The organism is Xanthomonas albilineans, from assembly GCF_009931595.1.
Classification (GTDB): Bacteria; Pseudomonadota; Gammaproteobacteria; order Xanthomonadales; family Xanthomonadaceae; genus Xanthomonas_A; species Xanthomonas_A albilineans.
In genome coordinates this window covers 1,705,779-1,821,121 of record NZ_CP046570.1, presented here as the reverse complement: position 1 = coordinate 1,821,121, position 115,343 = coordinate 1,705,779, and the positions used below count along the sequence as shown (strand labels likewise).

Genomic DNA, 115,343 nt, shown 5'->3' with positions numbered 1-115,343 from the left:
TCGAAGGGCGCGTGCCGTACCGCGGCCCGCTCAGCGGCATCATCCACCAACTGGTCGGCGGTCTGCGCGCGACCATGGGATATGTGGGCTGTGCGACCATCGAGGACATGCGTGCCAAGCCCCAGTTCGTCACCATCACCGGTGCCGGCCAGCGCGAGAGTCATGTCCATGACGTACAGATCACCAAGGAACCGCCGAACTACCGCATGGGCTAAGCGCCGCGACTCGGGACTCGGAACTCGAGACGAGGCATAGCCGTCGAACGGCGAGGCAGGAAGCGATTTCTCCTCGCCGTTTTTTTCATCGTCACAGCGCTAGCGGATCGCAGGAGCCCGAGTCCCGCATCCTACATCCCGAGTCCCGATGACCAACATCCACAGCGACAAGATCCTTATCCTCGATTTCGGCGCGCAGTACACGCAACTGATCGCACGACGCATCCGCGAACTCGGCGTGTATTGCGAGATCTGGGCTTGGGATCATGACCCCGCCGAAATCGTCGGCTTCGGTGCCAAGGGCATCATCCTTTCAGGTGGCCCTGAGTCGACCACCTTGCCGGGCGCACCGGCTGCGCCGCAGGAGGTGTTCGACAGCGGCTTGCCGCTGCTGGGCATCTGCTATGGCATGCAGACAATGGCCGCGCAACTTGGTGGTGCCACCGAAGCCGCCGATCAGCGCGAGTTCGGTCATGCAGAAGTGGACGTGGTCGCGCCCGACGCCTTGTTTTCCGGCCTGACCGATCACCCAGGCAGCGCGCGTCTGAACGTCTGGATGAGCCACGGCGACCACGTCGCCAAGGTGCCGCCAGGCTTCACCATCAGCGCCGTGACCGACCGCATCCCGGTCGCGGCCATGGCCAACGAAGCCAAACGCTGGTACGGCGTGCAGTTCCATCCAGAGGTCACTCACACCCTGCAGGGCCAAACCCTGCTGCGTCGCTTCGCGGTGGATGTATGCGGCTGCGCGACGCTGTGGACGGCGGCCAACATCATCGACGATCAGATCGCGCGAGTGCGTGCGCAAGTCGGCGACGACGAGGTGATCCTCGGCCTATCCGGTGGTGTCGATTCCTCCGTGGTCGCCGCACTGCTGCACAAGGCCATCGGCGATAAGCTCACCTGCGTCTTCGTCGATACCGGCCTGTTGCGCTGGCAGGAAGGCGACCAGGTGATGGCCATGTTCGCCGAGCACATGGGCGTCAAAGTGATTCGCGTCAATGCTGCCGAGCGTTACTTCAACGCATTGGCTGGCATCAGTGATCCGGAAGCCAAACGCAAGGTCATCGGCAACCTGTTCGTGGACATATTCGATGAAGAATCGAACAAGCTGCACAACGCCAGGTGGCTGGCACAGGGCACCATCTACCCGGATGTGATCGAGTCGGCCGGCAGCAAGACCGGCAAGGCCCACGTCATCAAGAGCCACCACAACGTCGGTGGTTTGCCCGAGCATATGAAGCTGGGCCTGGTCGAGCCGCTGCGCGAACTGTTCAAGGACGAAGTGCGGCGTCTGGGCGTCGAGCTCGGTTTGCCGCGCACCATGGTTTACCGCCATCCGTTTCCCGGCCCTGGTCTGGGCGTGCGCATCCTTGGCGAAGTGAAGCCGGAATACGCCGAACTGCTGGCCAAGGCCGACGCCATTTTCATCGACGAACTACGCAAAGCCGATCTATACGACAAGACCAGCCAGGCTTTCGCGGTCTTTTTGCCGGTGAAATCGGTGGGCGTCGTCGGCGACGCCCGCGCCTACGAATGGGTGATTGCGCTGCGTGCGGTGGAGACGATCGATTTCATGACCGCGCACTGGGCGCACCTGCCGTACGACTTCCTGGGTACGGTGAGCAACCGCATCATCAACGAATTACGTGGTGTCTCGCGGGTGGTCTACGACATCTCTGGAAAGCCTCCGGCAACGATCGAGTGGGAATGATTCGGCGTCTGGCATCGGCTGGCATCGAGTAGCACTAGAACATAGCTAAGTCCGCGTCACTGCAGGCTTTTTTGTGATCTTGTTTGGCACTGGCTGGCAATATTTGGTATCGCCAAGTACCGTTTTTTCATGGCATGATGAATGGCATTGAGTGCTTCGATGCCATGAGATTCCATCGATACCATGTAGCCATCTTTCTAATGTTCATGGTATTGATTTGGCGTAGTGCAATGATTTCATTGAGTTTTTACGCCAGGATGGGCTAACTCTAGGTCATGGTATCTGAGCCGAACCAGGGCGAGAACCATGCTGACCGATACCAAGCTGCGTAACCTCAAGCCGAGGGACAAGCTCTACAAGGAAAACGACCGCGATGGCCTCTATGTGGCCGTCACGCCTGCCGGGGCGATCTCGTTCCGCTACAACTACTCGATCCACGGTCGCCAGGAGACCATCACCTTCGGTCGCTACGGTGTTGGCGGCATCACCCTTGCGGAAGCCCGTGAGCGGCTGGGCGAGGCCAAGAAGATGATCGCGGCCGGGAAGTCGCCGGCCAAGGAGAAGGCGCGGGACAAGGCCCGCGTCAAGGGCGCGGAGACGTTCGGGGCCTGGGCGGAAAAGTGGCTGCGAGGCTATCAGATGGCCGACTCCACACGTGACATGCGCCGCTCGGTCTACGAGCGCGAGCTGAAGCCGAAATTCGGCAATCAGAAGCTGGTGGAGATCACCCACGAGGACTTGCGCGCCCTCACCGATGCCATCGTGGAGCGCGGTGCGCCGGCCACGGCCGTGCATGCCCGCGAAGTGGTGCTCCAGGTCTACCGCTGGGCCATCGAGCGAGGCCAGAAGGTCGAGAATCCGGCCGAGTTGGTGCGCCCCACCAGCATCGCCAAGTTCGAGCCGCGCGACCGAGCGCTGACGCCTGACGAGATCGGCCTGATGTACCAGTACATGGAACGCATCGGCACGACGCCATCTATCCGCGCGGCCGCCAAGTTGCTGCTGCTGACTATGGTGCGCAAGAGCGAGCTGACCAACGCGACCTGGAGTGAGATCAACTTCAGCGAGGCGCTTTGGACGATCCCGAAGGAGCGGATGAAGCGGCGCAATCCGCATCTGGTGTTCCTATCCAGGCAGGCGCTGGACATTTTCATTGCCCTCAAGACCTTTGCTGGCGGCTCGGACTACGTGCTGCCGTCGCGGTACGACTCGGACTTACCCATGAGTAGCGCCACGCTCAACCAGGTGCTGACGCTGACGTATCGGCTGGCGCAGAAGGAAGGGAAGCCGCTCATCAAGTTCGGGCCACATGACTTGCGGCGCACGGCAAGCACGCTACTACATGAGGCCGGCTACAACACGGACTGGATTGAGAAGTGCTTGGCGCACGAGCAGCGAGGCGTCAGGGCCGTCTACAACAAGGCCGAGTACCGCGAGCAGCGAACGGCGATGTTGCAGGACTGGGCGGACATGATCGACGAATGGACGTTGAATCGGCCGAAGGGTCCGCCAGTTGAAGTCAGTCGTTAGACTGCTAAGGGAGCCATGCCAATGGACGTGCACTATGTTTATTTGATTGCCTGCCGAAGTGAAAGCAAGATTTACGTAAAGATTGGTTTGACATCAAGCATTCAACGTCGCCTATCAAATATCCAAACTGGATGCCCGCACCCGATTACGCACGCTTTCGTTGTGCGATCCGCGTACCGTGAAGAGGTTATGGGCCTAGAAAAGCTTCTGCATGCACTCTTGGAACCAGAACGCCTTCGTGCGGAGTTGTACGTGGGAACGAAGAGATTTTTTGCAACACTTGATGCCGTGCTTTCGAGAATAAACGAAGGCGGGTTCACCCACGAAGAGCTTTTGGATATGCCGGATTTCGTGGGCTCGGAGTTCGAAGTCATGCTGCATCGACATGAGTTTCAGTTTTTAAGAATTCAATTGCCTATTCGAAAGGGCAGCGATCCGATTGAAAACGCGCAAGAGGCATGTTCAACGAAGATTGCTGACATGTTGCGAGATTTGTCTGATCCGTTTTTTTCGCGGGCTGGCAAGCTGGCCGCCGAACCCCAGCAGTAGGGTTTCATTGATACTTGAGGGACGCAGCATTTTAGCCGCTGAAAGCAGCAACGCTGCCTGCCGCGACCGCCGGTGCAAAACCGGGACGCATAGCCTGGGTGCCAGATGACTTGCGCGCCTCAATCCATTCCTCAACTTCGGCCAAGTCCCACGCGACGTTTCGGCTAGTGAGTGCGATGCGACGCGGGAACTCCTCGCGTTGCTCCATGTTGAAAATCGTGCGCTCAGACAGCGGGATCATCGCCAGTAGCTTCTTGCGGTTGATGAGCGTCTTGTTTGTCGTTGTCTGCATGCCTGGGCCTCTTTCAGTACTTGCGAGCTAGTGCCTGATGATGCTTGGCAATGCGGATTGTTTCGTCCTATTAATTGGTCAATTAGATTGACGCCTAGAGCGTTGCTTTGAGATCAAGTGAAACATCGCGGAGATTGATGCCATCGCCTTCGATATTGCTTGACGTTCCACGCCAAGCTTTCTCGCAATCTCCGAATGATTGAGTCCAGACCACCGGAGCATCAGCATCTGCTTCTTGCGATCCGATAACTTCGAGTCCACCATCCGCCGCGCTAGATTGCGTAATTCGGCATTGTCTGCCGGCCGTAAAGTTTGGCCAGCGACGTAGTGGAAGAAGTAGCTGTCGACAAGCTGATCGCCCGACTTCACTTGGGGAGTGGCTGGCTTTGCGCACTGCTGGCTAAGCCTTGCCAGCTCAAGGTCAAATTGCGCTAGTGATCGCGTTGCTTGTCTATATGCAGGGTTCCATGCGCCGCTCGGTAATTTAGGCCGATGGTCCAAGCAGTACAGGCTACTCAGTCGAAGTATTTCCTCTGGGTCGTCAGCTTTGGGATCATCACTTCCGCAGGCGAATGAGGTCAGTTCGGTAAGTGATCCGCAGAATCGGCAGAACCCCTGGAGGCGTTCGCCATTCAGGCGACTGTCACGCACCTTTGACTTCGCGGGCCGTTTGGATGCGCAATCCCATACCAGCTCGATAAGCGATTCCAGCGTTGCGACAAAGCGCTGATCTCTTGCTGATTGTCGATCTTCGGTGAGAACGAACGCGCGCAGTAGCTGCCGCTGCAAGCGAACCATCGCATCAAGTCCTACTAATCGAATGATCGCACTGAAGCCTACCCCTGTGCCGGCTCCAGGGACGTGGCCCGAATAGCGCGCCGGAAGGGTCGCTATATACGCCGCCACGGCGGGATCGATCAGTTCCTGTATCAATCGCACGATGGGGTAACGGCGCGAGGATGAGGAGTACGGCCGCCAACGATGCTGGAACTGCTCGATAGCCTGCGAGACTGTGTTATCGCAGCTCTTCCAGATGGTGATGATGGGCTCTTTTTCCATGTCAACTATTTTGGAAAATTAATAAGGTGTAGGCAACCCATAAAACCCCTAGCCTCCGTAATAGTTCGATTGATTACGGAGGTTTACGCAATGACGATGGAAGACACGCTGTTGCAACGCTTCGGTCCGCTGCTAAGCATCGCGCAGCTCGCCTCTGTCCTGCATCGCTCGCCTGATGGACTGCGGATCAGTCTGCGTGCGACGAACGAGTGGTCGCAGCGGATCAACAAGGCTCGTTTGAAGATCGGCCGGCGGGTCTACTTTCGAACGTCACAGATTGCCAAAGCGTTGAGCGACGAGTCCCTGTATTGAGCGGGGATCAGCGTCATGATGATTGATGTACTGGCGGCGTTTGAGCACGAACCGCCGATATTGGACTTCATATGGCCCGGCTTCCTCGCGGGCACTGTCGGCGCACTTGTCGCTCCGGGAGCCACAGGGAAAAGCTTTTGGGCACTAGAGGCGGCCATGAGCATCGCTTGTGGCGTCGCTGGTGGCGACCTTATCGGCCTGGCACCTGTGCGCACGGGGCGCGTGGTCTATCTGGCTGGGGAGGATCCACCACCCGCGCTTGTGCGGCGCATTCACGCCATCGGCCAGCACCTCGGACACGCGGCACGCCAAGCCATCGCAGAGAACCTTGCGCTTGAGCCGATCATGGGCAAGTGCCTGAACGTCATGGATGAGGCTCACTTGCGCCGCGTCATCGAGTACAGCGCCGGGGCGAGGCTGATCGTGCTGGACACCCTGAGCCGCATCCACGCCCTCGATGAGAACAGCAACGGCAATATGGCCCACCTCGTGGCCGTCCTGGAGCAGGTCGCTGCTACCACGGGCGCATCCGTGCTCTACCTGCACCACGTCAGCAAGGGAAGCGCCCGCGAAGGGCAGACCGACCAGCAGCAGGCTGCGCGTGGCGCGTCCGCGCTGATCGACAACGCCAGGTGGTGCGGTTACGTCGCCCGCATGACTGAGGATGAGGCGAAGCGCCTCAGCGAACGCGCTCATGACCGGCAGCCCATCGGCGATGAGCGGCGCGGCTACTTCGTGCGTTTCGGCGTCAGCAAGCAGAACTACGACGCCACGCCGCTTGATCGCTGGTACATGCGGCACGCCGGCGGCGTGCTGGTGCCGGTGGAGCTGCATGAGGCCAGCAGGAATGAGGAGAAGGGACGCGATGGCCGGAGGCGAAGCGATGGCTTTTGACCTCACCCATGCCAGGCACGATCCAATGCACTGCTTGGTCCCTGGCCTGTTCCGTAGTCTCAAGCGCGGTGAGCGGAAGAAGCTCAAGCTCGATGTGACATATCACTACGCCGAGAATGAACAAGCGCGATTTGTCGGCTTCGAGCCTCTTGGTGCTGATGACATGCGGCTGCTGCAAGGTCTTGTGGCTCTTGGAGGGCCGAAGGGCATCATCCTGACGCCAGAGCCAACAGCGGGCTTACCGAAGCAGCTCCGTCTATTCCTTGCGCCGAAGTTCGACGCGGTAGGGCATGATGCGCTGGTCGTGAGAGAGAGTATGAGTAGCCTGCTAGGCGAAATCGGCTTGACCGATGGCGGAGACAATATCCGGGCGATCAAGGCGAGCTTGCTGCGCATGGCAAACGTGACGGTGGTAGTCACCAAGGGAAGCAGGCAAAGGTCTTTTCACCTGATGAGCTATGCCTTCGACGAGGAGGACGGGCGGTTATTCGTCGCGCTGAATCCCCAGATCGCGGAGGCGATTCTTGGGCGGCGCCCGTATACCCGCATTGAGATGGCCGAGGTGCGGGCGCTACAAACCGACCCGGCCCGCCTGATTCACTAACGGCTATGCGGCTGGATCGATCCCGGCAAAGCCGGGCGTGTGGAACTCGATACCCTTTCTGGCTACGTCTGGCCGGACGAGGCGAACGCCGAGGCCATGAAGAAGCGCCGCCATAAGGCCCGCAAGGCTCTGACCGAGCTTGCCACCGTGGGCTGGAGGGTCAGCGAGTATGCGGCAGGGAAGTGGGAAATTGGCAGGCCGAAGCCCGTAGTAACGTTCCCCAAGCTCCGTAGCAATGTTCCCTTTCATCCGTAGCAACGTTCCCCGCCTCAAACCGGAAAACATAGCAACGGCGCGAGCTTGCGGCTAGTTCGCAAATTCCATCCATGATCTTCCAAGATCATCCACTAGGCGCGGCACTTGCCGCCGCCCTTTAGGGCGACGCCAAGCATCTTGCCGATGGTCGGCCTTCGGCCGTTGTGTTGTACGCCAGGAGAATGGTCGCTTCTTGTGTCGCGTTGGGTGGTCAGTGCCCACCAGTGCTATCGAAGTGTAGTTGCTCAACGCATTTCGTTGACAGATGAGGGATCATGATCCGGCTCCATACCCCTCTTGGAGTTCAATCCTTCAGGTCTGGACGGCTCGAAGAGCTTCGATGCGAGGCGTCGCCTGCGCGGAACTACCGAAGCCAAAGTGACGCTTCTTTTTAGCCGCTAAAATTTCCGTTCGGCTCAATTGACCCAATCCAGTCGTTGCGCGATGGCACTCCACCGCGCCTCTGCGGACGCCCATGCCACCTCCATGTCTGGCCGCGAGACAATCCAGCTCGTCAATTCGGTGTTGAGGGCGTGTAGGACGCCAAGACGGAATAGCTCTTGCTGTACCTGATCGTTGTCCAGACAAAGCCGCAGACACCTGCAAATTCCGTTGCCGTCGAGACCAAGTGGGACGATGGCTTCGACTTCCTGATGCATTCGGTACAAGGCGATCGCTTTCACCATGTGCTCAAGTGTTAGGGGCGAGTGATCGTATTCGGCCAGCAGCAGATCGGCCTCGAATTCGGCGAGAACCACATCAAGCGTCCGCCATTCCTTCAGTTCGCCGGAAAGTATCGACTGCAATTCGGCCACTGGTCCCCACATCGCTTTCCATAGTCCTGCCGGGCCATTTTCATGCAGAGCGTGAGCATCGGTATGAAGGCGCGTGAGCAGCTTTATTTGCTGCGCCGACAGCGGTTTCTCGCCACTGAAGCTGGATCGCCATTTTCCGGACTGCTGCGTCAGCATGCCGACATTGTCGTCAAAACACGCTGCGAACTGATGTGGATTCTTTGCTCCCATACGAGCGGCGAGCACATGCAGTAACGCCGCCGCACGCATTCCCCCTTGCCTTTTTTCCAAGTCACTGCGTACAGGTCGCGCCATAGGTCTTCAAGTCCTAGTAAGAAAACGCCTGATTATTTGTACTGTAATTCTAGGCGAAATTTCCCAAGAATTCACGCAACAAAATTAATCAATCGGATTCAAGCCAATTGTGTGAATTCAATGTTCGAAATCTTGAAAGAGCGGTACGGGGTGGTCATGACTTTGGAGCAACTGGCTACGACGTTGAGCCGAAAGCCGGAAGGCTTGCGAATGGCGCTGATCAATTCAAAGAGCGATTGGGCGCGGCATCTCAATGCTCGGAAGGTTTATGTCGGCCGTCGCATGTATTTCCCCACCGAGGCGGTTGCACGCCTGTTTGATACCGGCAGCGGAGCACAAGGAGGCCTATATGAAGAAGCGAATTTCGATAGATATATTGGACATGAAAGCGGCGAATTTTCGTGAGCTAGCGACTAGCTGTACTCAATCGAACAAGCCACGGGAAGGCGTCACGAGTCACGGCGATCTGACGCCCTCCAAGTTGCTTGCAATGCTTGCTGAAGACGCAGGTATGGTGATTAGCCGCCCAGGAAGTTGGGAGTGCGCCAACTTGGATCAGGTGCTGTTTTCGCACAGTTACGAGGTTTGATTCCATGAAATCTCTATCAGAACGAATCGCCGAGCGCGCCTTGAGGCAGGCCATTGGAAGGAATGCAAGAAATCGAGCTGCGTTTCTGCTCGTGCGGACAGAAGTTCAAGCATCCATCAATGATGGGCATTCGCTGATGAGCATCTGGGAGGCATTGGTGGAAGAAGGACACATCCGCTACAGCTACCCGACTTTCCGCAGATATGCCAACGAACTGACGCGCAAGCAGGAAGTGGTTCGGTAGTACTCAGCAACCTTGCTGCATTCAACCATCAACTTCCTGGAGTCGAACAAAACATGTATTTTCTCGACCAATGCAGCATTCGAACGTTGTTCTTTCGACTGACCGAGAGTGGAATGGAAAATCAACAGCGACTTGTCAATCACAGGAAGGTCCTGCTTCGTTTCGGAAGCGGTGGTATACCGGGCAGGATATGTGAAGTAGGCCCACCGGCAAGCCAGTGTTCCTTCTTCACTTTCCCTTATTCGCGCCTTTTGCGCTCAACGGGAATCCTGCTCTGCGAGGCCAGCGGCTACCGCCGCTCATAGGAGAAACGATGCAAGACAAGGTGACGCGCAAGGGCAGTCCACCTATCAAGGTGTACTGTCTGCCGCCGAGCGGGCAGCGGTTCAAGCAAGGGAGGTAAGGAGATTGAGCGGCGCGGGAGCCGCGCCATTTCTTGACACCGTGACATGACACCAAAGGGCCGGGCTTCGGTGTCGCTCTGGTCAATTATCGATAGCTGTCCTGGCGAAGCTACTCGATGACCCTTAAGGCCATGCATCAAAGGAGTACCGTCATGAAGAGAATTTTAGCAGCTAAAACGATCATGCTTGCACTCGCGGTCGCCTGCGCAGTTTCGCCGTCGACGCAGGCCGGCATTCCGGTGATCGACGCGACGAACGTTGTGCAAACGACGATCAGTGCCATGCAAAACGTCGCTGCCGTGGCAAAACAGATTCAGCAGTACGAGACGCAGTTGCAGCAGTACCAGAACATGCTGCAAAACACGGTCGCGCCGGCTGCCTACGTGTGGGACCAGGCAAACCAGACCATCAGCAAGCTCCTGCAAGCGCAGGACATGCTGAACTACTACAAGAACCAGGCCGGAAGCATCGATAGCTATTTGTCGCGTTACCAGGACGTAGCCTATTACCGCTCGTCGCCGTGCTTCACCGCGACGGGGTGCACAGATGCGCAGCGGCAAGTCTTGCTTGATGCGCAGGCCAACGGCTCGGCGGCACAGAAAAGGGCGAACGATGCCGTGTTGCAAGGCGTCGATCAACAACAACAAGCACTAGTGACAGACGCCGCGAATCTTCGCCAGTTGCAGTCGCAAGCAACGGGCGCGCAGGGCCAAATGCAGGCATTACAGGCGGCGAACCAGCTCGCTAGCGCGCAGACGAACCAGCTCCTGCAAATCCGGGGCATGCTGGCCGCGCAGGCAACGGCAGCCGCGACCCGCGCGCAGGTGATTGCAGATCGAGAGGCGCAGCAGGCGGCATCGGCCAAGCAGCTTCGTGACGGCAGCAACATCACCAACTCGACGCCGAAGAACTGGACCTTTGAATAAGGAGGCGATGATGAAATTCACTATCGTGCTCTCCCTGATCGCAGTCCTTGCCGGCTGCAACGAAAGAAGCACTCAGATTGAGGCCAAGCAGACTGCCGCAGCGAAACAACTGCGTGATGGCAGCAACATCGTCACCCCCTCGCCAAAGAACTGGACATGGGGTGATACACCGTCACAACCACAGAAGAAAGATCAATGACTGAGAACCGCACTATGAAAATGATATTTTCCAGCGGCGGCAAGCTCTCTATGCTCGGCTTGATGGCCGTCATGTACTCGACAACCGTGACGGCCGCGCCGATGAATGCCGACGTGGTCGATTCGGTGATGGGGAAATACCAGGCTGCGGCCAGCGCGTGGGGCAGCGTCATGGTGAGCTACGCATCGTGGTTGTTTTGGGGCCTCGCGCTGATCAGCATGGTATGGACGTTCGGGATGCTGGCGTTGAAAAATGGCGGCATTCAGGAGGCACTGGCTGAAATCGTTCGCTTCTTCGCGGTGCTCGGCTTCTTCTGGTGGATTCTGTCCAACGGGTCTGAAATTGCCGATTCCATCGTCAAGTCGATGTGGATGATCGGCGCGAAGGCCATTGGTCAGTCAACCGACTTTACGCCAGGAGGTATCGTGCAAATCGGCTACGACATCTTTACCAAGACGCTCGATCAGTCGTCGGTCTGGTCGCCCACGGACAGCGTGGTAGGGCTTCTCATGGCGTTGGTCGTAATGACCGTTCTTGTGATTGTCGGCGTGAACTTGCTCCTAGTCTTTGTGTCAGCCTGGATCATGATCTACGGCGGGGTGTTCTTTCTGGGCTTCGGTGGGGCGCGTTGGACGTCAGATATCGCGATCAGCTACTACAAGCATGTGTTGGCAATCGGGGCCGAAATGATGGTAATGCTGCTGCTCATTGGTATCGGAAAGACGTTTATCAACGAGTACTACGCCAGCATGAGAGCCGGAATCGACCTCAAGGAAATGGCGATCATGCTTATCGCCGCGTTCGTACTGATGTATTTGACGAACAAGGTACCACCGAGGATAGCGGGCATTGTCGGGGTCGGCGGCGCTGGCTCCGTTGGCGGTGTAGGGGTTGGTTCTGTAATGGCCGCAGCCGCTATGACGGCAAGCGCGGCAGCCTCGGCGGGCTCGACCGCGATGGTAGGCGTAACCAGCGCGGCGGGCGGAACCTCTGCTCTCAAGGCCGCGTTCCAGTCCGCGCAACAAAACATGGCGGACGGCACCGGCATGTTCTCCCGTGGCGGTAGCAGCGATGGCGGCTCGGGCAGCGTCGGCGGTTGTTCGGGTGGTGCTTCGCCTGGTGGTTCTGGCGGCAGCGGTGGCTTCGCCTCTGCGATGGGCACGGCCGGTCGATTCGCGGCCGACATGGGCGCTAATTTGGCGAAGGGTGCGGGCCAAGTTGCGAAGGATAAGGCCGGAAGCATGGCCGCGTTCGCGAATGACCGAATCGCAGACACCACGGGCGGCAAGATCGCATCAACGATTCGCAATAGCGGGGCGTCGGACGCGGGTCAAGGGAGCTTCGCAGGCGATAGCCTGGGTTCGGCCACAGATCGGGTTGAGCCGACCAACGATGAAGTGGCGGCCTTCGTCAACAAACGTCCGGTGCAAGACGACGCCTGAACCGGAATCGCACCGGCCGGCGGCAACCGGCTGGCACTTCCACGTAACAACACCTGCTAGAGAGGTGAAGCATGGCAACTACGCATGATATCGAAGCGCGGCAAGTTATCCATCACGCCGCAACGCAACTCGCTGACTTGGACTTCATGGACCAGCGTACCGCTCAGGAGCTATCGACAATGGCCGAAGCCGTTGCGAACCTGTTCATGGTCGTCTTCTACCAGGCCGAAACAGGGCGGGCAACGCACGGGGATTTCAGTGAGGCAATGGCCGCCGTACGCCAAACGTTGAAGCATTAGCGCAGCGGCGTTTCAGTTGGATGTTGTAGCCCGCTGCAACATCCAACAAACTTCGTCGGCTCGGCCGGCACGAGACAATGACAGAGCGCGACTTCATATCGTTGCCGAGAGCTAAGCAGGATGACCTCCGTGCAAGAGCAAGCCGTTCGACCAACACGTAACGGGGAGCGGTAAGAAGGATAGGAATATTATTATTCTTACTGGCCCGTCCGGACGAGTACTATGCCGCAGCCGGCAGAAGAGAGCCGATTGGAGTCGTGATGAGTGACGTCCTCAAAGGAGTCGATGCCTTTATAGGCATCCTGAAAGGCAAGACGAACGGTGCTAGGTTGAGCATTGAGGAAATCAACGAGGCGATTGCTGAAGCTGGGGCCGAGGCTGGAATGAGCGGTGTTACCGTCGGCCCAGCAGCGCGGCCGCGCTATACACTGGACGAATTACTGGCATCCGTCACCCCCGACAATCAGCACGGGAAGGTCGATTTTGGTTCACCGGTCGACCGAGAGATACTTGACCAGGACGAATAAGAGCAACGACGTTAGACGGTCACTGCCCGCACAGCCTCCGGCGCATTCGGGCAAACATGTCTGACCCGTGCGTGGCGTGCCCCTATGAGGCGGTGGACAAGAGCGACGGCGTGCAAGGCTATTGCGGTCTCTTGAGAGAGTCGGCTGCCCCTTCATCTTGAGGATCGAGCACTGCCACTAGTGATAAATTCTCGCGCATTGTGGCTCAATGCGTGTTCAGAAAACGGTGGTTTTCTGAACATACCGAAGTGCCCCCGGTTTTTGGTCGCCGAATCAGTTCATGGGTGTTAATATACCCGTAAATTTTTCAATGTCCTGATTCCGTCAATGAATCAACGCATAGGATACGCTCGCGTATCAATCGATGACCAGCACTTAGACCTTCAGCGTGACGCGCTCACGCAGGCCGGGTGCGGTGCGATCTATGAGGAAGCGATCGGCGGTAAGAACGTAGCCCGCCCTGAGCTTGAGCAGTGCAGAAAGGCGCTGAGGGCTGGCGACACCCTTGTCGTCTGGCGATTGGATCGGCTTGGCCGCAGTTTGCCCGACCTAGTGCAGATCGTGGCCGACCTTGAACAGCAAGGTGTGGGCTTTGAAAGTTTGACTGAGAAGATCGAGACAGGCAGTGCAGCGGGCAAGTTGGTTTTCCACGTGTTTGCGGCGCTGGCTGAGTTCGAGCGTGGGTTGATCCGGGAGCGCACGCAGGCCGGGCTTGCTGCCGCTCGTGCCAGAGGCCGGGTCGGCGGCCGGAAACCCAAACTGGACGATCAGCAGGTGCGCGAGATCAAGGCGCTGCTGCGCGATCCTGACATTCAGGTGGCTGACGTGGCTCGCCGTTATGGCGTGTCACGTACGACGATCTACAAGCACTGTGGTGTCGTGCCACCGAACATAAGAAGCAGGTCATGAGCCCCGTACTAATCGAACAAACCATCTCAGACCTTGCGGAGCAGCTCTTTGACCCCGCAGCGTTCCTCTACGCGCAGACACACAGTTTGAGATTAGGTCGTCCAAGGAGGGCACTTGACATGTTTTCTGTGAAACGCACGCCCTCTCAGTCACCCAAGATCGCGGGACCGTCAGCATATAAGGAGGATCGATGATGGAAAGTTTGCCACCAAAGCAATCGGGGACTCGATCCTTTGTCTTCGCAGAAGGGGCACAGTGGGTACGCGCAGACTTCCATCTGCACACCCGGGCAGACCGCGAGTTCAAGTACACGGGCGATGACAACTTCTACAACAGCAACTATGTGGATGCATTGGAGAACGCGGGCATTCGCCTGGGCGTCATCACCAATCACAACAAGTTCGACTTCGATGAATTCAAAGCACTGCGAAAGACAGCACAGAAGAAGGGGATTGCGCTGCTGCCAGGCGTCGAGCTGTCGGTCAATGATGGGGCCAATGGCATTCATACGCTGGTTGTCTTTTCCGATGATTGGTTGGCCGATGGTCATGACCATATCAATCCCTTCTTGGGCGTCTCGTTCAAAGGAAAAGTCCCAGCCCAGTATGAGCAGGAAAATGGTCGATCTTCGCTGTCCCTGGTGAACACCATCGAGGAGTTGGAAAGCTACCACCGCGACTTCTTTCTCGTCTTTGCTCATGTCGAAGCGCCGAGTGGGCTTTGGGCCGAGCTGGATGGGGGGCGTCTTGCCGAGCTGGGCCGAAATGAGTTATTTCGCCGCCGCACGCTTGGCTTTCAGAAGGTGCGCACGTACAACAAGGTGCAAGAGAAAAACAAACCCTGCCGGACTAAAGCGCAGCAGCATCTAGGTGACTGGTATCCCGCCGAACTCGAAGGCTGCGACGCCAAATGCATAGAAGACATTGGTCAGGGCAAAGCCTGTTATCTCAAATTGGGCGAGCTGTCCTTTGAGGCGGTCAAGTTTGCCTTGAGCGATCCCGCTGCGCGGGTCGCCACGGAGCCGCCCAAGCATCAGGCGTCGCACATCCGCCGCATCCACTTCGACGGGGGCATCCTCGATGGTCAGACGCTGCACTTCTCTTCCGAACTCAACACGCTGATCGGCATCCGCGGCAGCGGCAAATCATCCATCCTGGAGGCAGTACGCTACGCCCTCGACATTCCACGCGGCGAGAAGGCGCAGGACACCAAGTACAAGGATGAGTTGATCCGCCATACCCTTGGCAGCGGCGGCAAGGTGACGCTGACAGCATGTGACGTGTACGGACAGGAATTCACTATCTCCCGCATCTTCCGCGAAGCCCCGAATGTCTATTTGGGCGGCAAGTTGCAACCCGGCGTGTCGATCCGGGAGACCGTACTGCGCCGTCCGATCTACTTCGGCCAGAAGGACCTTTCCAGCACCGGCGAAGGCTTCGAGACCGATCTGGTGGAAAAGCTGGTTGGCGAGAAGCTGCGTGTGCTGCGTGACGAAATAGAGGTTCAACGCCAGCGCGTGCGTGACGCTGCTCAGCGCTGGCTCAAGCTCAGCAACACGGCCGAACTCAAGCGCGACTTCGAGACCCAACTAAATGATGCCAACTTCCGTCTGACCAAGTTCGCGGAGCACGGTGTCGCCGATAAGCTCCAAAAGCGACTTGGCTTCCAGCAGGACGCCACAGCGCTCGCGCGCATGATGGAGCGGGCAGACAGCTTCATCCTCGCTCTAGGAAGTCTGATTGCCGAGCATGAGGACGAGCTGCGGAACGCAACGAGCTACGTTTCCAAGCAGAACCCGGATTTCTTCACGGCCTACTACGCCGAGTTCTCCAACCTCGTTGCCAAGGTCGATCAGCTCAAGCAGATCGAGCGAGAAGCGAACGTCATTGCAGCTCGCCTCAAGACCAAACAGGGCGAATTTGAAGGCGCAAGCAGGAGCCTTCAGGAGGAGTTCGCACAAGTCGAGCGCCAACTGGCTCAGGAGCTCAAACAAACCGGCATGACTGCCATCCAGCCGGACGACTTCCTGGCCCAGCAGCAGCGCAAAACCAAGGCGGAGCAAATGCTTCAGGCGCTGACCAAGCAGGAATCACAGCAGACTAGCATCCGCGACGCGCTGTTTGCCGAGATCGACAAACTCAATGAACTATGGCTGAGCGAGTTCAACACCATCAAGGCCGAGCTAGACCGAGTGAACGCTGGCCATACCGCCCTGCAGATTAAAGCCGACTTCAAGGGCGACAAGGAAGCCGCCATAAGCTTCATGCAGCAGCTTTTCAAGGGCAGCAACATCCGCGAAACCACGCTGCGCGCAGCGATGGAGGACTATGCCGACTTTGGCGGCCTCCTGCGTGCCCTGCCGAGTGCTTTGGCCAAGGCTGGGAGTACCCCCGAGATCTTCGAGAAGACCTTCATGCAGAACCTGACTGAGTTCGTCATCTGGCAGGTTCCCAACCATTTCGTCATAGGCTATCACGGTAAGGAACTCAAGCACCACTCACTCGGGCAGCGAGCCTCTGCGCTCCTGTTGTATGTGCTCAGCCAACGACAGAACGACGTGATCATCATCGACCAGCCAGAAGACGATCTGGACAACCAGACCATCTACGATGACGTGATTAAGCTGCTGTGTCAGATGAAGCCTCACGCCCAGTTCATCTTCGCTACCCACAACGCCAATTTCCCGGTGCTGGGTGGTGCGGAGCAAGTGCACGCCTGCCGCTATCAGGACGAGAAAGTTGCCGTGCAAAGCGGCAGCATCGACGCCCGCCCAGTACAGGACGCCATCATCAACATCATGGAGGGAGGCCAAGAAGCCTTCAACCGACGTAAAGAGGTTTACAACCTATGGAAACCACAGAGCTGATCGACCTGCTCAGCCGGGGAGAGGACAGCCGCCATCAGTTCAAGGAAAATTTCACCAATGCCGATGCGCTGGCGGCGGAGATCGTCGCTTTCAGCAACACAGCAGGGGGGCAGATTTTCATTGGCGTACAGAACGATGGTTCGGTATTGGGCTTGTCTGGCGTGGACATCGACCGCCTGAACCAGCTTATCTCGAACAGTGCATCGCAAAATGTACGGCCCGCTGTGAACCCGCTCACCGAAAATGTTCCGCACCCGAATGGCGCTGTCGTGGTGGTCACCATTGCCGAAGGCGTCAGCAAGCCCTACATGGACAAGAACGGCGCCATCTGGGTGAAGAACGGCTCGGACAAACGCCGCGCCACCTCGCGCGAAGAAATCCAGCGCCTGTTTCAGCAGGCGGGCCTGGTGCACGCCGACGAAACGCCCGTGGCGGGGCTGGGCTCGGCTGACGTGGACATGCCCTATTTCGAAGCCTTCTTCGCGCAGCAGTTTGGTGAGCCGCTCGCTCAGCATAACCAGCCACTGCCGCAGTTGCTGACCAACATGAACCTGATGAACCAGGGCCAGCTCAATGTTGCGGGCAGTCTATTGTTCGCCAGAGCGCCGCACTACGCACTGCCCGCCTTCATCGTCAAGGCGGTGGCCTTTGTCGGCAACGAGATTGAGGACGAGCGCTACATAGACAGTCGCGACATCACTGGCAAGTTGGCCGACGTTTTCCAGCAGACGCTGGGCTTCATTGTCGCCAACACCCGTGCCGCCCAGCGCGAGCAGGGCTTCAACTCCCAGGGACAGCCTGAGATTCCGCGCATTGTTTGGGAAGAGCTGGTCGCCAACGCCCTCATTCACCGCGATTACTTCGTCAGTGCCCCCGTGCGGGTGCTGGTGTTTGTGGATCGGGTCGAGATCATTAGCCCCGGTCATCTGCCCAACAACCTGACCATCGAAAACATCAAGGCGGGTAACTCCAATATGCGCAATCCGATTCTGGCGTCATTTGCTGCCAAGCTCCTGCCTTATCGCGGACTGGGGAGCGGCCTGCTGCGCGCGTTACGAGCGTGGCCGCAGATTGAACTGATCGACGACCGGGTCGGGAACCTGTTTAAGGCTATTGTGGCGCGTCCTCGTGTGTTCGAGGTGGCCGGAAGATCTTGACTGATCGACTGTGGAGCAGGCGGATGGGATTTCGGTTTTTAGAAAGTCACTATGGAGTCAGCATGAGACAGCACGACGGGACCGAGCCGTTCTTCATCACGGAGGATATCGAGGCCGAGATGGTCGAAGCCGGGTACGTGTTCGAGCCACCCATTCATGTCTCCACCGCGCGCCTGACTGAAGTGCTGGCGTGCTTCACAGACGGCGAATTGCCGCTTGGCCGGGCAAGTTGGCCGAAGAAGAGCGGGCGCGGCGATCCTAGACAGGAGCGAGTTTCACGGCGATGTGTTAGGGAAGTCGGCACCATGATTGAGTATGGTATTTTTCATGGTTCTCGGAGATTTTCTGTAAAAATATCATTGATTTTAAAGGAATTTTATCTTATATCAATAATCGAATGGGAGTGATTCGGCGTGTTGAAGAGGTCGCAGGCCAAGGAAATAATGTGCGGGCCATGTCTTGCGTGAAGGATGCTGGGACATTCGAGCTTGGTCGGAAAAGTGGCTGTTAAGTCTGCCCTGTCCAAGGCACGTAGATCCCAACAGACGATCGATTGCGACAGCCTATTCGGCCGTGCGGGAAATTCTGCAAAAAAGCTTGCGTGGGGCAGGGACGGTCGTTAATATTCCGCTCCTCGCAGCATGTGGGGCCATAGCTCAGCTGGGAGAGCGCTTGCATGGCATGCAAGAGGTCGCCGGTTCGATCCCGGCTGGCTCCACCAACTTTTCGGACATAGGCCGTCCGTAAAGCGACATCGTTATCAGCGTCCCCATCGTCTAGAGGCCTAGGACATCACCCTTTCACGGTGGCGACCGGGGTTCGAATCCCCGTGGGGACGCCATTTTTAAGTCATACCTCAAACGCGTGCAGGCCCGATATCATCAGTGTGCATGTTTTGTACATCAGCGAAAAGTCGGGTATGATTCCGCTTCTGCCAGTCCCAATGGGGCCATAGCTCAGCTGGGAGAGCGCTTGCATGGCATGCAAGAGGTCGCCGGTTCGATCCCGGCTGGCTCCACCAACTTTTCGGACATAGGCCGTCCGCAAAGCAACATCGTTATCAGCGTCCCCATCGTCTAGAGGCCTAGGACATCACCCTTTCACGGTGGCGACCGGGGTTCGAATCCCCGTGGGGACGCCACTTTTCAATACACACCCGGCAACGCCGGGTGTATTTTTGTGCATGGCGCAGTGAGTGCGCAAAGCGATAACTCCGTATACGCCGCTCGCTGCTGGAGTCTGTCCCCAGCATGTGCATGGCACTCGTCCGATACGGCGTTGCCGGATTGCAGGTCCGGCCGCGAAGCGCTGCAAAGTGGGCTTCGTGTAGTTGCGCGTGCTTCGCATCAGCCAGAACACGTCAGCATTGACACGGTCAGCCTGCCGTAGTTTGTTCACGCCGATGTCCTGACGGCAGTCACGTCGCTTTGAGCATGCCGCGAGAACAGCAGGTCGTACAGCACCGGGATCACTCCCAGGGTCACCAGTGTCCCCAGCGCCAGACCGCCGATCATGGTGATGGCCATGCCGGTCCACAATGGCCCAGCGAACAGCATCAGCGGGATCAGACCGACAATGCAGGTGAGTTTGGTCATGACAATCGGGCGCAGGCGTTTGAGTGCCGCCGCGATCACCGCCTCGTGCCGGCTGAGGCCATCAGCCAGTTCTGCCTCGATACGTTCCAGCAACAGCACCGCGTTGTTGACGATGATGCCGGCCAGCGCGAGCAGGCCGAAGGTGGCCATGAAGCCGAACGGATAGCCGGTCACCAGCAGGGCGAGGGTGGCGCCGATCAGTACGAACGGAATGCTGGCGATGACGATGAATAGCTTGCGGAACGAATTGAATTGCCAGATGAACAACAGCAGGATCGCGCCCAACGCATGCGGCATGTACTGCAACAGGGCCTGGTTGGCTTCGGCGGCGTCCTCCAGTTCGCCGCCCATTTCGATGCGGTAGCCCGGCGGCAGCTTCAGTGCCGCTACCTTGTCGGCCAATGAGGTGACGATCTGGTCGGTGGTGAGTTGCGGATTGTGTCCGGTGACGGTGATCGCGCGGCTCAGGTTACGACGCATGATCGTCGAAGGTTCAGCGCTCAGGCGGATATCGGCGATCGATGCCAAGGGCAGCGGCGCGCCACCGGACTGCGGGTAGATCAGAGTCGTGCCGGGATCGCGCCCGCGTTCGCGCTCTTCGAAACCTCCGCGCAGGACGATCGGCACATTGGTCCCGTCGTCGCGGATCACCGAGGCGTCCATGCCGCTGTAACGCAACTGCAGTGCCTGGGCGATGTCGTCGCTGCTGATGCCGGCGCGCCGCGCCTTGGCCTGATCCACGCGCACATCGTAGCGCGGGATGCGGCTTTCCCAGTCATCGCTCACGTCAACGGTTCCCGGTAGCGAGCGCAACGCCTCCGCGATGCCGGCGGCGAGCCGACGCAACTGCGCTTCGTCCGGGCCGATCACGCGATAGATGGCCACACCCGATTCGGTCGACCCAAGCGAGAACCGCTTGGGGTTGGCGCGTACCGTTGGATATTGCTGGCGCAGATGCCGCTGGACCTTGGCGATCAGCGCATCGACATCGGTGCCAGGCACCACGCTGATGGTGAAGTAGGCGATGTTGGCCGCCGGCAACGGTGGGTTCAGTCCAAGCACGATGCGCGGCCCGCCGTCGGCGACGTAACCGATGCTGTCCACGATTTGCGGGTTCTGTTTGCGATCGGCCAGCCACTGGCTGATCGATTGCACGGTGCGCAGCGTCTGGCGCGCATCGCTGCCCGGCTGCAGGGTCACCGGCATCTGGAACTGGAGGCGGTCGGACTTGGGCAGAAAGCTGTAGGGAATCGATAGCAACACCGTGACCGCCAGCGTCAGCAACGCCAGCATGCTGCCGAGGAACAGCGTCTTGTGCGCCAGCAGCCCCTCGATGATGCGCCGATACAGACGGTACGGTTTCGAATCGTAGGTTTCGCCATGGTCCTCGCCATGGGCGGACGCATGCGGTCGCGCGAAATACATGCACAACAGCGGCGTGATGGTGATGCTGAGCAACCACGAGCCGAGCAACGTCACCGCCAGCACGATCGCCAGGGAACGCATGTATTCGTTGGTGCTGGTCTGGCCGAAGAAGAACGGCGAGAATGCCAGCACGATCACCAGCGAGGACGTCAGCAACGGAATCGCCAGGGTTCGTCCGGCTGCCTCGCAAGCTTCGCGACGGGGTTCGCCTGCGGTCAGGCGCCGTTCGATGTCCTCGGCGATGACGATGCCGTTATCCACCAGCAGGCCAAGCGCCAGGATGATCGCGGCGATGGACACGGTTTGCAGTTCCACATCCAGCGCACGCATCACGATCAGCGCGCCGAGGATGGTCAGCGGCACGATCGCGCCGACGATCAGGCCGGTACGCCAGCCCAGGAACAGCATCACCACGGCCATCACGATGACGATGGTTTCGCCCATGACGTGGTGCATCTTGCTCATTTCGCGCTCGACCACGTCGGCCTGGAAGGTGACGACATGCTGGGAAAATCCCACCGGCAGCAGTTTGGCGGTCTCGGCTAGCTTGAGCCGCAAGGCCTTGCCCACCTCGGCGACGTTATTGCCGGGCGCCATCGATACCGCCACTACCACCGCCGGCTGGCCTTGATAGATCGCGCCAGCTTCGGGCGGATCTACCGGCATCAACGCGATCTTCGCCAACTGCGCCAGCGGGATCTGTCGCGGGCCGTCGGCGCCTTGCGTGGCGATCAGGGTCTTGCGCAGGTCGTCGAGGTCGCGCACCTCACCGGAGGTGGTGACGGTCATGGCCAATCCGGATGCGGCGACCAGGCCACCGCCGGTGACCACGTTCTGCGCACGCAACTGCTGCGCCACTGCGGCGGGGGTGAGGCCGGCTTCGCCGAGCCGAGTACGGTCGAACGCGACGTAGACGCGTTCGTCCCGCAGACCGTGGAAGGTGACGCGATCCACGCCAGGCACAGTGTACAGTTGCGCACGCAGCTGTCGCAGCGGCCCGAGCATCTCGGCGCTACTGAAGCCCGGTGCCGTGACTGCGATTGAGGCGATGGCGACGCGGCCAAAGTCGTCGTCCACCATCGGCCCCTGCGTGCCTTGCGGTAACTGCGCGCCAGCCTCGGCCGCTTTGCTGCGCACGCGTTGCCACAGCCCCGCAAGATCTTTGACGCTGTCCTGCGCGGTCACCTGCACGATCGCGCTGCCGGGGTGGATGGTGGTGACGATCTTTTTCAGCCCGCTGATCTCGCGTAGCCGTTCCTCGATCGGTCGCGCCAGCAGGTTTTCCACGCGCTCGCTGGACATGCCGGGGAAACCGACTTGCACGATCGCATCGCGCACGGTCACGCTGGGCTCTTCCTGCGAGGGGAAACCGAGAAAGGTGATGATGCCGCCGATCAGGATCAGTGCCGCGCTGAACAGCGCGAGGCGGTGCGAATGGAGGGTGGCGCGGGTCAGGTTCATGGCGTGGTGCTGCTGCTGAGACGGGTCGCGGGATGGAACGGGACGACGGCCTGGCCGTCGTGAAGAAAGGCGGCGCCAGTGGCGACGATGTATTCGCCTGTGCGCAGGCCGCCGAGGATTTGCACGCGTTCGCCTTCGATGCGCCCAGTATCGACTTGACGCCGACGCACAGTCTGGCTGTCCTGACGGTACACGAAGAGCATCATCTTCTGGTTGCCCATGCTTGGGATCAGTGCACTGAGCGGGACGCTCGGCGGTTGCACGGAGCCGGCGGTCGGCAGTGCCAGCAACAGGGTTTCGCCAGCGTGCAATTGTGCAACAGCGGAGGCGCTGTCGAACAGCGCTTGCACGGTGGCGCCGCCCTCCACGCGTGTGGAGACGCTGCGTAGCCGCAGCGGCAACCCGTGTTCGGGTGCGGTGCTGCGGTAAGCGGCGATCTCCTGACCTGGCTGCAGGGTCGCCGCGCGCGCCGCCGGCAACGTGGCGACGACCTGCGCATGGTCCTGGCCATCCACTTGCAGCACGGCCTGGCCGGCACCGACAAGCGCGTCCGGCTGCTGCAAGCGGGCCACCACGCTACCGTCAAACGGTGCGCGCAACTCCGATTGGCGCACAGCGCGGCGCGCCAGGGCCAATTCCGACTGCGCGCTGCGCACCCGCGCCTGAGACGCGGCGAAGCTGCTTTTAGCGGCGGTCAGGGTGGCTGCCGACGTGGCGCCGTCGTCGAACATCGCTTGCTGTTGAGCGAGCTGAGTCTGCTGCTGTTGCAGATCGGCGCTGGCGATGCCGACGTTGGCCTCGGCCTGTTGCAGGCGCAGCCGGTTCGGTTCCGGATCCAGGCGCGCCAGGACCTGACCCGCATGCACCCGGTCGCCGATATCCACGGCGATGTCGGCGATGCGCCCGCCGCCCTCGAAACCGAGTTCGGCACGCTGCTGCTGACGCACCTGCGCCACGAAGCGTTCGCTGTCCTGGTCAGCACCACTGGCGACGATTTCCAGTTTGACCGCGCGTGGCGCATCGGCGACAGGCGTGGTGTCCTGGCTGCAGCCTGACAACGACAGCATGGCCAGCGACAGGGACAGGGTGAGAAGAAGGATGTGACGTGATGTCATGGTCGGCGGTGTCCTGGTCACGATCAGCGGGTATAGGTCATGGTGGCGCCGATGCTGGCGAAGGCGCGGCGCTGCACAACGGGGCTGCCATCGGTCGAGCCAACATAGCGCGTGGCGTTGAGCAGCAGCGAGACGGTCCAGTGCGGGGAGAGCGTGTGATCCCAGTCGGCGCCGACCGAATAGGCATACATTCCCGCATCAGCACGGTATGGTCGGAAGTTGCTGGCGGCGCTCTGCGCGGCATCGACGCCGAAATAGGACTGGTTGAAACGGCGGTCGCCCCAATGGGCATTCAGGTCCATGGTGACGTTGTCGGTGGGGGTATGCAGCAGGGTGAACTGGGCACCGGCACGGTAGCGGTTGCGCCGGGCGCTTTCCTTGAGCGCGAATTCGGCTTCCGCCTCCAAGGCCACGGAAGGTGTGAGTTGTTGCATGACCAGACTGCGCGCAGTGATCGCGCCGGGGACGTCGCCCATGCCGGCCAACCGAGCCGAGCCAGGACGCCAAGTGCTATTGCGTTGCAGCCGCCCCAGATCGTAGTAAAACGATTGGCTGGCGGAGAAACCATGTGCATTTTGAAATTGCACGCCAGCACCGCGGACACTATCCACGAACACAATGCCGCGCTGCAGGGAAAACACCGGCACGCCCTGGAGGCGGTCGTCGGCGGAGCCGGCATAGCGCGGTGTCAGCATGGCGCCGGCACCGATGCTGAGTTCGGTCTTGTCGCCAAAGAGACCGGCATTTGCAGCGTGCGACGGGATGTCGGCATCGGCGGCATGCGCACATGCGGACAGTGCCAACATGGCGACGGTCAGCGCCGAAGACAGGGCGGAACAGACAGGGTTCATGAGCAACCTCGTGAGGGGGAGAGGGCGAAATCAGGACGCGTGTGGCAGTTGCACGCCGTAGAACGCGTGGAACAGGGCGATGCGATTGAGCAGCAAGGCCTGGCGTGCCTGCAGTTGCTCCAGTTCGGCCTGTTCGGCTTGGAGGTTGCCGGCGAGCAGGTCGGTGCGATCTTGCAGGCCTTGCGCCACGCGCTGTTGCAGGCGCGCCACCCGTTGTTGTTCGCGCTCGGCGTTGGCACGCTCGCGTTGTTCGCGCTGTTGCAAGGCGGGCAGGGCATCGAGCGCGTCGGCGACCTCGCGGAAGGCCGCTTCCACGGCTTTCTCATAATCGGCCACCGCGCCATCCTTGCGCAGTTGCGCGATGTCCAGATTGGCGCGGTTGCGGCCAGCATCGAAAATCGGCATGAACAGTTGCGGAATGAAGCTCCAACTGCGGCTGCCAGGCATGAACAGGCCGTTGAGACTGTCGCTGGCCGTACCCAGCGATGTACTCAGTTGGATCGATGGAAAGAAGGCGGCGCGTGCCGCGCCGATGTCGGCATTGCGCGCGCGCAGCTCGGCCTCAGCTTGCTGAATATCCGGTCGTTGCAGCAGCAACTGCGAATCCAGTTCGCGCCATGCCGCAGTGTTGGCGCTGTCCGCGTCCGGCAGTAGCGATTGCAGCGTGCCGGCGTTGTCGGGCGCGTTATAGCCGGTCAGCAGTTGTAGCGCGCGTCGGGCCGCGGCGTGGTCGCTGCTGGCCTGCAGTGCACGGACCTGGGCTTGATCGGACTGATGGCGTTGGCTGTTCAGCGCGTCGGTGGAGAGCAGCCCCACCTCGTGCTGTCGGTTGGCAATCGCCTGCAGCGCGCTCGTGTGCTCGGCGATGGCCTGTAGCCGCTGCTCAGCCTGCGCGGCGGCGCGCTCGACGGTGTAGGCCCGCAGAACTTCGGCGATCAGCGCGCCGCGCGCGGCTTGTTGACCATAGCTCGAGGCCAGATAACGTTGCTGTGCGGCAGCCGACAACGAAGCCAGCTTACCGAACAGATCCAGTTCGAAGCCATCCACGCCCACCGCAGCGGTGTACAGCTTCTGTCCGTAACGTGCCTGCGTTGCCGGGTTGTCGTAGCTCTGCCGTACCCCTTGTGCGTTGATTCCAAGTTGCGGCAGTTGCTGCGCGCGTTCGATGCGGTACTGCGCCCGCGCCTGCTGGACCAGCAGCACGGTGTTGCGGAAGTCGGGAGCGTGCGCCAAGGCTTGGGTCACCAACGCAGTTAAATCCTGCTGTGGAGAGAAGGCGTGAACGAACCGCTGTTCCTCGGGATTCAGCGTGACCACGGCGGTCGTGGCGGTATCATGGGCGGTTGCGGCCACCGCAGTGGCCGCTCCCAGCGTAGGCGGCAGTGCTGTCTGCGGACGCTGGTAGACCGGCGCCAGGGAGCAGCCTCCCAACGCGATCGCGAGCACGCAGAGCAGTGGGCGGGCGTGACGGCGGGGGCGGGAGCAGGACGTTAGAATCATGACGGGTGGTCCGGTATCCAATCTAGGCCGTCAGTATCGGCGGGCATGTTCAAGCCGCTTTTTAGGAATTTTCAAGATTCCATGAAGGGTTCCATTTCATGCATGCAAAGAAGATCTTACTGGTCGAAGACGATGCGGACAGCGCCAGCATCCTTGAGGCCTACCTGCGCCGCGATGGCTTTGAGGTTGCGGTGGCCGAGGATGGCCAAAAGGCGGTGAGGCTGCATGCGCAATGGAAGCCCGACCTGGTACTGCTGGATATCATGTTGCCCATGCTCAGCGGTACCGAGGTGCTGTCCACGATCCGCCGCAGCGGCGATACGCCGGTGATTATGGTCACCGCGATGGGCGATGAGCCGGAAAAACTCGGCGCACTGCGTTACGGCGCCGACGACTATGTGGTCAAGCCGTACAGCCCCAAGGAGGTGGTGGCGCGGGTCTACGCGGTGTTGCGCCGCACCGGACCGGCACGAGGAAGTGAAGAGCCATTGCGCCACGACCGGCTCAGCGTCGATACTGCCGCAGTGCGAGCCACGGTGCGCGATGACCAGGGCCGCGAATCGCCGCTGGAACTCACGCCGACCGAGTTCAATCTCCTGGCGACGCTGATGAAGACCCCGTTCAAAGCTTTCACCCGCAACGAACTGCTGGAAATCTGCCTGCCCGATAGCGATGCGCTGGAGCGTGTCGTGGACGCGCACGTGCATAACCTGCGCAAAAAGCTGGAGCAGGAGGGGATCCATGGTCTGCTGGTGACAGTGCGCGCAATCGGTTATCGCTTCCGATGAAATGGCCATTGTGCCGTCGCAACGCGCACGCCCCACTGTGGCAATGGGTGGGGCTGCGCATGAGCGCGCTGGCGGTGTTGACCATCGTGGTGATCGCACTGGGGATGGTGCTGCGCTTCGCCATCTGGGATTTCTCCACCCTGCGTCGGTTGCCGCCGCAAGCGCGACAGGAGATGCTGCAATTGCGCGAGGAACCGCACAGCAACGCGCAACGCCTATGGCAACTGTTCGAAACCTATTACGACGTGGCCGATTTCCTGCCCGGACTGGCCAGCCGCGACTGGTGGTTGCTGGCGGAGATGGTACTGGCGTCGATTCCGGTGATCGTGATCTGTGGGCTGATTGCATCGCGCCCATTATCTCGACAGTTCTCCAACGTGGCCGAGGCCGCGCGACGGATCCGCGACGGCGATTTCGCCGCCCGCGCCAGCGTGGTGCCGGGTGCGCCTGACGAACTAGCCGGCTTGGCCATCGACTTCAACAGCATGACTGCACAGTTGCAGCAATACGAACGCGAAGTGCGCGAATCCAGTGCGATGCTGGCGCATGAGCTACGCACCCCGCTCAACGCGGCAATGGGGCGGATACAGGGCATGCTCGATGACGTCTTCCCGAGCAGTGCGGAACAGTTGTCGATGGTGCAGCGCCAATTGGAGCAGATCAACCGCCTGGTCGGTGATCTGCACTTGCTATCGATGGCCAGAGCCAACCAGTTGCTGTTGGAGCCGCAGCACTTCCCGATCGGTGCGCTGGTGAGCGAACGCATCGCCTGGGTGGCGCAGTCGCTGAAGGAAGCCGGGATGGAGGTGCAACTGCGTATCCCCGAACAGCTGAGCATTCATGCTGATCGCGACCGTCTTGGCCAGGTTCTGTCGGTGCTGATCGACAACGTGCTGCGTTATGCCGCTGCCGGCAAGCAGCTGTCGATCGAGGGACGGTTTGAGAATGGCCATGTACTGATCTGTATCGCCGACCGTGGCCCTGGCGTCGCGCCGGAGGTCCTGCCGCGCATGCTCGACCGTTTCTGGCGTGCCGACGATTCGCGTGCTCGCCACTCGGGCGGTAGCGGCCTGGGCCTGTCCATCGCCGCGGCGATCTGTCAGGCCCACGGCGGCACCCTCGAATTCGCCAACCACGATGGTGGTGGGTTATGCGCACTGGTGCGCTTGCCACGGGTGCCGTAAGGATAGTCCAGCCGTTGGGTCATGGACTTCTTGGATTTTAAACCCACACTCTACTCAGAGCAGGGGGACGTCGGTCGAAATCGAGGGAGAGTAGTAATTCGACTAGAGGGTGGGCAGGGATTCGTGTAAAAAACATTCAATTTTATCCTAACTCACTGTCGCCGCGAGAATTTTTCGCGAAAAATCGATCGGCGCGATCTCCCGATTGAGATCCAGTGTGTAGTCGCCGAACCGGTTGATGTGCGATGTCCGGTATGGCGACAGCCTTGCCAGGACTTCAGGGCTTGATGGTTCGGCCTTCGTCCCGCCGTAAGCTCCCCGTCATCTAGGCACGCCTGCTGGGGCGTCGAACCTTTGCCATGTAAAGCGATACGGAGTTTTTCAGGGCTGACTATCTGGCCGAGGCCGCCTACCGCTTCAATCACCGGTTCCGCCTGCGTGAGGTGCTGCCACGACTCGCCACGGCGATGATGCGTTGCAAGCCCTGTCCAGAGCCGGTTCTGCGCACGGAGAGCAATTTTCATGGCTGAGAGCCAGGGATAATCAAGTGAAAATTAATGGAATTGGTACAATTTATGTAACAATTTATTTGCACAATAAACTTTGTGATTTTTAACTAATTAAAAATAAAAATATAGTTAACGGCGGCGCGCGCGCCATGTGTTATTTATTTTATGTTTTGATATGAATTATGGGGGCTCTAAAAACCCCAGCAATCTGCGATCATTGATCTGACATCCTGCCAGTGTAGAACGACACACATGCTCAACTTTTTTGCCGGTGAAGAACGTGATGCCAAGCGTCAGGAGTTGAATGATCCGCTGGAGTTGCTGTCACGTCATATCGACTTTGCCTGGATTGCCCGTGCAGTGGATGCGAAGCTATCGCTGGGGCCGGAGGCCAAGGGCAGGCGGCCAGCGTGGCCAACAGAAGTGATGGTCCGGGTGCTGCTGTTGCAGCGGTTGTGCAACCTTTCCGACGAATCGTTGGAATATCAGTTGCTGGATCGGCGCAGTTTTGTGCGGTTTGTTGGTCTGGACGACAGCGGCAAGGTGCCGGATGTGAAGACGATCTGGGTGTGGTGCGAACGGCTGAAGGACAAGGACGTGATGGGGGACATCAGCGCGGCGATCAGCGGCCAGTTGGCGCGTGCCGGATACATCGCCCGCGGTGGGAAGATCATCGACGCCAGTATCGTCAATGTACCGATCCAGCACAACACGTGCGATGAGAATGCGCAGATCAAGCGAGAGGAGATTCCGCGCCAGTGGAATGAGGCCAAGCGCACACAGAAGGATGTGGATTCATGCTGGACGAGCAAGCACGGCAGCGCGTACTACGGCTACAAATTGCACGCCAATGTCGATCGTCGCTGGGGTCGCATCGCCAAAGATTGGGTGTTTGACGAGTATGCGTTCGCACGCTTGGCGCAACAAGGCGGCAAATCTCTACGCACGCTCGGCCTAGCACGTGCAAAGGTGGTGATTGGGTTGAAGTTGGCCAGCCACAATCTGATGCGTCTGGCACGGTTGCAGGAAGCTGGCCTTGTACCTGTATGAACGCGTGGCATCCACGCATCGCGGTTGCCGCCGCCAATCAAGGCGACGATGGCGACCGAACGTTCCGTACTGCGGCGAATCAACACGCATTGCCAGCCGAACATTCATCGAAACGCAACATTCATCGAAACGCATCAAAGTTAGGAGTTGTTCGAGGTCCTCATTAGTTAATTTATTTTCGCGGATTTTGCTTCGATAAATCGCTTGATTGCTTATTTGGACACCGAGTGATTTGTGATGAATATTTCATATTGTGGAATTGAATTTATTTTTATTCTTTTAGTTCTTAAATTAATAACATTTGGAGAGATCTTTTGTTTCCTGATATCGAATTTCGCAAATCTGAAGTCGGTGGAATCCAAGAGGTGGTTGCGATGAATGAAGGTTGCGATATTTGCAAGTACGCGAATTGTGAAACTTGGTTTTCATTATCCAAAAATCAGCGTGCATTGTGGTTTTTATACAAGCTTCAGCCAGATTTGCAGGGAACTTACAATGTTAACTTCTTTGCACGTCTTCTTGGTGAGGTTGATCTTCATCAATTAGAAAAGGCGATTGCAGTGCTGGCAAGTCGTCATGCGGCGCTGCGTACTCGTTTCCGTGAGTTCAACTCAGAGCCTCAGCAAAGAATCGAGCGCTTTGTAAAGACGCAACTTCGAGTAGTTGATGTATCTGGATTCGAACCCTCATTTCTTGAGGCGCTAATCAAGAATGATAGTAAAAGGGCTTTCGATGTTACGGTGGCCTCGTTATTTAGGGTCGATCTTTATAAAATTAGTGCGCAAGAGAGTGTTATTTTGGTGACATTCGATCATCTTGTGGTGGATGGTTGGTCATTTTGGCGTTTGATCGAGGAGCTGGGAAAAATTTTGGATGTAAATGGCGATATTACGCCATCGAAACCATGTGTTTCCTGCGGCGGCGAACTGAAGCCGACTTATTCATGTTATGTAAATTGGCAGCGTGAATGGCTCAATGATAGCGGGGGTATCAAGCAATTTTCATATTGGCAGAAGATGCTTGCCGATCAGTGTCCATCCTTGGATTTGCCGGTGCTTGCACCGTCTGCTGTGTTGCCCGCCAAGTGCCGAGATTTTATCTCCTTCAATCTTGATGCAGAGTTGTCCATGAGATTGAGCGGGCTGGCAGTTCGCAGTCATGTATCGCTTTATGTGGTTCTTCTAACTGCTTATTTTATTCTTCTTCGTCGGCTTACTGGGCAAGATGCTTTTCATGTTGGCTCTCCGATGCCAGCCAGGAAGGGGCGAAAATGGTCTGAAGTTACCGGAAATTTCTTTAATCAGGTCGTCTTACGCGCTGATTTTTATCCTGACCTTACCGTCGGGGAATTGCTGGGCATCGTGCGTAATCGTGTCAGGCGAGCAATGGAGAACCAAGATTTTCCATTTTCCGAGCTTGTGGCTAGACTCAATCCTCCTCGCGAGAAAAGTCGTTCGCCATTTTTTCAAACAATGTTTGTGTTTCAGGATGCGCGCGGCTCTTCTGATGCGCTGAATATTCTGGTGGATGATGACGATCTTGCACCTGTATCTTGGGGTGGTTTGCATCTTGCTCATTTCTGTCGTCCTCCGATTGCTGGTGCGGCAGCGCTTGATCTTGTCATGGAAACGGTTAAATGCGAAAATAAGATAGTTTTTGCTTTGGATTTTGATTCTTCGCTTTTCGAGCGTTCGACCATGGAGCGATGGATGGGGCATTGGCGTCGTCTGTTGGCGACGATGGTGGCCGAGGGTGCCGAAGATATGGCGGTGGATCGTCTGCCGTTGCTGGACGAGGCCGAGCGGCATCAGGTGTTGATGGAGTGGAATGCAACGGCGGCGGATTATCCGCGCGATGCCTGTGTGCACGAGTTGTTCGAGGCGCAGGTGGTACGTGATCCATCGGCCATCGCGGTGGTGCAGGGTGAGGTGTCGCTGACGTATGCCGAGTTGAATGCGCGAGCCAATCGGTTGGCACATTACCTGCGCGGATTGGGTGTGCGCCCGGATGATCGCGTGGCGATCTGTGTGCAGCGTAGTGTGGAGATGGTGGTGGCGGTGCTGGCGGTGCTCAAGGCCGGTGGTGCGTATGTGCCGCTGGATCCTGCCTATCCGCCGGAGCGGCTGGCCTATATGCAATCCGATTGCGGCGCGGTGGCGGTGCTGACGGGTGCCGCCAGTCGTCGCCTGGTCGAATGCAGTGCCACTGCGGCGGTGATCGTCGATCTGCAAGCCGACAGTGAACATTGGACGCATCTGCCAGACAGTAATCTCGACCGCCACGCCAATGGCCTGACCGCACGCCATTTGGCGTATGTGATCTACACCTCCGGATCAACCGGTGCGCCCAAGGGCGTCATGATCGAACACAGGAATCTGTGCAACTACGCGTTGGATGCGGTGACGTTGTTTGGAGTGAAGAACTCCGATTTCGTCTTGCAACAGAATTCGATGAGTTTCGATCTTTCGGTGGAAGAAATCTTTCCTGCCTTGCTCGGTGGCGCTGCACTTGTTCTCGCACCAACGATATTCGGTGCTGTCGATGAGGCGTCTGGAAATATATCGTCGCACCCACGGGTGACGGTCGTGCATTTGACGATGGCGCATTGGCATAGCCTTGTCGGTGCATGGAAGCAATCGCCGGAACTGGCGCGTGCGCAACTGCAAGGCGTGCGACTTCTCAATGTGACAGGGGATGCCATATCTCCGCAGAAGCTAAGGGAGTGGTATGCGCTACGGCCTCACGGCATCGAGGTTGTCAATACTTATGGTCCGACAGAGACCACCGTTTCCTGTACTGCAGAACATCTGACGGAAGATACCGAATACGATTCGGTTGTCACCATCGGCAAGCCCCTGGCCAATACGCGCATCTACATCCTTGATACACACGGTGCGCCGGTGCCGATCGGGGTGGTGGGCGAGTTGTATATCGCTGGTGACGGTGTGGGACGTGGGTATTTGAACCGCGACGATTTGACTGCCGAGCGTTTCCTCATCGATCCATTCAGCGCCGATCCAACGGCGCGGATGTACCGCACTGGCGATCTGGGACGTTGGCGTGTAGACGGCGTGATCGAGTTTGTCGGACGCAACGATCATCAGGTCAAGATCCGCGGTTTCCGCATCGAGTTGGGCGAGATCGAGGCACGGCTGAGCGCGCATGCGGAGGTGCGCGAGTGTGTGGTGGTGGCGCTGGATGCGGCCGCAGAGAACGATAAACGGCTGGTGGCGTATTGGGTCGGTGCCGAGAGTGTTGATGCTGCAGCATTGCGTCGCTGGCTATCGGCCGTGCTGCCGGACTACATGGTGCCGGCGGCCTATGTGCCGTTGGATCGTCTACCTCTGACCCCGAACGGCAAGCTGGATCGCAAGGCGTTGCCGGCACCGGATGGTGTGGCTTATGCGGCGCATGCGTATGAAGCGCCGCAGGGCAAGATCGAGCAGACCATTGCCACGATCTGGGGCGATCTACTGGGTCTGGAGACAATCGGTCGGCACGATAACTTCTTCGCCCTCGGCGGACATTCGCTGTTGGCGGTGCGGGTCGCTTCGCGCTTGCGTCAGGAGCTCGATGTCGAGATCGGCGTGGCCGAGTTGTTTGCCCATGCCACGCTCCAGCAGCTTGCCGCGTGTGTGATGTCTTCGTCCGGCGCGATCTTGTCGCCGATCATGCCGCTGGAGCCGGATGCGCCGCGGGTGCTGTCCTTCGCGCAGCAACGGCTTTGGTTCCTGTCGCAATTCGAGGGCGTCAGTCAGGCGTATCACATCAGTGGTGGCTTGCGCTTGCGCGGAGCGCTGGAGACACAAGCGCTGCAACGTGCGCTGGATCGCATCGTGGTGCGGCATGCATCGTTGCGCACGACCTTCGCGTTGATCGATGGGCAGGCATTGCAGCAGATTGCCGCCGAAGACAGCGGCTTCCAGTTGATCGTTCACGATCTGCGTGATGTGCCTGAGCGCGAGGCGAAGCTGGAGCAGTTATTGGCCGAGGAGGCACAAGCACCCTTCGCCCTGGAACGCGGTCCGTTGATCCGTGGCGTGCTGGTACAGCTCGCCCAAGACGAATACGTTTTCTTCGTGACCATGCACCACATCGTCTCGGACGGGTGGTCGATGGGGATCTTGATCAACGAGCTGAGCCTGCTGTATCGGGCGTTTGCCCGTGGCGAAGCCGATCCGCTACCGCCGTTGCCGATCCAGTACGCCGATTATGCGAGCTGGCAGCGGCAATGGCTGGCGGGCGAGGTGTTGCAACAACAGGCCGCATACTGGCGCGAGGCACTGTCCGGTGCGCCGGTACTGCTGGAATTGCCGACGGATCGTCCGCGTCCGGCGCGGCAGGACCATGCCGGCGCGATGTTGGAAGTGGTCGTGGAGCCACAGCAGGCGCAGGCGCTGAAGGCACTGAGCCAGCGGCATGGGCTGACGCTGTATATGACGTTACTGGCCAGTTGGGCACTGTTGTTGTCGCGTCTGTCTGGACAGGACGATGTTGTCATTGGTAGCCCGGTGGCCAATCGTGGGAGGTCGGAGACCGAAGGGCTGATCGGGTTCTTTGTGAACACGCTGGCGTTGCGGGTGGAGGTGTCGGGTTCACCGACGCTGGCGCAACTGTTGGCGTCTGTGAAAGAACGTGCGCTGCAAGCGCAGGCACATCAGGACATCCCGTTCGAGCAGGTGGTGGAACTGGTGCAGCCGCCACGCAGTCTGGCGCATGCACCGCTGTTCCAGGTGATGTTCGCGTGGCAGAACACGCCGCAGGGTGAGCTGGATCTTGGCGAACTCGAGGTCAGTGGGCTGGGTGCGACGCAGACGAGCGCGCAGTTCGATCTGTCGCTGTCGTTGGAAGAAAACACGGACGGGATCGTGGGCAGTCTGACCTATGCCACGGCGTTGTTCGAGCATGCGACGCTGGAGCGGTGGATGGGCCATTGGCGGCATCTGTTGGTGGCGATGGTGGCCGAGGGTGCCGAAGATATGGCGGCGGATCGTCTGCCGTTGCTGGACGAGGCCGAGCGCCATCAAGTGTTGACGGAGTGGAATGCGACGGCAGCGGATTATCCGCGCGATGCGTGTGTGCACGAGTTGTTCGAGGCGCAGGTGGTACGTGATCCCTCGGCCATCGCGGTGGTGCAGGGTGAGGTGTCGCTGACGTATGCCGAGTTGAATGCGCGAGCCAATCGGTTGGCACATTACCTGCGCGGATTGGGTGTGCGCCCGGACGATCGCGTGGCGATCTGCGTGCAGCGTAGTGTGGAGATGGTGGTGGCGGTGCTGGCGGTGCTGAAGGCGGGCGGTGCGTATGTGCCGCTGGATCCTGCCTATCCGCCGGAGCGGCTGGCCTATATGCACTCCGATTGCGGCGCGGTGGCGGTGCTGACGGATGCCGCCAGTCGTCGCCTGGTCGAATGCAGTGCCACTGCGGCGGTGATCGTCGATCTGCAAGCCGACAGTGAGCATTGGGCGCATCTGCCAGACAATAATCCCGACCGCCATGCCAATGGCCTGACCGCACGCCATTTGGCGTATGTCATCTACACCTCCGGATCGACCGGTGCGCCCAAGGGAGCGATGAACGAGCATCGCGGCGTCGTCAACCGTCTGGTGTGGATGCAAGATGCCTACATGCTCGATCGAGCTGAGGTTGTTCTGCAAAAAACGCCGATCAGCTTCGATGTCTCGGTCTGGGAGGTGTTCTGGCCGCTGTTGACAGGTGCGCGTGTGCAACTGGCGGAGCCAGAGGGCCATAAGGATCCGGTGTATCTGAAGACGTTGATCCGCGATGCATGTATCACCACGCTGCATTTCGTGCCTTCGATGCTTCGTGCATTGATCGAGCATGGCGCTCATGATCCGTGTCCTGGGATCAAGCGGGTCATTTGTAGCGGCGAGGCCTTATCGCCGGGGCTTGCGGAGCGTGCCCGGGCGATGTTCCCGGCGGCCGAGATTTTCAATCTGTATGGACCGACAGAAGCGGCGGTGGATGTCACGGCTTGGCGCTACTGCGCGGAATGGGAACATGCTGGCAGCCTCCCGATCGGCCACCCGATCGCCAACACGCGCATCTACATCCTTGATACATATGGTGCGCCGGTGCCGATCGGGGTGGTGGGCGAGTTGTATCTCGGTGGTGACGGTGTGGGACGTGGGTATCTGAACCGCGACGATTTGACTGCCGAGCGCTTCCTCACGGATCCGTTCAGCGCCGATCCGACGGCACGGATGTACCGCACTGGCGATCTGGGACGTTGGCGTGTAGACGGCGTGATCGAGTTTGTCGGACGCAACGATCATCAGGTCAAGATCCGCGGTTTCCGCATCGAGTTGGGCGAGATCGAGGCGCGGCTGAGCGCGCATGCGGAGGTGCGCGAGTGCGTGGTGGTGGCCCTGGATGCGGCCGCAGAGAACGATAAACGGCTGGTGGCGTATTGGGTCGGTGCCGAGAGTGTTGATGCTGCAGCATTGCGTCGCTGGCTATCGGCCGTGCTGCCGGACTACATGGTGCCGGCGGCCTATGTGCCGTTGGATCGTCTACCTCTGACCCCGAACGGCAAGCTGGATCGCAAGGCGTTGCCGGCACCGGATGGTGTGGCTTATGCGGCGCATGCGTATGAAGCGCCGCAGGGCAAGATCGAGCAGACCATTGCCACGATCTGGGGCGATCTACTGGGTCTGGAGACAATCGGTCGGCACGATAACTTCTTCGCCCTCGGCGGGCATTCGTTGTTGGCGGTGCGGGTCGCTTCGCGCTTGCGTCAGGAGCTCGATGTCGAGATCGGCGTGGCCGAGTTGTTTGCCCATGCCACGCTCCAGCAGCTTGCCGCGTGTGTGATGTCTTCGTCCGGCGCGATCTTGCCGCCGATCTTGCCGCTGGAGCCGGATGCACCGCGGGTGCTGTCCTTCGCGCAGCAACGGCTTTGGTTCCTGTCGCAATTCGAGGGCGTCAGTCAGGCGTATCACATCAGTGGTGGTTTGCGCTTGCGCGGAGCGCTGGAGACACAAGCGCTGCAACGTGCGCTGGATCGCATCGTGGCCCGACATGCGTCGCTGCGCACGACCTTCGCGTTGATCGATGGGCAGGCATTGCAGCAGATTGCCGCCGAAGACAGCGGCTTCCAGTTGATCGCCCATGATCTGCGCGATATGCCCGAGCGCGAGGCGAAGCTGGAGCAGTTATTGGCCGAGGAGGCGCAAGCGCCCTTCGCGCTGGAACGCGGTCAGCTGATCCGTGGCGTGCTGGTACAGCTCGCCCACGACGAATACGTTTTCTTCGTGACCATGCACCACATCGTCTCGGATGGGTGGTCGATGGGGATCTTGATCAACGAGCTGAGCGTGCTGTATCGGGCGTTTGCCCGTGGCGAAGCCGATCCGCTGGCACCGTTGCCGATCCAGTACGCCGATTATGCGAGCTGGCAGCGGCAATGGCTGGCGGGCGAGGTGTTGCAACAACAGGCCGCATACTGGCGCGAGGCGCTGTCTGGTGCGCCGGTGCTGTTGGAACTGCCGACGGATCGTCCGCGTCCGGCGCGGCAGGACCATGCCGGCGCGATGTTGGAAGTGGTCGTGGAGCCACAGCAGGCGCAGGCGCTGAAGGCACTGAGCCAGCGGCATGGGCTGACGCTGTATATGACGTTACTGGCCAGTTGGGCACTGTTGTTGTCGCGTCTGTCTGGACAGGACGATGTTGTCATTGGCAGCCCGGTGGCCAATCGTGGGAGGTCGGAGACCGAAGGGCTGATCGGGTTCTTCGTGAACACGCTGGCGTTGCGGGTGGAGGTGTCGGGTTCACCGACGCTGGCGCAACTGTTGGCGTCTGTGAAAGAACGTGCGCTGCAAGCGCAGGCACATCAGGACATCCCGTTCGAGCAGGTGGTGGAACTGGTGCAGCCGCCACGCAGTCTGGCGCATGCACCGCTGTTCCAGGTGATGTTCGCGTGGCAGAACACGCCGCAGGGTGAGCTGGATCTTGGCGAACTCGAGGTCAGTGGGCTGGGTGCGATGCAGACGAGCGCGCAGTTCGACCTGTCATTGTCCTTGGAAGAGAGTGAGGACGGGATCGTGGGCAGTCTGACCTATGCCACGGCGTTGTTCGAGCATGCGACGCTGGAGCGGTGGATGGGCCATTGGCGGCATCTGTTGGCGGCGATGGTGGCTGAGGGTGCCGAAGATATGGCGGTGGATCGTCTGCCGTTGCTGGGCGAGGCAGAGCGGTATCAGGTATTGATGGAGTGGAATGCGACGGCAGCGGATTATCCGCGCGATGCGTGTGTGCACGAGTTGTTCGAGGCGCAGGTCGCGCGTGATCCCTCGGCCATTGCGGTGGTGCAGGGTGAGGTGTCGCTGACGTATGCCGAGTTGAATGCGCGAGCCAATCGGTTGGCACATTACCTGCGCGGATTGGGTGTGCGCCCGGATGATCGCGTGGCGATCTGCGTGCAGCGTAGTGTGGAGATGGTGGTGGCGGTGGTGGCGGTGCTGAAGGCGGGCGGTGCGTATGTGCCGCTGGACCCGACTTATCCTGTGGAACGTCTTGCCTACATGCTGGAGGACAGCGCTCCTGTGGCTGTTCTGGCGCAGACATCGACCTTGAACCTGCTGTCGGCCGGATCAGCGCCGATCGTCAATCTGGATGAGTCGTACTGGCATGCCCAGTCGGTGGCGAATCTGTCGATCGACGGCCTGACCTCGGCCCATCTGGCCTACTTGATCTACACCTCCGGCTCCACTGGCCGGCCTAAGGGGGTGATGGTCGAGCACCGCAATACGGTGAACCTGTTGACCTGGGCTCAGCGCTCTTTCGAAGCATCAGTCCTGGCCAAAACCCTATTCTCCACGTCGTTGAACTTCGACCTGTCGGTCTATGAATGCTTTGCGCCGCTGATGTGTGGTGGTGCGATCGAGGTGGTCGATAATCTGCTGGCGCTGCAAACAGATCAGCATGATGTCACGTTGATCAACACCACTCCTTCAGCACTGAAGGGATGGCTGGAATCGGGTGGGCAAGGCGAGGGGGTACATACGGTCAACGTATGCGGTGAAGTGTTGAAGCGTCAGGTTGTCGAGGATCTTTTTGCCAAGACGCAAGTCGAACGCCTATGCAATCTGTACGGGCCATCGGAAACCACGACGTATTCGAGTTGGGTGTCGATGGCGCGTCAGGATGGTTTTGTGGAGCATATCGGCAAGCCTTTGGCAAATACGCAGTTTTATTTGCTGGACAAGTATCGACAGCCTGTGCCGGTGGGCGTCATGGGGGAAATCTATATTGGCGGTGCAGGTGTCACGCGTGGATATCTGAACCGCGACGACTTGACAGCAGAACGCTTCCTTACAGATCCGTTCAGTACTGATCCGACGGCACGGATGTACCGCACTGGCGATCTGGGGCGCTGGCGTGCCGACGGCACAATCGAGTTTTTGGGACGCAACGATCATCAGGTCAAGATCCGCGGTTTCCGCATCGAGTTGGGCGAGATCGAAGCGCGGCTGAGCGCGCATGCGGATGTGCGCGAGTGCGTGGTGGTGGCGCTGGAGGATGTGGCAGGGACGGACAAACGACTGGTGGCGTATTGGGTCAGCGCAGATGGCGTAACGTCCGAGCATCTGGGCGCGGAGGTTTTGCGCAATTGGCTATCGGATGTACTGCCGGATTACATGGTGCCGGCGGCCTATGTGCAGTTGGATCGCCTGCCCCTGACCCCGAACGGCAAGCTGGATCGCAAGGCATTGCCGGCACCGGATGGGTCTGCCTATGCCGCGCATGCATATGAAGCACCGCAGGATGAAATCGAACAGGCCATTGCCGCGATCTGGTCGGAACTGCTGGGTCTGGACACGATCGGTCGGCACGACAACTTCTTCGCTCTCGGCGGACATTCGTTGCTGGCGGTGACGCTGACCGAGCGCATGCGTAAGCAGGGTTTGCAGACCGACTTGCGCACCTTGTTCGCCACGCCGACGCTTGCGGCACTGGCCGCGGCGAGCGACACCGTGTCGGTCAGCGTGCCGCCCAATGGCATTGGCCCCAACAGCGCGGTGATCACCCCGGAGATGCTGCCGCTGGTGGCACTCAGGCAGGAGCAGATCGACGCCATCGTTGCGATGACACCGGGTGGCTGTGCCAATCTCCAGGACATCTATCCGCTGGCCCCGTTGCAGGAAGGCATTTTCTTCCATCACCTGCTGCAGCAAGAAGGCGATGCCTATCTGCAACCGAACCTGATCGCGTTCGACAGCCGTTCGCGTCTGGACGGGTTCATCGAAGCCTTGCAACGTGTGATCGATCGTCACGATATCCTGCGCACGGCGGTGGCCTGGGAAGGGTTGGCCGCCCCGGTGCAGGTCGTATGGCGTCGTGCGCCGCTGCTGATCGAGGAGGTTTGCGTGGAGCACGGCACCGACGATGCCGCGGCACTGCTGCAATCGCGTTTCGATCCGCGGCATTGGCGCCTGGATGTGCGTCAGGCGCCGCTGATGCGTGGTTTTGTTGCATACGATCCGGCCAGTGGACGCTGGTTGTTGCAATTGCTCAGTCACCACCTGGCGCTGGATCACACCACGCTGGAGATTGTGCTGGAAGAAGTCCTGTGCCACTTGTGCGGTGACGCCGGCAGTTTGCCGCCGCCACTGCCGTTCCGTAATTTCGTGGCACAAGCACTGCTGGGCGTGAGCCGAGAGGAGCACGAAGCCTATTTCCGCACACTGCTGGGTGATGTGGATGAGCCCTGTGCGCCGTTCGGTCTGGTCGATGTGCAGGGCGATGGATCGGATGTGCAGGAAGTGCGTCTCGAGTTGCCGGATCGGTTGTCGGTGTTGCTGCGCAGCCAGGCACGCGAACTCGGCGTGAGTGCGGCCAGCCTGTTCCATCTGGCCTGGGCGCAGGTGGTGGCGCGTGCCACGGGGCATGCGCGCGTCGTGTTCGGGACGGTGCTGTTTGGTCGCATGCAAGGTGGAGCGGGCGCCGACCGTGCGCTGGGCATGTTCATCAATACCTTGCCGCTGCGGATCGAGATTGACCGGTCCAGTGTGGTGGAGAGTGTGCGTGTGGTGCAGCAACGGCTTGCCGGGCTGTTGCGGCACGAGCATGCGCCGCTGTCGCTGGCGCAGCGTTGCAGCAGTGTTCCGGCACCGGCGCCGTTGTTTACCTCCTTGCTCAACTACCGGCATAGCGCCCAGGCAGAAAGCGCTGCCGAGGTAATGACCTGGGAGGGGCTCGAGATGCTGTCGAGTCACGAGCGGACGAATTATCCGCTTGTCGTTTCTGTGGACGATATGGGGTCTGTTTTTGCGGTGACGGTGCAGTCGCAGCGGCCACTGGCTCCGGAGCGGATATGCGCATTCCTGGTGAAGGCGTTGGAAGGGCTGGCCGATGCACTTGCCGATGTGCCGGAGACGGCGGTACACGCGCTCGACGTTTTGCCTGATGCCGAGCGGCATCAGGTGTTGACGGAGTGGAATGCGACGGCAGCGGATTATCCGCGCGATGCGTGTGTGCACGAGTTGTTCGAGGCGCAGGTGGTACGTGATCCCTCGGCCATCGCGGTGGTGCAGGGTGAGGTGTCGCTGACGTATGCCGAGTTGAATGCGCGAGCCAATCGGTTGGCACATTACCTGCGCGGATTGGGTGTGCGCCCGGACGATCGCGTGGCGATCTGCGTGCAGCGTAGTGTGGAGATGGTGGTGGCGGTGCTGGCGGTGCTGAAGGCGGGCGGTGCGTATGTGCCGCTGGATCCTGCCTATCCGCCGGAGCGGCTGGCCTATATGCACTCCGATTGCGGCGCGGTGGCGGTGCTGACGGATGCCGCCAGTCGTCGCCTGGTCGAATGCAGTGCCACTGCGGCGGTGATCGTCGATCTGCAAGCCGACAGTGAGCATTGGGCGCATCTGCCAGACAATAATCCCGACCGCCATGCCAATGGCCTGACCGCACGCCATTTGGCGTATGTCATCTACACCTCCGGATCGACCGGTGCGCCCAAGGGAGCGATGAACGAGCATCGCGGCGTCGTCAACCGTCTGGTGTGGATGCAAGATGCCTACATGCTCGATCGAGCTGAGGTTGTTCTGCAAAAAACGCCGATCAGCTTCGATGTCTCGGTCTGGGAGGTGTTCTGGCCGCTGTTGACAGGTGCGCGTGTGCAACTGGCGGAGCCAGAGGGCCATAAGGATCCGGTGTATCTGAAGACGTTGATCCGCGATGCATGTATCACCACGCTGCATTTCGTGCCTTCGATGCTTCGTGCATTGATCGAGCATGGCGCTCATGATCCGTGTCCTGGGATCAAGCGGGTCATTTGTAGCGGCGAGGCCTTATCGCCGGGGCTTGCGGAGCGTGCCCGGGCGATGTTCCCGGCGGCCGAGATTTTCAATCTGTATGGACCGACAGAAGCGGCGGTGGATGTCACGGCTTGGCGCTACTGCGCGGAATGGGAACATGCTGGCAGCCTCCCGATCGGCCACCCGATCGCCAACACGCGCATCTACATCCTTGATACATATGGTGCGCCGGTGCCGATCGGGGTGGTGGGCGAGTTGTATCTCGGTGGTGACGGTGTGGGACGTGGGTATCTGAACCGCGACGATTTGACTGCCGAGCGCTTCCTCACGGATCCGTTCAGCGCCGATCCGACGGCACGGATGTACCGCACTGGCGATCTGGGACGTTGGCGTGTAGACGGCGTGATCGAGTTTGTCGGACGCAACGATCATCAGGTCAAGATCCGCGGTTTCCGCATCGAGTTGGGCGAGATCGAGGCGCGGCTGAGCGCGCATGCGGAGGTGCGCGAGTGCGTGGTGGTGGCCCTGGATGCGGCCGCAGAGAACGATAAACGGCTGGTGGCGTATTGGGTCGGTGCCGAGAGTGTTGATGCTGCAGCATTGCGTCGCTGGCTATCGGCCGTGCTGCCGGACTACATGGTGCCGGCGGCCTATGTGCCGTTGGATCGTCTACCTCTGACCCCGAACGGCAAGCTGGATCGCAAGGCGTTGCCGGCACCGGATGGTGTGGCTTATGCGGCGCATGCGTATGAAGCGCCGCAGGGCAAGATCGAGCAGACCATTGCCACGATCTGGGGCGATCTACTGGGTCTGGAGACAATCGGTCGGCACGATAACTTCTTCGCCCTCGGCGGGCATTCGTTGTTGGCGGTGCGGGTCGCTTCGCGCTTGCGTCAGGAGCTCGATGTCGAGATCGGCGTGGCCGAGTTGTTTGCCCATGCCACGCTCCAGCAGCTTGCCGCGTGTGTGATGTCTTCGTCCGGCGCGATCTTGCCGCCGATCTTGCCGCTGGAGCCGGATGCGCCGCGGGTGCTGTCCTTCGCGCAGCAACGGCTTTGGTTCCTGTCGCAATTCGAGGGCGTCAGTCAGGCGTATCACATCAGTGGTGGTTTGCGCTTGCGCGGAGCGCTGGAGACACAAGCGCTGCAACGTGCGCTGGATCGCATCGTGGCCCGACATGCGTCGCTGCGCACGACCTTCGCGTTGATCGATGGACAGGCATTGCAGCAGATTGCCGCCGAAGACAGCGGCTTCCAGTTGATCGCCCATGATCTGCGCGATATGCCCGAGCGCGAGGCGAAGCTGGAGCAGTTATTGGCCGAGGAGGCACAAGCACCCTTCGCCCTGGAACGCGGTCCGTTGATCCGTGGCGTGCTGGTACAGCTCGCCCACGACGAATACGTTTTCTTCGTGACCATGCACCACATCGTCTCGGACGGGTGGTCGATGGGGATCTTGATCAACGAGCTGAGTGTGTTGTACCGGGCGTTTGCACGTGGCGAAGCCGATCCACTGGCACCGTTGCCGATCCAGTACGCTGATTATGCGAGCTGGCAGCGGCGATGGCTGGAAGGCGAGGTGTTGCAGCAACAGGCCGCTTACTGGCGCGAGGCGCTGTCTGGTGCGCCGGTGCTGTTGGAACTGCCGACGGATCGTCCGCGTCCGGCGCGGCAGGACCATGCCGGCGCGATGTTGGAAGTGGTCGTGGAGCCACAGCAGGCGCAGGCGCTGAAGGCACTGAGCCAGCGGCATGGGCTGACGCTGTATATGACGTTACTGGCCAGTTGGGCACTGTTGTTGTCGCGTCTGTCTGGACAGGACGATGTTGTCATTGGTAGCCCGGTCGCCAATCGTGGGAGGTCGGAGACCGAAGGGCTGATCGGGTTCTTTGTGAACACGCTGGCGTTGCGGGTGGAGGTGTCGGGTTCACCGACGCTGGCGCAACTGTTGGCGTCTGTGAAAGAACGTGCGCTGCAAGCGCAGGCACATCAGGACATCCCGTTCGAGCAGGTGGTGGAACTGGTGCAGCCGCCGCGCAGTCTGGCGCATGCGCCGCTGTTCCAGGTGATGTTCGCGTGGCAGAACACGCCGCAGGGTGAGCTGGATCTTGGCGAACTCGAGATCAGTGGGCTGGGTGCGACGCAGACGAGCGCGCAGTTCGACCTGTCGCTGTCGTTGGAAGAAAACACGGACGGGATCGTGGGCAGTCTGACCTATGCCACGGCGTTGTTCGAGCATGCGACGCTGGAGCGGTGGATGGGCCATTGGCGGCATCTGTTGGCGGCGATGGTGGCCGAAGGTGCCGAAGATATGGCGGTGGATCGTCTGCCGTTGCTGGACGAGGCCGAGCGGCATCAGGTGTTGACGGAGTGGAATGCGACGGCAGCGGATTATCCGCGCGATGCGTGTGTGCACGAGTTGTTCGAGGCGCAGGTCGCGCGTGATCCCTCGGCCATCGCGGTGGTGCAGGGTGAGGTGTCGCTGACGTATGGCGAGTTGAATGCGCGAGCCAATCGGTTGGCACATTACCTGCGCGGATTGGGTGTGCGCCCGGATGATCGCGTGGCGATCTGTGTGCAGCGCAGTGTCGAGATGGTGGTGGCGCTGCTGGCGGTGCTGAAGGCGGGCGGTGCGTATGTGCCACTGGACCCGGCCTATCCGCCGGAGCGGCTGGCCTATATGCAATCCGATTGCAGCGCGGTGGCGGTGCTGACGGATGCCGCCAGTCGTCGCCTGGTCGAATGCAGTGCCACTGCGGCGGTGATCGTCGATCTGCAAGCCGACAGTGAGCATTGGGCGCATCTGCCAGACAATAATCCCGACCGCCACGCCAATGGCCTGACCGCACGCCATTTGGCGTATGTCATCTACACCTCCGGATCGACCGGTGCACCCAAGGGAGCGATGAACGAGCATCGCGGCGTCGTCAACCGTCTGGTGTGGATGCAAGATGCCTACATGCTCGATCGAGCTGAGGTTGTTCTGCAAAAAACGCCGATCAGCTTCGATGTCTCGGTCTGGGAGGTGTTCTGGCCGCTGTTGACAGGTGCGCGTGTGCAACTAGCGGAGCCAGAGGGCCATAAGGATCCGGTGTATCTGAAGACGTTGATCCGCGATGCATGTATCACCACGCTGCATTTCGTGCCTTCGATGCTTCGTGCATTGATCGAGCATGGCGCTCATGATCCGTGTCCTGGGATCAAGCGGGTCATTTGTAGCGGCGAGGCCTTATCGCCTGGGCTTGCGGAGCGTGCCCGGGCGATGTTCCCGGCGGCCGAGATTTTCAATCTGTATGGACCGACAGAAGCGGCGGTGGATGTCACGGCTTGGCGCTACTGCGCGGGATGGGAACATGCTGGCAGCCTCCCGATCGGCCACCCGATCGCCAATACGCGCATCTACATCCTTGATACACACGGTGCGCTGGTGCCGATCGGGGTGGTGGGCGAGTTGTATCTCGGTGGTGACGGTGTGGGACGTGGGTATCTGAACCGCGACGATTTGACTGCCGAGCGTTTCCTCATCGATCCATTCAGCGCCGATCCAACGGCGCGGATGTACCGCACTGGCGATCTGGGGCGTTGGCGTGCCGACGGGACGATCGAGTTTGTCGGACGTAACGATCATCAGGTCAAGATCCGTGGCTTCCGCATCGAGTTGGGCGAGATCGAGGCACGGCTGAGCGCGCATGCGGAGGTGCGCGAGTGTGTGGTGGTGGCGCTGGATGCGGCCGCAGAGAACGATAAACGGCTGGTGGCGTATTGGGTCGGTGCCGAGAGTGTTGATGCTGCAGCATTGCGTCGCTGGCTATCGGCCGTGCTGCCGGACTACATGGTGCCGGCGGCCTATGTGCCGTTGGATCGTCTACCTCTGACCCCGAACGGCAAGCTGGATCGCAAGGCGTTGCCGGCACCGGATGGTGTGGCTTATGCGGCGCATGCGTATGAAGCGCCGCAGGGCAAGATCGAGCAGACCATTGCCACGATCTGGGGCGATCTACTGGGTCTGGAGACAATCGGTCGGCACGATAACTTCTTCGCCCTCGGCGGACATTCGCTGTTGGCGGTGCGGGTCGCTTCGCGCTTGCGTCAGGAGCTCGATGTCGAGATCGGCGTGGCCGAGTTGTTTGCCCATGCCACGCTCCAGCAGCTTGCCGCGTGTGTGATGTCTTCGTCCGGCGCGATCTTGTCGCCGATCATGCCGCTGGAGCCGGATGCGCCGCGGGTGCTGTCCTTCGCGCAGCAACGGCTTTGGTTCCTGTCGCAATTCGAGGGCGTCAGTCAGGCGTATCACATCAGTGGTGGCTTGCGCTTGCGCGGAGCGCTGGAGACACAAGCGCTGCAACGTGCGCTGGATCGCATCGTGGTGCGGCATGCATCGTTGCGCACGACCTTCGCGTTGATCGATGGGCAGGCATTGCAGCAGATTGCCGCCGAAGACAGCGGCTTCCAGTTGATCGTTCACGATCTGCGTGATGTGCCTGAGCGCGAGGCGAAGCTGGAGCAGTTATTGGCCGAGGAGGCACAAGCACCCTTCGCCCTGGAACGCGGTCCGTTGATCCGTGGCGTGCTGGTACAGCTCGCCCAAGACGAATACGTTTTCTTCGTGACCATGCACCACATCGTCTCGGACGGGTGGTCGATGGGGATCTTGATCAACGAGCTGAGCCTGCTGTATCGGGCGTTTGCCCGTGGCGAAGCCGATCCGCTACCGCCGTTGCCGATCCAGTACGCCGATTATGCGAGCTGGCAGCGGCAATGGCTGGCGGGCGAGGTGTTGCAACAACAGGCCGCATACTGGCGCGAGGCACTGTCCGGTGCGCCGGTACTGCTGGAATTGCCGACGGATCGTCCGCGTCCGGCGCGGCAGGACCATGCCGGCGCGATGTTGGAAGTGGTCGTGGAGCCACAGCAGGCGCAGGCGCTGAAGGCACTGAGCCAGCGGCATGGGCTGACGCTGTATATGACGTTACTGGCCAGTTGGGCACTGTTGTTGTCGCGTCTGTCTGGACAGGACGATGTTGTCATTGGTAGCCCGGTGGCCAATCGTGGGAGGTCGGAGACCGAAGGGCTGATCGGGTTCTTCGTGAACACGCTGGCGTTGCGGGTGGAGGTGTCGGGTTCACCGACGCTGGCGCAACTGTTGGCGTCTGTGAAAGAACGTGCGCTGCAAGCGCAGGCACATCAGGACATCCCGTTCGAGCAGGTGGTGGAACTGGTGCAGCCGCCACGCAGTCTGGCGCATGCACCGCTGTTCCAGGTGATGTTCGCGTGGCAGAACACGCCGCAGGGTGAGCTGGATCTTGGCGAACTCGAGGTCAGTGGGCTGGGTGCGACGCAGACGAGCGCGCAGTTCGATCTGTCGCTGTCGTTGGAAGAAAACACGGACGGGATCGTGGGCAGTCTGACCTATGCCACGGCGTTGTTCGAGCATGCGACGCTGGAGCGGTGGATGGGCCATTGGCGGCATCTGTTGGTGGCGATGGTGGCCGAGGGTGCCGAAGATATGGCGGCGGATCGTCTGCCGTTGCTGGACGAGGCCGAGCGCCATCAAGTGTTGACGGAGTGGAATGCGACGGCAGCGGATTATCCGCGCGATGCGTGTGTGCACGAGTTGTTCGAGGCGCAGGTCGCGCGTGATCCCTCGGCCATCGCGGTGGTGCAGGGTGAGGTGTCGCTGACGTATGCGGAGTTGAATGCGCGAGCCAATCGGTTGGCACATTACCTGCGCGGATTGGGTGTGCGCCCGGACGATCGCGTGGCGATCTGTGTGCAGCGTAGTGTCGAGATGGTGGTGGCGGTGCTGGCGGTGCTGAAGGCGGGCGGTGCGTATGTGCCGCTGGATCCTGCCTATCCGCCGGAGCGGCTGGCCTATATGCAATCCGATTGCGGCGCGGTGGCGGTGCTGACGGATGCCGCCAGTCGTCGCCTGGTCGAATGCAGTGCCACTGCGGCGGTGATCGTCGATCTGCAAGCCGACAGTGAGCATTGGGCGCATCTGCCAGACAATAATCCCGACCGCCACGCCAATGGCCTGACCGCACGCCATTTGGCGTATGTCATCTACACCTCCGGATCGACCGGTGCACCAAAGGGAGTCATGACCGAACATCGGAATGTCACGGGTCTCTTTGGGGCCACAGAGCAGTGCTTCAAATTTTCTTCGGATGACGTTTGGACGCTCTTTCATTCATACGCCTTCGATTTTTCGGTTTGGGAAATATTCGGCGCATTGCTTTATGGAGGACGTCTTGTCGTCGTGCCATTGGAGACCGCGCGTTCGCCAGATGCGTTCCATGAGCTTGTCTGTCGCGAATCCGTGACGGTTTTAAACCAGACGCCGAGTGCTTTTAAGTCGTTGATTGCGGCGCAGTGTTACAGCAGTTTGGAACATTGTCTGCGGTTGGTCATCTTCGGTGGCGAGGCATTGGATGTACGGGCGTTGAAGCCTTGGTTCGAGCATGAGCGCAACCTTGCGACGCATTTGGTCAATATGTACGGGATCACAGAAACCACCGTGCATGTAACGTGGCGGTCTCTCGGGGTAACGGATGTGGACTGGCGTGGCGGTAGTCCGATTGGTGGTCCGATCGCCAACACGCGCACCTACATCCTCGATGGACATGGTGCGCCGGTGCCGATCGGGGTGGTGGGCGAGTTGTATATCGGCGGCGACGGTGTGTCGCGTGGATATCTGAACCGTGACGACTTGACCGCCGAACGCTTCCTCACCGATCCATTTAGCGCCGATCCGACGGCACGGATGTACCGCACTGGTGATCTGGGGCGCTGGCGTGCCGACGGCAACATCGAATTTTTCGGACGCAACGATCACCAGGTCAAGATCCGTGGTTTCCGCATCGAGTTGGGCGAGATCGAAGCGCGTCTGAGCGCGCATGCGGAGGTGCGCGAGTGCGTGGTGGTGGCGCTGGAGATGGATGCAGGCAACGACAAGCGACTGGTCGCGTATTGGGTCGGTGCCGAGAGCCTGACCTACGAGCATCTGGGCGCTGAAACTTTGCGCAACTGGCTAACGGATTTACTGCCGGATTACATGGTTCCAGCCGCCTATGTGCAATTGGATCGCCTGCCGCTGACCGCCAATGGCAAGCTGGATCGCAAGGCCTTGCCTGCACCGGATGATGCGGCCTATGCGGCGCATGCGTATGAAGCACCGCAGGGGGAAATCGAACAATTTATTGCCGCGATCTGGAGTGACCTGCTGGGGCTGGAGACGATTGGTCGTCACGACAATTTCTTTGCGCTTGGCGGACACTCGTTGCTGGCGGTACGTGTTGCCTCGCGCTTGCGTCAAGAGCTGGGTGCCGAAATTGGCGTAGCCGAGCTGTTCGCACATGCGACGCTTCAACAACTTGCCGTGTGTGTGGCATCTTCGTCCGCCGCAGTTTTGCCGCCGATCATGCCGCTGGAGCCGGATGCGCCGCGCGTGTTGTCGTTTGCGCAGCAGCGGCTCTGGTTCCTATCGCAGTTCGAAGGCGTCAGTCAGGCGTATCACATCAGCGGTGGTCTGCGGTTGCGTGGGGCGCTGGAAACGCATGCGCTGCAACGCGCCCTGGATCGTATCGTGGCTCGTCATGCGTCGCTGCGCACGACCTTTGTGCTGGTCGACGGGCAGGCATTGCAGCAGATCGCGGCCGAGGACAGCGGCTTCCGGTTGATCGCTCACGATCTGCGCGATGTGCCTGAGCACGAGGCAACGCTGGAGCGCCTGTTGGCCGAGGAAGCGCAGGCACCATTTGCGCTGGAACGTGGCCCACTGATCCGTGGCGTGCTGGTACAACTCGCCCAAGACGAATCCGTCCTGTTCGTGACCATGCACCACATCGTCTCGGACGGGTGGTCGATGGGGATTTTGATCAACGAGCTGAGCGTGCTGTATCGGGCGTTTGCCCGTGGCAAAGCCGATCCGCTACTGCCGTTGTCGATCCAATACGCCGATTATGCGAGCTGGCAGCGGCAATGGCTGGCGGGCGAGGTGTTGCAGCAACAGGCCGCATACTGGCGCGAGGCGCTGTCTGGTGCGCCGGTGCTGTTGGAACTGCCGACGGATCGTCCGCGTCCGGCGCGGCAGGACCATGCCGGCGCGATGTTGGAAGTGGTCGTGGAGCCACAGCAGGCGCAGGCGCTGAAGGCACTGAGCCAGCGGCATGGGCTGACGCTGTATATGACGTTACTGGCCAGTTGGGCACTGTTGTTGTCGCGTCTGTCTGGACAGGACGATGTTGTCATTGGCAGCCCGGTGGCCAATCGTGGGAGGTCGGAGACCGAAGGGCTGATCGGGTTCTTCGTGAACACGCTGGCGTTGCGGGTGGAGGTGTCGGGTTCACCGACGCTGGCGCAACTGTTGGCGTCTGTGAAAGAACGTGCGCTGCAAGCGCAGGCACATCAGGACATCCCGTTCGAGCAGGTGGTGGAACTGGTGCAGCCGCCACGCAGTCTGGCGCATGCACCGCTGTTCCAGGTGATGTTCGCGTGGCAGAACACGCCACAGGGTGAGCTGGATCTTGGCGAACTCGAGGTCAGTGGGCTGGGTGCGACGCAGACGAGCGCGCAGTTCGACCTGTCGCTGTCGTTGGAAGAAAACACGGACGGGATCGTCGGCAGTCTGACCTATGCCACGGCGTTGTTCGAGCATGCGACGCTGGAGCGGTGGATGGGCCATTGGCGGCATCTATTGGCGTCGATGGTGGCCGAAGGCGCCGAAGATATGGCGGTGGATCGTCTGCCGTTGCTGGACGAGGCCGAGCGCCATCAAGTGTTGACGGAGTGGAATGCAACGGCAGCGGATTATCCGCGCGATGCGTGTGTGCACGAGTTGTTCGAGGCGCAGGTCGCGCGTGATCCCTCGGCCATCGCGGTGGTGCAGGGTGAGGTGTCGCTGACGTATGCGGAGTTGAATGCGCGAGCCAATCGGTTGGCACATTACCTGCGCGGATTAGGTGTGCGCCCGGATGATCGCGTGGCGATCTGTGTGCAGCGCAGTGTCGAGATGGTGGTGGCGCTGCTGGCGGTGCTGAAGGCGGGCGGTGCGTATGTGCCGCTGGATCCGGCCTATCCGCCGGAGCGGCTGGCCTATATGCAATCCGATTGCAGCGCGGTGGCGGTGCTGACGGATGCCGCCAGTCGTAGCCTGATCGAATACGGTGCCACTGCGGCGGTGATCGTCGATCTGCAAGCCGACAGTGAGCATTGGGCGCATCTGCCAGACAGTAATCCCGACCGCCACGCCAATGGCCTGTGCCCGGATAATTTGGCCTACGTCATCTACACGTCCGGTTCCAGCGGACAGCCCAAGGGCACCTTGCTCACCCATGCCGGCGCCGCGCATTACCTGCAATGGGCCGTTGAGACCTATCGCCCAACTCCCAGCGCGGTGGTGTCCTCCGCGCTGTCCTTTGACGCCACCTTGACCAGCCTGCTCGCGCCACTGCTGTGCGGTGCGCAGGTTGAACTGCTGCCCGAACACGACACGCTTGACGCCTTGCGGCAGCGCCTGTGCGATCCGACTCCGCTGGGGTTGGTCAAACTCACCCCGGCGCATTTGGAAGTGTTGGGCCAGCAGTTGGTCGAGCATCAGGCGCCGCTCAGCCCGGCGGTGATGGTGATCGGCGGCGAAGCACTGCCGCCAGCCACGCTGGCCCGTTGGCACGCCATCGCGCCGCACACCCGGCTGATCAACGAATACGGCCCGACCGAGACGGTGGTCGGCTGCGCGGTCCACACGATCACTGCAGAAGATGCGCACGCGCCCAACGGGCGCGTACCGATCGGCCAACCGATTGCGCATCTTCGCCTTTACGTGCTCGATCCACACGGGCAACTGGCGCCGATTGGCGTGGCCGGCGAACTGCATATCGCCGGGCCGCAGCTGGCGCGCGGCTATCTTGGCCGTGCGGATCTGACCGCCGAACGCTTCGTGCCTGATCCGTTTGCCGAGCAACCCGGGACACGGATGTACCGTAGTGGCGATGTCGCCTGCTGGCGCGCGGACGGGACGCTCGAATATCTGGGTCGCGATGACGACCAGATCAAGCTACGTGGATTCCGCATCGAACTGGGCGAGATCGGCGCCGCGCTGCGTGCTTGCGTGGGCGTGCAGGACGCCGCGGTGGTGCTGCGCGAGGACAATCTGGGCGAACCGCGACTGGTCGCCTATCTGGTCGCTGATGTCGACGGCGTCGTGCTCAGCCCCGAGGCCGTGCGTACCCAACTCGGCATGCGTCTGCCCGACTACATGCTGCCAACCGCCTACGTACAACTGGACGCGCTGCCACTGACCCCGAACGGCAAGCTGGATCGCAAGGCATTGCCGGCACCGGACGGTGCGGCTTATGCCGCGCATACGTATGAAGCACCGCAGGGCGCGATCGAACAGGCCATTGCCGTGATCTGGAGTGACCTGCTCGGGCTGGACACGATCGGGCGGCATGACAACTTCTTCGCCCTCGGCGGACATTCGTTGCTGGCGGTGACGCTGACCGAGCACATGCGTAAGCAGGGTTTGCAGGCCGACTTGCGCACCTTGTTCGCCACGCCGACGCTTGCGGCACTGGCCGCGGCGAGCGGCACCGTGTCGGTCAGCGTGCCGCCCAATGGCATTGGCCCCTACAGCGCGGTGATCACCCCGGAGATGCTGCCGCTGGTGGCACTCAGGCAGGAGCAGATCGACGCCATCGTTGCGATGACACCGGGTGGCTGCGCCAATGTCCAGGACATCTATCCGCTGGCCCCGTTGCAGGAAGGCATTTTCTTCCATCACCTGCTGCAGCACGAAGGCGATGCCTATCTACAGCCGAACCTGATCGCGTTCGACAGCCGTTCGCGTCTGGACGGGTTTATCGAAGCCTTGCAACGTGTGATCGATCGTCACGATATCCTGCGCACGGCGGTGGCCTGGGAAGGGTTGGCCGCCCCGGTGCAGGTCGTATGGCGTCGTGCGCCGCTGCTGATCGAGGAGGTTTGCGTGGAGCACGGCACCGACGATGCCGCGGCACTGCTGCAATCGCGTTTCGATCCGCGGCATTGGCGCCTGGATGTGCGTCAGGCGCCGCTGATGCGTGGTTTTGTTGCATACGATCCGGCCAGTGGACGCTGGTTGTTGCAATTGCTCAGTCACCACCTGGCGCTGGATCACACCACGCTGGAGATTGTGCTGGAAGAAGTCCTGTGCCACTTGTGCGGTGACGCCGGCAGTTTGCCGCCGCCACTGCCGTTCCGTAATTTCGTGGCACAAGCACTGCTGGGCGTGAGCCGAGAGGAGCACGAAGCCTATTTCCGCACACTGCTGGGTGATGTGGATGAGCCCTGTGCGCCGTTCGGTCTGGTCGATGTGCAGGGCGATGGATCGGATGTGCAGGAAGTGCGTCTCGAGTTGCCGGATCGGTTGTCGGTGTTGCTGCGCAGCCAGGCACGCGAACTCGGCGTGAGTGCGGCCAGCCTGTTCCATCTGGCCTGGGCGCAGGTGGTGGCGCGTGCCACGGGGCATGCGCGCGTCGTGTTCGGGACGGTGCTGTTTGGTCGCATGCAAGGTGGAGCGGGCGCCGACCGTGCGCTGGGCATGTTCATCAATACCTTGCCGCTGCGGATCGAGATTGACCGGTCCAGTGTGGTGGAGAGTGTGCGTGTGGTGCAGCAACGGCTTGCCGGGCTGTTGCGGCACGAGCATGCGCCGCTGTCGCTGGCGCAGCGTTGCAGCAGTGTTCCGGCACCGGCGCCGTTGTTTACCTCCTTGCTCAACTACCGGCATAGCGCCCAGGCAGAAAGCGCTGCCGAGGTAATGACCTGGGAGGGGCTCGAGATGCTGTCGAGTCACGAGCGGACGAATTATCCGCTTGTCGTTTCTGTGGACGATATGGGGTCTGTTTTTGCGGTGACGGTGCAGTCGCAGCGGCCACTGGCTCCGGAGCGGATATGCGCATTCCTGGTGAAGGCGTTGGAAGGGCTGGCCGATGCACTTGCCGATGTGCCGGAGACGGCGGTACACGCGCTCGACGTTTTGCCTGATGCCGAGCGGCATCAGGTGTTGATGGAGTGGAATGCGACGGCAGCGGATTATCCGCGCGATGCCTGTGTGCACGAGTTGTTCGAGGCGCAGGTCGCGCGTGATCCCTCGGCCATCGCGGTGGTGCAGGGTGAGGTGTCGCTGACGTATGCGGAGTTGAATGCGCGAGCCAATCGGTTGGCACATTACCTGCGCGGATTGGGTGTGCGCCCGGACGATCGCGTGGCGATCTGTGTGCAGCGTAGTGTCGAGATGGTGGTGGCGGTGCTGGCGGTGCTGAAGGCGGGCGGTGCGTATGTGCCGCTGGATCCTGCCTATCCGCCGGAGCGGCTGGCCTATATGCAATCCGATTGCGGCGCCGTTAGGGTGTTGGTTGTTACGGATACCATCTTGCCAGAGCCGCTTGAGGTCTTACGGGTCAACATTGACGATGCCGCAGTGAACGCGGCGCAATCTGACAATCCAGGATTGCGCTCATATGGCGATACGAGCGCTTATGTCATGTATACCTCCGGTTCGACAGGATTGCCGAAGGGGGTCGAAATCCCGCACCGGGGGATCAGTCGTCTCGTATTGAACAACGGATATCTGCCGTTCCATCCGAGCGACCGTGTCGCTTTTGCCGCCAATCCGAGTTTCGATGCGACCACGTTGGAGGTCTGGGGCGCGTTGCTCAATGGTGCGCGCATGGTCGTCATCGAAGCAGATGTTTTGCTGAGCCCAGTACGGTTGGCAGAGATGATCGAGCGCGAAGGAATGACCATCCTGTTCTTAACGGCAGGGCTGTTCCATCAATACGCAGAAAGCATGAAAAGCTGCCTGAGCCGCTTGCGTTATCTGCTGGTTGGGGGCGATGCGCTTGATCCAAGAATAGTGGCGAAGGTTCTGTTGGGTGGCGACGGCCCTCAACATCTTTTGAATGGTTACGGTCCGACCGAAACCACGACCTTCGCAGCCACCTATGAGGTGGGGGAGATTGATGATGGTATAAGAAGTCTTCCGATTGGTCGTCCGATCGCCAATACGCGGATCTACATTCTGGATACACACGGTGCGCCGGTGCCGATTGGGATAGTGGGCGAGCTATATATCGCTGGCGATGGTGTTGGCCTGGGTTATCTCAACTTAGACGATTTGACCACCGAACGCTTCCTCACGGATCCGTTCAGCGCCGATCCGACGGCACGGATGTATCGCACTGGCGATCTGGGACGTTGGCGTGTAGACGGCGTGATCGAGTTTGTCGGACGTAACGATCATCAGGTCAAGATCCGTGGCTTCCGCATCGAGTTGGGCGAGATCGAGGCACGGCTGAGCGCGCATGAGAGTGTGCGCGAGTGCGTGGTGGTGGCTTTGGAGATGGCAGCAGGGGCCGACAAGCGATTGGTGGCGTATTGGGTCGGTGCAGAAGATGTGAGGTCCGAGCATTTTGGCTCAGAAACCTTGCGCAATTGGCTATCCGATGTGCTGCCGGACTACATGGTGCCGGCGGCCTACGTACAATTGGAAGCGCTGCCCCTGACTCCGAACGGCAAGCTGGATCGCAAGGCATTGCCCGCGCCGGATGACGCAGCCTACGCGGTGCGTGCGTATGAAGCACCGCAGGGCGCAATCGAACAGGCCATTGCCGCGATCTGGAGTGACTTGCTGGGTCTGGAGACGATTGGTCGGCACGACAACTTCTTCGCCCTCGGCGGGCATTCGTTGTTGGCGGTACGGGTCGCTTCGCGCTTGCGTCAGGAGCTCGATGTCGAGATCGGCGTGGCCGAGTTGTTTGCCCATGCCACGCTCCAGCAGCTTGCCGCGTGTGTGATGTCTTCGTCCGGCGCGATCTTGCCGCCGATCTTGCCGCTGGAGCCGGATGCGCCGCGGGTGCTGTCCTTCGCGCAGCAACGGCTCTGGTTCCTATCCCAGTTCGAGGGCGTCAGTCAGGCGTATCACATCAGTGGTGGTTTGCGCTTGCGCGGAGCGCTGGAGACACAAGCGCTGCAACGTGCGCTGGATCGCATCGTGGTGCGGCATGCATCGTTGCGCACGACCTTCGCGTTGATCGATGGGCAGGCATTGCAGCAGATTGCCGCCGAAGACAGCGGCTTCCAGTTGATCGTTCACGATCTGCGTGATGTGCCTGAGCGCGAGGCGAAGCTGGAGCAGTTATTGGCCGAGGAGGCACAAGCACCCTTCGCCCTGGAACGCGGTCCGTTGATCCGTGGCGTGCTGGTACAGCTCGCCCAAGACGAATACGTTTTCTTCGTGACCATGCACCACATCGTCTCGGACGGGTGGTCGATGGGGATCTTGATCAACGAGCTGAGCCTGCTGTATCGGGCGTTTGCCCGTGGCGAAGCCGATCCGCTACCGCCGTTGCCGATCCAGTACGCCGATTATGCGAGCTGGCAGCGGCAATGGCTGGCGGGCGAGGTGTTGCAACAACAGGCCGCATACTGGCGCGAGGCACTGTCCGGTGCGCCGGTACTGCTGGAATTGCCGACGGATCGTCCGCGTCCGGCGCGGCAGGACCATGCCGGCGCGATGTTGGAAGTGGTCGTGGAGCCACAGCAGGCGCAGGCGCTGAAGGCACTGAGCCAGCGGCATGGGCTGACGCTGTATATGACGTTACTGGCCAGTTGGGCACTGTTGTTGTCGCGTCTGTCTGGACAGGACGATGTTGTCATTGGTAGCCCGGTGGCCAATCGTGGGAGGTCGGAGACCGAAGGGCTGATCGGGTTCTTCGTGAACACGCTGGCGTTGCGGGTGGAGGTGTCGGGTTCACCGACGCTGGCGCAACTGTTGGCGTCTGTGAAAGAACGTGCGCTGCAAGCGCAGGCACATCAGGACATCCCGTTCGAGCAGGTGGTGGAACTGGTGCAGCCGCCGCGCAGTCTGGCGCATGCGCCGCTGTTCCAGGTGATGTTCGCGTGGCAGAACACGCCGCAGGGTGAGCTGGATCTTGGCGAACTCGAGGTCAGTGGGCTGGGTGCGATGCAGACGAGCGCGCAGTTCGACCTGTCATTGTCCTTGGAAGAGAGTGAGGACGGGATCGTGGGCAGTCTGACCTATGCCACGGCGTTGTTCGAGCATGCGACGCTGGAGCGGTGGATGGGCCATTGGCGACATCTATTGGCGTCGATGGTGGCCGAAGGCGCCGAAGATATGGCGGTGGATCGTCTGCCGTTGCTGGACGAGGCCGAGCGCCATCAAGTGTTGATGGAGTGGAATGCAACGGCGGTCGATTATCCACGCGATGCCTGTGTGCACGAGTTGTTCGAGGCGCAGGTCGCGCGTGATCCCTCTGGCATCGCGGTGGTGCAGGGTGAGGTGTCGCTGACGTATGCGGAGTTGAATGCGCGAGCCAATCGGTTGGCACATTACCTGCGCGGATTAGGTGTGCGCCCGGATGATCGCGTGGCGATCTGTGTGCAGCGTAGTGTGGAGATGGTGGTGGCGGTGGTGGCGGTGCTGAAGGCGGGTGGTGCGTATGTACCGCTGGATCCGGCCTATCCGCCGGAGCGGCTGGCCTATATGCAATCCGATTGCGGCGCGGTGGCGGTGCTGACGGATGCCGCCAGTCGTAGCCTGGTCGAATGCAGTGCCACTGCGGCGGTGATCGTCGATCTGCAAGCCGACAGTGAGCATTGGGCGCATCTGCCAGACAATAATCCCGACCGCCACGCCAATGGCCTGACCGCACGCCATTTGGCGTATGTCGTCTACACCTCCGGATCGACCGGTGCACCCAAGGGAGCGATGAACGAGCATCGCGGCGTCGTCAACATGGCTTGCGCTCAGAAGCAAACGTTGCTCTTAAATCCGGATAGTCGCGTCTTGCAGTTTGCCTCTTTCAGTTTCGATGCTTGTACGTTCGAAATCATGATGGCGATCTGTTGGGGTGGTGCATTGTTTATCCCATGCAGAAATCAAATTCTGGCAGGAGATGATTTTGCTGGAATAATCAAGAAGAATGAAATAACCAACGCAACATTGCCGCCAACAGTGTTGCCTACAGTGTCAAATGTTGAAGAACTCGTTTCTTTGCAAACAGTCGTTGTCGCAGGTGAGGTACTGCCTGCTGCGATGGTGAAGCGTTGGAGCCAAGGACGACGCTTGATCAATGCGTACGGTCCCACGGAGACGGCGGTCTGTGCGTGTGTGCATGAATGTGATGCGAGTGCATCGGGTGCGCCACCGATTGGTCGTCCGATTGCCAATGTGCGCATCTACATTCTGGATGCATACGGTGCGCCGGCTCCGATTGGGGTAGTAGGCGAGTTGTATATCGGTGGCGATGGCGTGGGGCGTGGGTATCTGGATCGCGACGACTTGACTGCCGCGCGTTTCCTCGCCGATCCATTCAATACCGATCCGACGGTGCGGATGTATCGCACTGGAGATCTAGGTCGCTGGCGTGCCGACGGGACGATCGAGTTTGTCGGACGCAACGATCATCAGGTCAAGATCCGTGGTTTCCGCATCGAGCTGGGCGAGATCGAAGCGCGGTTGAGTGCACATGCGGATGTGCGCGAATGCGTGGTCGTGGCGCTGGAAGATGCGACAGTTAGCGATAAACGACTGGTGGCGTATTGGGTCGGCGCCGAGGGTGTCGATGCTGCGCCATTGCGCAACTGGCTATCGGCTGTGCTACCGGACTACATGGTGCCGGCCGCTTATGTGCAGTTGGATCGCCTGCCGCTGACCCCGAATGGCAAGCTGGATCGCAAGGCATTGCCGGCACCGGATGGTACGGCCTATGCGGCGCATGCGTATGAAGCACCGCAGGGCGAAATCGAACAGGCAATTGCCGCGATCTGGAGTGAACTGCTGGGTCTGGAGACGATAGGCCGACACGACAATTTCTTCGCACTCGGTGGGCATTCACTATTGGCAGTGACGCTGATTGAACGCATGCGGCAGCAGGATATGAAAACCGATATCGAGAACATTCTCGTCACACCGACAGTATTTTCTCTGGCAGAGAAGACAATTATATTAAGTGAAAATTATAAAATAAAACCTTCCTCATCATTTTCCGGTGCGGATTCAACTGAGGAAGTTATAATATGAAAATAAATGATCTATTCCTAGAATTTTATGTCAATAAAATATCTTTGTCATTAACTGACGATGGTCTCAATTTGCGTATTTTGTGTAAAAAAGGAGGGCTTGATGTAGAGGCTCGAGAATTTATAAAAAAAAATAAGGAAATTATAATTAAAGAAATAAATGCAGGAATTATCGATAATTTCAGGGTTACTGGAGGCGCGGCTCGTGACGATCGACATCTCATTGATATATCGAGAAATGATATTCGCGCGATTGCGGAATTTACGCCTGGTGGTTCGGCAAATATTCAGGACATCTATCCACTGGCCCCGTTGCAGGAAGGCATTTTCTTCCATTATCTGCTGCAGCGTGAAGGCGATGCCTATTTGCATCCGAACCTGATCGCGTTCGACAGCCGTTCGCGTTTGGATAGATTTGTCGATGCCTTGCAACGTGTGATCGATCGTCACGACATTCTGCGCACGGCGATGGCCTGGGAAGGGTTGGCCGCCCCGGTGCAGGTTGTATGGCGCCACGCGCCGCTGGTGATCGAGGAGGTCCACCTGGAGCAAGCCGATGGCGATGTGGCCGCACAGCTGCAGTCGCGTTTCGATCCACGGCATTGGCGCATGGATGTGCGCCAGGCGCCACTGATGCGAGGCTTTGCCGCACACGATCCGGCCAATGGCCGTTGGTTACTGCAGTTGCTCTGTCATAACCTTGCACTGGATCACACCACGCTGGAAGAAGTCGGATGCCACCTGCGTGATGCAGCTGACAGCTTGCCGCCTGCCGTGCCGTTCCGCAATTTCGTGGCGCAGGCGTTGCTGGGCGTGAGCCGCGAGGAGCACGAGGCGTACTTCCGCACGCTGCTCGGCGATGTGGATGAGCCCTGTGCGCCGTTCGGTCTGGTCGATGTGCAGGGCGATGGATCAGATGTGGAGGAGGTGCGGCTCGACCTGCCGGATCGGTTGTCGGCGTTGCTGCGCAGCCAGGCACGCGAACTCGGCGTGAGTGCGGCCAGCCTGTTCCATCTGGCCTGGGCGCAGGTGGTGGCGCGTGCCACAGGGCATGAGCGCGTCGTGTTCGGGACGGTGCTGTTTGGCCGCATGCAGGGTGGAGCGGGGGCCGACCGTGCGTTGGGTCTGTTCATCAATAACTTGCCGCTGCGGATCGAGATTGACGGGTCCAGTGTGATGGAGAGTGTGCGTGTGGTGCAGAAACGGCTTGCCGCGCTGTTGCGGCATGAGCATGCGCCGCTATCGCTGGCGCAGCGTTGCAGTGGTGTTCCGGCGCCGGCGCCGTTGTTTACCTCGCTGCTCAACTACCGGCATAGCGCCCAGGCAAAAGGCGCTGCCGAGGCAATGGCCTGGGAGGGGATCGAGACGCTGTCAGCGCATGAGCGGACGAATTATCCGCTTTTCGTTTCTGTGGACGATGTGGGGTCTGGTTTTGCGCTGACGGTGCAGTCGCAGCGGCCACTGGCTCCGGAGCGGATATGCGCATTCCTGGTGAAGGCGTTGGAAGAGCTGGCCGATGCGCTTGCCCATGCGCCGGAGACGACGGTGCGAGATCTTGACGTCCTGCCTGAGGCCGAGCGGCATCAGATATTGATGGAGTGGAATGCAACGGCAGCGGATTATCCGCGCGATGCCTGTGTGCATGAGTTGTTCGAGGCGCAGGTCGCGCGTGATCCCTCGGCCATCGCGGTGGTGCAGGGTGAGGTGTCGCTGACGTATGCCGAGTTGAATGCGCGAGCCAATCGGTTGGCACATTACCTGCGCGGATTGGGTGTGCGCCCGGACGATCGCGTGGCGATCTGCGTGCAGCGCAGTGTGGAGATGGTGGTGGCGGTGGTGGCGGTGCTGAAGGCGGGCGGTGCGTATGTGCCGCTGGATCCGGCTTATCCGCCGGAGCGGCTGGCCTATATGCAATCCGATTGCGGCGCGGTGGCGGTGCTGACGGATGCCGCCAGTCGTCGCCTGGTCGAATGCAGTGCCATTGCGGCGGTGATCGTCGATCTGCAAGCCGACAGTGAACATTGGACGCATCTGCCAGACAGTAATCCCGACCGCCACGCCAATGGCCTGACCACACGCCATTTGGCGTATGTGATCTACACCTCGGGATCAACCGGTGCGCCCAAGGGCGTCATGATCGAACACAGGAATCTGTGCAACTACGCGTTGGATGCGGTGACGTTGTTTGGAGTGAAGAACTCCGATTTCGTCTTGCAACAGAATTCGATGAGTTTCGATCTTTCGGTGGAAGAAATCTTTCCTGCCTTGCTCGGTGGCGCTGCACTTGTTCTCGCACCAACGATATTCGGTGCTGTCGATGAGGCGTCTGGAAATATATCGTCGCACCCACGGGTGACGGTCGTGCATTTGACGATGGCGCATTGGCATAGCCTTGTCGGTGCATGGAAGCAATCGCCGGAACTGGCGCGTGCGCAACTGCAAGGCGTGCGACTTCTCAATGTGACAGGGGATGCAATATCTCCGCAGAAGCTAAGGGAGTGGTATGCGCTACGGCCTCACGGCATCGAGGTTGTCAATACTTATGGTCCAACAGAGACCACCGTTTCCTGTACTGCAGAACATCTGACGGAAGATACCGAATACGATTCGATTGTCACCATCGGCAAGCCCCTGGCCAATACGCGCATCTACATCCTTGATACACACGGTGCGCCGGTGCCGATCGGGGTGGTGGGCGAGTTGTATATCGGTGGTGACGGTGTGGGACGTGGGTATTTGAACCGCGACGATTTGACCGCCGCGCGCTTCCTCGCCGATCCATTCAGCGCCGATCCAACGGCGCGGATGTACCGCACTGGCGATCTGGGGCGTTGGTGTGCCGACGGGACGATCGAGTTTGTCGGACGCAACGATCATCAGGTCAAGATCCGCGGTTTCCGCATCGAGTTGGGTGAGATCGAGGCGCGGTTGAGCGCACATGCGGATGTGCGCGAGTGCGTGGTGGTGACGCTGGAGGATGGGGCGGGCAGCGACAAGGGATTGGTGGCGTATTGGGTCGGCGCCGAGGATGTGACGTCGGAGCATCTGTGCGCTGAAACTTTGCGTAGTTGGCTATCGGATGTGCTGCCGGATTACATGGTGCCGGCAGCCTATGTGCAGTTGGATCGTCTGCCCCTGACTCCGAACGGCAAGCTGGATCGCAAGGCATTGCCTGCACCGGACGGATCGGCTTATGCCGCGCATGCGTATGAAGCGCCGCAGGGCGCAATCGAACAGGCCATTGCCGCGATCTGGAGTGAATTGCTGGGTCTGGAGAGGATTGGGCGGCACGATAACTTCTTTGCCCTCGGTGGGCATTCGTTGTTGGCGGTGCGGGTCGCCTCGCGCTTGCGTCAGGAGCTGGGCGCCGAAATTGGCGTGGCTGAGTTGTTCGCGCATGCGACGCCGCAACGTCTTGCCGCGTGTGTGGCGTCTTCGTCCGCTGCCGTGTTGCCGCCGATTCTGCCGCTGGCACCAGATGCACCGCGCGTGCTGTCGTTTGCGCAGCAACGTCTTTGGTTTCTGTCGCAGTTCGAGGGCGTCAGTCAGGCGTATCACATCAGCGGCGGCCTGCGCTTGCGCGGAGCACTGGAGACGCAGGCGCTGCAAAGTGCGCTGGATCGCATCGTGGCCCGGCACGCGTCGCTGCGCACGACTTTTGGGCTGGTCGATGGGCAGGCATTGCAACAGATCGCGGCCGAGGACAGCGGCTTCCAGTTGATCGCCCATGATCTGCGCGATATGCCCGAGCGCGAGGCGAAGCTGGAGCAGTTATTGGCCGAGGAGGCGCAAGCGCCCTTCGCGCTGGAACGCGGTCCGCTGATCCGTGGCGTGCTGGTACAGCTCGCCCACGACGAATACGTTTTCTTCGTGACCATGCACCACATCGTCTCGGATGGGTGGTCGATGGGGATCTTGATCAACGAGCTGAGCGTGCTGTATCGGGCGTTTGCCCGTGGCGAAGCCGATCCGCTACCGCCGTTGCTGATCCAGTACGCCGATTATGCGAGCTGGCAGCGGCAATGGCTGGCGGGCGAGGTGTTGCAGCAACAGGCCGCTTACTGGCGCGAGGCGCTGTCTGGTGCGCCGGTGCTGCTGGAACTGCCGACGGATCGTCCGCGTCCGGCTCGGCAGGAGCATGTCGGCGCGATGTTGGAAGTGGTCGTGGAGCCACAGCAGGCGCAGGCGCTGAAGGAACTCAGCCAGCGGCATGGGCTGACGCTGTATATGACGCTCCTGGCGAGTTGGGCGTTGCTGCTATCGCGCTTGTCTGGACAGGACGATGTGGTGATCGGCAGCCCGGTGGCCAATCGTGGGAGGTCGGAGACCGAAGGGCTGATCGGGTTCTTCGTGAACACGCTGGCGTTGCGGGTGGAGGTGTCGGGTTCACCGACGCTGGCGCAACTGTTGGCGTCTGTGAAAGAACGTGCGCTGCAAGCGCAGGCACATCAGGACATCCCGTTCGAGCAGGTGGTGGAACTGGTGCAGCCGCCGCGCAGTCTGGCGCATGCGCCGCTGTTCCAGGTGATGTTCGCGTGGCAGAACACGCCGCAGGGTGAGCTGGATCTTGGCGAACTCGAGGCCAGTGGGCTGGGCACGACGCAGACGAGCGCGCTATTCGACCTGTCGTTGTCGTTGGAAGAAAACACGGACGGGATCGTGGGCAGTCTGACCTATGCCACGGCGTTGTTCGAGCATGCGACGCTGGAGCGGTGGATGGGCCATTGGCGGCATCTGTTGGCGGCGATGGTGGCCGAGGGCACCGAAGATATGGCGGTGGATCGTCTGTCGTTGCTGGGCGAGGCAGAGCGGTATCAGGTATTGATGGAGTGGAATGCAAAGGCAGCGGATTATCAGCGCGATGCCTGTGTGCACGAGTTGTTCGAGGCGCAGGTGATACGTGATCCATCGGCCATCGCGGTGGTGCAAGGCAAGGTGTCGATGACGTATGCCGAGTTGAATGCGCGAGCCAACCAGTTGGCACATTACCTGCGTGAATTGGGCGTAGGTCTGGACGACCGAGTGGCAATCCTCCTGGAGCGTGGCATCGCTGCAATCGCTGCCATGCTCGGCGCCCTCAAAGCCGGCGCCGCCTATGTCCCTCTTGATTCGACATCGCCTGTCAAACGTTTGCACGAATTGCTGGATGACTGTCGCGCCAGCATCGTCATCGTCGATCAGATGTTGCCCGCCGCGTTGCGCGATGAACTAACGCTGCCAACAATCACGGTGGCTGATTCCGCGCTCTCACAGCAGAGCGCAGAAAATCCCGAGATCGCCTGGCTGGGGCCGCAGCATCCAGCCTACGTCATGTACACCTCCGGTTCGACCGGACAGCCGAAAGGCGTGATCGTTTCGCAGGCAGCCGTACTCAACCTTGTCCTGCAAGACGGGCCGGCACGGTTACGCACCAATGACAGGGTGGCTTTCGCCTCTAACCCTGCTTTCGACTCGACCACGTTGGAGGTCTGGGGTAGCTTGCTCAACGGTGCCACCATCGTGATCGTTCCATCGTCGACGATGCGCGATCCGCAGGCGCTGGGTGCGCTATTGGTACGCGAACGCCTGTCGGTATTGATTCTGGTCGCTGGCGTGTTGCGTGTCTACGCACCATTGATTGCGCCGCAATTGGGTGCATTGCGTCTGCTGCTCACCGGCGGCGATGTCGCCGATCCCCATGCCCTGGCCCAGGTGTTCACTGCGGACGGACAGGTAACCGTATTGCAGACCTATGGCCCGACCGAGAGTACCCAGTTTGTCACCGCATTGGTTTTGGAACATGCCCCCGATCCATGCCGACGCGTGCCGATCGGTCGGCCACTGACCAATACCCGGCTCTATGTGCTTGACAGCCACGGCCAACTGGCACCGATTGGTGTAGCCGGCGAACTGTATATCGCCGGTGCGCAACTGGCTCAAGGTTATCTGCATCGTCCGGCGTTGACTGCTGAACGCTTCATACCCGATCCGTTCGCAGAGCGACCCGGTGCGCGCATGTACAAGACCGGCGATCTGGCGCGCTACCTGGCCGATGGCAGTCTGGACTTCCTCGGTCGTAACGACGCCCAGGTCAAGATTCGCGGTTTCCGCATCGAGCCGGGCGAGATCGAAGCCGCGCTACATGCCTGCGACGGTGTGTGCGAGGCAGTGGTCATCGCCCGTCAGAACAGTCAGGGCGATAGGCATCTGGTCGCTTATCTGGTTGGTGATGGTGGCGGTGTCGAACTCAATCCCGAGGCAGTGCGCACCCAGCTTGGTGGTCGCTTGCCCGACTATATGCTCCCGTCCGTTTACGTGTATCTGGATTGCCTGCCATTAACTCCGAACGGCAAGCTGGATCGCAAGGCATTGCCTGCACCGGATGGTGCGACCTATGGGGCGCATACGTATGAAGCACCTCAGGGCGATATCGAACAAGCCATTGCCGCGATCTGGCGCGACCTGCTTGGGCTGGAGAGGATCGGTCGGCACGATAACTTCTTTGCCCTCGGCGGGCATTCGTTGTTGGCGGTGCGGGTCGCCTCGCGCTTGCGCCAGGAGTTGGGGGCCGAGATCGGCGTGGCCGAGTTGTTTGCCCATGCCACGCTCCAGCGACTTGCCGCGTGTGTGGCGTCCTCGTCCGCTGCCGTTTTGCCGCCGATCTTGCCGCTTGAGCCGGATGCGCCGCGCGTGCTGTCGTTTGCGCAGCAACGGCTCTGGTTCCTGTCGCAGTTCGAGGGCGTCAGTCAGGCGTATCACATCAGCGGCGGCCTGCGCTTGCGTGGGGCGTTGGACACCCAGGCACTACAACGCACCCTGGATCGCATCGTGGCCCGGCACGCGTCGCTGCGCACGACTTTTGCGCTGGTCGATGGACAGGCATTGCAGCAGATTGCCGCCGAAGACAGCGGCTTCCAGTTGATCGCCCATGATCTGCGCGATATGCCCGAGCGCGAGGCGAAGCTGGAGCAGTTATTGGCCGAGGAGGCGCAAGCGCCCTTCGCGCTGGAACGCGGTCCGCTGATCCGTGGCGTGCTGGTACAGCTCGCCCACGACGAATACGTTTTCTTCGTGACCATGCACCACATCGTCTCGGATGGGTGGTCGATGGGGATCTTGATCAACGAGCTGAGCGTGCTGTATCGGGCGTTTGCCCGTGGCGAAGCCGATCCGCTACCGCCGTTGCCGATCCAGTACGCCGATTATGCGAGCTGGCAGCGGCAATGGCTGGCGGGCGAGGTGTTGCAGCAACAGGCCGCTTACTGGCGCGAGGCGCTGTCTGGTGCGCCGGTGCTGCTGGAACTACCGACGGATCGTCCGCGTCCGCCCAGGCAGGACCATGCTGGAGCAACGCTGGAAATGGTCGTGGAGCCACAGCAGGCGCAGGCGCTGAAGGAACTCAGCCAGCGGCACGGCCTGACGATGTATATGACGCTCTTGGCGAGTTGGGCATTGCTGCTATCGCGCTTGTCTGGACAGGACGATGTGGTGATCGGCAGCCCGGTGGCCAATCGTGGGAGGTCGGAGACCGAAGGGCTGATCGGGTTCTTCGTGAACACGCTGGCGTTGCGGGTGGAGGTGTCGGGTTCACCGACGCTGGCGCAACTGTTGGCGTCTGTGAAAGAACGTGCGCTGCAAGCGCAGGCGCATCAGGACATCCCGTTCGAGCAGGTGGTGGAACTGGTGCAGCCGCCGCGCAGTCTTGCACATGCGCCGCTGTTCCAGGTGATGTTCTCGTGGCAGAACACGCCGCAGGGTGAGCTGGATCTTGGCGAACTCGAGGCCAGTGGTTTGGGTACGACGCAGACGAGCGCGAAGTTCGACCTGTCGCTGTCGTTGGCCGAAAGCGAAGAGGGGATCGTGGGCAGTCTGACCTATGCCACGACGTTGTTCGAGCATGCGACGCTGGAGCGGTGGATGGGCCATTGGCGGCATCTGTTGGCGGCGATGCTGGCCGAGGGCGCCGAGGATATGGCGGTGGATCGTCTGCCGTTGCTGGGCGAGGCAGAGCGCAAACAGGTATTGATGGAGTGGAATGCAACGGAGACGGATTATCCGCGCGATGCGTGTGTGCACGAGTTGTTCGAGGCGCAGGTCGCGCGTGATCCCTCGGCCATCGCGGTGGTGCAAGGCGAGGTGTCGCTGACGTATGGCGAGTTGAATGCGCGAGCCAATCGGTTGGCGCATTACCTGCGCGAGTTGGGCGTGCGCCCGGCCGACCGTATGGCAATTTGCGTGCAGCGCAGTGTCGAGATGGTCGTGGCGCTGCTGGCGGTGCTGAAGGCGGGAGGCGCGTACGTGCCGCTGGATCCTGCCTATCCACCGGAGCGGCTGACCTACATTCTCGCCGATTGCGACGCCATTAGGGTGTTGGCGGTTAAGGATACCATCTTGCCAGAGCGGCTCGAGGTCTTACGGGTCAACATCGACGATGCCGCAGTGAATGTTGCGGAATCTGACAATCCGCGCTTGTACTCACATGGCAGTACAAGCGCTTATGTCATGTACACATCTGGTTCGACAGGGTTGCCGAAGGGGGTCGAAATCCCGCATCGTGGTATCAATCGTCTGGTATTGAACAACGGATATCTGCCGTTCCATCCGAGCGACCGTGTCGCTTTTGCCGCCAATCCGAGTTTCGATGCGACCACGTTGGAGGTCTGGGGCGCGTTGCTCAATGGCGCGCGCATGATCGTCATCGAAGCCGATGTTTTGCTGAGCCAAGTACGGTTGGCAGAGACGATCAAATGCGAAGGTATCACCATATTGCTTTTAGCGGCAGGGCTGTTCCATCAGTACGCGGATAGCATGAAAGAGGCCTTTGGCCACTTGCGTTATCTGCTTGCCGGTGGTGATGCGATTGATCCGAGCGTGGTGGCGAAGGTTTTGGATGGCGACAGCCCGCAGCATTTCTTGAATTGTTACGGCCCCACGGAAATCACGACCATCGCCACCACTTATGAGGTCGTGGAGATCGATGATGGTTTGAGAAGTCTTCCGATCGGACGTCCGATCGCGAACACGCAGATCTACATTCTCGATGGATACGGTACGCCAGTTCCGATCGGAGTGGTGGGCGAGTTGTATCTCGGTGGCGATGGTGTGGCGCGTGGATATCTGAATCGCGAGGAATTGACCGCAGAACGTTTCCTCACGGATCCATTCAGCGCCGATCCGACGGCACGGATGTATCGCAGCGGCGATCTGGGGCGTTGGTGTGCCGACGGCACGATCGAGTTTGTCGGACGTAACGATCACCAGGTCAAGATTCGTGGCTTCCGCATCGAGTTGGGCGAGATCGAGGCACGGCTGAGCGCGCATGCGCAGGTGCGCGAGTGCGTGGTGGTGGCGCTGGATGCGGACGCAGGCAACGACAAGCGGCTGGTTGCATATTGGGTCGGAGCCGAGGACGTGACGTCCGAGCATCTGTGCGCTGAAACTTTACGTAGTTGGCTATCGGATGTGCTGCCGGATTACATGGTGCCGGCGGCCTATGTGCAGTTGGATCGTCTGCCACTGACTCCGAACGGCAAGCTGGATCGCAAGGCATTGCCGGCACCGGATGGTGCGGCTTATGCGGCGCGTGCGTATGAAGCACCGCAGGGCGCAATCGAACAGGCCATTGCCACGATCTGGAGTGACTTGCTGGGTCTGGAGACGATTGGGCGGCACGATAACTTCTTTGCCCTTGGTGGGCATTCATTGCTGGCGGTGCGGGTTGCCTCGCGCTTGCGTCAGGAGTTGGGGGCCGAGATCGGCGTGGCCGAGTTGTTTGCACATGCGACGCTCCAGCGACTTGCAGCGTGTGTGGCGTCCTCGTCCGCTGCCGTTTTGTCGCCGATTCTGCCGCTTGAACCGGATGCGCCGCGCGTGCTGTCGTTTGCGCAGCAGCGGCTTTGGTTTCTGTCGCAGTTCGAGGGTGTCAGTCAGGCGTATCACATCAGTGGTGGCTTGCGCTTGCGCGGAGCGCTGGATACGCAGGCGCTGCAACGCGCTCTGAATCGCATCGTGGCCCGGCATGCATCGCTGCGCACGACCTTCGTGCAGGTTGATGGGCAGACATTGCAACAGATTGCCGCCGAAAACAATGGCTTCCAGTTGATCGCTCACGATCTGCGCGATGTGCCCGATCGCGAGGCGAAGCTGAAGCGACTGTTGGCCGAGGAGGCACAGGCACCATTTTCTTTGGAACACGGCCCGCTGATTCGTGGCGTACTGGTACAGCTCGCCCACGACGAATACGTTCTCTTCGTGACCATGCACCACATCGTCTCGGATGGGTGGTCGATGGGGATCTTGATCAACGAGCTGAGCATGCTGTACCGCGCTTTTGCAAATGGCGAAGCCGATCCGTTACCACCGTTGCCAATTCAGTATGCCGATTATGCGAGTTGGCAGCGACAATGGCTGGAAGGCGATGTGTTGCAGCAACAAGCCACATACTGGTGCGAGACGCTATCCGGTGCGCCGGTACTGCTGGAACTGCCGACGGATCGTCCGCGTCCGGCGCGGCAGGAGCATGCCGGCGCAACGCTGGAGGTGGTCGTGGGGCCACAGCATGCGCAGGCGCTGAAGGCGCTGAGCCAGCGGCATGGGTTGACGCTGTATATGACGCTCTTGGCGAGTTGGGCGCTGCTGCTGTCGCGTCTTTCTGGGCAGGACGATGTGGTAATCGGTAGCCCGGTGGCCAATCGTGGCCGCTCGGAGACCGAGGGGTTGATCGGGTTCTTCGTCAATACGCTGGCGTTGCGGGTGGAGCTGTCGGGTTCACCGACGCTGGCGCAGTTACTGGCATCGGTGAAGGAGCGTGCGCTACAGGCGCAGGCGCATCAGGACATTCCGTTCGAACAGGTGGTGGAACTGGTCCAGCCGCCGCGCAGCCTGTCCCATGCACCGTTGTTCCAAGTGATGTTCGCTTGGCAGAACACACCGGAAGGCGACCTGGACCTAGGCGAACTCGATGCCAGTGGGCTGGGCGTTGCGCAAACAAGCGCGCAGTTCGACCTGTCGTTGTCGTTGGCCGAAAGCGAAGAAGGGATCGTCGGCACTCTGATCTATGCCACAGCGCTGTTCGAGCATGCGACGCTGGAGCGGTGGATGGGGCATTGGCGGTATCTGTTGGCGGCGATGGTGGCCGAGGGCGCCGAAGATATGGCGGTGGATCGTCTGCCGTTGCTGGACGAGGCCGAGCGCCATCAAGTGTTGATGGAGTGGAATGCAACGGCGGTCGATTATCCACGCGATGCATGTGTGCACGAGTTGTTCGAGGCGCAGGTTGCGCGTGATCCCTCGGCCATCGCGGTGGTGCAGGGTGAGGTGTCGCTGACGTATGGCGAATTGAACACAGGTTCCAACCGGTTGGCGCATTACCTGCGCGAGTTGGGCGTGGTCCCGGACGATCGGGTGGCGATCTGCGTGCAGCGCAGTGTCGAGATGGTGGTGGCGGTGCTGGCGGTGCTGAAGGCGGGCGGTGCGTATGTGCCGCTGGATCCTGCCTATCCGCCGGAGCGGCTGGCCTATATGCACGCCGATTGCGGCGCGGTGGCGGTGCTGACGGATGCCGCCAGTCGTAGCCTGGTCGAATGCAGTGCCACTTCGGCGTTGATTGTCGACCTGCAAGCCGATAGTGAGCATTGGGAGCATTTGCCAGACAGCAATCCCGTCCGCCACGCCAATGGTCTGACTGCGCGCCATCTGGTGTATGTGATCTACACGTCTGGATCGACCGGTGCGCCCAAGGGCGTGATGGTCTCCCACCACGCATTGACCACGTGCCTGCACGCGCTGATCGACCTCTACCGGCTAGGACCACAGGACCGCATACTGCAATTTGCCGCACTGGCCTTCGATGCCTCGGTCGAAGAACTCTTCGGTGCCCTGTGCAGCGGCGCCACCTTGGTCCTACGCGACGACACCTGGCTGGACACCGAGCGCTTCTGGCCGCAGTGCGCGCACGCCGGCATCAGCGTGATCGACCTGCCCACCCGCTTCTGGGCGCAACTATGCGCGCAGTCGCTGGAGATTCCCGCCTGCGTGCGTCAACTCATCATCGGCGGCGAAGCGCTGACGCCGGCCATGCGCCAGCACTGGGTACAAGGCACCCGCATGCCGCTGCTGGATACCTACGGCCCGACCGAAGCCGTCGTGGTCGCCACCGCCCAGGCCGTCGCCATCGACACGCCGAGCGGTATCGGCCGTCCGCTCGCCGCGACCCGGGCGTATGTGCTGGATCGTGCCGGTCAGCCGCTGCCGATCGGCGCGCGCGGCGAACTGCATCTGGCCGGCGCGGCGATGGCGCGCGGCTACCTCGGCCGACCCGATCTGACCGCCGAACGCTTCGTGCCCGACCCGTTCGCCGCACACCCCGGCGCACGCATGTACCGCACTGGCGATCTGGGGCGTTGGCGTGCCGACGGCACGATCGAGTTCTTGGGGCGCAACGATCACCAGGTCAAGATTCGCGGCTTCCGTATCGAGCTGGGCGAGATCGAGGCACGGCTGAGCACGCATGCGGATGTGCGCGAGTGTGTGGTGGTGACGTTGGAGGAGGCCGGGAGTAACGAAAAGCGGCTGGTGGCGTATTGGGTTGGAGCCGAGGGTGTGACGTCCGAGCATCTGGGCGCGGAGGATTTGCGCAGTTTGCTATCGGATGTGCTGCCGGATTACATGGTCCCAGCCGCCTATGTGCAATTGGATCGCCTGCCATTGACTCCGAACGGCAAGCTGGATCGCAAGGCATTGCCTGCACCGGATGGTGCGGCTTATGCGGCGCGTGCGTATGAAGCACCGCAGGGCGCAATCGAACAGGCCATTGCCACGATCTGGAGTGACTTGCTGGGTCTGGAGACGATTGGTCGGCACGACAACTTCTTCGCCCTCGGCGGGCATTCGTTGTTGGCGGTGCGGGTCGCCTCGCGCTTGCGTCAGGAGCTGGGCGCCGAAATTGGCGTGGCTGAGTTGTTCGCGCATGCGACGCCGCAACGTCTTGCCGCGTGTGTGGCGTCTTCGTCCGCTGCCGTGTTGCCGCCGATTCTGCCGCTGGTACCAGATGCACCGCGCGTGCTGTCCTTCGCGCAGCAGCGGCTCTGGTTCCTGTCGCAGTTCGAGGGCGTCAGTCAGGCGTATCACATCAGCGGCGGCCTGCGCTTGCGTGGGGCGTTGGACACCCAGGCACTACAACGCACCCTGGATCGCATCGTGGCCCGGCACGCGTCGCTGCGCACGACTTTTGCGCTGGTCGATGGACAGGCATTGCAACAGATCGCGGCCGAGGACAGCGGCTTCCAGTTGATCGTCCATGATCTGCGCGATATGCCCGAGCGCGAGGCAGCGCTGGAGCAGTTATTGGCGGAGGAGGCGCAGGCACCATTTGCGTTGGAACACGGCCCGCTGATCCGTGGCGTACTGGTACAGCTCTCCCACGACGAACACGTCCTCTTCGTGACCATGCACCATATCGTCTCGGATGGGTGGTCGATGGGGATTTTGATCAACGAGCTGAGCGCGTTGTATCGGGCTTTCGCACACGGTGAATCCGATCCACTGAAACCGCTGCCGATCCAGTACGCCGATTATGCGAGCTGGCAGCGGCAATGGCTGGCGGGCGAGGTGTTGCAGCAACAGGCGACTTACTGGCGCGAAACGCTGTCCGGTGTGCCTGTATTGCTTGAACTGCCGACGGATCGTCCGCGTCCGCCCCGGCAGGACCATGCCGGAGCAACACTGGAAGTGGTCGTGGAGCCACAGCAGTTGCAGGCGCTGAAGGAACTCAGCCAGCGGCATGGGTTGACGCTGTATATGACGCTCCTGGCGAGTTGGGCGCTGCTGCTGTCGCGTCTGTCCTGCCAGGACGATGTGGTGATCGGTAGTCCGGTGGCCAATCGTGGCCGCTCGGAGACCGAGGGGTTGATCGGGTTCTTCGTCAATACGCTGGCGTTGCGGGTGGAGCTGTCGGGTTCACCGACGCTGGCGCAGTTGCTGGCATCGGTGAAGGAGCGTGCGCTACAGGCGCAGGCGCATCAGGACATTCCGTTCGAACAGGTGGTGGAACTGGTCCAGCCGCCGCGCAGCCTGTCCCATGCGCCGTTGTTCCAAGTGATGTTCGCTTGGCAGAACACACCGGAAGGCGACCTGGACCTAGGCGAACTTGAGGCCAGCGGGCTGGGTGCGGCTAGGACGAGCGCGCAGTTCGACCTGTCATTGTCGTTGGCCGAAAGCGAAGAGGGGATCGTCGGCAGTCTGACCTATGCCACGGCGTTGTTCGAGCATGCGACGCTGGAGCGGTGGATGGGCCATTGGCGGCATCTATTGGCGTCGATTGTGGCCGAAGGTGCCGAAGATATGGCGGTGGATCGTCTGCCGTTGCTGGACGAGGCCGAGCGCCATCAAGTGTTGATGGAGTGGAATGCAACGGCGGCGGATTATCCGCGCGATGCCTGTGTGCACGAGTTGTTCGAGGCGCAGGTGGTACGTGATCCCTCGGCCATCGCGGTGGTGCAAGGCGAGGTGTCGCTGACGTATGCCGAGTTGAATGCGCGAGCCAATCGGTTGGCACATTACCTGCACGGATTGGGTGTGCGCCCGGATGATCGCGTGGCGATCTGTGTGCAGCGTAGTGTAGAGATGGTGGTGGCGGTGGTGGCGGTGCTGAAGGCGGGCGGTGCGTATGTGCCGCTGGATCCTGCCTATCCGCCGGAGCGGCTGGCCTATATGCACTCCGATTGCGGCGCGGTGGCGGTGCTGACGGATGCCGCCAGTCGTCGCCTGGTCGAATGCAGTGCCACTGCGGCGGTGATCGTCGATCTGCAAGCCGACAGTGAGCATTGGGCGCATCTGCCAGACAGTAATCCCGACCGCCACGCCAATGGCCTGACCGCACGCCATTTGGCGTATGTGATCTACACCTCTGGATCGACCGGTGCACCGAAGGGCTCGATGAACGAGCATCGTAGTGTCGTGAACCTGGCGCTAGCCCAGATACGCGCATTCAATGTTGAAAAAAACAGCCGTGTCATGCAGTTTTCCTCATTGAGTTTTGATGCATTTGCTTCTGAATTATTGGTATCGCTTTTTTGCGGAGCATCACTCTATATCGCTGATCCAGGTGAGATGTTGGCAGGTGAAAACCTCGCAAGAATATTGAGCGAATATCAGATAAGTCATGTCACTTTGCCTCCTTCTGTATTGCATAACTTGCCTGAAAATCCGGAGCTTCCCTGTCTGAAGACACTCGTCGTTGCCGGGGAGGCGCTCTCTGCCACCATTGCGAAACGTTGGTGCCAAGGAAGGCGGTTGATCAATGCATACGGCCCCACCGAGACGACGGTCTGCGCTTCTGTGCATGAATGTGATGCAAGTGCGACGGGTACGCCACCAATCGGTCGTCCGATTTCCAATGTGCGGATCTACATCCTCGATACACATGGTGTGCCGGTTCCGGTCGGAGTGGTGGGCGAGTTGTATATCGGTGGCGACGGTGTGGCGCGTGGATATCTGAACCGCGAAGACTTGACGGCCGAGCGCTTCCTCACGGATCCATTCAGTGCCGATCGGACAGCGCGGATATACCGCAGCGGCGATCTGGGGCGTTGGCGTGCCGATGGCACGATCGAGTTTGTCGGACGCAATGATCATCAGGTCAAGATCCGCGGCTTCCGCATCGAGTTAGGCGAGATCGAAGCGCGGCTGAGCGCGCATGCGGATGTGCGCGAGTGCGTGGTGGTGGCGCTGGAGGATGCGACAGGTTCCGACAAGCGGCTTGTGGCGTATTGGGTCGGTGCCGAGGGTGTGACCTCCGATAGCGTGGATGCGGATGCTTTGCGCAGCTGGTTGTCAGCAATACTGCCGGATTACATGGTGCCGGCGGCTTACGTACAACTGGATCGGTTGCCGTTGACGCCGAACGGCAAGCTGGATCGCAAGGCATTGCCAGCACCGGACGTCACGGCTTATGCGGCGCGTGCGTATGAAGCGCCACAGGGCGCGATCGAACAGACCATTGCCGCGATCTGGCGCGACCTGCTGGGTCTGGAGACGATCGGGCGGCATGACAACTTCTTCACCCTGGGTGGACACTCCCTAATGGCAGTGCAGGTGGTTAGTCGTCTCAAACAAGCCGGGGTCGAGATTTCTATTGGTGACTTATTCTCTAATCCAGTGATGATGTCACTTGCTGATTATCTCAAAAATGGTGAATGTAGAGATGTCTGCGATGGCTTGGTTCCTTTTCGCAAAGAGGGGAGTGGTTCGCCGCTATTTCTACTTTATGATGGTTTTTGCAATGTCATGTACGGTCGAAAAATTGTAGAATTCTTGCGCTGTGATATTCAAGTCTATGGCGTTGAATATCCTGAGGATCCTGCAATAAACACCATACAAGACATGGCTGCCCAGGCGATCGAGAAGATCCGACGAGTGCAGCCTTCAGGCCCATATCATCTCGCCGGCTGGTCTTTCGGTGGATTAGTGGCTTATGAAATGGCGAGTCAGCTTATAGATGCGGGCCTGCAAGTAAAATTCTTAGGTGTTTTTGATACATTTCATATATCGACTGATATTAATTTTAGGGAAGAAATTGCGTCTGTTTCTGAAATGAAGAATAATGATATTCTTCGTTATTTTTGCGGCATTGATGGAGATAATTTTGAAGATGAAACGATGAAATTCAGTGATCTTGTAGGTTATTACAAGAAAATTCGCTTGCTACCAGAGCACCTGGAGGCAGACGAATTGTTGAATTATACAGCGTCATTTCGCCGCAATATAAAGGCATCTCTTGGCTATTGCGCCCCATCAATTTCAATTAAATTGCATCTGTTTGAGGCTGCGGAATTTGCAAAAGGAAATCCACGCCAGAGTTGGCAAAATATTTTGCCGAAAGATTCTATTCGTTTCATCCAGGTACCAGGCACACATCAATCCATGATGGACTCCCCTAATGTCGAATTTTTATCAGAAGCTCTTTCAGAAGCCCTGGCCGGCTGCTGAAAAATTGTCCTGATTAGCCCCGGTCGTCAGCCAGCAGTCGCGGGATCTGCGCCCATGTGGGTTGATCCTGCGTAAGCTCCACCGTCAAGCAGGCACTAAAAGTAGAGCTTTCGGCGTGTTGGTTGCGGTACTCGACCGGTGTCATTGAGGGTCGGCAGGGAATCGTTATCGACACGGCCAAAAATTGTCAGCCTCCCGTAAAATTGATCCAGCCATAGCTAGAGGTCTCCGTGCACACTAGCCACCGAGGAGACCAACGATGCGCAAGAGCAAGTTCACCGAGAGCCAGATCGTCGCCACGCTGAAGCAGGTGGAGGGCGGTCGCCAGGTCAAGGATGTATGTGGGGTTGAGCCGAGATACGTGTAATTTTGATAAGTAGGAAGCCGATTCACTCTTACTTTCAATGCGTTACAAGGAAATCAGCGTGCCTTGGCTCTCCGATCTGCCCAGGCGCGAATGAGCGGTCCCCATACCGTTCCCCGATCGACGTCGGAGATCGCGCCGTCGCCCGGCGATATCAGCCAGGCAATACCGTTTTTAGGCTCACAATCGTGACCGTCTTCGCGCCACGCGTAAGTGCGACGTACAAACAGCGCATACACGACGCTGCCGGCCCGCCTGTGACGAGCGCCAGCGAGACACAGACGGGATCGGCGGCGGCTCTTCGTGGCGCATCAATTCCGCGCCAATCCAGGGCTTTGGGGTCGTTCCCGGAGAACAAGCCATACAAAAGCGAGACTGCCACGCCGACTACCACGCTCGCAATGTAAGGGTGTAGGGGCGCTGTCTCTCCTATTGATATATCATCATCTGCGACCGCGGCTTAGGGGTAGGCAGATGAGCATGTTATTTGTGCTGTGCTTTTTTGTTCTTTTGTTGTTGATGGGTCTTGCTGGTAAAAAAATAAATTGAAACAAAACGCGCAATTGCATTGGCCTTTTTACAGCATGCGGGCTTTGACAAATTCGGAACAGATTCTTTATTGGCGATTAATTGAGGCGCTCCCTGAAAATATTGTTCTAGCTCAGGTTCAACTATCAAGATTTCTAGGTGTTCGTAAAGGGAATGGGCGCATTCAATGGCTTAATCGAGTCAATCAAAAGAGCGCAGATTTTATTGTGTGCAACAAAGATTTTTCTGTGTTAACTGTCATTGAACTGGATGATGCAAGTCATGATCGCCCGGGTCGGTATAAGGCAGATGCCGATAAAACGAAAGCTATTACGGACGCTGGACTGCGCATTATTCGTTGGCATGTGAAGTCGATGCCAAATGCTACCCAGATTCGCGATGAAATATACTCACCGGAAGGGGTGCAGGGGCGTACCCCTGCGCAGACGCTTTAGCAGGCCATGCGTCCGAAGTGCCGATCCCGCCACGTCGCGAGGTCCACGACAACAACTTTCACCATCGACTGCTGACGCGCTTTTCTGGCCTTGTTCCGGGCGCGGGCGGTGTCGCGCAAGTCGGTGGCATCTGCACGCCACAGCAGACCGCGTAGCCTGCGTTCGGGTATCCGTTCGCCTGTTGGTGCCACGAGGTCTCGGCCAGCAAGTCGCCAGCCGGCCCAAGGTCCATGCAATTCGACGTGGTTGTCGATGATGTGCCGCGCATGCGCCTGAGCACAGTGGTTCGGGCACGGCTTGCCGGCTTCCCAACACGGCGGTCGGCGGTCGATGTCGTAGGTGTCGTTCATGCGGCGATTTCCTTGTCGCTTGGTGCCTTGGATGGTAGCCACGATGTCAACCACAGCCACAGCCAACGGAGTCGCAGTTTCGCGATCTGCCGCCATCCTGCCAATTTCGCATAATGTATCGTTCGACGAACTCGCAAGTGCATGAATTTGCGAAGCTTTCGCGTGATCGGGCAGGGCGGTTCCGATGCAGATAAGCAGTGCAATCGTGGCGCTCGCCAGTCGCTTGTAAAGCTTCGCCCATTCTCTGCCGAGGTCGCCTTCATCCTGTTCTGAGTGGATGAGCAATAGCCACACGCCTGGGTCCTGGCCTGCGAATTTCGCGAGTTGCCTTATGCGCTCATCTGGGACTGGTTTTAATCCGCGCCGCCAGTCGTTCATCACGCTGTGGCCTATACCCAGTTGCTCGGCAAGTCCGCGCACGCTCTTCCTGACTGCACGCTGAACGCATAGTTCGACAAGTGTATTTATGTGCATATTGGACGCCAAAAGGATTCCATGTGGACGCCTATTAGTGTACATTCCTAATGGACGCCATATGGCGTCCACCCAGCCCCTCGCACCCCCGAGGGTGTCTGGGTTCACGGGTAGGGGTAACGGGGTTACACCATGTCTAGCTATCAAGTGCAGTACCGCCCGCTCATGGGCCACATGTGGATGACGCTCGATCTCTTTCAGGATCGTAAATCGGCTGTTATTCGTAAACATGATCGTATTGATGCAATGGTTGCGCGTGGTTTCAAGCGCGATGATGTTGCTCGTGATTTCCGTGTCCGCGCTGTAGAGGTGGCCGCATGAATCTCGATCAACATAAAGCAATCCAGCCGCGCATCGTTGAGTTGCAGCGTGCCGCATTAGAGTTCGCAGAGCTCGGAGAGTCCAAGGTCTCACGTTTGATTCTGGCCGCATGCTTCGCAGCACAGAAACTCAAGCCAGCAAAGCCAGCATCTGGCGACCAACTGCCTTTAGAGCCGGATACTGTTGTAAAGCTGGCGAAGGGGAAGGGCGCATAACGCGCCCTTTTTAATTATGAGTTACTTCATTCTCGGTTCCTTATTGACGATTGCCGGTGCGTTATCTGTGGCTGGCATCATCAGGATTATCTCTTGGCTGCGTCATCGTCGTGTCCTTCGTTGGTATGCGGATTATCGTGCATTTGTGATGCTACAAACTGCAAGGCGTGCTCGTCGTAAAGTCGCCGAGTTAGATCGCCTTGTTGATGCAATCGAAAAGTCTTGGGGGGTACATCAGTGATCCGCTGGTACATCACTCTCCTAGTGTCCATGTATTTCCTTGCGCAATCGCATCAGCCTGCATCTGCGACGTTATTCTTTGCGGGCCTGATGCTGCTTTGCATCTACCGCCTAGGTGGTAACAAGCTGCTGCGGTTGATCCGGATGCGCATGCGTGCATCGCGTCGTCGTGCATCTGGACATCATAATGTCTGAGTCTCCTGTGCAGCTTGATTGGGGTGTAGGGGCGCAGCCCCTACGGGCAACGCATCACCCGCGCACGGAAGATATCTGCCTTAGCGTCATCCCTCCTGCGGTGCCGTCATCGGCATACCCGTCACACACCCACTTGGAAACCGTTTCTCAGAGGCGCACTACGTGTGCATTTTGTGGTGATCCAACTTCGCATTTTCATCCGGGTGGTTTGTGTATTGCATGCGTGCCGTTTGATGCACAACTTCCGATTCAGGTATCTAGCCAACCTGCATCAGAGATAATCGCATTTGATGCCTCCATCGGGCAGATGCGGGCTGCATCGCGGCGCACTGAACTTGCGTCGCAAAACCTCGCGCGCCAAAAGCGCGCCGTAGGTGCGTCATTGGCCGCATATGTCGCCGCAGGAGAGGGTGGCCGCGAAGCGGCCGCCCTTGGGCTTGTCCATTACTCAACAAGTGGAACGCAGGCGTTTGGCCGCGTCTCCATAGAAATTGACCCGCAGTTGGCGCGGGCGCAGCGGCTGCGAAAGTCCGTGATTACCGGAGCACGCCTGCATGACCAGGAAGCGAAAAAAGGTTCGCGCCGTGGCGCGTGGTATTTCCTCACGCTCACCTACCGTGACGGAAGCAACAGCCGCCCTCGTGACGTTAGCGAACTACTTAGACGGATGCGCGGCCACTTCAATCGAACTGTCGCTAGGGCCGTCCGGTGGCAGGGTGAGGTGTTCCGTTATGTATGGGTCGGAGAACTCACGAAGCGATTGCGGCCGCACTACCACGTGATGGTGTGGGTTCCGCGCGGCATGTACTTCGGCAAAGTCGATCAGCGCGGATGGTGGCCGCACGGTAGTTCACAGATCGAGAAGGCACGCAATTGCGTGGGCTATCTCGCCAAGTATGCAAGTAAGTTCACCAGCGCCACGGCAGCAGCGTTCCCGAAGGGGTTCCGTACCAGCGGAATCGGTGGACTCAACGAAGAATCCCGGCGCGAACTGCGCTGGTGGAAAGCACCGTGCGAAGCGCGCGAATCGCTCGGCGGTGACGCGGATATCCGCAAGACCAAAGGCGGATGGTTCGACAGGCTCACGGGGGTTTTCTGGCCGTCCCCCTGGAAAGTCTCCTTTATTTTCGGCCGGACAATCGCTTGGAAGGTGGTACCAGTATGAGAATTCAAATTATGAGTAGCGTTATCAACGTGCGTTCGTTTCCCGCAAAAGAGGGTAGGGCGGCCATGCACTTTCGCGAACAGAAAGCGGCGGTGATTCGTCCGGATGATTTCCCACTCCCATTCCCTCTCACGCTGGATGACGATCAGCCACCATATCAAGAGGGATTTTACGAGATTGATCCGTCCAGCTTGCAACTGAACAAGTTCGGTGGCCTTGAATTTGGTCGTCGTATCAAACTAATTCGTGAGGCTGCGCGGCCTGCTGCTCAGTCAAAGGGGTAAGTTATGACGATCTGCGAGGGGTAAGTTATGGCGATCTGCGTAACGCTCAATGCTGACGGCACACTCACGCAAACGGGTCAGCCTGTTGAACAGTGTACTGGGTACGTTTTGGTGTCGTCTGCTGAGCATGCGCAGATGCAGGTTATTGCTGACATCTTTGCATGGCCAAAGCCTGAGATTGTCAGTAGCTGGTTTACGGCGGCGTTCGGCCTTGTGCTTGCACTAAACGTTGTTGGGTACGTGGTCGGCGCTGTCGTGAAAATGGTCTCTACAGAACGCGATTGACCACCGCACACACTCAATTAAAGAGGATGCACCATGGATTTCAGCAGCATTTTAACAGGTCTCGCCGTTACTAGCGGCGTTGCGGCAATCATCGGCGCTGGCGCACTGAAAGCGGCGCCGGGTTTCGCGCGATGGATGACGAACAAGGTGGCGACGTTCTTCCGTTAATCGGCAGGCGGCAATGGGGTAGGGGAGGCGATGCCTCCCCGATCTTTTTGGAGAGTCCGTGAGAATTCCAGACAAAATCGTTGATGAACTTATCGATAATGAAGAAGACGAATTTTGTCCAGAGTGTTTCTGTGACGATCTAATCGAGCTACCGGATGGTGATTTATTTTGTCCGGAATGCAATGCAATAATTGATTATTGAGGATCACTGTAATGTTTGACTACAGTCAGGTGTTTGTCGGCCTCTCTTTCCTGGCTGCGGTCTCTGCCATTGTTGGGGCTGGTGCTTTGGCGTCAGTTCCGGATTTTGCGCGTTGGATGTCTGAAAAAGTATCGTCATTTTTCACGGATTCCGCAGAATCAGATTTCCAAGATTATGAAAACGATGCAGATGATGATGATGTGGATTCGGATGCAGAATATAAATATCAATATCGGAATGAGGATTGAGCCATGTTGGTCTGTATGGTGTTTGCGTTCTTGGGTGGGCTTGCTGCCCATGGGGCGGTGCTTGGTATGAATGAAGCGAGCCAATAATATGCGTAAAATACTGCGCAATTTTTTATTATTAATAATATTAAATTTAGCAATTATTTCTCAATCGGCTTATGCTGTATACTGTAACGATATGGGGGACCCCTGCACCGTATCTCAGGCATACGATCAAATTATTTCTTATGTTAATACGGCATATCCTCCTGCGGTTTGGGGTACGCATCACTACACAATAAAAAATAACGGATCAAATGAGGTGGATTTATATGTTGATGACGAAAGGGCGACGTGGCGTTACTATTCCGAAGGATGCGCGTCTCAACCTGCATTAAATAGTGGATGGTCTTCTTCTGGCGGCAATGGTGGGTCTTGTCAGAATACTTGTGCGTATGGGCCTGCTGCTAGCGCTGATAAGCAAACAGCGGGTGGCCTCACTTACTATTCGATGGCGGGGTCGTCTCCAACGGGCGCGAGTTGCACGATGAGTAATGATGTAGATAATGATGGAGGCATCCTCAAAAAAGACGATTGTGTAAAACAGGGGAGTTTAACGCAATGTGTAACACCGGACGGGCACCAATGTGCGGTATCTTCGTCTGGCAAAAAATTCTGCTGGGCTCCAAATGAGACTGGTGCAAAAGTTGATGGCAATGATGGCGCTACAAAGTCACCTTTTGGTGCAAATATAGTTCCTCCGGATACAAAACCATCCGATGGCGGTAATTGGCAACAGTCAGGGCAGGGAACTAGCTCATCATCATCTGGAGGAAGTACGAATAATTACAACGTGGATACGTGGACATCTAATGGATCCGGGGGTGGCGGTAAAGGAGATGGAAGCGATAATGGAGGAAGTGGAAACGGCAATGGAAAAGGAGATGGAAATGGCGACGATAAGGGCGATGGCAATGATCCGGCGGGGAAGGGCGTTGGCGATTTATATAAGCCGAATGGTAAAACAGTTGATAGTGTGTTTGCCGATTTCAAGTCTCAGATTCAGGGTGCGCCGATATTCCAGTCGGCCACTTCATTTCTAGGTGGCTGTTCGGGTGGCGGTCAGTGTCCTAATGAGACATGGGACGGTGGGCAGTATGCGGGGAAATTCGACTTATCCCAGTTTTGTTCCGGTACGCTAGGGTCGCTCATGGGATTTGCGGGATACGTATTCCTCGCGGCTATGTCCGCTGTTGGATTCAGATGGGCGCTTCTATGAAAAATCGTAAGGTTATAATAATAATTATCGCAATCTTGATTTTTGTATATGCGGGTGATGCTTTTGCCGGTCCTGTCAGCGATATCACAAACTGGCTATCAGACCAAATAGCCGCGATCTGGAAGGCGTTCGTAGATTTCATGCACGACCTTGTCGTGTTTGTTGTCAGCACAGTTCTGGATTTGGTGCGCGTCATACTTTACGCGCTTCCAGCCCTGGATTTCCTGTCTAATCTCACTGTCTGTTCGATACTCGGAAATGCTGGCCCATGGGCGCAATGGGCAATTGTAACGTTCCATCTGGCGGAATCATTTGTAATCTTATCGGCTGCATTGATATTTCGACTCACGCGCATTGTTTTAACACTATTCCAGTGGACCTAATACTATGATCGTCGGAAAAGAGGGGCAGCCACGTAGCGGAAAAAGCTACGAAACTGTAAAGTATGATATTGTCGAAGCGATCAAAGCAAAGCGCCGTATATATGCGCGCATTAATGGCCTGGACCACGATAAGATAGCCGCATACCTGGGCATGCCTGTCGATGATGTGCGCGATTTGCTTATCGTAATTGATGACGATCAGGTACATGCGTGGCTTGTCTGTGACACTCAGCCTGATGGATCACTTGATTTTCCGCACCTGCATAAGGGCGCGCTGGTCGTCGTTGATGAGGTCCACGAATATTGGCCGACTGGTCGCGCGCCGATCCCGAAGGCAAACGCCGATTTTTTTGCGAAGCATGGACACATAGGTCTAGATGTGGTCTTAATGACGCAAGATTTTAAAGAGGTGCATCGTTCAGTTATTCGACGCATGCAGCGCAAGAATGTATACACCAAGCTAGATGCTCTCGGAAAAGATGATGCGTACAGCATCCGATTTTATACCGCATCGGTTGCTGGAAAGTTTGAATTAACCGGCAGTGAAAAGCGCAATTACGATCCTGATATATGGCCGCTGTATCACGGCATACAGCCTGGTACCGATGGTAATGCCGTTTATAAGACTGGCTCAAGGACGATTTGGCAGACTGCCAAAAAGCCAGCGATTGCGATCATCATCGCGTTGGTTATCGGCATCTACTTCATCCTGCGCTTTTTTACCGGCGCGGCTTTGCCTGAATCTGCGAAGCAGCAGGTGAATCATGTAAAACATGTAGTGTCTCAGCAGCGCGCATCTTTGCCATCTGTCAAGCCTCGGCAATCTGCTGCTCCGGTCACGCCGATTAGTCCAGTCAAGCAGCGCGACACGAACAAGGATTTGCCGCCTGGGGTCCGCTATATCGTTGATCTAGCCGCATCCGCGCGCCCACGTTATGCGGGGTCTTTTGGTGCTGTCGATGTTGTTGAATTTCGCGCGACCGGAGGAGGGCAGGTTCTGGATAGATTTACGACCGCCCAGCTTTGGGCCTTGGGTTGGTATGTGGACCGCACAGCCTACGGTGCGCTCCTGCGATCTAAGGATCATGAGATAATCGCGACGTCTTGGCCTGTGGGTGACGAACTCGGCCAACAGTCTGTGCAAACTACAGAGCGCATACACGACGCTGCCGGCCCGCCTGTGACGAGCGCCAGCGAGACACAGACGGGATCGGCGGCGGCTCTTCGTGGCGCATCAATTCCGCACCAATCTAGGGCATTGGGATCGTTCCCTGAGAACAAGCCATACAAAAGCGAGACGGCGACGCCTTCTACCACGCTCGCTATGTAGTTGAGATATCATCGTCTGCCACCACCACTCAGGGGCGCGCGGATGAGTACGATATTTCTACTGTGCTTTTTTGTTCTTTTGTTGATGGGTGTTGTTTCCACTCTTACGCGCAAAAAAGAATCTCAACTGAATTGGCCTTTTTACGGCATGCGCGTTTTGACAAACGCGGAACAGGTTCTTTATTGGAGATTGATTGAGGCGCTTCCTGAAAATATTGTTCTAGCTCAGGTGCAGCTATCAAGATTCCTGGGTGTCCGCAAAGGACATCAACGCATTCAATGGCTTAATCGGGTTAGCCAAAAGAGTGCCGATTTCCTTGTGTGCAACAAAGATTTTTCTGTATTAACTGTCATCGAACTGGATGATGCAAGCCATGATCGTCCGGGACGACATAAGGCTGATAACGATAAAAACAAAGCTATTAAGGACGCTGGGCTGCGCATTATTCGTTGGAATGTGAAGTCGATGCCAAATGCTGCCCAGATTCGCGACGAAGTATACTTACTGGCCGGGGTGCAGGGGCGTCCCCCTGCGCAGACGCTTTAGCCGGCCATGCGTCCGAAGTGCCGATCCCGCCAGGTCGCGAGGTCCACCACGACAACTTTCACCATGGCCTGCTGACGCGCTTTTCTGGCCTTATTCCGGGCGCGTGCGCTGTCGCGCAAGTCGATGGCATCTGCGCGCCACAGTAAACCGCGCAGTCGGCGCTCCGGGATTCGCTCGCCCGTTGGTGCTACTAGGTCGCGGCCGGCAAGTCGCCAGCCGGCCCAGGGTCCATGCAATTCGACGTGGTTGTCGATGATGTGCCGCGCATGTGCCTGGGCGCAGTGGTTCGGGCAGGGTTTGCCGACTTCCCAGCACGGTGGGCGGCGGTCGATATCGTAGGTGTCGCTCATGCTGCGATTTCCTTGTCGCTTGGTGCTTTGGATGGTAGCCACGATGTCAACCACAGCCACAGCCAACTGAGTCGCAGTTTTGCGATCCTGCCAATTTCGCATAATGTATCTTATGTCATAGGCGGATGCGGCGGCTGCTCTATGTCGGCGACCCCTTGTTGTTGGGCTTACGCACGTTCGATTGTCTCGATCTGTTTGCGCTCGAGCGTAGCAGCCTCTTTCCGAAGCGTTGCCAGTTCAAGCTGAGCCGCTCTCGTTTCCTGCCGAGCGCGATCGACTTCCGCATGGGCCCGGTCTTCCGTGGCTTGCACGTGACGGATCAAATTTTCACGTTCGGTCCTCGCTGTTTCCTGGAGTTGTTACCACTGCCTCCGGAGCACCTCCCGTGCCTCCTCAGCCTCGGTGATGCGCTTCACCGCCGTGTCACGCTGCCGCTCCATCTCATTAATCTGGCGTTGGAGTTGCTCGACCAGGCGCTCCAGCTCAATAGCTCGGGTCGTCGCGAGCTGTTCCGTTTGGTGGGCAGCTTCGGTCTCACCCCGTAGCTGAGCGAGCTCGGCCTGCAGCCATGGCGGTCGCCCTCCAAGCTGCTGCGTGCATCTTGGAGGGCTGTGCGCTCAGCAGCGATGGCCTCACCGGCATGGCTTCGCGCATGATCCAAAGCTAGCGTCCACCACTGCCCTACCAGTGCGGAGACTGCTTCAGGCACGTTGGCGATTCGATCTCCCAAGCCTTGCCACCATGTATCCAGCCAGCGCACCACGGTGTTCGGAGACCCAGTGCCTAGGTGGGCACGGATGCGCTCCACAGTCGGGCGTTCGCCGGCGGCACAAGTGCGTCGGCAGCGCCGTGAATGCCTCCTGTGTCGGCGCCCTGCCCTATGATTAGCGTACTCACGATAAGTGATGACAATCATATTGAATGGCGTGCGAATCCCAACGCCGCACCATGCAGAGGACAGCGCTGAGGTCCTTGCCCTTTCTATGCGACCAGATGCTCCGACAGACCTTCGATGGTCGGATTAACCGAGAATGCCTGGATGCTGACCATCTTCTGGTAGCGCTCGGCTATGCTGTAGAGCAACATCAGCGCGCTCAGCGAGTGGCCGCCCAGCTCGAAAAAGTTGTCCCTGACGCCGACCTTGTCGACCATCAGCACCTCTTTCCAGATTTGCACCAGTTCCTGCTCTAGCGCACTGCTCGGCTCGGTATGCGCCTCGCTGGCGTTCTTCTTCAACTCCGGCCTCGGCAATGCTCTGCGGTTCACCTTGCCATTCGGCGTCAACGGCATTCGGTCCAGCCGCACGAAATACGAAGGCAGCATGTACTCGGGCAAGATCGCAGCAGCAAAATTGCGCAACGCCACCGGATCCAGTTCCTCCGCCGCCACGTAGTAGGCGATCAGCTGCGCATCGCCCGCCTGGGTATCGATCAGGCTTGAGTCATAGCCGATCTGCTTGAGCAGGCCCAGTACCTTGGCCTCGTCTATATCGTCGGTGTCCTCCAGCTCGCGCATCGCGTCTTCCCTTGGGATATGGCCTACCCGCACGTCCCAACTGTAGGGCAACGAATAGTTGTGATAGCCACGTTGCTTCTTATGCATGTAGATGCCCACATCGTTGAGCAGGCAGTTAGTCGAGCGGCCGGTGTCAGCCGGACGGCTCCAGCCTACGCGCTCGGCGATATAGCGATACATGTCCTTGCGGCTGACACTGCAGTAGCGGTAGAAGTCGATGAAACGCGTACTTTCGAGCAAGCGATCGTTGCGCACGCAAGAGGTGTCCAGCAGGCGGGCCGCCGCGTCGTCGATGCGATGGTAGATCTTGCGCGCCTCCATCAGGTTCTTCTCAAATACCTGGTTGTCGAAGGTGCTGGCGCGAAACAGCTCCGACAGGCGCGTCTCGAACAGCTGTCCTTTGGACAGGCCCATTACAATGTCGCTTACGCCCACTTCGTGCGCCAGGTTGATACCCAGCGTATAGATGGTCTTGAAGCAGCCGTTGCAGACGTTGCTGTGGCGATTCAGGCTGTCCACGAAGATGGCGTTCATGTGTGGAGTACCCAGATAGCGATGGTCCACCCCCAGCTCGCGCACGACGCGGTCGACGTTTGCCTTGGCCTCGTCGGAGATGTAGCCATTGTCCAGGGTGTACGCCAACACGCGCAGGCCCATGTCCACTACGCGGCATAGCGCATAGGTGCTGTCCTTGCCGCCGCTGAAAGCCACCAGGCAGTCGTAGCGGGGCCTGTTGTGCGCCTTGACCTGCTCGAAGATAGTACGTAGCTCATCTTCGGTCCGGAAATAATCCTCGACCACGTTCCGGTATTTATCGTAGGCGTGGCAATGGTTGCAGACACCGTGCTCGTCGAAGCTGGTATTGGGGAAATTTGAAGCGATACCGCAACGCGCGCAATAGCGCAAGCTCTTGCTGTCATAGTCGCGGCGCGGCGCCACGGTGGTATTCACGATGCATTCGCGCAAGGCTGCGTGGCCAAGCAGCACGTTCTCTATCTCGCCCAGTTCGATGCGGTAGCCGCGCAGCTTGATCTGCGAATCCTTGCGGCCAAGGAATTCAAGCTTACCGTCGGCACGCATGCGTCCTAGGTCGCCACTGGCGTAAAGCCGGCCGCCGCCTTCGAAGGGATTGTCAATGAATTGCGCATCGGTGATCTCCGGCTTGTTCACATAGCCGATGGCCACGCCCGCGCCACCGATGTGGATCTGGCCGACCTCGCCCGGTGCGACCGGCTGCAGACGCTCATCGAGCAGGTGAAGGCTGGTGTGATCGATCGGCACACCGATCGGCACCGAGCCTTCGCGTTCGGTCGCCGGATCGTAACGATGGATCGCGCACCCCACTACGGTTTCGGTAGGACCGTATTCGTTGTAGATCGCCACATCGCGGCGGAACCGCTGATGGATGTCGTACGCCAACGCCGCTTTCAGGTCCTCGCCACCCACGATCAGCGTCTTCAGCCGCGACGTCGCCAGTGCCGCGTTGCGCAGCATCAGCATGTGCGAGGGTGTCAGCTTGATCACGTCTACTTGGTTGTCGTCCAGCACGCGGTTGATTACCGGCACGTCGTCGCCCTGCTCCGGGTACACATGCACACACAGGCCAGCCACCAGGGGCACGTAGATCGAGGTGACGGTCAGATCGAACGACAGCGAGGAGTAAAAGGCGAAACTCGTCGTGTCAGCCGTAACGTATTGCCGCTTAGCCCAGGCCACGTAGTTAGCCAACCCGCTGTGCCGTACCAGCACGCCCTTGGGGCTACCTGTGGAGCCGGAGGTATAGATGCAATAAACCGGCTGCGCCGGATCGCAAGGCAGGTCCAGATTCGCCTCCTCGCCGTCCAGAGTGCCGCAGACATCGACGGCAGTCATCGCGCTCAGCTCAAGTTCGCCCAGGCGGCCTTGCCCTTCCTCATCGACCAGTACGAGCCGGGCTTGGCTGTCCTGCAAGATGTATTGGACACGTCGGATCGGAAGGCTCAGGTCGATCGGTACATAAGCTGCCCCGGCCTTCATGACCGCCAGCAAAGCGGCCAAGCATTCGGGGCTGCGATTCATCCACACCGCGACCCGGGCACCAGGCCCAACGCCCTGTGACTGCAACAGCCGTGCAAGCCGATTGGCGCGGGTGTTGAGCTGGCCATAACTCATTCGACGCTCGCCTAAGAAGGCAGCAGGCGCATCCGGTGTCGAACTCACCTGCGCTTCGAACCACTGGTGAACGAAGGCTGGCGTTGTACTCGCCTTCGCTGAACTGAGGGTAGCCTTGGTTACAGTTGCAGTTTCGTTCACGTCTGGACTCCGCTGCTGGCTGGATTCGGGGATACGCGCGCGACGTGCACCGATAATACCGCCATGGTCAGACGCGACACGCAGATCGTGCGGTCACCTTCGTCATAGATGCGCATCTGCCATACCTGGGTCAAGGCCCCTATGTGCAGCGGCCGCGCGATGCACTGTACTTGGCCACTGGAGATGCTCGCGATGTGGTTGGCATTGATGTCTAGGCCAACGCAACGTTGGCCGGCCGGCACGCACATGGAGGCCGCCATGCTGCCGGTAGCCTCGGCCAGGGTGACCGATGCGCCGCCATGCAATACCCCATAGGGCTGGTGGCAACGCCAGTCCACCGACATGCAGGAGACCAGATAGTCCGAGCCGATCTCGATCATGCGGATACCGAGCAGGGCCTGCATCGTGTTGGCCGACATGGCGTTGAGGGCATCCAGGTCCAGCTCGGTGCACCAGATGCGCTCGGTTTTCGCCACAGGGGATGTCGCCGATTCGATCATTATGGGGCCCTCTTGCGGGAAACCACCACTTTCAGCAAGGCCGGCGGTATCGATTTTAGTTCCACGTGGCCGAAGCCGGCATGCCGAAACATCCTTTCCAGGTCGCTATAGGTGTAGGACTCGCCCGCCGGGGTGGTGCCCAGCATCATCATGCTGAAGGTAGCGGCCAGCGGCGGTGAGGAACGCTCTTCGTCGGCGATGAATTCGAAAGTGATCACCATGCCGTCGTCGTTCAGCGCATCGCGCGTCTTAGCCAAGATGCGCTCGCCATCGACCTCATCGAAATGGTGCAGGAAGTTGGTCAACAAGATCACGTCGTAGCCGCTGCCGTAATCCAGGTCGAATGCGTTGCCGGGCAGGAAACGCGCTCGCTCGGCCACTTTGGCCGCCTGGGCGTTTTCGCGTGCTACGTCTAGCACGTTGTCCCAGTCCAGGAAGCTCACTTCAGCCTGGCGGAAGCGCTGCGCGAAGGCGATGCCGAACAGGCCGTGGCCGGCTGCCACGTCCAGCACACGAATCGGCCGATCAGCGGGCAACGACACCATATTGGCGATCAACGCCGAGGGCAGCGCCATCATCGGTGCCATCGCGCGTGCAAATTCCACCCACTGCGGGTGATCCGGTGCCACCACGCCGTCCTGTGCCAGGTTGATCTTGCCGGTCCTGACTACGGCGGTCAGATCGGTGAAGGCGCTCATGATGTAGGGCGAGAGCAGGAACTTGATGCTGCCGCCCAGGTAGCCGGGCGAACTACGATCCAGGTACATGGCCATGTTGCGATCTATGTAGAACAGGCCACCGTTGCGGCGTAGAAAACCGATCGATACTAGGTAATAGCAAAGGATGCGAATGCCGCGCGGCGACGCCTGGCAGGCCTCGGCGATGGCTGCGGGAGTTCGGCCCTGCTGCCCCACCACATCGAATAGCCCCAGTTCGATCGCCGCCTTGACTGCGGCAGTGCGATAGTAGGCGTTAACCGTGGTGTAAAAGAGATCGAAGGTAAATGCAGATGTAGGTAACGCTGAATCCATGATTGCCCTCGCTATCGATGAACGGGTGACGGCGGCCGGCTTTTGCTAGTCGGCAACATCCAAGGGGCACGTGGCGCTTTCATGAGCCGCCAACATCTGCTCCAAGACGAGTTGGTGATGGTGGATCAGGCGGCGAATAGTCGCTTCTGAGAACAGCTCCGCCGCGTATTCCACTGTGACCGAAAGCCCCGTACCGCCGCCGAAGAACTGCAGGTCCATTTCATTGGGGGTGGCACGCAGATCGCGCTGGATCACTTCGGTACGGATGCCATCGCTCCAGTCGCCGATCGTGTCCGGGAAGTTCTGATGACGCATCACCACCGGAACTAGCGGAATCCGGCTGGTGTCACGTTGCTTGTGCAGGGCGTTGAGCAGGTGCTCGAACGGTAGCGCCTGGTTCTCAAACGCGCTCATCGCCACCAACCGTGTTCGCCGCATGATTTCGGCAACGTCCGGATCGCCGTCCAAGCGCAAGCGCAAAGGCAAGATGTTGATGAAGAAACCGATCAGGTTCTCCAGCTCCAGGTGCGTGCGCCCTGCCGTGGTGGTACCGATGCACAAGTCGTCCCGGCCGGTGTATTTGTTCAACACGACCGCGAAGCTGGCCAACAGCCCGATGAACAAGGTCGACTGATGCGCCTGTACGAAGCCGGCAAAGCGCTGTACCAGTTCAGCCGGATAGGTGTGTGTGTAGACCGCTGCGTGCCAGGTGCGATTGCGCGGACGCGGATAGTCGTAGGGCAGCTCCAGGCCGTCGTCGTAGTCGTGCAACATAGCCTGCCAATAGGCCAGTTGCGCGTCCAGGTTCTGGGCGCGTTGCCAGATCGCATAGTCGGCATATTGGATCGGTAATTCCGGCAGATCTCCGCCGGCAAGTCCGAGGTGGCGGTGATACAACACGCGTAGATCGCGGTTCATCACGGTGAATTGCGACCAAGCGTCGTAGATAAGGTGATGCATGCCGATTAGCAGCACATGTTCTTGCTCATCCAGTTGCAAAAGGCATGCAATGAACAGCGGGCCGTTGGCTAAGTCGTAGATATGACTTGCCAGTTCATCCATCAGCGACGCGATCTCAGTATCCTCGACTACCTGTACTGAGAGCTGGAAATCGCTGTGCTCGTCGATGACCTGCACCGGCTCGCTAGCACCGGTCGGCAACACGAAGCGGGTACGCAAGATTTCGTGGCGCAGCACTAACGCACGCAGCGCTGCACGCATCGCTTCCACCGACAAAGGACCACGCAATCGCAAGGCGAGCGTGCCGTTGTAACTGGTGCGTTGCTCAGGCATGTGTTGATGCACGAACCACAGGCGTTCCTGGAATAGCGACAATGGAATCGTCCGGTTTCGCGCTACCCTGGCGATGCTGGCCACGCCGCCTTCACTAGGCAACACTAGCTGCCTGACCAGGCCCTCGATCGTGGGGGCTTCGAAGATCCGGCTCAGCGGCAGATCGACGTGAAAACTTTGGCGGATGCGCGAGATCAGTTGCGATGCAGACAGCGAGTGCCCACCCAAGGCGAAGAAGTTGTCGTGGATGCCCACCTGCTCCACCCGCAGCACCTCGGCAAACAATGCCGCCAGCCGTTGCTCGGCCTCGTTGCGTGGCGCGACGTACTCCTGCGCGTGTACCACCTGCGGCGCCGGCAGCGCCAACCGGTCCAACTTGCCGTTGGACAGCCGCGGCAACTGCTCCAGCCACTGGTACACGGTCGGCAGCATGTAGGTCGGCAACTGCGCCGACAGCTGTTGTTTCAACTCGCTCACGCTCGGTGCCTGCCCTTCACGCGCCACCACATAGGCCACCAACTGCATGTCCCCGTCCACCCGGTGACCGCTCACCACCGCCTCGGCCACCGCGGGCTGCGCCCGCAAGGCCGCCTCCACCTGCCGCGTATCCACCCGGTGGCCGCGCACCTTGACCTCGAAGTCCTGTCGGCCCAGGTATTCCAGCGTCCCGTCCGCCAGCCGGCGTACCATGTCACCGGTCTTGTACAGCCGTGTGCCCGGCTCCTCGCTATACGGGTGCGCGATGAAGCGCGAGGCCGTCAGCCCCGGCCGGTTCCAGTAGCCGCGCGCCATCCCCACGCTGTGTACGTGCAGCTCGCCCATCACCCCGATCGGCACCTGCCGCAGCCGCCGGTCCAGCACGTATACCTCGGTGTTGGCGATCGGTGCGCCGATCGGCACAAACGTTCCTGGCGCCACCGTATCCGACCGCTGGTAGGTCGCGTCATTCAGTTCCGTGCAGCCGTAGTTGTTCCATAGCTGCACCTGTGGCAGACGCGCCCGCACCGTTTCGCGCACCGCAGACGGCAACGCTTCCCCCGCCGTCACCACGTGACGCAGCGAGTGCAGTAGCCCGTCGCGTCCTTGCGTCGCGTCCAGCAGCGCCTGCAAGTGCGACGGCACTAGGTACAGCCGCGTCACCTGCCATTGCTCGATCGCCCGCGCCAACGCCAGGCTGTCCTTCACCTGCTCGTCCGGCAGCATCACCTGTCCCACCCCCGCCAGCAGCCCGCTTAGCAACTCCTTTACCGACACCGCAAAGGCGATCGAGGTCTTCTGCAGCACCCGCTCCCCGGCCTCGAACGGAGAGCGCTGCCAGCCTGCATGCAGCCAGTTGTGCAGCTGCGCATACGGCACCATCACGCCCTTGGGCCGGCCGGTCGAGCCGGAGGTCACCATCACGCACGCCAGGTCGCCCGGATGCTCCCTCAGCCCCAGCGGCGTCGGGGCTTGCTCGCGCCAACGCGGATTGTGGAACTGCCCTTGCTCGTCCAGCGCCAGCTCGTCTTGCTCCAGCACGATCGACACCTGCACCTCGGCCAGGATCTGCTCGCGGTAGGCCGCCGGGTAGGCCGGATCGATCGGCACATAGCACGCACCGGCCTTAAAGATCGCCAGCAAGGCCATCAGCAGTTCCGGCGTGCGCGCACTCTGTACCGCCACCCGCACGTCCCGGCCCGCGCCCTGCCCACGCAGCGCCTGTGCCAGCTGGTTGGCGCGCGCCTCCAACTGCGCATAGCTCCACGACTGCCCATCGCTCACGCATGCTATGGCCTGCGGCGTCGCATGCGCCTGCCGTTCGAACTGCTCCGCCAGACTGGGCCACTCCCGTGGCGTACCTGTCGCATTTAGCGCGGCAAACAGCCGGCGCTCTTCGGCCGTCAGCATGTCCCACTTGCCCACCCGCAGCCGTGGCCGGCTCACCATCGCCTCCAGCGCCTGCTGGTGGTGTGCGATCATCCGCCGCACCGTCGCTTCGTCGAAGAGGTCCTGCGCGTATTCCAGCGTCAGCTCCAGCGAGCTGCCGTCGCCGTAGAACTGCCAATCCAGCTCGCTCGGCGTGCTACGGTCCAGCCCCAGCTCCATCTGCGTCAGCCGCACTCCCTCGGGCCAATCGCCAATCTCCTGCGTCGGGAAGTTCTGGTGTCGCAGCATCACCGGCACCAGCGGGATCTGGCTACTGTCGCGCTGACGCCGCAGCGCCTGCAACACGTGCTCGAACGGCACCGACTGGTGCGCGAAGCCATCCAGTACCACTTGACGCGTGCGCAGCAGCACCTCCTCCAGGCACGGATCCCCCGACAGGTCCACCCGCAGCGGCAGAATATTGATGAAAAAGCCGATCAGCTCTTCCAGCTCCAGCTGGTCGCGGCCGGAGACCGTCGCGCCGATGCACACGTCCTTGCGATCGGCGTAACGGCCCAGCACCAGCGCCAGGCCCGCCAGCAGGCTCATGAACAGCGTCGCTTGGTACTGTTGGCTGTAGGCCGCCAACTGCTGGGCCAGTTGCGGCGGATAGCGGTGTTTGACCAGCCCCGCCCGCCACGCCCGCGTGGCGCCGCGCGGCCGGTCGTAGGGCAGGTCCAGGCCATCGTCGTAGCCTTCCAGTGCCCGCGTCCAGTACGACAGCGGAGCCGCCAGCTCCCATTGCCGTTGCCACAGCGCGTAGTCGGCATACTGCACCGCCAGCGTCGGCAGTGTGGGGGTCGTGCCGCGCAAACACGCCTCGTACAGCTGGTGCAGGTCACGGTTGAACACTCCCAACGACCAGCCGTCGGAAATGATGTGGTGGATGCTGCTCAACACCACATGGTGATCGGCCGCCACGCGCAGGATGCGTGCCTTGAACAAGGGCCCCTGCCGCAGATCGAAAGTCTCCCGCGTGCTCGCGGCCAGCAGCAGGTCGACCTCCTCGGCCGACACCTCGCGTACCGGCACCTCCAGCGTCAACGAGGCAGCGATCACCTGTTGCAGCTGCCCGTCCTGCGAAAGAAAGCGTGTGCGCAGCACTTCGTGCCGCGCCACCAGCGCGTTCAATGCGGCACGCATCGCTTCAGTACGGAAGTCGACACCTCTGAAGTGCATGGCAAAGGTGATGTTGTAACTACTGCGTTGCTCGCTCATATGTTCGTGGACGAGCCATAGGCGCTCCTGTGCATAAGTCGCAGGAATCGCGCCCGCGCGCCCGGCAGGCAACAACGCCGGCATGCGCTTGGCGACTCCGTTCACCCGCAATTGTTCGATCTGCCGCGCCATGTCCGACAACAGCGCCGATTCGAACAAAGCGCTGACCGGATACTCCACCCCGAAGCTTTTGCGGATGCGCGAGACCAATTGGATCGCCAGCACCGAATGGCCGCCGACGGCAAAGAAATCCATCTGGGCCGTGACCGGTTTGCCCAACAACACTTGGCACAAGGCGCACAACCGGGCTTGCACCGTAGCGCCGGCCGGATCCGGCATGGCACCAACCGCAACCGTTTCCCGAGTAGCTGGCGCGGTGGCGTGCAAGCCGCGCTCGCCCGGCACCGGCGTTTGCCAATAACGCCGGTGCTCGAACGGATAAGTGGGCAGGCTGATCCGCCGCGGCCGTCCGTCCGCATACAGCTTGCGCCAATAGAGTTCGTTCCAGTCGATCGGTTGGCCCTTGGTCCAGTACTCCAGCAAACGACCGTACTGGCCCTTTTCGATCCAGGCATCCATCAGCGTGAGCAGATCTTCCTCGGCCACGATCGGAGCGCCTGCCGGTTTGCCGGGCGTGTCCTCGCTCAGATAGATGTCGGCCCGAATCGCATGGCCCAGGTAAGCCTGTAATTTCTCGCTCAACTCGGCAGCCGAGCCAGCGGTAAAAGCCAGGCGTTGCTCCATCGCGACGCGGCCCAAGTGCAGCGTATAAGCAACGTCGGCCAGCATGACGTCATCCACCTGCCGCGCTTGCATCCAGGCGAGCAGATCGCGAGCACGCTGTTGCAAGGCAGGCAGCGTTCGCGCCGAAAGCACGATCAAGGCTGGAGAGCTGGCGCTGATCGAGACCCCGGGAGCCATAGCCGGAGCTTCCTCTACCACTAGGTGCGCATTCGATCCGCCAGCACCGAAGGCAGATAACCCGGCGCGCCGCGGCTGGGCGCCACGGCGCGGCCACGGTGCCGGCTGCTGTTGTACCTGGAAGCGACCGAACTCAATATAGGGATTCAAGGGAAACGCATTCAGACTAGGCGCCAACTCGCCATGCCTGAACTGCAATACCAGCTTGGCCAGGCCGGCGATGCCCGCGGCGCTTTCGGCATGGCCGATGTTCGCCTTCAGCGAGCCGATCAGGCAGGGTGCCGCGTGCTTGTCGAACACTTTATTCAAAGCACCCAACTCCACTGCATCGCCTAGTACGGTGCCGGTGCCATGCGCCTCGATGTAGCTGATCGAATCGGGCGCCACGCCCGCGCGCTGCAAGGCCTGCCGCACGACTTCGGCCTGGGCGGCAGGGTTAGGCGAGGAGAACGCGCTGGTTTGCCCACCGGCATTGATCATGCTGCCCTTGATTACGGCATGGATCACATCGCCATCGGCCCTCGCTTGCTTGAGCGGCTTGAGCAGCACCACGCCGCAGGCTTCGCCGGCCACGAAACCGTCCGCGGCCTCGCCGAACGGCCGACAGCTGGCGCCGGCGGAGAGCATCGCGGCGCCAGCCAAATTAAGATATTGCTGCGGATCGACCAGCAGATTCACGCCACCGGCCAGTGCGACCTCGCAACTGCCGCTGCGCAGGCTTTCCAGCGCCAGGTGGATCGCGGTGAGCGAAGCCGAACAGGCAGTATCCACCGCCAGGCTTGGCCCGCGAAAATCGAACTGGTACGACACGCGGTTGGCGATTTGCCAGAAGCGCGCTCCGCCGCTGTAGTACCCATTCATCACACCTACGAATACACCTACGCGTTGGCTCTTGCTGAGCGAGCCAGGCGTGTAGCCGGCATCTTCGATCCCGGCATAGGCCTGCTCTAGAAATATCCGCGCTTGCGGATCCGATTCCAGCGCGACGCTGTCGGGCCATTCAAAGAAGGCTGCATCGAAGCCGTCTATGTCCCTCAGAAACGCACCCCAGCGGCTATACGTCTTGCCCGGTGCCTGGCGTTCACTGTCGAAGTAGTGCTGGTGATCCCAGCGCTCGCCTGGCACCTCTCCCATACTGCTTTGGCCGTTGCGCAGGTTGTTCCAGAACTCCTCCAACGTGTCCGCGCCTGGAAAGCGGCCGGCCAGTCCGATGATGGCAGCGGCGTCTTCGTCGGCTACCGGCGGTTCCGCTGTTGGCTCTGCCGGTACGGCGGGCTCCGTTGCCTGCCATTGGGCAACCAGCCGGTCGATCGATAAGGTTTCCATCAGCTGTGACGCGTCCAAGCTCGGATAGCGCTCACGCAAGGCGTTGGCTAATTCGATGATGACGATGGAGTCGACACCATAGCTCTCCAGCGTCTTGCTCGTGTCGATCTGCGTAATGTCCAGCTTCAGCGTACGCGCCAGCAGTTGTTTCAGCTGCTGCAGCATGTCTTGTTGCGGCGGAGCTGTGAGGGTAGCAAGGAGAGGAGCCTGCTCAAGAGAGCCCAGCAAGGTATCGATGGATTGCGTTTCAAACAGTTCGCTGACTTCAAAACCCGGGAATGTCTCGCGCAGTGCCATAGCCAGTTCGATCGCTACGATCGAATCGACACCGTAGTACTCCAGTGGGTGGCTGGTATCCAGTGTGACCGGATCCATTTTCAGAATGCGTCCAAGCAGTTTTTTGACCAGATCCAGCGGCGATTCCCCGGCTTCCGCCGGCTGCGACGGAACGGTTACCTTTTCATGCCGTGCAACCTCGATCGTACTGGCTTGCCGCACTATCCCATCGCTGTAGGCACAGATGATGACCTGCCCGGCATCGGATTGCGCCCTGTGCACGCTCACCCCCGCAAAACCCTCAGCCTCCAGCAGGCTGCGCCAGGTGGCGCAAGCCAGCAACGGCGAGCCGGCAAGGCGCAAGATCCTGTCCTGGGGCAACCACCAGCTCTCCAGCAGGCCGAAAGTCAGGTGCAGGACGAGGCTGCGCTCGATCACTTCGTTGAGCAAGAGCAGACCGCCAGGTTTGAGGAGTGCCTTCGCATTGCGCAAGGTCTTGGCGATATCGCGCGTAGCATGCAGTACGTTGGCGGCAATCACCACGTCGTAGCCGCCAGATTCCAGGGCCTGCGCCGTCGGCGCGCGCTCTACGTCGAAATAGGCGGTCCTCAAATAAGGCGCTCGTGGCTGATAGTGTTTTTCCGCATGATGCAGGAAGACAGGCGACAGGTCGGTATAGAGATATTCCTCGATATGCTCACCATATGCCTGCAACTGTTGTAGCACGCTTGCAGTAGTACCACCGCTGCCGGCGCCGATCTCGCACAGCTTCAGGCGCGCCGCAGGCGTCGACTCTAGTCGTCGTCTCAAGTAGGCAATCAGTCGCGTGACTAGCTGTGCGTTGAAGTAATCGGCAAGCGGGTTGTTCTGGTAGATACCCTCGACCCACGCCATCGAACCTTCCGGAAACAGCAATTCGGTGGCCTTGCGTTCGCCTCGAAGGACCGCCGGCAACGCCCGCATGCAGCGATCGAGCAGACGCAGCTGTGCCTCTTCACCGGCTTCGACGCTGGCTTCGTGCACATGCGCGTTCCAGGCACCCCTGGCATCATCGGGCGGCTTGTCGGCCAGCTCGAATCGGCTTTCCCCCGTGGCTCTGAGGTAACCATACACGCCGAGCATCCGCACGCTGTGTTCCAGCCAGCTTCGATAGGCGGGTACGATGTGCAGGCGTTGCGCAAGCGTAGCGATGTCGAAACTTGCCGGCGGAAAACCACCGAGTTGCTCGATCAACTCAAGCAGCCAGGCCGCCAGCAAAGTTTCCCGTTCGCGCCGGGCATCCAGATTCACCGACAACTCGACCACGGGATCAGGCTGCTCTCTGGGAGGCTCGGCCGGTGCGTGCACAGGGATTTGCACGCTCTCGTCCTCTACTACGCCCAGAGCGCGCATTGCGTTAGCATCGTCGATCTTGACGTAGGCAAGCCGTTGCAACGGCGCACACAACAACTGCGACAACACCTGCATCGCTTCGGCACCCTCAATCGAAGCCATGTGTTTTTGCGCCATGCGCCGGCGATAGTCCTCGCCCGCTACGACGCCTACCTTGCCCCAGTAGCCCCAGTTGATGGTCTTCACCCTCAGACCCCGGCGTGCCCATAGCTCGCCGAAAGCGTCGACATAGCAGCAGCCGGCTGCGTAGTTACCTTGCCCGGCCGCCTTGGTAGTGCTCTGGATGGAAGAAAAAAACAGCACGAAATCAAGGGGGGCCGCGCCGAACACCTGTGCCGCACACACGCTGACATCGAGTTTCGCGGCCAGCACGTCACGGAAATCGGCTTCCTCCATACGAGCCAGACTGGCATCCTTCAGCACGATGTTGCTTAGGATGAGCCCATGGGGCTGGCCATGCAGCGCAACGATCTCATCATGTGCCGCGTGCAGGGCAGCCGGGTCACTCGCGTCCGCGGAGATGTAATGCGGTGCGCGGCCCAGCGACGCAAGCCGGGTCTGCTTGCGCGCAATGCCTTCGTCCAGCACGCGCCGCCCGATCCAGATCAACTGCGCGTCGTACGTGCGGATCAAGTGTTCGCTCAATACTTCACCCAAGCCACCAGCGCCGCCGATCACGACGTAGACACCGCCTACGCGGTACGGCGGCGGTTCCAACGACGGCAGCGGCAGCACTTCACACAACTGCCGCCGATACCAACAAGTCCCACGGCCGATCAGGGCTTCGCCCTGCGCATGCCAAGGCAACGACCGCAATTGCTCCCATTGCGGCCAAGCTTGTACGCTCGGCAGGTCGAGCAGACGGATTTTCCAGTTGCAGTATTCCTTGGCCAGCGTCCCGATCAGCCCGTGCACTGCCGCGTGCGACGGCTGCCGCGTAAGGGCTTGGCGAGTCAGCACGGTGAGACCCAGCGGGCGATGGGCATAGCCCAACGCAAGCAACGCCTTGACCAACCGGAAACCGGCGATCGCCGCTGAACCTTGCGCTGCAATATCGGTTTCACTCTCGGCTATCGGCACGATCCAGACCAGATGATCGAACTTGCCGGTCTGGCCCAGTCGCATCGCGATCGCTTCGACGCTGTCCTCCAGCGACAAGGCCGGCTCGTCGAAACCGAAGTGACTACGCCATGCATCGTCTCCTACCGTAACGATGCGTTCGGCCGGATCGGGCCATGCCGGCGCCGTTTCGGTCAACGCTTGCCAGACCGGTGCCAAGACAAGCGCCCTGACGACGGAAACGGCTTTCGGTGCACGGCCGGTGTAATTGCCGAGGCTGACGCAGACCCTACCTTCGGAATCCAGGAGATCGATGTCCAGGGACTGTCTGGCTGCATGGCCGTGACGCAGCAGCACCCAGGCCTCGGGAGGAATCGGCGCATGCACCGTCATCCGCTCCAGCGTGTATGGCATGGCGATGTGCTCGACATCACGCTGCAAGCCAAGGCTGCACTGCAAAGCACCATCAAGCAGGCTAAGAGGCAGCACATGGCTGTCTTTAGCGCTTGATGGTGGCAGGCGCAGGACACCCAATGCGATCGGCTCGCCCTCGACACTGCGTCCGCAGCCGATCGATTGCACGGATTTGAGCCGGTCGCCGAGCTGCAATCCGCAGGCGGTGAAGTGCGCATAACAATCTTCGCCGGACAACACGCGCTCGGCACAAAGCTTTTGCAGCTGGGCTAAATCCAGGCGCGGTGTCGCCGTATAGACCCGGCGACGTACGTGCCCCTGGCTAAAGACCTGTCGGCGGTGAGCATCGTGAAGTTGGAAATCGAACTCATCTTGATCGCTCTTCGACAGTTCGATTTCGACCTCCAGCTCAGTCTCCTCCATCATGAGGGGACGCAAAAAGGCGACCTGCGCCAGTTCGATACACCCCTCATCCTGCGGCATGGCCCGCTGCGCCGCGGCGCGCACCAATTCCAGTTGCACGGCTGCCGGTAGTACCTGTCGACCATCCACGCAATGATCAACAAGAAAGCTTGCGTAGCCGGACCTAAGCAAGGCGTAGCGATGTAGTTTGGCATTGGCATGCAACAGCTGCAGCATCGGATGAGCGTCCGCAGCGGCATGCATAGCCTGGTCGGGCAGCCAATAGCGCTCCCTAGCGAAGGGGTAGACAGGCAGGCTAACGCGCTGCGGTCGCTGTATGCCGTACAGCGCCGACCAATCGACGCGCACGCCCTGAGTCCAGGCTCGCAGCAAATCGGCAAGACCTTCGCGCGTCTGCCGCCCATGTTCGGGAGCCATTGCGGCAGCATCCACGACGCCGTGATGGACCTCGGCATCCATCACGCCCGCCAGACGACCCTCAAGCCTCGCCAATGCCTGCTCGGCGTCCGTCGCGCTAAAAGCCAACCTGTGCGACAGGGCTGCGCGTCCTACCTGTAAGGTGTAGGCGACATCGATCATTTGCGCGGGTGTCGGCGATTGCTGCCTTAGCCAGGCTGACAAGGCCAGCACTTGTTGCCGCAAGACAGCTTCACTACCGGCTGACAACACGATGCCTACCGGGCCGCCGGCGGAGCTCGTCGAGGGGGACGTGGCAATGACATGCTCTTCCACGATCGCATGCGCATTGGCGCCGCCGAAGCCGAATGAGCTGATACCCGCGCGACGCGGCAAGAGTGTGCCGTGAATGCCGACCTGCGACGGCCATGCGCGATGCTGCGCCACCACTTCGAATGACGTACCTCGCAAATCGATCAGCGGATTGAGCGTGCTGAAATGGCGCGTGCCGGCCTGCTCGCCGTGCTTGAGCATCAGCAGCACCTTGATCAGGCCGGTCAGGCCTGCTGCGGCTTCTAGATGGCCCAGCGCGGACTTCACCGAACCGATGCCGCAGTTTGACGGGGCGGCCTGTGCCCCCAACGCAATGAAAGCTTCCTTCAGCGCCTGGATTTCGATCGGATCACCCAGGCTGGTACCAGTGCCGTGTAGTTCAACATAACCGACGCTGGCCGGCTCGACACCGGCTTCTTGGTAAGTCCGGATCAGCAGTTGCCGCTGCGCGTTGACGTTGGGAGCACGCAAGGAATTGGAACGGCCGCCATGGTTGACCGCCACGCCGCGGACTAGACCGTAGACCCTGTCACCATCGGCCAGCGCCTGCGCCAGTGGCTTCAATATCACCCCTGCGATCCCTTCCGAACGCACGAAGCCATCGGCGGCGGCGTCAAGCGTCTTACAGCGGCCATCGGGCGAAAGCATGCCCGCGCTTGCACTGGCTAACAGCACCTTGGGAGCCAGGATAAGGTTCACGCCGAGTACCAGGGCGACACTGCTTTCGCCTTGGCGCAGCGATTGAACCGCCCGATGCAGCGCCACCAGCGAGCTGGAGCAAGCGCTGTTGATTACTTCGCTGGGGCCGGTGAAATTGAACCAGCGCGAAGCCCGGTTCGGAATCATGGTCAAATGCGAACCCGAATCGATGTAAGCGCCACATTTGGCCATCAGTTGCGGCTGGCTCGCCAGCAGCTCGCCATAGTCGGACGTATGCGCCCCCACGAACAGGCCGACCGGCTGGCCGCCCCAGGACAGCGGATCGTGACCGGCTTGCTCGATCAGCTTCCACACCATCTCCAGCACTTTGCGCTGCTGCGGGTCCATGCATTCGGCCTCGCGACGCGAGATGCCGAAAAACGCAGCATCGAAAGCATCAACGTCGTCGAGGAAACCCGCATAGCGCGGCAGCTGTTCGCCCGCGAGGCCGGGATAGGCGCTCATCGCTGCCCATAAGTCCGGGCGCGTTGATTCGATCGGCCGGATCGCGTTGACGTCGCTCCGTAGGAACGACCACAATGCTTCAGTGTTCTCGCCCGCTCCGGGCACCTCACAGTGCATCGCCACAATGGCGATCGGTTCCTCTGAGCATGTTGTGCTTGCCACCGGCGCACGCGTCGGCGTGGGCGCCTGACGTCCGTGCGCCAGGACATATTCGGCGATTGCCCCGACCGTCTCAAGCTTGAATAGCAACGTGGGTTCGAAAGGCACGCCGTAGCACTCTTCGATGGCACCGGCAAGACGCACGCATTGGAGCGAATCCAGCGCCAGTTCGCACAGCGGCCATTGGGCATGCGGCGGCGCGACACCCAACACCGGCAAAAAGACCTTCCGACACAGGTCCGCCACGTGTTGCGCCTGCCGATCGTCCGCGGCGGCCGCTGGTACGTCCCGGTTCTTACCCTCATGCCATAACAACGGCAGCTGGCCGTTGACATAGGCTTCCTTGACTAGGCGCCGCTTCAGTTTGCCCGGATAGGTGCCGAACACGTGCCGGTGTTCGGCAAAGGCTAGCTCCGCCAAGGCGACTCCATGCTGGTCGGCTACCTGTTGCCGGATCTTGAGTGCCTGCGCGGCGCATGCTGCCGGCGTCCACGGGTGATTGACGGCGATCACCGCAGCTACGCGCTCCTCGTCCTGCCGCTCGATGCTGATCACCACCGGCATCAGCGCGCCAGGCGATGCGGTAGCGGCGATCGAGGCTTCGATATGTGCGGGGTAATGATTCTTACCGCGTATGATCAGCACCTCCTTTACCCGTCCGGTGACATACAGACAGCCATCGGCAATGAAACCCAGGTCGCCGGTACGAAAGTAACCGCTATCGTCGGTATGACGGATGCTGCAGTTGAACTGTCGCTGATCGGCGGGCTTCGCAAACAGGTAGCCACGGGCGATCGCAGGCGACTTTACCCATATTTCGCCGATCTCATCTGGTCTGCACAACGTCTCGCCTTCAGGACAGACGATACGCAACTCCACATCTTGGTCGACGGCGCCGCAATTGAGCACTGTCACACGCGCCTGGCTCGCCCCTGCCGCCACGCGCTTGCGTTTGTTCAAGGCGTCGGCATCTAGTTCCAAGACGCGCTGTTGGGGCGCCTCGTCCAAGGTACTCAGCGCACCGGTTTCAGACAAGCCGAAGTGCGGCATGAAAGTCTGCGTACGCGCACCGAGTCCGGCGAATTTCTCGAAGAAGCGCTGCATGGTCGAGGCGCGCACCGGCTCGCCGCCACACACGATATGCGTAAGCGTAGACAACGCAGACGGCGGAAGCTGCTCGACCATCACCCAGTCGCAGCAGTAGTCGAACGCGAAGTTCGGCGCGGCCATGTGCGTGGCGTCTCTAGCCGCAACCGTCTCCAGCCAGAAGCCGGGTCGTTTCATATAACTGTGCGGATGGATGAAACTGACCGTCGCGCCACTGAACCAGGGTGCCAGCAAGCCGAAATGCAGGCCGAAGTTGTGCGCGGGAGAAAGCCAGGTCACCACATGGCTATGCTCGTCCAAGCTCCACTGCCGGATGCCAGCCTGGATCTGATGATGCAGGTTGCGGTGGCTAAGCAGGATGCCCTTGGACTCACCCGAGGAACCAGAGGTAAACAACAGCAAGGCGGCGTCCGAAGGCGACGCCGGGCACAAGGAGGCGCTGGTCGATTCGCGCTTTAGATCGGCGAAGGTCGCTAGGAAGGTGCCCGCAGCATGCGCCATGCGCGCGAAGGCACTGCGATCGGCGACATCGTCAAGCAGAACCGCTACATTGCCATGCTCCATCAATTGTGCGTGGATCGTCTCCAGCCTGGCCTGTTCCCGCTCATTTGGCTGAGCAACATCCAGTGGAAACGGCACCGCCACCAGGTTGGCATGCAAACAGGCAAGCAGGGCTGCCGCGAACAAACCACCATGTGGCGCGGCAATGATCACGTAGGTACCCGGCATCGCCAGCGGTTGCAGTCCCGCCGACAACTGCACGATCAGTCGCGCAAGCTCGGCATCGTCGCAAAATTGTGGCGATGCGTGCTCCGGACGCGGAAACTCGATCATTGTCCGGGAGGCGGCCGCACTGGCGAGGCGGGTTAGCAGCGTTTGCTGTAACGGCGACATTGGCGATCTCTGCATGAGGTAAGCAATAGAGCGACAGCACGCCTGCGGGAAGGGCGGCCATGCGCGTCTCATACCCGCCTTATTGGGGATCGCCGCGCGAGCGGTGACGCCTAACAATACGCCTGCAAACTGGACGGCTACAAGAGTTATCTGCATGAGCGCATTGGGCAAGCGCGCCCTCGATGGATCCCGGCCAGCGTGGTGCTACTACGCTAGATCCAGGCGCGCGGCTACATGGGCGGCATCAGCAAGGCCGTGCCGACAGTGCGCTTGGCCAAGGAACGTGTCGTTATGCTGTCCGCACCGGCGCTCAAGGCACCGCTTCCCTTACGACAGCCATTGGCCCTGCCAGTGGAAAACCTGCAGCATCCGCTGGCCGTGTATGACACCCTGCTGGAGGTGGCGTGATGGACCTGCAGTGTGCGCGCATCGCCGCGCTGTGCGAGCAGTTGAAGCTGGCACGCCTGAGCTCGGACTGGCAAGCACTCGCACAGGCCGCCGCGTGCGAGGATGCCAACTACTTCCTGGAGAAGGTGCTGGCAAGCGAACAGCTCGCGCGTGAAGAGCGCAAGCGCACGGCGCTGACGCGACTTGCCAGGATGCCGTCCATCAAGACGCTGGAGCAGTTCGACTGGGCCCAGGCCGGCGGCGCCTCGAAGGCGCAGATCGTCGAGCTCGGCCACCTGACCTTCGTCGAGCGCGCCGAGAACGTGGTGATGCTTGGCCCCAGCGGTGTCGGCAAGACCCACATCGCCCCGGCGCTGTGCCAGCGTGCGGTGATGGCGGGGCACAAGGCACGTTTCATCACCGCGGCCGACCTGATGATGCAACTGGCAGCGGTCAAGGCGCAGAACCGGCTGAAGGACTACTTCAATCGCGCGGTACTCGGGCCGAAGCTGCTGGTGGTCGACGAGATCGGCTACCTGCCCTTCGGGCGTGAGCCGGCGCAGGGCTGCTGGGCTGCGACGGGCTTTGCCCTGCGCAGTCTAGCAGCCCGATGGAAGACCCCGGGTGGGTCAGATTTACTTCGGCGATTCAAAGGAAAGTGGGTCAAATTTAAATCGGCGTTGACAGCTGATGTGGTTTATCTCATCTTTCGCTTGCGTGGATCAGACCATCCGTAAGGCGATGGACAAGGTGTCGCTACAGTAAAGTCGTTGAGCATCACCCTTTGGTTATTGTTTTCGCTTCGCAGCCACCATCAAGGCACGGTGCCGCGAATCGAGTCATGCATATCTATGATGCATCGGCGCAAGCCGACCACGAACCGGAGCGTATGCATGAGAGATATCGAAAGAACCGCCTTATGGGTGGCAGGCATGCGGGCGCTGGAAAGCGAGCGGGAGCAGGCGCTGTTCCATGACCCTTTCGCACGGCGTCTGGCCGGCGATGAATTCGTTGAAGAGCTCAGACGCAACAACCAGAACGTACCGATGCCTCCGGCGATCGAGGTACGGACGCGTTGGCTCGACGACAAGATCATGCAGGCGGTCAGTGAAGGCATTGGCCAGGTGGTGATCCTGGCCGCCGGTATGGATGCACGCGCTTATCGTCTCCCCTGGCCGTCCGATACCCGTGTCTACGAGGTCGACCACATGGATGTCCTGTCCGACAAGCACGAAAAACTCCATGATGCCCAGCCCGTTTGCCAGCGCATTGCGCTACCGATCGATTTGCGCGAAGACTGGCCCCAGGCACTTAAGGAGAGTGGATTCGTCGGCAGCGCCGCCACCTTGTGGCTGGTCGAGGGCTTGCTGTGCTACTTGAGCACCGAGGCAGTGATGCTGCTGTTCGCGCGCATCGATGCATTGAGTGCCAAGGGCAGCAGCGTGTTGTTCGATGTTATCGGCCTCTCTATGCTCAACTCGCCCAATGCCCGAGTGCTGCACGCGATGGCTCGCCAGTTTGGCACTGACGAACCGGAAAGCCTGATCCAACCACTGGGCTGGGAGCCAGGGGTGTTGACCATCGCCGCCGCTGGCCAGCAAATGGGGCGTTGGCCGTTTCCGGTCGCACCGCGCGGCACCCACGGCGTGCCGCAAAGTTATCTGGTCCAAGCGCTGAAACGCTGAAGTTTGCGAACAGTCTCTCGCGCTGGCGTACCGGCCAGACCGATGCACACAGCCGAGCTCGATGCGTTGATCGCCTTACACGAGAACGCTTATGGATCGCCCACTGACAAATCTTCCGATGCACTCTGGCACCGAACTAGATTTGCGTTGGTCGGTAGGTCAGACGCGGCCAGGGCGCAACGAGGCCTATGCTCGTCAATGGACCACGCTGCTGCATCAATGGCGGCGCGATTATCCTGGCTTGCGTATCGATGTCAGCGACACGCCGATCGGCCAGCACATAACCATTGACTATGCCGCACCTTACCCCTGTGGCAGCTTCGGTAGCCTGCTACGGGAATATGCACGGTTAGGCAAGCTGGCCGGCCTGATTTGCGATTACCTCAAGCATCGGCACCAAATCGTGCTGTCCGAATCGCCCCTCGGCGCCAACACCCTGACACTGGATTTGGGCCGTATCGAGGAACCCAAGCAACTGGACCGGTTGCAAGGCGCCCTGGGCATGGCACTGGAAGCCTTGGCCACGCGACGCAGCGATGGCCTGCTGCTATGGCATGCGGACCACCGCCAAAGGAACCTGCCGGACTTGCGCGATAGTGGCGTATGCGGCAGCGCGGCGCAGATCCCTTTGCCTGCGCTTTCCTGCGTCGAAGACCTGATCGAGGTGGATACCAGTCTGCTGGCCTGCGACCACGGCAAACTATGTCAAATTGCCAGTCATTTGCCCGCGAGCTGGTTCGCACGCTCGACCGATGGGCCGATGCCGTCCTGGTCCGACGCAAGCACCGCAGTGTTTGCCTGTGCGCCTATCGGCTGCCTCCCGTCGGTCCAGGTCAACGTGTGCGCGCAGATTTTTTCCGCAGCGCATCTGGCTTCGACGGCGCAAATGATCGATCCGTTGCGCCAGCAGGCCTTCAGCTATCGCCAGTTGCGCTCTCGCGCGGCGACCTATGCCCGGCACTTGAGTCTGCTTGGCCTGCAAAGCGGTGATGCGGTGGCGCTGATTGCTATCGACAGCCTAGCTGGCGTTGCCCTGATGCTGGCCTGCCTGGCCGGTGGCCTGGTCTTTGCGCCGATGAACGAGCTTGTGTCGCTCGTCCACTTTGAGACCACGCTCAAGACCATCAAGCCTCGCCTCGTGCTGATCGATGCGGAACTGCCGCCTTCCCATCATGCCGCGTTGCGCCACCTGCCGACCTTAGAGCTGACGAGCCTGATGCCGGTGATCGAAAACGACGAGCTGGTGGTTGCGCCCTGCTCCGCCGATGCACCCGCGGTGATGATATGCACGTCCGGCTCCACTGGTACGCCCAAGGCGGTAACGCACTCGCATGCCGATTTTATGCACTGCCATCTCAACTACCAGCAGGCCGTGCTCGGGCTGCGCAGCGATGACGTGATGTATACACCGTCGCGGTTGTTTTTCGCCTACGGCCTGAACAACCTGATGCTGTCGCTGCTCGCTGGCGTCAGCCATGTGATTGCCGCGCCGCTTAGCGTCAGGCAGATCGCGCAAACCATCCACACTTACCACGTCACTGTATTGCTCGCCGTGCCCGCCGTGTTCAAGCTGTTACTTGCCGAGGCCGCGCCGGATGCGGTGTGGCCGGCGCTTCGCCTGTGCATATCGGCCGGCGAAAGCTTGCCGGCGAGGCTTGGTCATGCGATCAGCACGCGTTGGCAGGTCGAAGTGCTCGACGGTATCGGCTGCACCGAGGTACTGTCCACCTTCATCTCCAATCGGCCAGGCCACGCGCTCATGGGTTGCACTGGCACGCCGGTACCAGGCTTTGATGTGAAGCTGGTGAACAAGCAGGGAGAGATCTGCCGCATAGGCGAAGTCGGCAGCCTGTGGGTGAGGGGCAATACGCTGACGAGGGGCTATGTTGGCGACACCATACTCAGTGCCCAATTGTTCGTCGACGGCTGGTTCGATACACGCGACCTGTTCTTTGCCGACGCCAAGGGGCGCTTCCATAACTTGGGCAGAATGGGCTCCGCCATCAAGATCAACGGTTGTTGGCTTTCGCCTGAGACGCTGGAGAGCGTCATCCAGACGCACGCCTGCGTGAAGGAGTGCGCGATCTGTCTGGTCGAAGACGAGTTCGGCTTGCCCCGCCCCGCCGCCTTCGTGGTGCCTGTCGATGCCAGCATCGATACAGGGGCGCTATGGGCCGCCTTACGCGCCTTGTGCAAGAACACGCTAGGCAAGCATCACTATCCCCATCTATTCGTCGAAGTGGGCACGATCCCACGTACCTGCAGCGGCAAGGTGATCCGGCCTGCGCTGTTGGAGACACTGGCTAGCGCCAAGCACCTGCAATCCCACCTGTTCTTCGTCGGCCATGCTCGAACTTAGGTGACCCATGCACACAAACGCTGATCTTCCCCTGACCATCAAGGCCGACTCGGCCGAGGCCACGCTGACTGATTGGACTGCCACGCACCGCGCGACGTGGCCTACCCTGCTATGGCAACACAGGGCGTTACTGTTCCGTGGCTTTGCGCACCCTGGTGGCTTGGAGCAGATCTCACGCTGTTTCTTCGATGAGCGACTGGCCTATACCTATCGTTCCACACCGCGCACCGACGTCGGCCAGCATGTCTACACGGCCACCGAATATCCCAGGCAGCTGTCCATAGCGCAACATTGCGAGAACGCCTACCAGCGCGTCTGGCCGATGAAACTGCTGTTCCATTGCGTGCAGCCGGCCAGCGAGGGCGGCTGCACGCCGTTGGCTGACATGCTCAAGGTCACAGCCGCTATCGATCCGCAAGTGCGCGAAATCTTTGCGCGCAAACAGGTGCGCTACGTCAGGAACTACCGTGCGGGGGTCGACCTGCCATGGGAGGACGTGTTTAACACCCGCAACAAGCAGGAAGTAGAAGCTTATTGCGCCCGCAACGACATGCAATGCGAATGGACCGGCGACGGCTTGCGCACCAGCCAGACCTGCCGGGCCTTTGCGTGCCATCCGGCGACCGGCGATGAAGTTTGGTTCAACCAAGCACACCTGTTTCATTACACTGCGCTGGAGGCAGCTGCGCAGAAGATGATGCTGTCGTTCTTCGGCGAGCAGGGACTGCCGCGCAACGCCTATTTCGGCGATGGCACGCCGATCGACCCCGCCATGCTCGACCATGTGCGCACAGTTTTCGCCCAGCACAAGATCCATTTTGACTGGCATCGGGACGACGTGCTGCTGATCGACAATATGCTGGTTTCGCACGGACGCGAGCCCTACGAGGGCAGCCGCAAGATCCTCGTGTGCATGGCCGAACCTTATTCGCCCGAACAATCGTCCCCTGACATCGCTGCGCGCAGCGATGGCGAAGCCATGCTCAAGCTGCACGTTTAACCCTGCCGACCCGGTGCCCCATGAAACTATCAAGCATGTCGCTACTGGATGCCGAAGACGTCGCGCTGACCGCGGCCAGTCCGGATACCGCGCTCGCCTTGGATTGGTCACGCAGTGTGCTGGATCTGTTCGATGCGCAAGTGGCACTGCACGCCGAGGAACTGGCTTGTGCCGATCAACACCGACAGTTGAGCTATGCCCAACTGGACCAACACGCCAACCGCCTGGCGCATTGCCTGATCGAGCGCGGCCTGCGCCCGCAGGAGCGCGTCGCCCTGTGGTTCGGCCGCTCGCCCGATTTCCTCATTGCCCTACTCGGCGTGCTCAAGGCCGGTGGCTGCTACGTGCCGTTGGACCCGCATTACCCCACCACCTACATTCAGCAGATCCTCGACGACGCGCAGCCACGGCTGTTGCTCTGCGGCAAGGACATCGACGGGCAACTGATCCAAGTACCGCTGATCCAAGTACCGCTGCTGCGCCTGGACGATGCCGCCATCGCTCGTCAACCGCATACGCCACTGCCGCATGCCCTGCATCCGGCGCAGCTGGCCTACGTGATGTATACCTCCGGTTCCACCGGTCGTCCCAAGGGGGTGATGGTGCCCCATCGGCAAATCCTCAACTGGCTGCATGCGCTGTGGGCACGTGCGCCTTTCGAGGCCGGGGAGCGGGTGGCGCAAAAGACCTCGATCGCCTTTGCCATCTCGGTCAAGGAACTGCTCGCCGGCCTACTTGCTGGCGTACCGCAGGTGTTCATCGACGAGGATACCGTGCGTGACATCCCCGCTTTCGTGCGCGCGCTGGAAACTTGGCAGATCACACGCCTGTATACCTTTCCTTCCCAGCTCAACGCGCTGCTCGACCACGTTGCTGAGACGCCGCAGCGGCTGGCGCGGCTGCGCCAGCTCTTCGTCTCCATCGAACCCTGCCCGGCGGAACTGCTGCAACGGCTCAGGACGCTGCTGCCTGCCTGCACGGCCTGGTACATCTACGGGTGTACCGAAATCAACGACATGACCTATTGCGATCCGGCCGAGCAACACAGCGGCAGCGGCTTTGTCCCGGTCGGACGGCCCATCGCCAATACCAAGGTCCATGTGCTCGACGAACAACTGCGACCGTTGCCGCCTGGCATCATGGGCGAAGTGCACATCGAAAGCCTCGGCATTGCGCACGGCTATTGGCGCCAGGGCGGCTTGACCGCCGCGCGCTTCATCGCCAATCCCTACGGCCCCCCCGGCTCGCGTCTGTACAGGACCGGCGACATGGCCCGCCTACTGGACAACGGTACGCTGGAACTGCTCGGCCGGCGCGACTACGAGGTCAAGGTCCGCGGCTACCGCGTGGACCTGCGCCAGGTGGAGAAAGCCCTGGCGGCCCACCTGCAAGTCGCCGAGGCCGCCGTGATCGGTTGGCCGCAAGGCTCGCCCACGCCGGAACTGTTGGCCTACGTGGTGCCACGCCAGGGTGTCCTGAACCTCGACGAGCTGCGCAAGCTGCTGCAGGAACGCTTGCCTACCTACATGCTGCCAACGCGCTTCCAATCGCTGCCGGCGCTTCCGCGCTTGCCCAATGGCAAGCTCGATACCTTGAGCCTGCCCGAGCCGCAAGCCGCCAGCGGCGACAGCGACTACCTCGCTCCGCGCAGCGAGGTCGAAATCACCCTGGCCAAGCTGTGGAGCGAACTGCTGACCCCCGCACAGGCCGCCCCCTTACGCGTGAGCCTCAACGACAACTTCTTCAACCTCGGCGGTCACTCGCTGCTTGCCACCCAGTTGTTCTCGCGTATCCGCCAGAGTTTCGACATCGAAGTGCGGGTCAACACGCTGTTCGAATCCCCTGTGCTGGAAGATTTTGCGCGAGTGGTCAACGAAGCGCGGCAACAACAGGCTCCGACTGGCGGCAACACCATCTCTTCCCGTGCCGTGCGCGATGCTCCCGTTCCGCTGAGCTATCAGCAGGAGCGCCTGTGGTTCGTACACGAACACATGCCCGAGCAGCGTACCAGTTACAATGTCGCCTTCGCCTGCCATTTGCGCAGTGCCGATTTCTCGATGTCAGCGCTGTGCGAGGCGATCCAGGCGCTGGTGGCCAGGCATGAAACCTTGCGCACCCGCATAGCAACTTGCGCTGGCGGCGATTATCCCAGCCAGCACATCGCCGACGCCATGCAGGTCCCAGTGCCTTGCATCACAGCGACACCCGCAGAAGTACCACGCCTAGTCGCCGAGCACGCCGCGCACGTATTCGATCTTGCCCACGGCCCGCTGCTCAAGGTATCGGTGCTGCGCGTATCGGACGATTACCACGTGTTCCTGATGAACATGCATCACATCATCTGCGATGGATGGTCGATTAACCTGATCTTTCGCGACCTACGTGCTTTCTATATAGCCGCGCTACAGCAGACGCCACCGGCACTGCCACCGCTGCTGCTGCAATATGCCGACTATGCTACATGGCAGCGCGTACAGGATTTCAGCGCCGATCTGGATTATTGGAAACAGCGTTTGCATGGTTACGAAGAAGGGCTGGCCTTGCCCTACGATTTTCCACGCCCGGCTAATCGAGCCTGGCGTGCTGGCATACTGCACCTGACCTATCCAGACGCCTTAGCCGCGCGTCTCGCTGCATTCAGCCAGGAACGGCGCGTCACCTTGTTCATGACACTTATGGCGAGCCTGGCGATCGTCTTGCACCAGTACACCGGCCGGCGAGAACTCTGCTTAGGTACTACCAGCGCCGGACGCGATCAGCTGGAAACCGAGAATCTGATCGGCTTTTTCGTCAATATCCTGGCGGTACGCCTAAACTTGGGCAGTCACGCCTTTACCGAGGATTTTCTGCAGCACGTGCGCCAGCAAGTGCTGGACGCCTACGCGCATCGCGCACTGCCGTTCGAGCATGTCTTAAGCGCTCTCAAGAAACCGCGTGACAGCAGCCAGATCCCGCTCGTGCCGGTCATGCTCCGACACCAAAATTTCGCCACCGAAGGCGTCAATGCATTTGCCCAGATCTTCCTCAGCGCTCAGATGGAATTTGGCGAACGCACCACACCCAACGAGCTGGACCTGCAGTTCATCGGCGACGGAAGCCACCTGGAAGTCACTGTCGAATACGCCGCGGAGCTCTTTTCGGCGGCTACGGTTCAGCGCATGCTGACCCACCACCAAAGAGTGCTGGAGCGGATGCTGGAAGAACCCCGCTGCCACCTCTCGGATTTTTCGCTGCCGGTCGCTCGCACCGAGGTCACCCCTCATACTCTGGATACCTCGCGCAGTGTGCTGGATCTGTTCGATGCGCAAGTGGCACTGCACGCCGAGGAACTGGCTTGTGCCGATCAACACCGACAGTTGAGCTATGCCCAACTGGACCAACACGCCAACCGCCTGGCGCATTGCCTGATCGAGCGCGGCCTGCGCCCGCAGGAGCGCGTCGCCCTGTGGTTCGGCCGCTCGCCCGATTTCCTCATTGCCCTACTCGGCGTGCTCAAGGCCGGTGGCTGCTACGTGCCGTTGGACCCGCATTACCCCACCACCTACATTCAGCAGATCCTCGACGACGCGCAGCCACGGCTGTTGCTCTGCGGCAAGGACATCGACGGGCAACTGATCCAAGTACCGCTGCTGCGCCTGGACGATGCCGCCATCGCTCGTCAACCGCATACGCCACTGCCGCATGCCCTGCATCCGGCGCAGCTGGCCTACGTGATGTATACCTCCGGTTCCACCGGTCGTCCCAAGGGGGTGATGGTGCCCCATCGGCAAATCCTCAACTGGCTGCATGCGCTGTGGGCGCGTGCGCCGTTCGAGGCCGGGGAGCGGGTGGCGCAAAAGACCTCGATCGCCTTTGCCATCTCGGTCAAGGAACTGCTCGCCGGCCTGCTTGCTGGCGTACCGCAGGTGTTCATCGACGAGGATACCGTGCGTGACATCCCCGCTTTCGTGCGCGCGCTGGAAACTTGGCAGATCACACGCCTGTATACCTTTCCTTCCCAGCTCAACGCGCTGCTCGACCACGTTGCTGAGACGCCGCAGCGGCTGGCGCGGCTGCGCCAGCTCTTCGTCTCCATCGAACCCTGCCCGGCGGAACTGCTGCAACGGCTCAGGACGCTGCTGCCTACCTGCACGGCCTGGTACATCTACGGGTGTACCGAAATCAACGACATGACCTATTGCGATCCGGCCGAGCAACACAGCGGCAGCGGCTTTGTCCCGGTCGGACGGCCCATCGCCAATACCAAGGTCCATGTGCTCGACGAACAACTGCGACCGTTGCCGCCTGGCATCATGGGCGAAGTGCACATCGAAAGCCTCGGCATTGCGCACGGCTATTGGCGCCAGGGCGGCTTGACCGCCGCGCGCTTCATCGCCAATCCCTACGGCCCCCCCGGCTCGCGTCTGTACAGGACCGGCGACATGGCCCGCCTACTGGACAACGGTACGCTGGAACTGCTCGGCCGGCGCGACTACGAGGTCAAGGTCCGCGGCTACCGCGTGGACCTGCGCCAAGTGGAGAAAGCCCTGGCGGCCCACCTGCAGGTCGCCGAGGCCGCCGTGATCGGTTGGCCGCAAGGCTCGCCCACGCCGGAACTGTTGGCCTACGTGGTGCCACGCCAGGGTGTCCTGAACCTCGACGAGCTGCGCAAGCTGCTGCAGGAACGCTTGCCTACCTACATGCTGCCAACGCGCTTCCAGTCGCTGCCGGCGCTTCCACGCTTGCCCAATGGCAAGCTCGATACCTTGAGCCTGCCCGAGCCGCAAGCCGCCAGCGGCGACAGCGACTACCTCGCTCCGCGCAGCGAGGTCGAAATCACCCTGGCCAAGCTGTGGAGCGAACTGCTGACCCCCGCACAGGCCGCCCCCTTACGCGTGAGCCTCAACGACAACTTCTTCAACCTCGGCGGTCACTCGCTGCTTGCCACCCAGTTGTTCTCGCGTATCCGCCAGAGTTTCGACATCGAAGTGCGGGTCAACACGCTGTTCGAATCCCCTGTGCTGGAAGATTTTGCCGCTGTCGTCGAGCGCGGC

General features: G+C 60.1%; 52 protein-coding genes, 4 tRNA genes and 9 pseudogenes (2 of these 65 cut by a window edge). 50 read left to right on the top strand and 15 right to left on the bottom strand.

Translation table 11 applies throughout. The features are described 5' to 3' along the window. From guaB to XaFJ1_RS07545, 4 genes are all read left to right on the top strand, one after another. Positions 1 to 215, top strand: partial view of an IMP dehydrogenase gene (gene guaB, locus XaFJ1_RS07560; protein ID WP_012916082.1) — the 3' portion only. The gene continues 1,243 nt to the left of window position 1, outside the view; 215 of the gene's 1,458 nt are visible here — the last part of the coding sequence; its start codon lies beyond the left edge, outside the window; it ends in the stop codon at positions 213 to 215. Between the two features lie 148 nt (positions 216 to 363). Continuing rightward, entirely contained in the window at positions 364 to 1,929 is a 1,566-nt protein-coding gene (gene guaA / locus XaFJ1_RS07555; RefSeq protein WP_012916081.1) for a glutamine-hydrolyzing GMP synthase, read from the top strand. A 306-nt stretch (positions 1,930 to 2,235) separates the two neighbouring features. Continuing rightward, the gene (locus XaFJ1_RS07550) at positions 2,236 to 3,459 is read left to right on the top strand and encodes a tyrosine-type recombinase/integrase (protein ID WP_012916080.1); all 1,224 of its coding nucleotides are present in this window, start codon (positions 2,236 to 2,238) and stop codon (positions 3,457 to 3,459) included. Between the two features lie 21 nt (positions 3,460 to 3,480). Next, positions 3,481 to 4,008: a GIY-YIG nuclease family protein gene (locus XaFJ1_RS07545; RefSeq protein WP_155393667.1), complete on the top strand. Its 528-nt coding sequence runs from the start codon at positions 3,481 to 3,483 to the stop codon at positions 4,006 to 4,008. A gap of 31 nt (positions 4,009 to 4,039) precedes the next feature. Here XaFJ1_RS07545 and XaFJ1_RS07540 read toward each other — a convergent pair whose 3' ends face one another. Both XaFJ1_RS07540 and XaFJ1_RS07535 read right to left on the bottom strand, forming a co-directional pair. After that, positions 4,040 to 4,300, bottom strand: coding sequence for a helix-turn-helix transcriptional regulator (locus XaFJ1_RS07540; protein ID WP_012916079.1), 261 nt, complete (start codon positions 4,298 to 4,300; stop codon positions 4,040 to 4,042). Between the two features lie 78 nt (positions 4,301 to 4,378). Further along, on the bottom strand, positions 4,379 to 5,359 hold the full coding sequence (locus XaFJ1_RS07535) for a hypothetical protein (RefSeq protein WP_012916078.1): 981 nt from the start codon (positions 5,357 to 5,359) through the stop codon (positions 4,379 to 4,381). Positions 5,360 to 5,449: 90 nt separating this feature from the next. On the opposite strand from XaFJ1_RS07535, the gene XaFJ1_RS07530 reads away from it, so the two are divergent. The 3 genes and pseudogenes from XaFJ1_RS07530 (at position 5,450) to repC (ending at position 7,424) form a co-directional block, all read left to right on the top strand. Next, positions 5,450 to 5,671 (top strand): hypothetical protein, encoded by a 222-nt coding sequence (locus XaFJ1_RS07530; protein ID WP_012916077.1) that lies wholly within the window; start codon positions 5,450 to 5,452, stop codon positions 5,669 to 5,671. Between the two features lie 15 nt (positions 5,672 to 5,686). Beyond that, positions 5,687 to 6,565 (top strand): helicase RepA family protein, encoded by an 879-nt coding sequence (locus XaFJ1_RS07525; protein ID WP_012916076.1) that lies wholly within the window; start codon positions 5,687 to 5,689, stop codon positions 6,563 to 6,565. Then, positions 6,504 to 7,424, top strand: a pseudogene (gene repC / locus XaFJ1_RS07520) (replication protein C, IncQ-type). The gene XaFJ1_RS07525 and the pseudogene repC overlap by 62 nt, the downstream one beginning before the upstream one ends. A 416-nt stretch (positions 7,425 to 7,840) precedes the next feature. Here repC and XaFJ1_RS07515 read toward each other — a convergent pair. Then, positions 7,841 to 8,533 (bottom strand): hypothetical protein, encoded by a 693-nt coding sequence (locus XaFJ1_RS07515; protein ID WP_045756866.1) that lies wholly within the window; start codon positions 8,531 to 8,533, stop codon positions 7,841 to 7,843. Positions 8,534 to 8,653: 120 nt separating this feature from the next. On the opposite strand from XaFJ1_RS07515, the gene XaFJ1_RS07510 reads away from it, so the two are divergent. The 15 genes from XaFJ1_RS07510 to XaFJ1_RS07445 all read left to right on the top strand — a co-directional run bounded on the left by XaFJ1_RS07510 (position 8,654) and on the right by XaFJ1_RS07445 (position 19,236). Then, positions 8,654 to 8,938, top strand: coding sequence for a hypothetical protein (locus XaFJ1_RS07510; RefSeq protein ID WP_012916073.1), 285 nt, complete (start codon positions 8,654 to 8,656; stop codon positions 8,936 to 8,938). A gap of 188 nt (positions 8,939 to 9,126) precedes the next feature. Beyond that, positions 9,127 to 9,366, top strand: a complete 240-nt coding sequence (locus XaFJ1_RS07505; protein ID WP_012916072.1) for a TraK family protein — start codon at positions 9,127 to 9,129, stop codon at positions 9,364 to 9,366. A gap of 556 nt (positions 9,367 to 9,922) precedes the next feature. Continuing rightward, on the top strand, positions 9,923 to 10,696 hold the full coding sequence (gene trbJ, locus XaFJ1_RS07500; RefSeq protein ID WP_012916071.1) for a P-type conjugative transfer protein TrbJ: 774 nt from the start codon (positions 9,923 to 9,925) through the stop codon (positions 10,694 to 10,696). A gap of 10 nt (positions 10,697 to 10,706) precedes the next feature. Next, positions 10,707 to 10,895: a hypothetical protein gene (locus XaFJ1_RS07495; RefSeq protein ID WP_230598065.1), complete on the top strand. Its 189-nt coding sequence runs from the start codon at positions 10,707 to 10,709 to the stop codon at positions 10,893 to 10,895. Continuing rightward, a complete protein-coding gene (gene trbL / locus XaFJ1_RS07490) occupies positions 10,892 to 12,337 on the top strand; it encodes a P-type conjugative transfer protein TrbL (protein WP_045756862.1) in 1,446 nt (481 codons plus the stop codon). Before XaFJ1_RS07495 ends, trbL begins: the two co-directional genes overlap by 4 nt. Before the next feature lie 71 nt (positions 12,338 to 12,408). Continuing rightward, entirely contained in the window at positions 12,409 to 12,636 is a 228-nt protein-coding gene (locus tag XaFJ1_RS07485) for a type I toxin-antitoxin system ptaRNA1 family toxin (protein WP_012916069.1), read from the top strand. A gap of 260 nt (positions 12,637 to 12,896) precedes the next feature. Beyond that, on the top strand, positions 12,897 to 13,163 hold the full coding sequence (locus XaFJ1_RS15895; RefSeq protein WP_045756861.1) for an AbrB/MazE/SpoVT family DNA-binding domain-containing protein: 267 nt from the start codon (positions 12,897 to 12,899) through the stop codon (positions 13,161 to 13,163). A 327-nt stretch (positions 13,164 to 13,490) separates the two neighbouring features. Continuing rightward, on the top strand, positions 13,491 to 14,072 hold the full coding sequence (locus XaFJ1_RS07475) for a recombinase family protein (protein WP_012916068.1): 582 nt from the start codon (positions 13,491 to 13,493) through the stop codon (positions 14,070 to 14,072). A gap of 190 nt (positions 14,073 to 14,262) precedes the next feature. Next, the gene (locus XaFJ1_RS07470) at positions 14,263 to 16,938 is read left to right on the top strand and encodes a TrlF family AAA-like ATPase (protein ID WP_012916067.1); all 2,676 of its coding nucleotides are present in this window, start codon (positions 14,263 to 14,265) and stop codon (positions 16,936 to 16,938) included. After that, entirely contained in the window at positions 16,920 to 18,095 is a 1,176-nt protein-coding gene (locus XaFJ1_RS07465) for an RNA-binding domain-containing protein (RefSeq protein ID WP_012916066.1), read from the top strand. The genes XaFJ1_RS07470 and XaFJ1_RS07465 overlap by 19 nt, the downstream gene beginning before the upstream one ends. Positions 18,096 to 18,157: 62 nt before the next feature. Further along, a complete protein-coding gene (locus XaFJ1_RS16515; RefSeq protein ID WP_045756860.1) occupies positions 18,158 to 18,502 on the top strand; it encodes a hypothetical protein in 345 nt (114 codons plus the stop codon). A 238-nt stretch (positions 18,503 to 18,740) separates the two neighbouring features. Beyond that, positions 18,741 to 18,816 (top strand) — tRNA-Ala (locus XaFJ1_RS07460). 44 nt (positions 18,817 to 18,860) lie between these two features. Beyond that, positions 18,861 to 18,936 (top strand) — tRNA-Glu (locus tag XaFJ1_RS07455). Positions 18,937 to 19,040: 104 nt separating this feature from the next. Then, positions 19,041 to 19,116 (top strand) — tRNA-Ala (locus XaFJ1_RS07450). Positions 19,117 to 19,160: 44 nt separating this feature from the next. Beyond that, positions 19,161 to 19,236: transfer RNA gene (locus XaFJ1_RS07445), tRNA-Glu, on the top strand. A gap of 253 nt (positions 19,237 to 19,489) precedes the next feature. On the opposite strand, the gene XaFJ1_RS07440 is transcribed toward XaFJ1_RS07445, so the two are convergent. From XaFJ1_RS07440 to XaFJ1_RS07425, 4 genes are read right to left on the bottom strand one after another with little or no spacing between them, the layout of a single operon-like run. Beyond that, a complete protein-coding gene (locus XaFJ1_RS07440) occupies positions 19,490 to 22,576 on the bottom strand; it encodes an efflux RND transporter permease subunit (RefSeq protein WP_012916064.1) in 3,087 nt (1,028 codons plus the stop codon). After that, the gene (locus tag XaFJ1_RS07435; RefSeq protein WP_012916063.1) at positions 22,573 to 23,691 is read right to left on the bottom strand and encodes an efflux RND transporter periplasmic adaptor subunit; all 1,119 of its coding nucleotides are present in this window, start codon (positions 23,689 to 23,691) and stop codon (positions 22,573 to 22,575) included. Before XaFJ1_RS07435 ends, XaFJ1_RS07440 begins: the two co-directional genes overlap by 4 nt. A 23-nt stretch (positions 23,692 to 23,714) precedes the next feature. Further along, entirely contained in the window at positions 23,715 to 24,542 is an 828-nt protein-coding gene (locus XaFJ1_RS07430; protein WP_012916062.1) for a MipA/OmpV family protein, read from the bottom strand. Between the two features lie 30 nt (positions 24,543 to 24,572). After that, entirely contained in the window at positions 24,573 to 26,042 is a 1,470-nt protein-coding gene (locus tag XaFJ1_RS07425; protein ID WP_012916061.1) for an efflux transporter outer membrane subunit, read from the bottom strand. A 98-nt stretch (positions 26,043 to 26,140) separates the two neighbouring features. Between XaFJ1_RS07425 and XaFJ1_RS07420 the strand changes: the two genes are divergently transcribed. Both XaFJ1_RS07420 and XaFJ1_RS07415 read left to right on the top strand, forming a co-directional pair. After that, the gene (locus XaFJ1_RS07420) at positions 26,141 to 26,830 is read left to right on the top strand and encodes a response regulator (protein WP_012916060.1); all 690 of its coding nucleotides are present in this window, start codon (positions 26,141 to 26,143) and stop codon (positions 26,828 to 26,830) included. Next, a complete protein-coding gene (locus tag XaFJ1_RS07415; protein WP_045756859.1) occupies positions 26,827 to 28,014 on the top strand; it encodes a sensor histidine kinase in 1,188 nt (395 codons plus the stop codon). Before XaFJ1_RS07420 ends, XaFJ1_RS07415 begins: the two co-directional genes overlap by 4 nt. A gap of 147 nt (positions 28,015 to 28,161) precedes the next feature. On the opposite strand, the pseudogene XaFJ1_RS16510 reads toward XaFJ1_RS07415, so the two are convergent. Next, a pseudogene (locus XaFJ1_RS16510) lies at positions 28,162 to 28,321 on the bottom strand (Tn3 family transposase); the annotation flags it as partial. A gap of 85 nt (positions 28,322 to 28,406) precedes the next feature. Between XaFJ1_RS16510 and XaFJ1_RS16505 the strand changes: the two are divergent. The 7 genes and pseudogenes from XaFJ1_RS16505 to XaFJ1_RS07385 all read left to right on the top strand — a co-directional run. Then, positions 28,407 to 28,544: pseudogene (locus tag XaFJ1_RS16505) on the top strand (IS1595 family transposase); the annotation flags it as partial. Between the two features lie 231 nt (positions 28,545 to 28,775). Further along, positions 28,776 to 29,573 (top strand): IS5/IS1182 family transposase, encoded by a 798-nt coding sequence (locus XaFJ1_RS07405; protein ID WP_012916058.1) that lies wholly within the window; start codon positions 28,776 to 28,778, stop codon positions 29,571 to 29,573. Positions 29,574 to 29,947: 374 nt separating this feature from the next. After that, positions 29,948 to 53,935: pseudogene (locus XaFJ1_RS07395) on the top strand (non-ribosomal peptide synthase/polyketide synthase); the annotation flags it as partial. Between the two features lie 9 nt (positions 53,936 to 53,944). Further along, a pseudogene (locus XaFJ1_RS16500) lies at positions 53,945 to 58,796 on the top strand (amino acid adenylation domain-containing protein); the annotation flags it as partial. Positions 58,797 to 58,932: 136 nt separating this feature from the next. Beyond that, positions 58,933 to 75,783, top strand: a pseudogene (locus XaFJ1_RS07390) (non-ribosomal peptide synthase/polyketide synthase); the annotation flags it as partial. A 376-nt stretch (positions 75,784 to 76,159) separates the two neighbouring features. After that, positions 76,160 to 76,243: pseudogene (locus tag XaFJ1_RS16435) on the top strand (transposase); the annotation flags it as partial. A gap of 566 nt (positions 76,244 to 76,809) precedes the next feature. After that, positions 76,810 to 77,247, top strand: coding sequence for a DUF2726 domain-containing protein (locus tag XaFJ1_RS07385; protein WP_012916054.1), 438 nt, complete (start codon positions 76,810 to 76,812; stop codon positions 77,245 to 77,247). Here XaFJ1_RS07385 and XaFJ1_RS16130 read toward each other — a convergent pair. After that, on the bottom strand, positions 77,244 to 78,017 hold the full coding sequence (locus XaFJ1_RS16130) for a DUF3693 domain-containing protein (RefSeq protein ID WP_238988320.1): 774 nt from the start codon (positions 78,015 to 78,017) through the stop codon (positions 77,244 to 77,246). The two genes, XaFJ1_RS07385 and XaFJ1_RS16130, sit on opposite strands and share 4 nt — an antisense overlap. Positions 78,018 to 78,203: 186 nt before the next feature. Between XaFJ1_RS16130 and XaFJ1_RS07375 the strand changes: the two genes are divergently transcribed. The 12 genes from XaFJ1_RS07375 (at position 78,204) to XaFJ1_RS07320 (ending at position 84,911) form a co-directional block, all read left to right on the top strand. Further along, positions 78,204 to 78,392: a hypothetical protein gene (locus tag XaFJ1_RS07375; protein ID WP_161525163.1), complete on the top strand. Its 189-nt coding sequence runs from the start codon at positions 78,204 to 78,206 to the stop codon at positions 78,390 to 78,392. Beyond that, positions 78,389 to 78,607 (top strand): hypothetical protein, encoded by a 219-nt coding sequence (locus XaFJ1_RS07370; RefSeq protein WP_161525160.1) that lies wholly within the window; start codon positions 78,389 to 78,391, stop codon positions 78,605 to 78,607. The genes XaFJ1_RS07375 and XaFJ1_RS07370 overlap by 4 nt, the downstream gene beginning before the upstream one ends. Positions 78,608 to 78,623: 16 nt before the next feature. After that, positions 78,624 to 78,848: a hypothetical protein gene (locus XaFJ1_RS07365; protein ID WP_161525158.1), complete on the top strand. Its 225-nt coding sequence runs from the start codon at positions 78,624 to 78,626 to the stop codon at positions 78,846 to 78,848. A 441-nt stretch (positions 78,849 to 79,289) separates the two neighbouring features. Next, entirely contained in the window at positions 79,290 to 80,207 is a 918-nt protein-coding gene (locus tag XaFJ1_RS07360; protein ID WP_425509573.1) for a rolling circle replication-associated protein, read from the top strand. Between the two features lie 11 nt (positions 80,208 to 80,218). Further along, on the top strand, positions 80,219 to 80,491 hold the full coding sequence (locus XaFJ1_RS07355) for a G5P family DNA-binding protein (RefSeq protein ID WP_238988319.1): 273 nt from the start codon (positions 80,219 to 80,221) through the stop codon (positions 80,489 to 80,491). Positions 80,492 to 80,518: 27 nt separating this feature from the next. Next, complete coding sequence (locus XaFJ1_RS07350) at positions 80,519 to 80,776, top strand: hypothetical protein (protein ID WP_161525153.1); 258 nt, start codon at positions 80,519 to 80,521, stop codon at positions 80,774 to 80,776. Positions 80,777 to 80,809: 33 nt separating this feature from the next. Further along, positions 80,810 to 80,944 carry a capsid protein gene (locus XaFJ1_RS07345; RefSeq protein ID WP_161525151.1) on the top strand — a complete coding sequence of 45 codons (135 nt, stop codon included), beginning with the start codon at positions 80,810 to 80,812 and terminating at the stop codon, positions 80,942 to 80,944. Positions 80,945 to 81,157: 213 nt separating this feature from the next. Further along, on the top strand, positions 81,158 to 81,394 hold the full coding sequence (locus XaFJ1_RS07340) for a hypothetical protein (protein ID WP_155393541.1): 237 nt from the start codon (positions 81,158 to 81,160) through the stop codon (positions 81,392 to 81,394). A gap of 88 nt (positions 81,395 to 81,482) precedes the next feature. Beyond that, positions 81,483 to 82,652 carry a hypothetical protein gene (locus tag XaFJ1_RS07335; protein ID WP_161525149.1) on the top strand — a complete coding sequence of 390 codons (1,170 nt, stop codon included), beginning with the start codon at positions 81,483 to 81,485 and terminating at the stop codon, positions 82,650 to 82,652. Beyond that, on the top strand, positions 82,649 to 83,035 hold the full coding sequence (locus XaFJ1_RS07330) for a hypothetical protein (protein WP_045761270.1): 387 nt from the start codon (positions 82,649 to 82,651) through the stop codon (positions 83,033 to 83,035). Before XaFJ1_RS07335 ends, XaFJ1_RS07330 begins: the two co-directional genes overlap by 4 nt. A gap of 4 nt (positions 83,036 to 83,039) precedes the next feature. Continuing rightward, the gene (locus XaFJ1_RS07325) at positions 83,040 to 84,365 is read left to right on the top strand and encodes a zonular occludens toxin domain-containing protein (RefSeq protein ID WP_161525147.1); all 1,326 of its coding nucleotides are present in this window, start codon (positions 83,040 to 83,042) and stop codon (positions 84,363 to 84,365) included. Positions 84,366 to 84,407: 42 nt separating this feature from the next. Further along, positions 84,408 to 84,911, top strand: a complete 504-nt coding sequence (locus XaFJ1_RS07320) for a DUF2726 domain-containing protein (protein ID WP_161525144.1) — start codon at positions 84,408 to 84,410, stop codon at positions 84,909 to 84,911. Here the strand turns inward: XaFJ1_RS07320 and XaFJ1_RS15800 are convergent. Then, positions 84,908 to 85,261 carry a hypothetical protein gene (locus XaFJ1_RS15800; protein ID WP_162596416.1) on the bottom strand — a complete coding sequence of 118 codons (354 nt, stop codon included), beginning with the start codon at positions 85,259 to 85,261 and terminating at the stop codon, positions 84,908 to 84,910. The two genes, XaFJ1_RS07320 and XaFJ1_RS15800, sit on opposite strands and share 4 nt — an antisense overlap. Before the next feature lie 125 nt (positions 85,262 to 85,386). On the opposite strand from XaFJ1_RS15800, the gene XaFJ1_RS16125 reads away from it, so the two are divergent. Beyond that, entirely contained in the window at positions 85,387 to 85,806 is a 420-nt protein-coding gene (locus XaFJ1_RS16125; RefSeq protein WP_045756852.1) for a hypothetical protein, read from the top strand. A gap of 86 nt (positions 85,807 to 85,892) precedes the next feature. Here XaFJ1_RS16125 and XaFJ1_RS16495 read toward each other — a convergent pair. The 5 genes and pseudogenes from XaFJ1_RS16495 to XaFJ1_RS07295 form a co-directional block, all read right to left on the bottom strand. Next, positions 85,893 to 86,177: pseudogene (locus XaFJ1_RS16495) on the bottom strand (DNA-binding protein); the annotation flags it as partial. A gap of 65 nt (positions 86,178 to 86,242) precedes the next feature. After that, positions 86,243 to 88,975, bottom strand: coding sequence for an amino acid adenylation domain-containing protein (locus XaFJ1_RS07310; protein WP_268988888.1), 2,733 nt, complete (start codon positions 88,973 to 88,975; stop codon positions 86,243 to 86,245). Positions 88,976 to 89,064: 89 nt separating this feature from the next. Further along, on the bottom strand, positions 89,065 to 89,487 hold the full coding sequence (locus tag XaFJ1_RS07305; protein WP_238988324.1) for a hotdog fold thioesterase: 423 nt from the start codon (positions 89,485 to 89,487) through the stop codon (positions 89,065 to 89,067). A gap of 80 nt (positions 89,488 to 89,567) precedes the next feature. Next, a complete protein-coding gene (locus tag XaFJ1_RS07300; RefSeq protein ID WP_012916036.1) occupies positions 89,568 to 90,599 on the bottom strand; it encodes a class I SAM-dependent methyltransferase in 1,032 nt (343 codons plus the stop codon). A 45-nt stretch (positions 90,600 to 90,644) separates the two neighbouring features. Next, on the bottom strand, positions 90,645 to 104,819 hold the full coding sequence (locus XaFJ1_RS07295) for a non-ribosomal peptide synthetase (protein WP_203417802.1): 14,175 nt from the start codon (positions 104,817 to 104,819) through the stop codon (positions 90,645 to 90,647). Between the two features lie 306 nt (positions 104,820 to 105,125). On the opposite strand from XaFJ1_RS07295, the pseudogene XaFJ1_RS15885 reads away from it, so the two are divergent. From XaFJ1_RS15885 to XaFJ1_RS07270, 6 genes and pseudogenes are all read left to right on the top strand, one after another. Continuing rightward, positions 105,126 to 105,287: pseudogene (locus XaFJ1_RS15885) on the top strand (IS21 family transposase); the annotation flags it as partial. Further along, the gene (locus XaFJ1_RS07290; protein ID WP_012916034.1) at positions 105,287 to 106,003 is read left to right on the top strand and encodes an ATP-binding protein; all 717 of its coding nucleotides are present in this window, start codon (positions 105,287 to 105,289) and stop codon (positions 106,001 to 106,003) included. The pseudogene XaFJ1_RS15885 and the gene XaFJ1_RS07290, both read left to right, overlap by 1 nt. A gap of 33 nt (positions 106,004 to 106,036) precedes the next feature. Then, positions 106,037 to 106,951: an SAM-dependent methyltransferase gene (locus XaFJ1_RS07285; RefSeq protein ID WP_197538484.1), complete on the top strand. Its 915-nt coding sequence runs from the start codon at positions 106,037 to 106,039 to the stop codon at positions 106,949 to 106,951. 118 nt (positions 106,952 to 107,069) lie between these two features. Beyond that, the gene (locus XaFJ1_RS07280) at positions 107,070 to 109,310 is read left to right on the top strand and encodes an AMP-binding protein (protein ID WP_161525139.1); all 2,241 of its coding nucleotides are present in this window, start codon (positions 107,070 to 107,072) and stop codon (positions 109,308 to 109,310) included. 7 nt (positions 109,311 to 109,317) lie between these two features. Continuing rightward, on the top strand, positions 109,318 to 110,310 hold the full coding sequence (locus XaFJ1_RS07275; RefSeq protein WP_012916031.1) for a TauD/TfdA family dioxygenase: 993 nt from the start codon (positions 109,318 to 109,320) through the stop codon (positions 110,308 to 110,310). Positions 110,311 to 110,330: 20 nt separating this feature from the next. Next, positions 110,331 to 115,343, top strand: the 5' portion of a protein-coding gene (locus tag XaFJ1_RS07270) for a non-ribosomal peptide synthetase (protein WP_012916030.1). Its footprint extends 882 nt past the window's final position; only the first 5,013 of its 5,895 coding nucleotides appear in the window; its start codon is at positions 110,331 to 110,333; the stop codon falls past the right edge of the window.

What these genes read in the sequence shown, in the direction of transcription:
- guaA (WP_012916081.1), top strand. Translation starts at nt 364, where the DNA reads ATGACCAACATCCACAGCGACAAGATCCTTATCCTCGATTTCGGCGCG.
- XaFJ1_RS07550 (WP_012916080.1), top strand. Translation starts at nt 2,236, where the DNA reads ATGCTGACCGATACCAAGCTGCGTAACCTCAAGCCGAGGGACAAGCTC.
- XaFJ1_RS07545 (WP_155393667.1), top strand. Translation starts at nt 3,481, where the DNA reads ATGGACGTGCACTATGTTTATTTGATTGCCTGCCGAAGTGAAAGCAAG.
- XaFJ1_RS07540 (WP_012916079.1), bottom strand. Translation starts at nt 4,300, where the DNA reads ATGCAGACAACGACAAACAAGACGCTCATCAACCGCAAGAAGCTACTG.
- XaFJ1_RS07535 (WP_012916078.1), bottom strand. Translation starts at nt 5,359, where the DNA reads ATGGAAAAAGAGCCCATCATCACCATCTGGAAGAGCTGCGATAACACA.
- XaFJ1_RS07530 (WP_012916077.1), top strand. Translation starts at nt 5,450, where the DNA reads ATGACGATGGAAGACACGCTGTTGCAACGCTTCGGTCCGCTGCTAAGC.
- XaFJ1_RS07525 (WP_012916076.1), top strand. Translation starts at nt 5,687, where the DNA reads ATGATGATTGATGTACTGGCGGCGTTTGAGCACGAACCGCCGATATTG.
- XaFJ1_RS07515 (WP_045756866.1), bottom strand. Translation starts at nt 8,533, where the DNA reads ATGGCGCGACCTGTACGCAGTGACTTGGAAAAAAGGCAAGGGGGAATG.
- XaFJ1_RS07510 (WP_012916073.1), top strand. Translation starts at nt 8,654, where the DNA reads ATGTTCGAAATCTTGAAAGAGCGGTACGGGGTGGTCATGACTTTGGAG.
- XaFJ1_RS07505 (WP_012916072.1), top strand. Translation starts at nt 9,127, where the DNA reads ATGAAATCTCTATCAGAACGAATCGCCGAGCGCGCCTTGAGGCAGGCC.
- trbJ (WP_012916071.1), top strand. Translation starts at nt 9,923, where the DNA reads ATGAAGAGAATTTTAGCAGCTAAAACGATCATGCTTGCACTCGCGGTC.
- XaFJ1_RS07495 (WP_230598065.1), top strand. Translation starts at nt 10,707, where the DNA reads ATGAAATTCACTATCGTGCTCTCCCTGATCGCAGTCCTTGCCGGCTGC.
- trbL (WP_045756862.1), top strand. Translation starts at nt 10,892, where the DNA reads ATGACTGAGAACCGCACTATGAAAATGATATTTTCCAGCGGCGGCAAG.
- XaFJ1_RS07485 (WP_012916069.1), top strand. Translation starts at nt 12,409, where the DNA reads ATGGCAACTACGCATGATATCGAAGCGCGGCAAGTTATCCATCACGCC.
- XaFJ1_RS15895 (WP_045756861.1), top strand. Translation starts at nt 12,897, where the DNA reads ATGAGTGACGTCCTCAAAGGAGTCGATGCCTTTATAGGCATCCTGAAA.
- XaFJ1_RS07475 (WP_012916068.1), top strand. Translation starts at nt 13,491, where the DNA reads ATGAATCAACGCATAGGATACGCTCGCGTATCAATCGATGACCAGCAC.
- XaFJ1_RS07470 (WP_012916067.1), top strand. Translation starts at nt 14,263, where the DNA reads ATGATGGAAAGTTTGCCACCAAAGCAATCGGGGACTCGATCCTTTGTC.
- XaFJ1_RS07465 (WP_012916066.1), top strand. Translation starts at nt 16,920, where the DNA reads ATGGAAACCACAGAGCTGATCGACCTGCTCAGCCGGGGAGAGGACAGC.
- XaFJ1_RS16515 (WP_045756860.1), top strand. Translation starts at nt 18,158, where the DNA reads ATGAGACAGCACGACGGGACCGAGCCGTTCTTCATCACGGAGGATATC.
- XaFJ1_RS07440 (WP_012916064.1), bottom strand. Translation starts at nt 22,576, where the DNA reads ATGAACCTGACCCGCGCCACCCTCCATTCGCACCGCCTCGCGCTGTTC.
- XaFJ1_RS07435 (WP_012916063.1), bottom strand. Translation starts at nt 23,691, where the DNA reads ATGACATCACGTCACATCCTTCTTCTCACCCTGTCCCTGTCGCTGGCC.
- XaFJ1_RS07430 (WP_012916062.1), bottom strand. Translation starts at nt 24,542, where the DNA reads ATGAACCCTGTCTGTTCCGCCCTGTCTTCGGCGCTGACCGTCGCCATG.
- XaFJ1_RS07425 (WP_012916061.1), bottom strand. Translation starts at nt 26,042, where the DNA reads ATGATTCTAACGTCCTGCTCCCGCCCCCGCCGTCACGCCCGCCCACTG.
- XaFJ1_RS07420 (WP_012916060.1), top strand. Translation starts at nt 26,141, where the DNA reads ATGCATGCAAAGAAGATCTTACTGGTCGAAGACGATGCGGACAGCGCC.
- XaFJ1_RS07415 (WP_045756859.1), top strand. Translation starts at nt 26,827, where the DNA reads ATGAAATGGCCATTGTGCCGTCGCAACGCGCACGCCCCACTGTGGCAA.
- XaFJ1_RS07405 (WP_012916058.1), top strand. Translation starts at nt 28,776, where the DNA reads ATGCTCAACTTTTTTGCCGGTGAAGAACGTGATGCCAAGCGTCAGGAG.
- XaFJ1_RS07375 (WP_161525163.1), top strand. Translation starts at nt 78,204, where the DNA reads ATGTCTAGCTATCAAGTGCAGTACCGCCCGCTCATGGGCCACATGTGG.
- XaFJ1_RS07370 (WP_161525160.1), top strand. Translation starts at nt 78,389, where the DNA reads ATGAATCTCGATCAACATAAAGCAATCCAGCCGCGCATCGTTGAGTTG.
- XaFJ1_RS07365 (WP_161525158.1), top strand. Translation starts at nt 78,624, where the DNA reads ATGAGTTACTTCATTCTCGGTTCCTTATTGACGATTGCCGGTGCGTTA.
- XaFJ1_RS07355 (WP_238988319.1), top strand. Translation starts at nt 80,219, where the DNA reads ATGAGTAGCGTTATCAACGTGCGTTCGTTTCCCGCAAAAGAGGGTAGG.
- XaFJ1_RS07350 (WP_161525153.1), top strand. Translation starts at nt 80,519, where the DNA reads ATGGCGATCTGCGTAACGCTCAATGCTGACGGCACACTCACGCAAACG.
- XaFJ1_RS07345 (WP_161525151.1), top strand. Translation starts at nt 80,810, where the DNA reads ATGGATTTCAGCAGCATTTTAACAGGTCTCGCCGTTACTAGCGGCGTT.
- XaFJ1_RS07340 (WP_155393541.1), top strand. Translation starts at nt 81,158, where the DNA reads ATGTTTGACTACAGTCAGGTGTTTGTCGGCCTCTCTTTCCTGGCTGCG.
- XaFJ1_RS07335 (WP_161525149.1), top strand. Translation starts at nt 81,483, where the DNA reads ATGCGTAAAATACTGCGCAATTTTTTATTATTAATAATATTAAATTTA.
- XaFJ1_RS07330 (WP_045761270.1), top strand. Translation starts at nt 82,649, where the DNA reads ATGAAAAATCGTAAGGTTATAATAATAATTATCGCAATCTTGATTTTT.
- XaFJ1_RS07325 (WP_161525147.1), top strand. Translation starts at nt 83,040, where the DNA reads ATGATCGTCGGAAAAGAGGGGCAGCCACGTAGCGGAAAAAGCTACGAA.
- XaFJ1_RS07320 (WP_161525144.1), top strand. Translation starts at nt 84,408, where the DNA reads ATGAGTACGATATTTCTACTGTGCTTTTTTGTTCTTTTGTTGATGGGT.
- XaFJ1_RS15800 (WP_162596416.1), bottom strand. Translation starts at nt 85,261, where the DNA reads ATGAGCGACACCTACGATATCGACCGCCGCCCACCGTGCTGGGAAGTC.
- XaFJ1_RS16125 (WP_045756852.1), top strand. Translation starts at nt 85,387, where the DNA reads ATGCGGCGGCTGCTCTATGTCGGCGACCCCTTGTTGTTGGGCTTACGC.
- XaFJ1_RS07305 (WP_238988324.1), bottom strand. Translation starts at nt 89,487, where the DNA reads ATGTCGGCCAACACGATGCAGGCCCTGCTCGGTATCCGCATGATCGAG.
- XaFJ1_RS07300 (WP_012916036.1), bottom strand. Translation starts at nt 90,599, where the DNA reads ATGGATTCAGCGTTACCTACATCTGCATTTACCTTCGATCTCTTTTAC.
- XaFJ1_RS07295 (WP_203417802.1), bottom strand. Translation starts at nt 104,819, where the DNA reads ATGATCGAGTTTCCGCGTCCGGAGCACGCATCGCCACAATTTTGCGAC.
- XaFJ1_RS07290 (WP_012916034.1), top strand. Translation starts at nt 105,287, where the DNA reads ATGGACCTGCAGTGTGCGCGCATCGCCGCGCTGTGCGAGCAGTTGAAG.
- XaFJ1_RS07280 (WP_161525139.1), top strand. Translation starts at nt 107,070, where the DNA reads ATGCACTCTGGCACCGAACTAGATTTGCGTTGGTCGGTAGGTCAGACG.
- XaFJ1_RS07275 (WP_012916031.1), top strand. Translation starts at nt 109,318, where the DNA reads ATGCACACAAACGCTGATCTTCCCCTGACCATCAAGGCCGACTCGGCC.